The organism is Variovorax sp. OV329 (assembly GCF_900114785.1).
Taxonomy (GTDB): Bacteria; Pseudomonadota; Gammaproteobacteria; order Burkholderiales; family Burkholderiaceae_C; genus Variovorax.
On the sequence record NZ_FOUG01000012.1, the window covers coordinates 54,288 to 164,506 of the forward strand.

Annotated in this window: 112 protein-coding genes, 1 tRNA gene and 1 riboswitch (2 of these 114 cut by a window edge); of the genes, 71 read left to right on the top strand and 42 right to left on the bottom strand. The window is 68.5% G+C overall.

The window, feature by feature from the left end:
- The 4 genes in view from BM345_RS19485 to pdeM are tightly spaced (at most 4 nt apart) and all read left to right on the top strand, a layout consistent with a single transcriptional unit that may run on beyond the window.
- On the top strand, positions 1-890 hold the 3' portion of the coding sequence (locus BM345_RS19485; RefSeq protein ID WP_093382331.1) for a ligase-associated DNA damage response exonuclease. Its footprint begins 202 nt before the window's first position; 890 of the gene's 1,092 nt are visible here — the last part of the coding sequence; its start codon lies beyond the left edge, outside the window; its stop codon occupies positions 888-890.
- Positions 887-2,542 (top strand): ATP-dependent DNA ligase, encoded by a 1,656-nt coding sequence (locus BM345_RS19490; protein WP_093382333.1) that lies wholly within the window; start codon positions 887-889, stop codon positions 2,540-2,542. The genes BM345_RS19485 and BM345_RS19490 overlap by 4 nt, the downstream gene beginning before the upstream one ends.
- On the top strand, positions 2,539-5,088 hold the full coding sequence (locus tag BM345_RS19495) for a ligase-associated DNA damage response DEXH box helicase (protein WP_093382335.1): 2,550 nt from the start codon (positions 2,539-2,541) through the stop codon (positions 5,086-5,088). The genes BM345_RS19490 and BM345_RS19495 overlap by 4 nt, the downstream gene beginning before the upstream one ends.
- 4 nt (positions 5,089-5,092) lie before the next feature.
- Positions 5,093-5,764: a ligase-associated DNA damage response endonuclease PdeM gene (gene pdeM / locus BM345_RS19500; protein WP_093382337.1), complete on the top strand. Its 672-nt coding sequence runs from the start codon at positions 5,093-5,095 to the stop codon at positions 5,762-5,764.
- Positions 5,765-5,956: 192 nt separating this feature from the next.
- Here pdeM and BM345_RS19505 read toward each other — a convergent pair whose 3' ends face one another.
- Positions 5,957-6,895 carry a hypothetical protein gene (locus BM345_RS19505; protein ID WP_093382339.1) on the bottom strand — a complete coding sequence of 313 codons (939 nt, stop codon included), beginning with the start codon at positions 6,893-6,895 and terminating at the stop codon, positions 5,957-5,959.
- Positions 6,895-7,890: an isopenicillin N synthase family dioxygenase gene (locus BM345_RS19510; protein WP_254789824.1), complete on the bottom strand. Its 996-nt coding sequence runs from the start codon at positions 7,888-7,890 to the stop codon at positions 6,895-6,897. Before BM345_RS19510 ends, BM345_RS19505 begins: the two co-directional genes overlap by 1 nt.
- Positions 7,891-8,291: 401 nt before the next feature.
- Positions 8,292-8,393: riboswitch (guanidine-I (ykkC/yxkD leader) on the top strand.
- Between the two features lie 64 nt (positions 8,394-8,457).
- Between BM345_RS19510 and BM345_RS19515 the strand changes: the two genes are divergently transcribed.
- The 7 genes from BM345_RS19515 (at position 8,458) to BM345_RS19545 (ending at position 17,389) form a co-directional block, all read left to right on the top strand.
- Positions 8,458-9,531 (top strand): putative urea ABC transporter substrate-binding protein, encoded by a 1,074-nt coding sequence (locus tag BM345_RS19515; RefSeq protein ID WP_093382344.1) that lies wholly within the window; start codon positions 8,458-8,460, stop codon positions 9,529-9,531.
- Positions 9,532-9,570: 39 nt separating this feature from the next.
- Complete coding sequence (locus tag BM345_RS19520; RefSeq protein ID WP_093382347.1) at positions 9,571-10,389, top strand: ABC transporter permease; 819 nt, start codon at positions 9,571-9,573, stop codon at positions 10,387-10,389.
- Positions 10,382-11,215, top strand: coding sequence for an ABC transporter ATP-binding protein (locus BM345_RS19525; protein WP_093382350.1), 834 nt, complete (start codon positions 10,382-10,384; stop codon positions 11,213-11,215). Before BM345_RS19520 ends, BM345_RS19525 begins: the two co-directional genes overlap by 8 nt.
- Positions 11,199-11,903: an urea amidolyase associated protein UAAP1 gene (locus BM345_RS19530; protein ID WP_093382352.1), complete on the top strand. Its 705-nt coding sequence runs from the start codon at positions 11,199-11,201 to the stop codon at positions 11,901-11,903. The genes BM345_RS19525 and BM345_RS19530 overlap by 17 nt, the downstream gene beginning before the upstream one ends.
- 7 nt (positions 11,904-11,910) lie before the next feature.
- Positions 11,911-12,552, top strand: coding sequence for an urea amidolyase associated protein UAAP2 (locus BM345_RS19535; protein ID WP_093382355.1), 642 nt, complete (start codon positions 11,911-11,913; stop codon positions 12,550-12,552).
- A gap of 101 nt (positions 12,553-12,653) precedes the next feature.
- Positions 12,654-16,304, top strand: a complete 3,651-nt coding sequence (gene uca, locus BM345_RS19540; protein ID WP_093382660.1) for an urea carboxylase — start codon at positions 12,654-12,656, stop codon at positions 16,302-16,304.
- Positions 16,305-16,468: 164 nt separating this feature from the next.
- Positions 16,469-17,389, top strand: a complete 921-nt coding sequence (locus tag BM345_RS19545) for a TorF family putative porin (RefSeq protein ID WP_093382357.1) — start codon at positions 16,469-16,471, stop codon at positions 17,387-17,389.
- Positions 17,390-17,401: 12 nt separating this feature from the next.
- Here the strand turns inward: BM345_RS19545 and BM345_RS19550 are convergent, their stop codons facing one another.
- Positions 17,402-18,049, bottom strand: coding sequence for a LysE/ArgO family amino acid transporter (locus BM345_RS19550; RefSeq protein ID WP_093382360.1), 648 nt, complete (start codon positions 18,047-18,049; stop codon positions 17,402-17,404).
- A gap of 306 nt (positions 18,050-18,355) precedes the next feature.
- Here BM345_RS19550 and BM345_RS19555 point away from each other — a divergent pair, with 306 nt between their 5' ends.
- Positions 18,356-18,691, top strand: coding sequence for a hypothetical protein (locus tag BM345_RS19555; protein ID WP_093382362.1), 336 nt, complete (start codon positions 18,356-18,358; stop codon positions 18,689-18,691).
- A gap of 13 nt (positions 18,692-18,704) precedes the next feature.
- On the opposite strand, the gene BM345_RS19560 is transcribed toward BM345_RS19555, so the two are convergent.
- From BM345_RS19560 to BM345_RS19570, 3 genes are read right to left on the bottom strand one after another with little or no spacing between them, the layout of a single operon-like run.
- Positions 18,705-19,229 carry a TPM domain-containing protein gene (locus tag BM345_RS19560; protein ID WP_093382365.1) on the bottom strand — a complete coding sequence of 175 codons (525 nt, stop codon included), beginning with the start codon at positions 19,227-19,229 and terminating at the stop codon, positions 18,705-18,707.
- A complete protein-coding gene (locus BM345_RS19565) occupies positions 19,230-20,192 on the bottom strand; it encodes a TPM domain-containing protein (protein ID WP_093382663.1) in 963 nt (320 codons plus the stop codon).
- 34 nt (positions 20,193-20,226) lie between these two features.
- The gene (locus BM345_RS19570; RefSeq protein WP_093382666.1) at positions 20,227-20,820 is read right to left on the bottom strand and encodes a LemA family protein; all 594 of its coding nucleotides are present in this window, start codon (positions 20,818-20,820) and stop codon (positions 20,227-20,229) included.
- Positions 20,821-20,876: 56 nt separating this feature from the next.
- Between BM345_RS19570 and BM345_RS19575 the strand changes: the two genes are divergently transcribed.
- From BM345_RS19575 to BM345_RS19600, 6 genes are all read left to right on the top strand, one after another.
- On the top strand, positions 20,877-21,638 hold the full coding sequence (locus BM345_RS19575; RefSeq protein WP_093382367.1) for a Rossmann-fold NAD(P)-binding domain-containing protein: 762 nt from the start codon (positions 20,877-20,879) through the stop codon (positions 21,636-21,638).
- Between the two features lie 30 nt (positions 21,639-21,668).
- Positions 21,669-22,118 carry a YybH family protein gene (locus tag BM345_RS19580; protein WP_093382370.1) on the top strand — a complete coding sequence of 150 codons (450 nt, stop codon included), beginning with the start codon at positions 21,669-21,671 and terminating at the stop codon, positions 22,116-22,118.
- 3 nt (positions 22,119-22,121) lie between these two features.
- Positions 22,122-23,105 (top strand): YheT family hydrolase, encoded by a 984-nt coding sequence (locus BM345_RS19585; protein ID WP_093382372.1) that lies wholly within the window; start codon positions 22,122-22,124, stop codon positions 23,103-23,105.
- 62 nt (positions 23,106-23,167) lie between these two features.
- On the top strand, positions 23,168-23,725 hold the full coding sequence (locus tag BM345_RS19590; protein WP_093382669.1) for a DUF2946 family protein: 558 nt from the start codon (positions 23,168-23,170) through the stop codon (positions 23,723-23,725).
- A complete protein-coding gene (locus BM345_RS19595) occupies positions 23,722-24,543 on the top strand; it encodes an AraC family transcriptional regulator (RefSeq protein ID WP_093382375.1) in 822 nt (273 codons plus the stop codon). The genes BM345_RS19590 and BM345_RS19595 overlap by 4 nt, the downstream gene beginning before the upstream one ends.
- Before the next feature lie 64 nt (positions 24,544-24,607).
- Positions 24,608-25,321: a B3/B4 domain-containing protein gene (locus tag BM345_RS19600; RefSeq protein ID WP_093382377.1), complete on the top strand. Its 714-nt coding sequence runs from the start codon at positions 24,608-24,610 to the stop codon at positions 25,319-25,321.
- Positions 25,322-25,366: 45 nt separating this feature from the next.
- Here the strand turns inward: BM345_RS19600 and BM345_RS19605 are convergent, their stop codons facing one another.
- From BM345_RS19605 to BM345_RS19620, 4 genes are all read right to left on the bottom strand, one after another.
- The gene (locus BM345_RS19605) at positions 25,367-26,044 is read right to left on the bottom strand and encodes a c-type cytochrome (RefSeq protein ID WP_093382381.1); all 678 of its coding nucleotides are present in this window, start codon (positions 26,042-26,044) and stop codon (positions 25,367-25,369) included.
- A 143-nt stretch (positions 26,045-26,187) separates the two neighbouring features.
- Positions 26,188-27,621, bottom strand: a complete 1,434-nt coding sequence (locus BM345_RS19610) for an efflux transporter outer membrane subunit (protein ID WP_254789826.1) — start codon at positions 27,619-27,621, stop codon at positions 26,188-26,190.
- Positions 27,622-27,637: 16 nt separating this feature from the next.
- Positions 27,638-30,802, bottom strand: coding sequence for an efflux RND transporter permease subunit (locus BM345_RS19615; RefSeq protein ID WP_093382386.1), 3,165 nt, complete (start codon positions 30,800-30,802; stop codon positions 27,638-27,640).
- Positions 30,803-30,815: 13 nt separating this feature from the next.
- Positions 30,816-32,144 (bottom strand): efflux RND transporter periplasmic adaptor subunit, encoded by a 1,329-nt coding sequence (locus BM345_RS19620; protein WP_093382389.1) that lies wholly within the window; start codon positions 32,142-32,144, stop codon positions 30,816-30,818.
- Between the two features lie 183 nt (positions 32,145-32,327).
- On the opposite strand from BM345_RS19620, the gene BM345_RS19625 reads away from it, so the two are divergent.
- The 3 genes from BM345_RS19625 to BM345_RS30195 all read left to right on the top strand — a co-directional run bounded on the left by BM345_RS19625 (position 32,328) and on the right by BM345_RS30195 (position 33,492).
- Positions 32,328-32,999 (top strand): TetR family transcriptional regulator, encoded by a 672-nt coding sequence (locus tag BM345_RS19625; protein WP_175545077.1) that lies wholly within the window; start codon positions 32,328-32,330, stop codon positions 32,997-32,999.
- 44 nt (positions 33,000-33,043) lie between these two features.
- Positions 33,044-33,118, top strand: a tRNA-Arg gene (locus tag BM345_RS19630).
- 203 nt (positions 33,119-33,321) lie between these two features.
- Positions 33,322-33,492, top strand: coding sequence for a hypothetical protein (locus BM345_RS30195; protein WP_175545078.1), 171 nt, complete (start codon positions 33,322-33,324; stop codon positions 33,490-33,492).
- 24 nt (positions 33,493-33,516) lie between these two features.
- On the opposite strand, the gene rsmI is transcribed toward BM345_RS30195, so the two are convergent.
- Positions 33,517-34,455, bottom strand: coding sequence for a 16S rRNA (cytidine(1402)-2'-O)-methyltransferase (rsmI, locus tag BM345_RS19635; RefSeq protein WP_254789838.1), 939 nt, complete (start codon positions 34,453-34,455; stop codon positions 33,517-33,519).
- A gap of 7 nt (positions 34,456-34,462) precedes the next feature.
- On the opposite strand from rsmI, the gene BM345_RS19640 reads away from it, so the two are divergent.
- Positions 34,463-34,879 (top strand): YraN family protein, encoded by a 417-nt coding sequence (locus BM345_RS19640; RefSeq protein ID WP_093382392.1) that lies wholly within the window; start codon positions 34,463-34,465, stop codon positions 34,877-34,879.
- 29 nt (positions 34,880-34,908) lie between these two features.
- Positions 34,909-35,502 (top strand): SIS domain-containing protein, encoded by a 594-nt coding sequence (locus tag BM345_RS19645; protein ID WP_093382395.1) that lies wholly within the window; start codon positions 34,909-34,911, stop codon positions 35,500-35,502.
- Between the two features lie 19 nt (positions 35,503-35,521).
- Here BM345_RS19645 and BM345_RS19650 read toward each other — a convergent pair whose 3' ends face one another.
- Positions 35,522-36,448, bottom strand: coding sequence for a hypothetical protein (locus BM345_RS19650; RefSeq protein ID WP_093382397.1), 927 nt, complete (start codon positions 36,446-36,448; stop codon positions 35,522-35,524).
- A 214-nt stretch (positions 36,449-36,662) separates the two neighbouring features.
- On the opposite strand from BM345_RS19650, the gene BM345_RS19655 reads away from it, so the two are divergent.
- A complete protein-coding gene (locus BM345_RS19655; RefSeq protein ID WP_093382399.1) occupies positions 36,663-37,460 on the top strand; it encodes a BON domain-containing protein in 798 nt (265 codons plus the stop codon).
- A gap of 30 nt (positions 37,461-37,490) precedes the next feature.
- On the opposite strand, the gene BM345_RS19660 is transcribed toward BM345_RS19655, so the two are convergent.
- Genes BM345_RS19660 through BM345_RS19670 form a run of 3 tightly spaced genes read right to left on the bottom strand, consistent with a single transcriptional unit; the run spans position 37,491 to position 40,670 of the window.
- On the bottom strand, positions 37,491-38,408 hold the full coding sequence (locus tag BM345_RS19660) for an NAD(P)-dependent oxidoreductase (RefSeq protein WP_093382402.1): 918 nt from the start codon (positions 38,406-38,408) through the stop codon (positions 37,491-37,493).
- A 40-nt stretch (positions 38,409-38,448) separates the two neighbouring features.
- Positions 38,449-39,585 (bottom strand): PilT/PilU family type 4a pilus ATPase, encoded by a 1,137-nt coding sequence (locus BM345_RS19665; protein WP_093382404.1) that lies wholly within the window; start codon positions 39,583-39,585, stop codon positions 38,449-38,451.
- A gap of 41 nt (positions 39,586-39,626) precedes the next feature.
- Complete coding sequence (locus BM345_RS19670) at positions 39,627-40,670, bottom strand: type IV pilus twitching motility protein PilT (protein WP_093382407.1); 1,044 nt, start codon at positions 40,668-40,670, stop codon at positions 39,627-39,629.
- Positions 40,671-40,746: 76 nt separating this feature from the next.
- Between BM345_RS19670 and BM345_RS19675 the strand changes: the two genes are divergently transcribed.
- Together BM345_RS19675 and BM345_RS29770 are read left to right on the top strand one after the other, a co-directional pair.
- Positions 40,747-41,442, top strand: a complete 696-nt coding sequence (locus BM345_RS19675; RefSeq protein WP_093382410.1) for a YggS family pyridoxal phosphate-dependent enzyme — start codon at positions 40,747-40,749, stop codon at positions 41,440-41,442.
- Between the two features lie 102 nt (positions 41,443-41,544).
- Complete coding sequence (locus tag BM345_RS29770) at positions 41,545-41,766, top strand: hypothetical protein (RefSeq protein ID WP_139237565.1); 222 nt, start codon at positions 41,545-41,547, stop codon at positions 41,764-41,766.
- Between the two features lie 45 nt (positions 41,767-41,811).
- Here BM345_RS29770 and BM345_RS19680 read toward each other — a convergent pair whose 3' ends face one another.
- Entirely contained in the window at positions 41,812-42,021 is a 210-nt protein-coding gene (locus BM345_RS19680; RefSeq protein ID WP_139237566.1) for a hypothetical protein, read from the bottom strand.
- A gap of 226 nt (positions 42,022-42,247) precedes the next feature.
- Positions 42,248-43,162 carry a LysR family transcriptional regulator gene (locus tag BM345_RS19685; RefSeq protein ID WP_093382415.1) on the bottom strand — a complete coding sequence of 305 codons (915 nt, stop codon included), beginning with the start codon at positions 43,160-43,162 and terminating at the stop codon, positions 42,248-42,250.
- Positions 43,163-43,285: 123 nt separating this feature from the next.
- Between BM345_RS19685 and BM345_RS19690 the strand changes: the two genes are divergently transcribed.
- From BM345_RS19690 to BM345_RS19710, 5 genes are all read left to right on the top strand, one after another.
- Positions 43,286-44,653 carry an MFS transporter gene (locus BM345_RS19690; protein ID WP_093382418.1) on the top strand — a complete coding sequence of 456 codons (1,368 nt, stop codon included), beginning with the start codon at positions 43,286-43,288 and terminating at the stop codon, positions 44,651-44,653.
- 15 nt (positions 44,654-44,668) lie between these two features.
- A complete protein-coding gene (locus BM345_RS19695; RefSeq protein ID WP_093382422.1) occupies positions 44,669-45,169 on the top strand; it encodes a GAF domain-containing protein in 501 nt (166 codons plus the stop codon).
- 22 nt (positions 45,170-45,191) lie between these two features.
- On the top strand, positions 45,192-46,439 hold the full coding sequence (locus BM345_RS19700; RefSeq protein WP_093382425.1) for a metal-dependent hydrolase family protein: 1,248 nt from the start codon (positions 45,192-45,194) through the stop codon (positions 46,437-46,439).
- Positions 46,440-46,625: 186 nt separating this feature from the next.
- Positions 46,626-47,327, top strand: coding sequence for a DUF2242 domain-containing protein (locus BM345_RS19705; RefSeq protein WP_093382428.1), 702 nt, complete (start codon positions 46,626-46,628; stop codon positions 47,325-47,327).
- Positions 47,328-47,455: 128 nt separating this feature from the next.
- A complete protein-coding gene (locus BM345_RS19710) occupies positions 47,456-48,355 on the top strand; it encodes a DUF2242 domain-containing protein (protein WP_254789828.1) in 900 nt (299 codons plus the stop codon).
- 4 nt (positions 48,356-48,359) lie between these two features.
- On the opposite strand, the gene BM345_RS19715 is transcribed toward BM345_RS19710, so the two are convergent.
- From BM345_RS19715 to BM345_RS19735, 5 genes are all read right to left on the bottom strand, one after another.
- Positions 48,360-50,057 (bottom strand): bifunctional aspartate transaminase/aspartate 4-decarboxylase, encoded by a 1,698-nt coding sequence (locus tag BM345_RS19715; RefSeq protein ID WP_093382433.1) that lies wholly within the window; start codon positions 50,055-50,057, stop codon positions 48,360-48,362.
- Between the two features lie 88 nt (positions 50,058-50,145).
- Positions 50,146-51,834 (bottom strand): aspartate-alanine antiporter, encoded by a 1,689-nt coding sequence (gene aspT / locus BM345_RS19720; RefSeq protein WP_093382435.1) that lies wholly within the window; start codon positions 51,832-51,834, stop codon positions 50,146-50,148.
- 34 nt (positions 51,835-51,868) lie between these two features.
- Positions 51,869-53,572 (bottom strand): aspartate-alanine antiporter, encoded by a 1,704-nt coding sequence (gene aspT, locus BM345_RS19725; protein WP_093382678.1) that lies wholly within the window; start codon positions 53,570-53,572, stop codon positions 51,869-51,871.
- A gap of 113 nt (positions 53,573-53,685) precedes the next feature.
- The gene (rocF, locus tag BM345_RS19730; RefSeq protein ID WP_093382681.1) at positions 53,686-54,606 is read right to left on the bottom strand and encodes an arginase; all 921 of its coding nucleotides are present in this window, start codon (positions 54,604-54,606) and stop codon (positions 53,686-53,688) included.
- 73 nt (positions 54,607-54,679) lie between these two features.
- On the bottom strand, positions 54,680-55,627 hold the full coding sequence (locus BM345_RS19735) for a LysR family transcriptional regulator (RefSeq protein WP_093382438.1): 948 nt from the start codon (positions 55,625-55,627) through the stop codon (positions 54,680-54,682).
- Positions 55,628-55,745: 118 nt separating this feature from the next.
- Between BM345_RS19735 and BM345_RS19740 the strand changes: the two genes are divergently transcribed.
- Positions 55,746-57,098 (top strand): amidohydrolase, encoded by a 1,353-nt coding sequence (locus BM345_RS19740; RefSeq protein ID WP_093382441.1) that lies wholly within the window; start codon positions 55,746-55,748, stop codon positions 57,096-57,098.
- Positions 57,099-57,164: 66 nt separating this feature from the next.
- Here BM345_RS19740 and BM345_RS19745 read toward each other — a convergent pair whose 3' ends face one another.
- The 3 genes from BM345_RS19745 to BM345_RS19755 all read right to left on the bottom strand — a co-directional run bounded on the left by BM345_RS19745 (position 57,165) and on the right by BM345_RS19755 (position 60,579).
- Positions 57,165-58,259, bottom strand: coding sequence for an OmpA family protein (locus BM345_RS19745; protein ID WP_093382443.1), 1,095 nt, complete (start codon positions 58,257-58,259; stop codon positions 57,165-57,167).
- Positions 58,260-58,492: 233 nt separating this feature from the next.
- Complete coding sequence (locus tag BM345_RS19750; RefSeq protein ID WP_093382684.1) at positions 58,493-59,701, bottom strand: branched-chain amino acid ABC transporter substrate-binding protein; 1,209 nt, start codon at positions 59,699-59,701, stop codon at positions 58,493-58,495.
- 122 nt (positions 59,702-59,823) lie between these two features.
- On the bottom strand, positions 59,824-60,579 hold the full coding sequence (locus tag BM345_RS19755) for a TetR/AcrR family transcriptional regulator (RefSeq protein ID WP_093382446.1): 756 nt from the start codon (positions 60,577-60,579) through the stop codon (positions 59,824-59,826).
- Between the two features lie 95 nt (positions 60,580-60,674).
- On the opposite strand from BM345_RS19755, the gene BM345_RS19760 reads away from it, so the two are divergent.
- The 4 genes from BM345_RS19760 (at position 60,675) to BM345_RS19775 (ending at position 66,735) form a co-directional block, all read left to right on the top strand.
- A complete protein-coding gene (locus BM345_RS19760) occupies positions 60,675-62,297 on the top strand; it encodes an AMP-binding protein (protein WP_093382687.1) in 1,623 nt (540 codons plus the stop codon).
- Positions 62,294-65,608 carry a carboxyl transferase domain-containing protein gene (locus tag BM345_RS19765; protein ID WP_093382448.1) on the top strand — a complete coding sequence of 1,105 codons (3,315 nt, stop codon included), beginning with the start codon at positions 62,294-62,296 and terminating at the stop codon, positions 65,606-65,608. The genes BM345_RS19760 and BM345_RS19765 overlap by 4 nt, the downstream gene beginning before the upstream one ends.
- Before the next feature lie 161 nt (positions 65,609-65,769).
- Positions 65,770-66,234 carry a YXWGXW repeat-containing protein gene (locus BM345_RS19770; protein WP_093382451.1) on the top strand — a complete coding sequence of 155 codons (465 nt, stop codon included), beginning with the start codon at positions 65,770-65,772 and terminating at the stop codon, positions 66,232-66,234.
- A 141-nt stretch (positions 66,235-66,375) separates the two neighbouring features.
- A complete protein-coding gene (locus tag BM345_RS19775; RefSeq protein ID WP_093382453.1) occupies positions 66,376-66,735 on the top strand; it encodes a hypothetical protein in 360 nt (119 codons plus the stop codon).
- Positions 66,736-66,751: 16 nt separating this feature from the next.
- On the opposite strand, the gene BM345_RS19780 is transcribed toward BM345_RS19775, so the two are convergent.
- The 7 genes from BM345_RS19780 to BM345_RS19810 all read right to left on the bottom strand — a co-directional run bounded on the left by BM345_RS19780 (position 66,752) and on the right by BM345_RS19810 (position 71,778).
- Positions 66,752-67,483 carry an LrgB family protein gene (locus BM345_RS19780; protein WP_093382456.1) on the bottom strand — a complete coding sequence of 244 codons (732 nt, stop codon included), beginning with the start codon at positions 67,481-67,483 and terminating at the stop codon, positions 66,752-66,754.
- A gap of 13 nt (positions 67,484-67,496) precedes the next feature.
- A complete protein-coding gene (locus BM345_RS19785) occupies positions 67,497-67,853 on the bottom strand; it encodes a CidA/LrgA family protein (RefSeq protein WP_093382458.1) in 357 nt (118 codons plus the stop codon).
- A 172-nt stretch (positions 67,854-68,025) separates the two neighbouring features.
- Positions 68,026-68,580, bottom strand: coding sequence for a hypothetical protein (locus BM345_RS19790; RefSeq protein ID WP_093382461.1), 555 nt, complete (start codon positions 68,578-68,580; stop codon positions 68,026-68,028).
- Entirely contained in the window at positions 68,577-69,284 is a 708-nt protein-coding gene (locus tag BM345_RS19795) for a S1 family peptidase (protein ID WP_139237567.1), read from the bottom strand. The genes BM345_RS19790 and BM345_RS19795 overlap by 4 nt, the downstream gene beginning before the upstream one ends.
- On the bottom strand, positions 69,284-69,943 hold the full coding sequence (locus BM345_RS19800; protein ID WP_093382466.1) for a DUF2846 domain-containing protein: 660 nt from the start codon (positions 69,941-69,943) through the stop codon (positions 69,284-69,286). Before BM345_RS19800 ends, BM345_RS19795 begins: the two co-directional genes overlap by 1 nt.
- An 83-nt stretch (positions 69,944-70,026) precedes the next feature.
- On the bottom strand, positions 70,027-70,875 hold the full coding sequence (gene purU / locus BM345_RS19805) for a formyltetrahydrofolate deformylase (RefSeq protein ID WP_093382469.1): 849 nt from the start codon (positions 70,873-70,875) through the stop codon (positions 70,027-70,029).
- A 27-nt stretch (positions 70,876-70,902) separates the two neighbouring features.
- Complete coding sequence (locus tag BM345_RS19810) at positions 70,903-71,778, bottom strand: amidohydrolase family protein (protein ID WP_093382472.1); 876 nt, start codon at positions 71,776-71,778, stop codon at positions 70,903-70,905.
- Positions 71,779-71,866: 88 nt separating this feature from the next.
- Here BM345_RS19810 and BM345_RS19815 point away from each other — a divergent pair, with 88 nt between their 5' ends.
- Positions 71,867-73,201, top strand: coding sequence for an omega-aminotransferase AptA (locus BM345_RS19815; RefSeq protein ID WP_093382475.1), 1,335 nt, complete (start codon positions 71,867-71,869; stop codon positions 73,199-73,201).
- A 30-nt stretch (positions 73,202-73,231) separates the two neighbouring features.
- Here BM345_RS19815 and BM345_RS19820 read toward each other — a convergent pair whose 3' ends face one another.
- The 3 genes from BM345_RS19820 to BM345_RS19830 all read right to left on the bottom strand — a co-directional run bounded on the left by BM345_RS19820 (position 73,232) and on the right by BM345_RS19830 (position 75,881).
- Complete coding sequence (locus BM345_RS19820; protein ID WP_093382478.1) at positions 73,232-74,107, bottom strand: ChaN family lipoprotein; 876 nt, start codon at positions 74,105-74,107, stop codon at positions 73,232-73,234.
- 103 nt (positions 74,108-74,210) lie between these two features.
- Positions 74,211-74,489, bottom strand: coding sequence for a BTH_I0359 family protein (locus BM345_RS19825; protein WP_175545083.1), 279 nt, complete (start codon positions 74,487-74,489; stop codon positions 74,211-74,213).
- A 201-nt stretch (positions 74,490-74,690) separates the two neighbouring features.
- Positions 74,691-75,881 carry a DUF3108 domain-containing protein gene (locus tag BM345_RS19830; protein ID WP_093382484.1) on the bottom strand — a complete coding sequence of 397 codons (1,191 nt, stop codon included), beginning with the start codon at positions 75,879-75,881 and terminating at the stop codon, positions 74,691-74,693.
- A gap of 127 nt (positions 75,882-76,008) precedes the next feature.
- Between BM345_RS19830 and BM345_RS19835 the strand changes: the two genes are divergently transcribed.
- Positions 76,009-77,085, top strand: coding sequence for a fumarylacetoacetate hydrolase family protein (locus BM345_RS19835; protein ID WP_175545079.1), 1,077 nt, complete (start codon positions 76,009-76,011; stop codon positions 77,083-77,085).
- A gap of 15 nt (positions 77,086-77,100) precedes the next feature.
- On the opposite strand, the gene BM345_RS19840 is transcribed toward BM345_RS19835, so the two are convergent.
- On the bottom strand, positions 77,101-77,874 hold the full coding sequence (locus BM345_RS19840; protein ID WP_093382487.1) for a helix-turn-helix transcriptional regulator: 774 nt from the start codon (positions 77,872-77,874) through the stop codon (positions 77,101-77,103).
- Positions 77,875-77,963: 89 nt separating this feature from the next.
- Here BM345_RS19840 and BM345_RS19845 point away from each other — a divergent pair, with 89 nt between their 5' ends.
- The 3 genes from BM345_RS19845 to BM345_RS19855 are packed head-to-tail and all read left to right on the top strand — an operon-like array spanning position 77,964 to position 80,970.
- Entirely contained in the window at positions 77,964-79,742 is a 1,779-nt protein-coding gene (locus tag BM345_RS19845; protein ID WP_093382490.1) for an FAD-dependent monooxygenase, read from the top strand.
- Positions 79,739-79,948, top strand: coding sequence for a hypothetical protein (locus BM345_RS19850; RefSeq protein ID WP_093382493.1), 210 nt, complete (start codon positions 79,739-79,741; stop codon positions 79,946-79,948). Before BM345_RS19845 ends, BM345_RS19850 begins: the two co-directional genes overlap by 4 nt.
- 44 nt (positions 79,949-79,992) lie before the next feature.
- Positions 79,993-80,970, top strand: coding sequence for a Bug family tripartite tricarboxylate transporter substrate binding protein (locus tag BM345_RS19855; protein WP_093382496.1), 978 nt, complete (start codon positions 79,993-79,995; stop codon positions 80,968-80,970).
- 15 nt (positions 80,971-80,985) lie between these two features.
- Here BM345_RS19855 and BM345_RS19860 read toward each other — a convergent pair whose 3' ends face one another.
- Positions 80,986-82,023, bottom strand: a complete 1,038-nt coding sequence (locus tag BM345_RS19860; RefSeq protein WP_093382499.1) for a toxin-antitoxin system YwqK family antitoxin — start codon at positions 82,021-82,023, stop codon at positions 80,986-80,988.
- Between the two features lie 19 nt (positions 82,024-82,042).
- The gene (locus BM345_RS19865; RefSeq protein ID WP_093382502.1) at positions 82,043-82,453 is read right to left on the bottom strand and encodes a VOC family protein; all 411 of its coding nucleotides are present in this window, start codon (positions 82,451-82,453) and stop codon (positions 82,043-82,045) included.
- A 68-nt stretch (positions 82,454-82,521) separates the two neighbouring features.
- Here BM345_RS19865 and BM345_RS19870 point away from each other — a divergent pair, with 68 nt between their 5' ends.
- The 5 genes from BM345_RS19870 to BM345_RS19890 all read left to right on the top strand — a co-directional run bounded on the left by BM345_RS19870 (position 82,522) and on the right by BM345_RS19890 (position 88,345).
- Positions 82,522-82,881, top strand: coding sequence for a DUF2946 family protein (locus BM345_RS19870; RefSeq protein WP_093382505.1), 360 nt, complete (start codon positions 82,522-82,524; stop codon positions 82,879-82,881).
- Positions 82,882-83,030: 149 nt separating this feature from the next.
- Positions 83,031-85,295 carry a TonB-dependent receptor gene (locus tag BM345_RS19875; RefSeq protein ID WP_254789839.1) on the top strand — a complete coding sequence of 755 codons (2,265 nt, stop codon included), beginning with the start codon at positions 83,031-83,033 and terminating at the stop codon, positions 85,293-85,295.
- 34 nt (positions 85,296-85,329) lie between these two features.
- Positions 85,330-86,241 (top strand): copper chaperone PCu(A)C domain-containing protein, encoded by a 912-nt coding sequence (locus tag BM345_RS19880; RefSeq protein WP_093382508.1) that lies wholly within the window; start codon positions 85,330-85,332, stop codon positions 86,239-86,241.
- 65 nt (positions 86,242-86,306) lie between these two features.
- The gene (locus tag BM345_RS19885; protein ID WP_093382510.1) at positions 86,307-87,008 is read left to right on the top strand and encodes a PhaM family polyhydroxyalkanoate granule multifunctional regulatory protein; all 702 of its coding nucleotides are present in this window, start codon (positions 86,307-86,309) and stop codon (positions 87,006-87,008) included.
- A gap of 50 nt (positions 87,009-87,058) precedes the next feature.
- Complete coding sequence (locus BM345_RS19890; protein WP_093382513.1) at positions 87,059-88,345, top strand: FIST signal transduction protein; 1,287 nt, start codon at positions 87,059-87,061, stop codon at positions 88,343-88,345.
- A 10-nt stretch (positions 88,346-88,355) separates the two neighbouring features.
- Here the strand turns inward: BM345_RS19890 and BM345_RS19895 are convergent, their stop codons facing one another.
- Complete coding sequence (locus BM345_RS19895; RefSeq protein WP_093382516.1) at positions 88,356-89,126, bottom strand: helix-turn-helix domain-containing protein; 771 nt, start codon at positions 89,124-89,126, stop codon at positions 88,356-88,358.
- A gap of 136 nt (positions 89,127-89,262) precedes the next feature.
- On the opposite strand from BM345_RS19895, the gene BM345_RS19900 reads away from it, so the two are divergent.
- The 5 genes from BM345_RS19900 (at position 89,263) to BM345_RS19915 (ending at position 94,306) form a co-directional block, all read left to right on the top strand.
- Positions 89,263-90,129 carry a hypothetical protein gene (locus BM345_RS19900; RefSeq protein WP_093382519.1) on the top strand — a complete coding sequence of 289 codons (867 nt, stop codon included), beginning with the start codon at positions 89,263-89,265 and terminating at the stop codon, positions 90,127-90,129.
- 52 nt (positions 90,130-90,181) lie between these two features.
- The gene (locus tag BM345_RS19905) at positions 90,182-92,146 is read left to right on the top strand and encodes an MFS transporter (RefSeq protein WP_254789830.1); all 1,965 of its coding nucleotides are present in this window, start codon (positions 90,182-90,184) and stop codon (positions 92,144-92,146) included.
- 10 nt (positions 92,147-92,156) lie between these two features.
- A complete protein-coding gene (locus BM345_RS19910; RefSeq protein ID WP_093382525.1) occupies positions 92,157-92,828 on the top strand; it encodes a phosphatase PAP2 family protein in 672 nt (223 codons plus the stop codon).
- A gap of 177 nt (positions 92,829-93,005) precedes the next feature.
- Positions 93,006-93,161: a hypothetical protein gene (locus BM345_RS30200; RefSeq protein WP_175545080.1), complete on the top strand. Its 156-nt coding sequence runs from the start codon at positions 93,006-93,008 to the stop codon at positions 93,159-93,161.
- Between the two features lie 41 nt (positions 93,162-93,202).
- Entirely contained in the window at positions 93,203-94,306 is a 1,104-nt protein-coding gene (locus BM345_RS19915) for a serine endopeptidase (RefSeq protein ID WP_093382528.1), read from the top strand.
- Here the strand turns inward: BM345_RS19915 and tgt are convergent.
- On the bottom strand, positions 94,303-95,475 hold the full coding sequence (gene tgt, locus BM345_RS19920; RefSeq protein ID WP_093382531.1) for a tRNA guanosine(34) transglycosylase Tgt: 1,173 nt from the start codon (positions 95,473-95,475) through the stop codon (positions 94,303-94,305). The genes BM345_RS19915 and tgt overlap by 4 nt on opposite strands.
- 6 nt (positions 95,476-95,481) lie before the next feature.
- A complete protein-coding gene (gene queA / locus BM345_RS19925; RefSeq protein WP_093382534.1) occupies positions 95,482-96,525 on the bottom strand; it encodes a tRNA preQ1(34) S-adenosylmethionine ribosyltransferase-isomerase QueA in 1,044 nt (347 codons plus the stop codon).
- Positions 96,526-96,612: 87 nt separating this feature from the next.
- On the opposite strand from queA, the gene recG reads away from it, so the two are divergent.
- The 4 genes from recG to ubiA all read left to right on the top strand — a co-directional run bounded on the left by recG (position 96,613) and on the right by ubiA (position 101,387).
- Positions 96,613-98,733, top strand: coding sequence for an ATP-dependent DNA helicase RecG (gene recG / locus BM345_RS19930; protein ID WP_093382537.1), 2,121 nt, complete (start codon positions 96,613-96,615; stop codon positions 98,731-98,733).
- A gap of 43 nt (positions 98,734-98,776) precedes the next feature.
- Entirely contained in the window at positions 98,777-99,742 is a 966-nt protein-coding gene (locus BM345_RS19935) for a LysR substrate-binding domain-containing protein (RefSeq protein ID WP_093382541.1), read from the top strand.
- Positions 99,743-99,863: 121 nt separating this feature from the next.
- Positions 99,864-100,460: a Dps family protein gene (locus BM345_RS19940; RefSeq protein ID WP_093382544.1), complete on the top strand. Its 597-nt coding sequence runs from the start codon at positions 99,864-99,866 to the stop codon at positions 100,458-100,460.
- Between the two features lie 15 nt (positions 100,461-100,475).
- Complete coding sequence (gene ubiA / locus BM345_RS19945; RefSeq protein ID WP_093382547.1) at positions 100,476-101,387, top strand: 4-hydroxybenzoate octaprenyltransferase; 912 nt, start codon at positions 100,476-100,478, stop codon at positions 101,385-101,387.
- A gap of 11 nt (positions 101,388-101,398) precedes the next feature.
- Here ubiA and proC read toward each other — a convergent pair whose 3' ends face one another.
- Complete coding sequence (gene proC / locus BM345_RS19950) at positions 101,399-102,247, bottom strand: pyrroline-5-carboxylate reductase (protein ID WP_093382549.1); 849 nt, start codon at positions 102,245-102,247, stop codon at positions 101,399-101,401.
- A 262-nt stretch (positions 102,248-102,509) separates the two neighbouring features.
- On the opposite strand from proC, the gene rplN reads away from it, so the two are divergent.
- From rplN to rpoA, 16 genes are all read left to right on the top strand, one after another.
- Positions 102,510-102,878 (top strand): 50S ribosomal protein L14, encoded by a 369-nt coding sequence (rplN, locus tag BM345_RS19955; RefSeq protein WP_093382552.1) that lies wholly within the window; start codon positions 102,510-102,512, stop codon positions 102,876-102,878.
- A 12-nt stretch (positions 102,879-102,890) separates the two neighbouring features.
- A complete protein-coding gene (rplX, locus tag BM345_RS19960; protein WP_093382555.1) occupies positions 102,891-103,208 on the top strand; it encodes a 50S ribosomal protein L24 in 318 nt (105 codons plus the stop codon).
- 11 nt (positions 103,209-103,219) lie between these two features.
- Complete coding sequence (gene rplE / locus BM345_RS19965; protein ID WP_093382557.1) at positions 103,220-103,759, top strand: 50S ribosomal protein L5; 540 nt, start codon at positions 103,220-103,222, stop codon at positions 103,757-103,759.
- Between the two features lie 8 nt (positions 103,760-103,767).
- Positions 103,768-104,073, top strand: coding sequence for a 30S ribosomal protein S14 (gene rpsN, locus BM345_RS19970; RefSeq protein WP_093382560.1), 306 nt, complete (start codon positions 103,768-103,770; stop codon positions 104,071-104,073).
- 20 nt (positions 104,074-104,093) lie between these two features.
- A complete protein-coding gene (gene rpsH, locus BM345_RS19975; protein WP_093382562.1) occupies positions 104,094-104,489 on the top strand; it encodes a 30S ribosomal protein S8 in 396 nt (131 codons plus the stop codon).
- 15 nt (positions 104,490-104,504) lie between these two features.
- On the top strand, positions 104,505-105,038 hold the full coding sequence (gene rplF, locus BM345_RS19980) for a 50S ribosomal protein L6 (RefSeq protein ID WP_093382566.1): 534 nt from the start codon (positions 104,505-104,507) through the stop codon (positions 105,036-105,038).
- A gap of 14 nt (positions 105,039-105,052) precedes the next feature.
- Positions 105,053-105,418 (top strand): 50S ribosomal protein L18, encoded by a 366-nt coding sequence (rplR, locus tag BM345_RS19985; RefSeq protein ID WP_093382692.1) that lies wholly within the window; start codon positions 105,053-105,055, stop codon positions 105,416-105,418.
- A gap of 18 nt (positions 105,419-105,436) precedes the next feature.
- Complete coding sequence (gene rpsE, locus BM345_RS19990) at positions 105,437-105,958, top strand: 30S ribosomal protein S5 (RefSeq protein ID WP_093382568.1); 522 nt, start codon at positions 105,437-105,439, stop codon at positions 105,956-105,958.
- Positions 105,959-105,973: 15 nt separating this feature from the next.
- Positions 105,974-106,156: a 50S ribosomal protein L30 gene (gene rpmD / locus BM345_RS19995; RefSeq protein WP_093382571.1), complete on the top strand. Its 183-nt coding sequence runs from the start codon at positions 105,974-105,976 to the stop codon at positions 106,154-106,156.
- Between the two features lie 24 nt (positions 106,157-106,180).
- Positions 106,181-106,612, top strand: a complete 432-nt coding sequence (rplO, locus tag BM345_RS20000; RefSeq protein ID WP_093382573.1) for a 50S ribosomal protein L15 — start codon at positions 106,181-106,183, stop codon at positions 106,610-106,612.
- A gap of 27 nt (positions 106,613-106,639) precedes the next feature.
- Positions 106,640-107,953, top strand: a complete 1,314-nt coding sequence (gene secY / locus BM345_RS20005; RefSeq protein ID WP_093382576.1) for a preprotein translocase subunit SecY — start codon at positions 106,640-106,642, stop codon at positions 107,951-107,953.
- 48 nt (positions 107,954-108,001) lie between these two features.
- Positions 108,002-108,115 (top strand): 50S ribosomal protein L36, encoded by a 114-nt coding sequence (rpmJ, locus tag BM345_RS20010; RefSeq protein WP_068641696.1) that lies wholly within the window; start codon positions 108,002-108,004, stop codon positions 108,113-108,115.
- Positions 108,116-108,144: 29 nt separating this feature from the next.
- Positions 108,145-108,510: a 30S ribosomal protein S13 gene (gene rpsM, locus BM345_RS20015; protein ID WP_093382577.1), complete on the top strand. Its 366-nt coding sequence runs from the start codon at positions 108,145-108,147 to the stop codon at positions 108,508-108,510.
- A gap of 12 nt (positions 108,511-108,522) precedes the next feature.
- Positions 108,523-108,927, top strand: coding sequence for a 30S ribosomal protein S11 (gene rpsK / locus BM345_RS20020; protein ID WP_093382580.1), 405 nt, complete (start codon positions 108,523-108,525; stop codon positions 108,925-108,927).
- A 153-nt stretch (positions 108,928-109,080) separates the two neighbouring features.
- Positions 109,081-109,704, top strand: coding sequence for a 30S ribosomal protein S4 (gene rpsD / locus BM345_RS20025; RefSeq protein WP_093382582.1), 624 nt, complete (start codon positions 109,081-109,083; stop codon positions 109,702-109,704).
- A gap of 132 nt (positions 109,705-109,836) precedes the next feature.
- Positions 109,837-110,219: the start of a DNA-directed RNA polymerase subunit alpha gene (rpoA, locus tag BM345_RS20030; protein WP_093382585.1), read on the top strand. The gene runs 607 nt beyond the window's last position; the window shows 383 of its 990 coding nt (coding positions 1-383); the start codon lies at positions 109,837-109,839; the stop codon falls past the right edge of the window.

Sequence of the window (110,219 nt, forward strand, 5' to 3'; positions counted from 1 at the left end):
CCGACAGTGCCGGCGTGCTGCGCGCCCGGCTGGGTGCGGACATCGCATTGCAGACGCTGGCCTATGGCGAGAAGATCGAACTCAACGGCGTGAAGGTGTCGCTGCACCCGGCCGGCCACGTGCTGGGCTCCTCGCAGGTGCGGCTGGAGCACCAGGGCCGGGTGTGGGTGGTGTCGGGCGACTACAAGACCGAGTACGACGGCACCTGCACCCCTTTCGAGCCCGTGCCCTGCCAGGTCTTCATCACCGAATCCACCTTCGGCCTGCCGATCTACCGCTGGGCGCCGCAGGCGCAGACTTTCGCCGAGGTCAATGCCTGGTGGCACGCCAACGCGCAGGAAGGCCGCGCCTCGGTGCTCTTCTGCTATGCCTTCGGCAAGGCGCAGCGCATCCTGCACGGCGTGGATGCGAGCGTGGGCACGATCGTCGTGCACGGCGCGCTGGAGCCGCTGGACGCGGCCTACCGCGCCGCCGGCGTCGCGCTGCCCGACACGGTGCGCGTGACCGACGAGGGCGTGGATGCCGCGCTGCTCAAGCGCTCGCTGGTGCTGGCGCCGCCATCGGCGCAGGGCACGCCCTGGCTTCGGCGCTTCGGCAGCAACTACTCCGACGCCTTCGCCAGCGGCTGGATGCAGCTGCGCGGTGCGCGCCGGCGGCGTGCGGTGGACCGGGGCTTCGTGCTCTCCGACCATGCCGACTGGCCTGGCCTGCAGGCGGCCATCGCCGGCACCGGCGCGGAGCGCGTCATCGTCACCCACGGCAGCGTGCCGGTGCTGGTGCGCTGGCTGAGCGAGCTGGGCCTGGAGGCGCACGGCTTTCACACCGAATACGGCGAGCAGGACGACGAGCCGCCGCCCACGGCCGAGGCCGCGGAGGCGCCGGCCCCATGAAGGACTTCGCGGCCCTCTACGCCACCCTGGACGCGACCACTTCCAGCCTGGCCAAGCAGGCCGCGCTCCAGGCCTACCTGCGCCGCGTCGCGCCGGAAGATGCGGCCTGGGCGGTGTACTTCCTGGCCGGCGGCAAGCCGCGCCAGATCGTCCCGGTGAAGCTGCTACGCCTGCTGGCGCAGGAAGCGGCCGGCCTGCCCGAGTGGCTCTTCGAGGAAAGCTACCAGGCCGTGGGCGACCTGGCCGAGACCATCGCGCTGCTGCTGCCCCCGCCGCAGGATTCGCACGAGCTGGGCCTGGCCGCCTGGGTGGAAGAGCAACTGCTGCCGCTGCGCGGCCTGCCGCCCGAAGAGCTCACCGAGCGGCTGCGCACGCAATGGCGGCGGCTCGCGCCCGAGGAACGGCTGGTCTACTTCAAACTCATCACCGGGGCCTTCCGCGTTGGCGTGTCCAAGCTGCAGGTGACGCAGGCGCTGGCGGCGGTGGGGCAGGTGGACGCCAAGCGCGTCGCGCAGCGGCTCATGGGCTACACGCACATCGGCGCGCGGCCCTCGGCCCCGGCCTACCAGGCCCTGATCGCGCCGGTGATGGAAGGGCAGCACGAGATCGGCACCGGCGGGCAGCCCTATCCTTTCTTCCTCGCGCATCCCTTCGCCCAGCCGCTGGCGGAATTCGATGCCATGCTGGGCCCGCCGCGCGACTGGATCATCGAGTGGAAGTGGGACGGCATCCGCGCGCAGCTCGTCCGGCGCGGCGGGCAGGCCTGGCTGTGGTCGCGCGGCGAGGAGCTGGTGAGCGAGCGATTTCCCGAACTGATGCAGCTGGGCGAGGCACTGCCCGACGGCACCGCGCTCGATGGCGAGATCGTGGTCTGGCGCGGCGACCGCGCGCAGCCCTTCGCCGAACTGCAGAAGCGCATCGGCCGCAAGACGGTGGGTGCGAAGCTGATGCGCGACGTGCCGGTGGTGCTGCTGGCCTACGACGTCCTCGAATGGGAAGGCCGGGACATGCGCGGCCAGCCGCAGTGGGAACGGCGCGCGCTGCTCGACGAGGTGGTGGCGCAGGTGCAGCACCCGGGTCTCATCGCCAGCCCCATGCTCACGGGCGAGACATGGGCCGACCTAGCCCGCCAGCGTGAGCAGGCACGCGAACTGGGCGTCGAGGGCCTGATGCTCAAGCAGCGCGAGTCCCGCTACGGCGTGGGCCGCACCAAGGAATCGGGCGTGTGGTGGAAGTGGAAGATCGACCCCATGAGCGTGGACGCCGTGCTGATCTATGCCCAGCGCGGCCACGGCCGCCGCGCCAGCCTCTACAGCGACTACACCTTCGCCGTGTGGGACGCGCCGCCCGAGTCGCCCGAGCGCAAGCTGGTGCCCTTCGCCAAGGCCTACTCGGGCCTGAGCGATGCCGAGATGGCGCGGGTGGATGCGCTGATCCGCCGCACCACCCTCGAGACCTTCGGCCCGGTGCGCAGCGTCAAGCCCACCATGGTCTTCGAGCTGGGCTTCGAGGGCATCGCGCGCAGCGGCCGGCACAAGAGCGGCATCGCGGTGCGCTTTCCGCGCATGCTGCGCTGGCGCGAAGACAAGCCGGCGCAGGAAGCCGACACCCTGCAGACGCTGGCGGCCCTGCTGCCGTCCACCGAAGAATGAAGCCCAGCGAGGTCAACGCCTGGTTCAAGGAGCGCGGCTGGAAGCCCTTCGGCTTCCAGCGCGAGGTGTGGGAGGCCGTGCGCGCCGGCCGCTCGGGCCTGCTGCATGCCACCACCGGCGCGGGCAAGACCTATGCGCTATGGTTCGCCGCGCTGCTCGCTTATGGCGAGGCCGTGCGGGGCCGCCAGCGCCGCGCCGGTGCGCAGCCCCTGTCGGCGCCGCTGCAGGTGCTGTGGATCACGCCCATGCGTGCACTCGCCGCCGACACCCTGCGCGCCCTGCAGGCGCCGCTGGAAGCGCTGGCGCCGCACTGGCAGGCGGGCGCGCGCAGCGGCGACACCACCTCGGCCGAGCGCAGCGCGCAGGACCGGCGCCTGCCTTCCGCCCTGGTCACCACGCCCGAGAGCCTCTCGCTGATGCTGTCGCGCGCCGATGCGCGCGAGCAGCTGCGCGGCGTGCGCATCGTCGTGGTGGACGAGTGGCACGAGCTCATGGGCAACAAGCGCGGCGTGCAGGTTCAGCTGGCACTTGCGCGGCTGCGGCACTGGAACCCCGCTCTGGTGATCTGGGGCATGTCGGCCACGCTGGGCAACCTGCCCGAAGCCATGCACACGCTGCTGGGCCCGGGCGGCGAAGGCGTGCTGGTGCGCGGCGAGACGCCCAAGGAGCTCATCGTCGATTCGCTGCTGCCGCTGCGTTCCGAGCGCTTCCCCTGGGGCGGCCACCTGGGCGTGACCATGCTGCCGCAGGTGGTGCAGGAGATCGCGGCCAGCAGCACCACGCTGGTCTTCACCAACACCCGCTCGCAGGCGGAGATCTGGTATTCGGCCCTGCTGGACGCGCGGCCCGACTGGGCCGGCGAGATCGCGCTGCACCATGGCTCGCTGGACCGCGCGGTGCGCGAATGGGTGGAGCTGGCGCTGAAGAAGGGCAGCCTGCGCGCGGTGGTGTGCACCTCGAGCCTGGACCTGGGCGTGGACTTCCTGCCGGTGGAGCGCGTGCTGCAGATCGGCTCGGCCAAGGGCATCGCGCGGCTGCTGCAGCGCGCGGGCCGATCGGGGCATGCGCCCGGCCGGCCCTCGCGCATCACCCTGGTGCCCACGCACAGCATCGAGATCATCGAGGGCGCGGCAGCGCGCGCGGCCATCGCCGCGGGCCACATCGAGGCGCGGCATTCGCCGCACCAGCCGCTGGACGTGCTGGTGCAGCACCTGGTCACCGTGGCGCTGGGTGGCGGCTTCGTGCCGGGCGAGCTCTACGAAGAAGTGCGCGGCACGGCCGCCTACCAACACCTGGGCGCCGAGCCCTGGCAGTGGTGCCTGGACTTCGTGCTGCGCGGCGGGCCCTCGCTGGTGGCCTACCCGGACTTCAAGCGCGTGGCGCCCGACGAAGAGGGCGTGTGGCGCGTGCCCGATGCGCGGCTGGCGCGGCGGCATCGCATGAACATCGGCACCATCGTCAGCGACGCCAGCGTGTCGGTGCAGTACGTCAGCGGCGGGCGCCTGGGCAGCGTGGAGGAGAGCTTCGTCGCGCGCATGAAGCCGGGCGACTGCTTCCTGTTCGGCGGGCGAATGCTGGAGCTGGTGCGCTTCCACGACATGACCGCCTTCGTGCGTCGGGCCACCGGCAAGCGGGCCGCGGTGCCGCGCTGGGGCGGCGGGCGCATGGCCTTCACCAGTACCCTGGGTGATGCGGTGGTGCAGCAGCTGGCCAAGGCGGGGGAGGGCGTCTACGACTCGCCGGAGCTGCAGAGCCTCAAGCCTTTGCTGGAACTGCAGCGGCAATGGTCGGCGCTGCCCGCGCCCGATCACCTGCTGGCCGAGAGCCTGCGCACGCGCGAGGGCTGGCACCTCTTCGTCTATCCCTTCGCCGGGCGGCCGGTGCACCTGGGGCTGGCCAACCTGCTGGCCTGGCGCATCGCGCAGCACGAGCCGCGCACCTTCTCGATCGGTTTCAACGACTACGGCTTCGAGCTGCTCAGTGCGGTGGAGGTCGACTGGGCCCAACTGCTGCCGATGGCGCTGCAGCCCGCGGCCGGCCGCGCTGCGACGCGCGACGAACTGCTGCACGAGGTGCTGGCCAGCCTCAACGCCAGCGAGCTGGCGCGGCGGCGCTTCCGTGAGATCGCGCGCGTGTCGGGCCTCATCTTCCAGGGCTATCCGGGCGAGAAGCGCAGCAACCGGCAGCTGCAGGCATCCAGCTCGCTGTTCTACGAGGTGTTCCGCAAGTACGACCCGGCCAACCAGTTGCTCGCGCAGGCCGAGGCGGAGCTGCTGGCGCAGGAGTTGGAGATCGGTCGGCTGCAATCCTCGCTGGAGCGCATGAACGCGCAGGAGCTGGTGATGTGCCACATCGCGCGGCCCACGCCTTTTTCCTTCCCGCTCATGGTGGAACTGTTCCGCGAGCAGCTGTCCAACGAGAAGCTGGCCGACCGCATCGCGCGCATGGTCGCGCAGCTGGAGAAGGCGGCGGGCGGCAGCGTCGAGGCCGGCCATGTGGAGCAGGTGCACCAGACTCTGGTGTTCGGCGCGCAGGGAGCAAACTAGGCGCATGTCCCCGCACGGTGAAGTCGAAGTGCAGTGGGCCGGCGAGCGGCTCCTGTTGTTGCCCGAGCGCGCCATCTGCTGGCCCGCGGCCGGCGTGCTCTTCGTCGCCGACCTGCACCTGGGCAAGGCGGCCACCTTTCGCGCGCTGGGCCAGCCGGTGCCCGGCGGCACCACGGCGCAGAACCTTGCGCGGCTCGATGCGCTCATCGAGCGCCACGCGGTGCGGCAGCTGGTGCTGCTGGGCGACTTCCTGCATGCGGCGCAGGCGCGAACGCCCTCGCTGCTGACCGCGCTGCAGGATTGGCGCGAACACCATGCGCGACTCGAGTGCACGCTGGTGCGCGGCAACCACGACAGCCGCGCGGGTGATCCGCCGTCGCACCTGCGCATCGAGGTGGTGACCGAGCCCTGGCTCCTCGGCCCCTTCGCCTGCTGCCACCATCCGCAGCGGCATGCGACGCACTTCGTGCTGGCGGGCCATCTGCATCCGGTGAGCAGCCTGCATGGCAGCGGGCGCGACCGTGTGCGCCGGCTGCCCTGCTTCGTCCAGGAAGGCGCGCAGGCCATCCTGCCGGCCTTCGGGGAGTTCACCGGCGGCTGGTACGTGGAGCGGGCGCCGGGGCGGCGTTTCTATGCGGTGGGCGGCGATGCGGTCTGGGCGCTGCCTGGCGCCTAGGCCTTGAGACGCGGAGCGCCGGCTGGTGGTGGCTGCTGCAAGCTGCCATTGCGTCGGATGGATGCGGACGGCGCTCGCGCACGCGTGCGTGAGCGAACCAGATCCAGTAGCAGCAGGCTCAGGCCAGCGCGGCTGCAGTAGGGGAAGACTTCGTGTGACTCGGGGCGGACCATTGGGCTTCCTTTCTGATGCTCAGGACAGTGTGAAGGTGTAGCGGCCGAGGGTGGCCGACTCTTTCCCACGCCATTCGAAGCCGGCTGGGGTCTGCGGCGTCGACTGCGGCCACGCGTGGAGCGGTTCAAGGGTGTCCACGGTGAATCGCCGTCGGGTGACGAGGCCGTCGCCGTGGACGACCTGGCTCACGCTCCCATCCGACTCCAGCGTGAAACCATCCAGCGGAAAGGCCTGCTGCCCGACCCGGCCGGGACAGGTCGAGTGCGTGACCTCGAAGCCTTCGCGCATCGACCCGCGGGCGATCGATGTCTCGAAATCCATCAGTCGCCCCAGCGCCTCGTCATTGCCTTGCGCTGACAGCACGTGGTCGCGAAGTGGTGCCGACACCCCAGGTGCCTCGGCGCGGCCCATGACCAGTCCAGCGTAGTCGCCGCTCACGATGAGGCCGCCACCGCGGTGCAGCACGCGGCCGCTTTCGAGTTCGCGCTCATCGATCAGGCGCAAGCCCACCAGCGGGCCGGGCGCGGATGGCTGCAGGCGCCAGTCCTCGACGTAGGCGCCACTGGGCGCGAACTCGATCATGCAGTTGCCCACGCGCCGCAGCGGCGCAGGTTCCGGCCAACGGTCGTGCAACTGGAAGGCCGTCGGCTCGCGCCATGCGAGCTGCTCGCCGTCCCAGACGCACTGAGCGACCCAGCCTTCGTATTCGCAGAGCACGGCGAGTTCATCGCGGCTGTAGTCGGCCAGGGGCCTGGCCTGGGCGACCAGGCCCGCTTCGCGCGGGAGGCGCAGGTCGATGGAGAAGTTCCGGCTCTGCAGCCAGTACACCTGTGTCTCGGTGTCGCTCGTGCCATCGGCAAAGGCAATGATGTGGCGGCGATACAGGCCCATCATCCATTCGGGCACCCGGTGCGCTGCGGCTCGGGCGTGCTTCTCGACGAGTTCATCCAGATGCATCACGCCGCCACCTGCGCCTTCCGGCCGAAGCTGTCGGCCAGGCGCGCGCCCTCGGGCAGTTTCATCTCGCCCCGCGCGATTCGCTGCTTGAGGTAGGTGAAGGTCTGCTGGGTCTGGGCGTAGATGTGGTCGCCGCAAGCGAGTGCGCCATACGGGCTCGCCTTGTCGTCGGGTGCAGGCACGATCGGCTCGATGAGCGTGTCGTAGTCGCAGGCGCAGAAGAGCGGAAAGGAATAGCGCTCCTCCTGCACCTTGCGCACTCGGTGCCGCGTCGCGACGAAGGTGCCGTTCGATAGCACCTCCAGCATGTCGCCGATGTTGATGACGAAGGCGCCCGGCAGCACCGGCACCGCAATCCATTCGCCCGCACCGTTGAGCACTTCCAGGCCGGGCGCCGTCGGCATCAGGATGGTGAAGCACTCGTAGTCGGTGTGCGAGCCGATGCCCTGGCCACCTTCCTTTGCGGGCACGTCGTCGAAGGGATAGTGGATGAGGCGCAGCTGGCTGGGCGGCTGCGTGACCTGGCGCACGAGACGGTCTTCCTCCAGGCCGAGCGCGAGCGCGAAGCCGCGGAACATCAGCTTGCTGAGTTCCAGCACCTCGTCGTAGTAGGCGCTGACGTCTTCTTTGAAGCCCGGCATGTCCGGCCAGCGGTTGGGGCCGAGCAGGGGTCGTCGCCCTTCGCTGGCAAGGTAGTCGAAGCCGACGTCATAGGCCTCCTTGCGGTCCACCACGTTGTCGCTGAAGCGCTCTTCACCCTCGGGCACATAGCCGCTGTGGTTGGTCGAATCGCCGATGTAGTGGCGCATCTTCTCTTCCATCGGCAGCGCGAAGTAGGCCTTGGCGCGCGCCACGAGTGCGTCGATGCGTGCCTGCGAGACCCGATGGCCGGTGAGATAGAAGAAGCCCGCGTCCCGCGCCGCTTTCGAGAGTTGCCCGGCAGCTTGCCGGCGCTCGTGCGCATGGGGTGAGTACAAGGGGGCGATGTCGACCACGGGCAATGCCTGGAATGCGGTATGTCTACCGTGCGGGGCGCTGGACACTTGGAAAACTCCTTGGGTGGATGAAGTGTCTGGCCGTCCAGTTCGGCTACCTGCGTGCGGTGCATGCAGGCCCAAGTCGTCTTGGCTCGCGGTGGCGAGAGTGAAGATGTGCCAGCACATTCCGGGCCTGCGCGAACGCCGCCCAAACACCCGGTGGCTGCACCAAGGCGTCGCCAGCAGGCACCAGCAGCGGGCGCGCCGGCCGGTGCGTGGTGCAAGTCTTTCTCAACCCGTTCCGCTTTCCGCAACGAGATGCCCCGGCGGCGTGCGGGCGCGGCGTGCATTGCGCTGGCACGACTCGTGCTCATCCCCTGGCGGGAGCCGGCGACAAACCGGTTTGCTAAGCACAATTTGCAATGGACGGCTAGGGTTCCGATTCGCTGACAAGGCGAATGCTGGTCCGAGAGCTGTCGACCTCGGTAGGGGTTACACGGCGGGACAAAAGCCCGGGAGATGGACGCGATCGCAAGACCGCGCCGCTCCCAGGCTTTCTTGTTTCACCCTACTCGAGGATCTACCGTGTCAAAGCTCTCCAGACTCCTTCGCACCGCAAGCCTGTGCATTGCGGCACTTGCAGGGGTGCACTCCGCACAAGCCGCCCCGCGCACCAGCTTCAAGGTGTGCTCTTCCATCTACGCCGGCTTCATGCCGTGGGCCGAGGCCCAGTCGCAAGGCATCCTGGCCAAGTGGGGCAAGAAGTACGGCGTCGACATCCAGGTCGTGCAGCTCAACGACTACGTCGAGTCCATCAACCAGTACACCGCCGGCAAGTTCGACGGCTGCGCCATGGCCAACATGGATGCGCTGACCATTCCCGCTGCGGGTGGCGTCGACTCCACGGCCATCATCGTGGCCGACTATTCCGACGGCAACGACGGCATCGTCATCAAGGGCAAGAACAAGAAGCTGGCCGACCTCAAGGGCCAGACGGTGAACCTGGTGGAGTTCTCGGTGTCGCACTACTTCCTGGCGCGCGCGCTGGAGTCGGCCGGCATGAGCGAGCGGGACGTGAAGGTGGTGAACACCAGCGACGCCGACATCGTCGCGGCCTTCGCCACGCCTTCCGTGAAGAACGTCGTGACCTGGAACCCGATGCTCTCGCAGCTGGGGGATGCCAACTCGGTGACGCAGGTCTATTCGTCGCACCAGTTGCCGGGCGAGCTCATGGACATGATGGTCGTCAACACCAGGACGCTGGGCGAGAACCCCAACTTCGGCAAGGCGCTGACCGGTGCATGGTTCGAGATGATGGCAGTGATGTCCGCCAAGGACGAGCGCGCGACCAAAGCCCTCACCGCGATGGCCAAGGCCTCGGGCACCGACCTGGCAGGCTTTCGGGCCCAGCTCGCCACCACGGCGCTGTTCTACAGCCCCAAGGCCGCGCTGGACTTCGCGACCAGCCCCGAGATGCCCAAGTTCATGACCCGCGTGGCCAAGTTCTCCTTCGACCACGGCATCCTCGGCCAGGGCGTGAAGAGCGCAGACGCGATCGGCATGGCCTTCGATGGCGGCCTGGTCGTCGGCAACAAGAACAACGTCAAGCTGCGCTTCGACCAGACCTACGTGCGCATGGCCGCCGAAGGCAAGCTCTAGGCCCATCGGCATCTTCCACGCAACCGCGAGGCTCTTGCCATGCGACTGATCAATCGACGACCGGGGCGGGGGAATGCCGTGTTCCTCCTGCTCATGCCCTTCCTGCTGCTGATCGCCGTGTACTTCATGGGCTCGACGGCGCGGCTGTCGGACAACCCGGACGACAAGCTGCTGCCCAGTGCGACGCAGATGGTGGAGGCGGTGCACCAGTACGCCTTCACCGAGGACAGGCGCACCGGGGAATACCTGCTGTGGGTGGATACGGCGGCCAGCCTGAAGCGCCTGGGCATCGGCCTTGTCATCAGCGCGGCGACCGCGTTGGTGCTGGGCATCCTGCTGGGGAGCATCCCGCTGTTCGCGGCGAGCTTCTCGCCCTTCATCGCGGTGCTGTCGATGATCCCGCCGCTGGCGGTGCTGCCGATCCTGTTCATCGTCTTCGGGCTCGACGAGTTGTCGAAGGTGGTGCTCATCGTCATCGGCATCACGCCGGTGATGGTGCGTGACCTGCAGCAGCGCGCCGGCGAGATTCCGCGCGAGGTGTGGGTGAAGGCGCAGACGCTGGGCGCCAACAGCTGGACGCTGATCCTGCGCATGGTGCTGCCGCAACTGATGCCGCGGCTGCTGGTCGCGATGCGCCTTTCGCTGGGCGCGGCATGGCTCTTCCTGATCGCGGCCGAGGCCATTGCGTCGACCGACGGGCTGGGCTACCGCATCTTTCTCGTGCGCCGCTACCTGGCGATGGACGTCATCCTGCCCTACGTCGTGTGGATCACGCTGCTCGCGTGGGCGATGGACCTTGCGCTGGACCAGCTCACGAAGCGCGCCTTCCCCTGGTTCGGAGGAGTCCGCCATGCTTGAAGTGCGCAACGTGTGGAAATCGTACGGCGACCAGGTGGTTCTCGAACGCCTGAACCTCACGGTGAAAGAGGGCGAGTTCTGCTCCATGGTCGGCGCGTCCGGCTGCGGCAAGTCGACCTTCCTGCGCCTGCTGCTCGGGCAGGAGAAGGCGAGCAAGGGCAGCGTGCTGCTCGATGGCAAGCCCTTGCCCGGCGAGCCCGACCGCCACCGCGGTGTGGTGTTCCAGCGGTATTCGGTATTCGAGCACCTGGACGTGCTGCGCAACGTCATGGTCGGCCTGGAGCTGCCGGCTTCGCCCTTCTTCGGCAGGCTGTTCGGTGCGAAGCGCCGCGCGGTGAAGGAGCAGGCGGTGGCAATGCTCGAGCGTGTCGGCCTCCAGGGCGCGCTCTGCAAGTACCCGAGCCAGTTGTCGGGCGGCATGCAGCAGCGCCTGGCGATTGCGCAGGCCCTGATCGCCAAGCCGCGCATCCTGCTGCTCGACGAGCCCTTCGGCGCGCTCGACCCCGGCGTGCGGCGCGACATGCACGAGCTGCTGCTGGGCCTGTGGCGCGAGACGGGGCTCACCATCTTCATGGTCACGCACGACCTCAAGGAAGGCTTTGCGCTGGGCAGCCGCGTGCTGGTCTTCGACAAGGTGCGTGTCGATCCGCAGGCGCCCGGCGCCTACGGCGCGCGCATCACCTACGACATCCCGCTGGCGCGCGGCGCCGATGCCTCGGCACCGCTGCAGCTCGCGCGCGCCGTGGTCGAGCGGGGCCTGTGCGCGCCGGCGCCGGCACATCGAATCAACGACATCGAGGAGACTTCCAATGCCTTTGCTGCTTGAAGAAACCATTCCGGGCGGCGGCCACACCTCGCTCGTCCTCAAGCGCGGCCAGGTGCTGCGCCTCACCGACCTGCAGGGCGGCGCCAATGTGAGCGTGTTGATGCTCAACGCCAACGAGAAGAGCGAGCGGCTCAACCTGCCGGATTCGCTCAAGTGCCAGCACACGGCCCGGCTCACGGCCGGCCACTGCCTGTACTCGGACATGGGTCGGGTGCTCGCGGCCATCGTGCGCGACAGCTGTGGCTGGCACGACCCGCTGGGCGGCGTCTCCGATGCGCGGGAAGTCTCCGCGCAATACGGCGGCGGGCGCTACCAGGAATTGCGCAACGGCTTTCATCGCAACGGCCAGGACAACCTGCTGGTCGAGATGGGCAAGTGGGGCCTGAACATCCAGGACCTGCTCATGACGCTGAACCTCTTCAGCCGCGTCGACGTGAGCGAGACGGGCGCGCTGCACTTCGTGCCCGGCAATTCGAAGGCCGGCGATCTGGTGGAGCTCTACGCGCCCATGGACACGCTGGTGCTGCTCACCGCTATCCAGCACCCGCTGGACCCGGGCACCCGCTACGACCCCAGGCCCGTTCGCCTCGAACTGGAGCGCGCCGACGCGGCCGTCGCCGAAGTCTGCCGCCTGTCCTGTGAAGAGAACCAGCGCGGCTTCATCAACACCGACCGCATCCACCTGTGAGGCCGACATGCAAGACCAACTGACAGAAAGCCGCAGGTCGCTGGCCGAAGCGTCCTACCGCGAGACCGTGCCCGCAGGCGCGCCCGCCATCCTGGAACTGAAGGCGGGCCAGACACTGCGCATCCTCGACCTCGAAGGCAACCAGGCGGTGGACACGCTCTTCTTCAACCTCGACGATCCGACGGAGCGCTTCGACCCGCAGCGAACACTGCGCAAGCAAGGGAGCCTGTACATCACGACCGGCACGGTGCTGTGGTCCAGCCGCGGCAACGCGATGCTGACCGTGGTGGCCGACACCTGCGGGCGTCACGACACGCTGGGGGGTGCCTGCGCGCAGGAGAGCAACACCGTGCGCTATTCGCTCGGCAAGCGCTACATGCACAGCTGCCGCGACAACTTCCTGCTGGCCTGCGCGCACGACCGCCGCATCGGCAAGCGCGACATCGGCGCCAACATCAACTTCTTCATGAACGTACCGGTCACGCCCGAGGGCGGCCTGACTTTCGAGGACGGAATTTCAGCGCCGCAGAAGTACGTGGAGCTGCGGGCGGAGATGGACGTGCTGGTGTTGATCTCCAACTGTCCGCAGTTGAACAACCCCTGCAACGCCTACAACCCGACGCCTGCCGAGCTGATCGTCTGGGACTAGCGCCGCACGTACGCACGCACGCACGCAGCGCCTTGCCGGAGACGACTCCGGCATGCATGAACAACCCGGCGGGACGGCCCGCCGATGTGGAGCCCTTTTCCATGTTCGACAAAGTACTGATCGCCAACCGCGGCGCGATCGCGTGCCGCATCATCCGCACGCTTCGCAGTCTCGGCCTGAAATCCGTCGCGGTGTACTCCGAGGCCGACGCCGATTCGGCGCATGTGAGCCAGGCTGACGAGGCGGTGTGCATCGGCCCGGCGCCCGCCGCGCAGAGCTACCTGGATGCGGACCGCATCCTTGCCGTGGCGCTGGAGACCGGCGCGGGCGCGATCCATCCCGGCTACGGCTTTCTTTCCGAGAACCCAGGTTTCGCGCAGGCCTGCGAAGCGGCAGGCGTTGCGTTCATCGGGCCGACTGCCCAGCAGATGCTGGCCTTTGGGTTGAAGCACACGGCGCGTGCCCTGGCCCAGAAGCATGGCGTGCCGCTGTTGCCGGGCAGCGGCCTGCTCGCCGACCTCGACGCCGCCAGGTCGGAAGCTCGCCGCATCGGCTACCCGGTGATGCTCAAGAGCACCGCGGGCGGCGGCGGCATCGGCATGCGCCTGATCCGCGGCGAAGACGACATGGCTGCGGCTTTCGAGGCCGTGCAAAGGCTGGCGCAAGCCAACTTCAAGGACGCGGGACTGTTCCTGGAGAAGTTCGTCGAGCGTGCACGCCACATCGAAGTGCAGATCTTCGGCGACGGCAAGGGCCATGTGGTGGCGCTGGGCGAGCGCGACTGCTCGGCGCAGCGGCGCAACCAGAAGGTGGTGGAGGAGACGCCCGCGCCGCACCTCGACGCCGACACGCGCGCCACCTTGCTGGAGGCAGCGGTGCGCCTGGGCGAAGCGGTGTCGTACCGGTCGGCCGGCACGGTCGAGTTCGTCCTGGACGCGGACACGCAGGCCTTCTACTTCCTCGAAGTCAACACGCGCCTTCAAGTGGAGCACGGCGTGACCGAGCAGGTGACCGGCGTCGACCTCGTGGCGTGGATGGTGCGCCTGGCGCGCCGCGAGAATTTCGAACTGGTGGCGCCCGTGCCGCAAGGCGCATCGATCCAGGTGCGCCTCTATGCCGAGGACCCCGCGCGCAACTTCCAGCCCTGCGCCGGCGGCTTGACCGAAGTGGTCTTCCCCGAAGACGTACGCGTCGAGACCTGGGTTTCGCGCGGCAGCGAAGTGCCGCCGCACTACGACCCGATGATCGCCAAGCTGATCGTCACCGGCCGGGACCGCGCCGACGCAGTCCGGCGGCTGCAGGCTGCGCTGGCCGACACCCGGCTCTCGGGCATCGAGACCAACCTGCGCTATTTGCGCGCGGTCGTGGCGTCGGAGGTGTTCGAGCAGGGCCGCATCGTCACGCGCTCGCTCACCGACCTGGCCTACCAGCCCAAGGCCTTCGAAGTGCTCGAAGCCGGCGTGCAGACCACCGTGCAGGACTGGCCCGGACGCCAGGGCTACTGGGACGTCGGCGTGCCGCCTTCCGGGCCGATGGACGACCTGGCCTTCCGCCTTGCCAACCGGCTCGTGGGCAACGCGGAACAGGCTGCCGGCCTCGAATGCACGATGAGCGGCCCGGCGCTGCGCTTCCACCATGACGCGCTCGTCGCGGTCTGCGGCGCCGAGATGAAGCTCACGCTGGATGGCGCCCCGGTCTCCTTGTGGCGCGCGATACCGGTGCGGGCCGGCAGCGTGCTGAAGATCGCCGCGGTGGGCGAAGGCGGCGGGAGCCGCGCGTACCTGGCCGTGCGTGGCGGCATCGACGTGCCGGCCTACCTGGGCAGCCGCTCCACCTTCACGCTCGGCCAGTTCGGCGGGCACGCCGGCCGCACGCTGCGGGCGGGCGACATGCTGCATCTGGGCGGCGAGGTGGCCGAAACCGACGCGCAGGCCTTGCCTGCCGCCGCCATACCCGCCTACGGCAACGCGACCACCGCGTGGGACGTGGGCGTGCTCTACGGCCCGCATGGCGCGCCGGACTTCTTCACCGACGGCGACATCGCGGTCTTCTTCGACACCGAATGGCAGGTGCACTACAACTCCAGCCGAACCGGCGTGCGCCTGATCGGCCCCAAGCCCACCTGGGCGCGTCGCGACGGCGGCGAGGCGGGGCTGCATCCGTCGAACATCCACGACAACGCCTACGCCATCGGCGCGATCGACTTCACGGGCGACATGCCCGTGATCCTCGGCCCGGACGGCCCGAGCCTGGGCGGCTTCGTCTGCCCGGCTGTCGTCGTTGCGGCCGAGCGCTGGAAGCTGGGCCAGCTGCGCCCGGGTGACCGCGTGCGCTTCAGGCCGGTGTCCCAGGAGGAGGCTTTGGCGCTGCAGGATGCGCAGGACCGATGGGTCGGCCGGCTAGAGGCGCCCACCGCGGCGTCCTGCGTGCCGAAGGCAGGCACGGGCAACGCGCGCCTGGCGTCGCCCATCGTCTTCGACCGCAAGGCCAGCGCCGGCCGCCCGGGCCTCGTCATCCGGCAGGCGGGTGACCGCTACCTGCTGGTCGAACTCGGCGAACTGCAGCTGGACATCGCCCTGCGCATGCGCATCCACGCCATGCACGCAGCCCTGCAACAGCGCGGCCTCGATGGCATCGTGGACCTCACGCCCGGCATCCGCTCGCTGCAACTGCACTACGACCCGCGCCGCATCAGCCGCAGCTCGCTCGTGAGCACGATCGCGTCGGTGGACGATGCCCTCGGCGACACCGACGCGCTGACGGTGCCCTCGCGCACCGTGTACTTGCCGCTCTCGTGGGACGACAGCGCCGCCCGGCTCGCCATCGAGAAGTACATGCAGTCCGTGCGCCCCGACGCGCCCTGGTGCCCGAGCAACATCGAGTTCATCCGCCGCATGAACGGGCTGCAGAGCATCGAGGACGTGCAGCGCATCGTCTTCGACGCGAGCTACCTCGTGCTCGGCCTGGGCGACGTGTACCTGGGTGCGCCGGTCGCGACGCCGCTCGATCCGCGCCATCGCCTGGTCACCACCAAGTACAACCCTGCGCGCACCTGGACGCCGGAGAACGCGGTGGGCATCGGTGGCGCCTACATGTGCGTCTACGGCATGGAAGGCCCGGGCGGCTACCAGTTCGTCGGCCGCACGCTGCAGATGTGGAACCGCTGGCGCGACGCGGCCAGCGGCGCCGCGGCCTTCGAGGCGGGCAAGCCCTGGTTGCTGCGCTTCTTCGACCAGATCCGCTTCTACCCGGTGAGCGAGGAGGAGCTGCTGAAGATCCGCAGCGACTTCCCCGCGGGCCGCTACCCGATCCGCATCGAAGCGGGCGAGTTCGGCATGCGCCAGTACCGCGAGTTCCTGGAGGCGAACGCCCAGGACATCGGCGACTTCAAGACGACCCAGCAAGCCGCCTTCGACGCCGAGCGTGAGCGCTGGCGCGTGCAGGGCCAGGCCGAGTATGTCGATGAAAGGGAAGTCGAGGCCGGCACCGCCGACGCACTCGACCTGCCCAAGGGCGCCAGCGCCATCTGCAGCCAGGTGCCGGGCAGCGTCTGGAAAGTCGCCGTCAAGGAAGGCGACGAAGTGCAGGAGGGCGACACCCTGGTCGTGGTCGAGTCCATGAAGATGGAGTTCGCCGTGACAGCGCCCTTTGCGGGCCGCGTCGAGCGATTGCGCTGCACCGAAGGCGGCGCAATCGCGGCCGGCCAGGAAGTGGCCGTGCTGATGCCTGTGACCGAGCAGGTTCCTGCATGAACGCGCGCACCGGATCCACCGCCTGCGACCGCTCCCTCGACATCGCGAGCGTTGCTTGCGCAGCGTTGGCAGCAATCGCTGACCGGCTGCGTGGCGTCGCCGGGCCTCACCCCCTTTCCCTTTTCCTCAAACCAAGCTCCTGGAGTCACCCCGTGCCCCTCTCGATGAATCAAGCGCCCCGCACCGCTGCCGCGAGCAGCCTCACTGCCGCCGCCCTGCTGCTGTGCGCAACAGGCGCCATGGCGCAGGCGGGCGACAAGCCTGCCGAACCCGACGCCGGACCGTGGACCGTCACCAAGCACATCGATCTCGCCTACCCCTACGTGCTGCGCGGCGCAACCACCACCTACGGCAACGGGGCGCCGCTGGGCAATGCCGGCGCCGACGCTCCCGAATCGGACCGACTGGCGCTGCAATGGGGCATCGACTTCGTGAACACGAACGGATGGAGCTTCGGCTACTGGGCGTCGAGCATCAACTACTCGTACAAGCAGCTCGGCCGTTCGTACGACGACCGCAGCATCACCGACTTCCAGCGTGCCAAGTCGGTGGAGAACGACTTCTACGGCGCCTACACCGGGAACATCGCCGGCGACCTCGGCTACACGCTGGGCATGACCGGCTACTACTACATCAACGGCGTGCACTCGAACGCGCTGGAGACCAAGGCCGGCTTGAGCTACGGCCCCTTCGCGCTCAACGCGCAGACGCTGCTCAACGACGTCGTCTGGGGCAACCGGGGCGATACCTACTGGAGCCTGGTGTTCACGCAGCCGCTGCCCTACGACCTGACATTCACCGGAACGCTGGGCGCCTACACCTACCGCAAGGAGGGCACCTACCTCGGCACCACCGACACCAAGATGGGCGTGGCCTGCGCGGCCGACGAGTCCTTCGTGGTCAACGGCTGCTTCGTCGGCAACCGCCCGGTCGGCAGCGCCTTCCGCCACCTGACGCTGGCGCTTTCGGGGCCCATTCCGAGCACACCGGTGACCTGGAACCTGGCGGTGATCATCGGTGGGGACAACCGCTTCGGCATCAAGCAGGACACCAAGATGGCGGGGTCCGTCAGCGTCGCCTTCTGAGCAGCAAGCCGCTCAGGCGCCGGCGGCCGCGTGGCGCAGCAAAAGCGCCGCCAGCACCAGCATCGTCAGCCCGATGAGCCCGTCCAGCACCTGCCAGGCCCGCGGACGCGCGAACCAGGGCGCCAGCCAGCGCGCACCAAAGCCCAGCAGGCCGAACCACAGCAGGCTGCCTGCGCTCGCGCCGGCGATGAACCAGCTGCGCAGGCCGGACGGCTGCTGGGCGCCGATGCTGCCCACCAGCAGGACCGTGTCCAGGTACACATGCGGATTGAGCAGCGTGAAGGCGGCCGCCTGCGCCACCGCCGCGGCCTGGCCCATGGCGCCCGAGCCGCCAGCGGCTTCCAGCCGGTGCGCATGCCGCGCCCGGCGCAGCGCCCGGATGCCGTAGGCGGCCAGGAAGGCGGCGCCCGCCAGCGCCAGCACACGCGCCAGGCCGGGCCGCTCGCCCAGCGCCTGCGCCATGCCCAGCACGCCCGCCGCGATCAGCAAGGCATCGGCCAGCGCGCAGAACAGCACGACGCTGCCCACGTGCTCGCGGCGCAGACCCTGGCGCAGCACGAAGGCGTTCTGCGCGCCGATGGCAACGATGAGGCCCAGACTGAGAAGCAGCGCCTGCACGAAGACGCCCAGGGCCAGTGGTGAAAAGAAAGCGTTCGACATGGCGCTAGCTTGCCTGAACCGCGGAAGCAGGCGCCCGGCCGTCCGCTCCGCGCCGATGCCGTTCGATCGCAACGCTGGAAGACCGGAAGCCGAGCCCGGTGAATGAGAAAGTTCGAATGCGCCTGACGGCTCTTCGAATGCCTGGCAGGCTGCCTCAGGCAAGAGCGTGAATTCCTGCGCGTTCCCCGGCGCTACTTACCGTTGACGTCGGCTATCTCCTACTCCTTCCGACAGCACCCGGGTTTAGTCTGCCTGCGGGGCCGATTGCGCGCCCGCCCGAAACATCAGCAGTCAATCCAATCGACGATGAAAAACGGAATCTACGAAGCCACCTTCACCACCAGCGTGGGCACGCTGGGCCGAGCGGCCGTGCAGATCAACAAGAAGGTCTTCGTGGGCGCGGACGGCCTGCAGTTCTATCGCGGCGAGATCGAGCAGACCAGCGACGAAGAGGTCAGCGTCATCATGGAGGTGACGCGCCACAACTTCGTGACCGAGTCGCCCCTGGGGCGCGAGCCGATCTTCACCCTGCACTGGAAAGGCAGCGTCATGGGCGATGAGTCCTTCCGCGTGAGCTGCCAGCCTGCAGGGTCGGACCTGCGCATCTACGTTTCCGGCCGGCTCTTGCAGGCCTTCGACTGAAGCCCGGCTTTTCCTAGATCACCACCGGCGCGTCGGGCAGTTCGTTGCCGTCGGTCTCGCCGGGGGCCAGCGGGAAGTGCGCCACCAGCAGCGCCGACACCTCTGCCAGGGCCTGCGTCAGCCCATCCTCGAATCGGCCTTCCTTGAAGGCCGCGCCCATGCGCCGCGTCATGGCGCTCCATTCCGCTTCGCTGACTTTTTTCGCGATGCCGCGGTCGGCCACGACCTCGATCGCGTGCTCCACCAGCAGCAGGTAGATGAGCACGCCGTTGTTGTGCTCGGTGTCCCACACGCGCAGCTTGCCGAACATGGCCACCGCGCGTTCGCGCGCCGTCGCATCGCGCCACAGGTAGGAGTTGGGCAGGCCGGCTTCGACGCAGATTCGCACCTCGCCGCTGTGCCGGCGCTCGCTCGCGGCCACGCGGCCGGTGAGGCGCTCCAGCAGCTCGGGCGGCAGTGCGCGCCGCACCTCGGCGCGGTCCATCCAGCGGTGTCGCCAGATGCGCGCGAGCTTGCCGAAGAAGGATCGCTTGCCCATCTACCAATCTCCCGAGGCGCCGCCGCCACCGAAGTCACCGCCGCCGCCCGAACCGAAGCCACCGCCGCCGCCACCACCACCGAAGCCGCCATGTCCGCCGCCCCAGCCACCGCCGCCGTAGCCGCCGCCCAGCCCGCCGCCGAAGCCACCGCGTCCGCCATGCCCCCGGCCCAGCGTGGGGATGCCGACGAAGGCGCTGGAGACCAGTGTGAAGATCAGGCCCACGATGCCCGCCGCCAGCGCCATCCACAGCGTGGCCGTGACGAAGAAGGCGATGCCGCCGGTGGCCGCGCCGGTGGCCAGTGCGCCCAGCTTGTTGCCCAGCACGCCGCGCAGCACGCGCCCCAGCACCACGACGCCGAAGAACAGGAAGATGCCCAGCGTGCCCCAGTCGAAGCCTTCGCCGTTGTTGCCGCTGTTGTTGTCGAAGCTGCCGCTGGGTTGCTGCTGCACCGGCGGCAGCGCCTCGCCGCGCACCAGCTTGCCGATCTGGTCCACGGCGTCGTTCAGGCCGCCGGCGAAGTCGTTCTGCCGGAAGCGGGGCTTCATCGCGTTGTCGATGATGCGCGCGGCCATGATGTCGGGGATGGCGCCCTCCAGCGTCTTGGCCACCTCGATGCGCATGCGGCGGTCGTCCTTGGCCACGATCACCAGCACGCCGTCGCCCACCGCCTTGCGCCCGATCTTCCAGGCGTTGGCCACGCGGTTGGCGTAGCTGGCGATGTCCTCGGGCTGCGTGCTGGGCACCATCAGCACCACCACCTGCGAGCCCTTCTCGGCCTCCAGTGCGGCGAGCTTGGCTTCCAGCGCCTGGCGCTGCTGGATGTCCAGCGTGCCCGTCTGGTCGATGACGCGCGCCGTGAGCGTGGGCACCGGCTGCAGGCCCTGCGCCGGCGCGAGGCCGGCCCAGAAGGCGAGCAGCAGCACGCCCGCCTGCAGGACGGCGGCCAGGGTGCGGGTCATGCCCACGCGCGGCATATCGGGCAGCTGCGGCGCCTTACTTCTTCGGCGCGCCGAAATCGACCGTGGGCGGCGTGGAGATCTGCGACTCGTTCTGCACGCTGAAGTTGGGCTTGGGTTGGTAGCTGAAGACCTTGGCCGTGAGGTTGGTCGGGAAGCTGCGCGCCAGCACGTTGTACTCCTGCACCGTCTGGATGTAGCGGTTCCGGGCCACGGTGATGCGGTTCTCGGTCCCCTCCAGCGTCACGCGCAGGTCGCGGAAGGCCTGGTTGGCCTGCAGCTCGGGGTAGCGCTCGGCCACCACCATCAGGCGCGACAGCGCCCCCGACAGTTCGCCCTGCGCCTGCTGGAACTTGTTGAAGGCCTCGGGGTTGTTGAGCGTCTCGGGCGTCACCTGGATCGAGGTGGCCTTGGCCCGCGCCTCGATCACCTTGGTGAGCGTCTCCTGCTCGAAGTTGGCCTGGCCCTTGACCGTGGCCACGATGTTGGGCACCAAATCGGCACGCCGCTGGTACTGGTTGAGCACCTCGCTCCAGGCCGACTTGGTGGCCTCGTCGAGGCGCTGGAAGTCGTTGTAGCCACACCCCGTCAGTGACAGGACCACCGCGATCATTGCAATCCAGCGCTTCATCATTCGAACTCCCGAGTTTGGACGGGCGCAAACTTAGCACAGGTAGCATCGCCCGCATGTCCATTGACCCCATGCAGGTGCTGCAGGCGGCGCAGCGCCCGCCCTTGCGCGCCCCTGCGCGCGCCGAAGCCACCCTGCTGATCGCCGGCGCCACCGGCGTGCTGGGCAACGAGCTGCTGCGCCGCCTGGCTGGCAGCCACCGCTATGCGCATGTGCTGGTGCTGGCGCGCGAGCCGATGCAGGACGGGCTGCGCGGCGTGCAGAGCGTGCTGATGCCGCCCGGCTCCGACGGACAGGACGATGACTGGCCCAAGGTGCAGGCCGATGTTGCCCTGGTGAGCTTCGACCCGCCGCGCCTCTACCACGACCGCGAGCGCGCCCTGTGGACACCCGAGCCCTCGCAGCTGCCGGACATCGCCCGCTGGCTGCGCAGCTGCGGCGTGCGCACCCTGGCCGTGGTGCAGCCGCATGCGCAGGGCCGCCTGCCCGAGGCGCTCAAGCGCGGCCTGGCCAGCATGGACGAGCAGGCCGTCGCCGCGCTGGGCTTCGAGCGGCTGCTGCTGGTGCGCTCGGCACAGAAGCCCGCCAATGCGCCCCGTGGCAGCCTGCCGCAGCGCCTGGCCGAGTGGATGCTCTCCATCGTCCGCTTCATGGTGCCCGCCAGCGAGCAGCCGGTGCGCGCCGCGGTGGTGGCGCAATTTGTCGACGCGGCGCTGCGCCTGGCGCCGCCGGGCACGCACGTGGCCGCGCCCGAGGTGGTGTGGCAGGCGGCCCAGGGCGACGTCGAGGCGGTGGTGCGCGCCTGGCTGCGCGTCTGAAGCCGGGGACGACAAGGCAAAATCGCCCCCATGGCCACCAAGACCCGACAACGCAGCGACTTCGGCGGAACCGCCGACGACGTCGAAGCCGCCTTCTACGAGGCCTTGCAGCACGGCGACCTCGAGTCGCTCATGGCCTGCTGGGCCGACGACGAGGAAGTGTTCTGCGTGCACCCCGGCGGCCCGCGCCTGGTGGGCACCGACGCCATCCGCGGCGCCTTCGAGCAGATGTTCGGCAACGGCGCCATCCATGCCACGCCCGCGCGCGTGCGCAAGGTGGAGGCGCTGGGCAGCTCGGTGCACAACGTGCTCGAGCGCATCGAGGTGCTCACCGCAGAAGGCCCCAAGCTGGCCTTCGTGCTGGCCACCAATGTCTATCACCGCACGGCGCAGGGCTGGCGCATGGTGGCCCACCACGCGAGCCCCGGCACCGTGCAGGAGCCGTCCGACATGCACGACGCGCCGCAGCTCCTACACTGATTCATGGAATACGCAGCGCCTTTCTGGCTGCCCGGTGGCAACCTGCAGACGATCTGGTCGGCCATCGCCGCGCGCAGCGTGGCAGGCCCGCCGCCCGACTTCCGGCGCGAGCGCTGGAACACGCCCGATGGCGATTTCATCGACGTCGATTTCCTCAAGACGCCGCCGGCCACGCTCGCGCGGCCGCTGCTGGTGCTCTTCCACGGCCTGGAGGGTTCGTCGCGCAGCCACTATGCGCAGGCCTTCGCGGCCTTTGCCTCGCAGCACGGCATGGACTACGCGGTGCCGCACTTCCGCGGCTGCAGCGGCGAGCTCAACCTGGCGCCGCGCGCCTACCACTCGGGCGACTTCGAGGAGATCGGCTGGATCCTCTCGAAGCTGCGTACCCGCCACGATGCAATGGGTGGCGGCCCGATGCTGGTGGTGGGCGTCTCGCTGGGCGGCAACGCGCTGCTGCGCTGGACCGAGGAAGCCGGCAGCCAGGCGGGCCGCATCGCCAGTGCGGTCGCCTCGGTGAGCGCGCCGGTGGACCTGGCGGCAGGCGGCATGGCGATCGGGCGGGGCTTCAACCGGCTGGTCTACACGCGCATGTTCCTCAACACCATGAAGCCCAAGGCGCTGGCCAAGCTGGCGCAGCACCCCGGCCTGTTCGACCGCGACGAGCTGATGCGCGCGGGCGATCTCTATGCCTTCGACAACGTCTTCACCGCCCCGCTGCATGGCTTCAGGGACACCGACGACTACTGGAAGCGCGGCTCGGCCAAGCCGCACCTGCACGAGATCCGCGTGCCGACGCTGGTGGTCAATGCCCGCAACGACCCCTTCGTTCCCGCGGCCAGCCTGCCGCGCCAGCAGGACGTGGGCGAGTACGTCACGCTGTGGCAGCCGGCGCATGGCGGCCATGTGGGCTTTGCCGCGGGCGTGCCGCCAGGCAACGTCTCCGGCCTGCCGCGTGAAGTCGGCGGCTGGCTCATGAAGCACGCCTGAGCCGCGCTGCGGCGGGCGTGGTCTTTCGCGCCGAGCGCGCATCGCAGGAGCAGAATCAGATCATGGATGACATCGTCAAGCAGGCACTCGCCAAGTGGCCCAACGTCCCGGACTGCTACGGCTGGCTCGGCCTGGATGCGCGCGGCAACTGGTACATGCGCGACGACCGCACGCAGGCGGCGGGCCCTTTCCCGCAAGCCAAGGGCTCGCTGCTGCGGCACGAGAAGCTCATCGACTTCATCCAGCGCAACTATGAGCACGACGACGCCGGCCAGTGGTTCTTCCAGAACGGCCCGCAGCGCGTGTACGTGGAGCTGGAGGCCACGCCCTGGGTCTGGCGCGTGGAGGACGCGGGCGCCAAAGTCAGCACGCACAGCGGCGTGCCGGTGCAGGTCTCGGCCTGCCTGGTGGACGAGAACGGCCGCGTCTACCTCGCCTCGCCCATCGGGCTGGGCGTGGTTCACACGCAAGACATGGAAGCCGCCGCCGATGCCATCGAGCAGGGCCGCTGGAAGCCCGAGACGGTGAATGCGCAGGACCTGCCTGCACACTACGGCTACGTGGCCAGCCCGCAGGCGAAGCAGCCACCGCAGGCGCAGCACAAGGCGGGCCCCGCTTGACGGCACCCTGGCACCAATGCCGCGTGGCACGCTCGCCCTGGCCGGGCGTGCACAGCGTCCGCACCGAGAGCGAGCGCCATTTCGGCAGGCATTGGCACGACACCTTCGGCATCGGCGTGCTGGAGTGGGGCGCACAGCGCTCGGCCAGCGGTCGTGGCGAGGTCGACGCCCGGGCTGGCGACCTGCTCGCGTGCAACCCCGGCGAGGTGCACGACGGCCGGCCGCTGGACGGGCACGCGCGGCGCTGGCGCATGGTTCACTTCGAACGCGAGTTGCTGGCCGCCGCCGCGGGCCGCGACGACATCGAACTCACGCGGCCCGTCATTTGCGACCCGCTGCTCCAGTCCGCGCTGCACCAACTGCTGGGTCGGCTCGAAGCGTGGCGGGCGAAGGACGCCGACACGGCCCTGGAGCGTCTCGCCTGCGAAGAGTCGCTGGCCGCAGTGCTGGGCCGGTTGCTGCAGGCGCACGCCAGCGTTCCGCCGATCGGACCCGATGCCCATGGTCCCGTCGCGAGGGTGCGAGAACGCCTGGCCGACGAGCTGCTGAGCGTGCCCTCCCTCGACGAACTCGCGGCCCTCGCCCAACTGGGCAAGTACCAGCTGCTGCGGCGCTTCACACGCGTCCACGGACTGCCGCCGCATGCCTGGCTGCTGCAGCAACGGGTCGCGCGTGCGCGAGGCGCCATCCGTGCCGGTGCCTCGCTGTCCCAGGCAGCGGCGGACGCCGGCTTTGCGGACCAGAGCCACATGACGCGCGCCTTCGCGCGGCAGCTCGGCTTCACCCCCGGCGCCTGGCAGCGCGCGCAAGCGCAATAGCGTTCAAGACCGCGCGCCACGGTGCGCGCAGACTGATCGGCTCCTTCGCAAGCTCGAGCCGACGATGTCCTTGAATCAGTTCTCCCACGCCGACGAAATCTGGGCCGCTCATCCGGGGCTGGCCGTGCTGGCGCTGCATGTCCGCAGCCTCGCACCGGATGCGAGTGCGCCGGCCGCGCAGATCGCCGCGCTCCACGAGCAGGCGCGCGTCCGCCTCGCTGCCGGCCCGGAGGGCGAGTTTCCCGAGATCCAGGCCTGGCGCCGCGCCTTCTCGCGCATGGGCCTCAAGCCCACGCAGTACCGCTGCGCCGCCGAGTCGCTGCTGCGGCGATTTCGCAAGGACGATGCGCTGCCCGCCCTGCATCCGCTGGTGGATGCCTGCAACGCGGCCTCGCTGGCCCACGCGATTCCGATCGCGGTGTTCGACCTGGCGCAGGTGGACGGCTCGCTGCAGGTGCGGCCGGCGACCGGCGAAGAACGCCACCTCGCTTTCGGCGGGGAGGCCGAACAGCCGGAGCCGGGCGAGGTGGTCTTTGCCGACGAGCAGGGCCATGCCCATGCGCGCCGATGGTGCCACCGGCAGAGCGTCCTCTCGACCGTGCGGCCCGCCACCACCGAGGTCCTGATCGTCGCGGAGGCGATGCACGACGGTGCCTCGCAGGACCTGGACCGCCTGCAGCAGGTGCTGGCCGCGTTGCTGGATGCGCTGGGTGGCCGTGTGCTGGACGCGCGGCGCCTCCAGCGTGCCAGCCCGGCGCTGCCGTTCGCGCGGGCATGAAAAAAGCCGGCCAAGGGCCGGCTTTTCTTGTGCAGCGACGGGCGCTTACTTGGCGGGTGCGGCAGCGGCAGCCGCGGGAGCAGCTGCATCAGGGGCAGCAGCAGCAGCGGGGGCAGCAGCAGCGGGAGCCGCCGCAGCGGCCGGTGCCGCTGCCGGAGCTGCCGCGTCTGCCGACGCTGCGGGCGCCGCACGCTCGGGCACCGGGAACTTGCCGCCGCTGGCGTTGGCCATGAAGACCACCGCACGGCCGATTTCCGTGTCTTCGAAATCGCCGCCACCCTGGGCAGGCATCGCGCCCTTGCCCTTGAGCGCGTGCTCCAGCAGCGTCGCGTAACCCTGGCCGAGGCGAGGGCCCCAGGCGGCGGCGTCGCCCATGTGCGGGGCGCCGGGAATGCCGGGGCTGCCGTGGCAGGTCACGCACTGGGCCTTGAACACGGCCTCGCCGGTGGCGAGTTCGCGGTTGGCGTCGCGGATCTCGATGGACCCGACCTTGGCCAGGCGGGCCGAGACGTCGCGCTCGCGGTCTTTCTGCGAGACGCCGTACAGGCTCATGTCGCCGCCGCTGGCCGCGCCCGAGGGCATGTAGGCCGACACCACGTAGTAGACGAGGGCCACGATGATGAGGATGGGAGCAACGAAGGAAAAGAAGACCGCTATCAGAAGCTGCTTCGGATTCTTGATGGGGCCGGTGTGGGCTTCTTCGGTATGCGCGGCGTCGCTCATGGAGTCCTCAAGTTTTCGATCGGGGGGCTGTCTCGTAAGGGGACCTGAAATCAACCGGGGATTATAGAAGGGCCCCCGGGGCTGCCGCCCTGGGGAAGGCCCTCCTTGTGGCGCCGCGTCAACGGCCAGCTCCGTGACCCCGCTCAGCGCCCCGCCTGCGCCTGGCTCGCCACCGCCTCGCGGCTGACCCAGCCGCCGCCCAGCGCCTTGAAGAGCAGCACCTGGTTCTGCAGCTGCGTCAGGCGCGTCTGCGTGGCCGCCAGCTGGGCCGTGAACAGCGAGCGCTGCGCGTCCTGCAGGTCCAGCGCATTGGCCACGCCGTTGCGGTAGCGCAGGTCCGACAGCTTGAAGCGCGCCTCTTCCGCGGCTGCCGTCTTGCGCAGCGCGTCGAGCTGGTCGCCCAGCGTGGCGCGGCCGGCGAGGGCGTCGGCCACTTCGCGGAAGGCCGTCTGGATCGACTTCTCGTACTGCGCCACCGCGATGTCGCGGTTGGCCCACGCCGAGTCCAGCCGTGCGCTGTTGGCGCCATAGTCGAAGATCGGCAGCACCAGCGAGGGCGCGAAGGACCAGGCCTCGGAGCCGCTCTTGAACAGCCCCGACAGCTCGTTGCTGGCCGTGCCGTAGGTCGCGGTGAGCGAGATGCGCGGGAAGAAGTTGGCCCGTGCCGCGCCGATGTTGGCATTGGTCGCCAGCAACTGCTGCTCGGCCGCGCGGATGTCGGGGCGCTGCTCGAGCATGTCCGAAGGCAGGCCGGCCGGCACGTCGGCCATGGGGCTGACTGCGTCCAGCGCGCCCAGGCCGCCCTTGATGGTGTCGGGCGGCACCGGCGTGCCCAAGAGCAGCGCGAGCGCGTTCTCGTCCTGCATGCGCAGTCGCTGCTGCTGCGCGTAGGTGGCGCGGGCGTTCTCGGCCAGCGACTCGGACAGGCGCAAGTCGATCGCCGAGATCACGCCGTTGTCGAAGCGCAGCTGGGACAGCTTCAGGCCTTCCTGGCGGGTGGCCAGCGTCTCGCGCGTGATCTCCAGCGACTCCTCGTCGGCAATCACCGCCAGCCAGCCGGTGGCGACAGCCGCCACCAGGCTGATCTGCGTCGCCTTGCGCGATTCCTCGGTGGCCAGGTACTGGGCCAGCGACGCGTCCTTCAGGCTCTGGATGCGGCCGAAGAAGTCGATTTCCCACGAGGGGATGCCGACGTTGACGTAGTCGCTTTCGCTCACCGTGTTGCCCAGCAGCGAGGGCCGCTGGCGCGTACCGCCGGCATTGAGGTTGAGGTTGGGCACCTGCGCCGAGCGCGTGATGCGGAACTGCGCCTGTGCCGTCTGGATGTTGAGCACCGCCACGCGCAGGTCGCGGTTGTTCTCCAGCGCGGTGCCGATGAGGCGCGCCAGCCGCGGGTCGGTGAAGTAGTCCTGCCAGGCGATGTTCGCCGTGGCGGGCTGGCCCGCGATCTGCGCCGGGTTGTTCGGGAAGAACTGCGGCACCGGCGCGGCGGGCCGATCGTAGGTCGGGGCCATCGAGCAGCCGGCCAGCAGGACGGCCGCCGCAACGGCGCTGATGTGGGCGAGGGGATTCCTCATTGGCTTCTCGATGTGTTTATTCATAGCGCGGCTCCTCGCCTTCGATGCCGGCGGCGCGCGCGTGGCGCCGGTCGGCGTCATGCTGGCGCGTGCTGCCCTTGAAGAGCGAGCGCACGACCACGAAGAAGACCGGAACGAAGAACACGGCCAGCGCCGTGCCGGTCACCATGCCGCCCAGCACGCCGGTGCCGATGGCACGCTGGCTCGCCGAGCCCGCGCCGGTGGCCAGCACCAGCGGCAGAACGCCCAGACCGAAGGCCAGCGAGGTCATCACGATCGGGCGGAACCGCAGGTGCGCCGCGGCCAGGGCCGACTCGACCACGCCCTTGCCCGAGGCCTGCAGGTCCTTGGCGAACTCGATGATCAGGATGGCGTTCTTCGCTGACAGGCCGATGATGGTGATCAGACCCACCTGGAAGTACACGTCGTTCGAATAGCTGCGCAGCCAGGTGGCCAGCAGCACGCCCAGTACGCCCAGCGGCACCACCAGGATCACCGACAGCGGGATGGTCCAGCTCTCGTACAGCGCGGCCAGGCAGAGGAACACCGCCAGGATCGAGAAGCCGTACAGGATGATGGCCTGCGAGCCGGCGAGCTTTTCCTCGCGCGACTGGCCGGTCCATTCGTAGCCGAAGCCTGCCGGCAGTTGGGCCGCCATCTTTTCCAACTCGGCCATGGCCGCGCCCGAGCTGTAGCCCGGTGCCGCCGCGCCGGCGATGCGCATCGCCGGGTAGCCGTTGTAGCGCACTGTCTGCTGCGCGCCGTTCACCCACTTGGTGATGGCGAAGGCCGACAGCGGCACCGGCTGCCCCTGGCTGTTGGCCGCGTTGAGCTTGAGCAGGTCGTCTGGCTGCATGCGCGCCGGCGCGTCGGCCTGCACCACCACCCGCTGCAGACGGGCCTGGTTCGGGAAGTCGTTGATGTAGGCCGAACCCAGCGAGGTCGACAGCGTCGTGTTGATGGACTCGAAGCTCACGCCCAGCGCGTTCGCCTTGTCGCGGTCGATCACGATCTGCAGCTGCGGCGCGTCTTCCAGGCCGTCGGGTCGCACCTGCGCCAGCAGCGGGCTCTTGCTCGCCATGCCCAGCAGCTGGTTGCGTGCGTTGGTCAGTGCCTCGTGGCCGGCGCCGCTGCGGTCCTGCAGGCGGAAGGTGAAGCCGCTGGCATTGCCCAGCTCGGGGATGGGCGGCGGCGACAGCGGGTAGATGAAGGCATCGCGGATGCCCGAGAGCGCGCCGAAGGCCTTGCCCGCGATGGCGTCCGCCGTCTCGTGCGCGCCCTTGCGCTCGTGCCAGTCCTTGAGCGTCACGAAGGCGAGGCCGGCGTTCTGGCCCTGGCCCGAGAAGCTGAAGCCCATCACCGCCACCATGCTCTGCACTTCGGGCTGCTTGAGGATGTAGCCCTCCACCTGCTGCATCACCGACAGGGTGCGCTCCTTGGTGGCGCCCGGCGGCAGCTGCACGTTCACGATGATGTAGCCCTGGTCTTCCTGCGGCAGGAACGAGGTGGGCAGGCTGCGGAACACGATCACCACGGCGCCCGCGATGGCCGCGTAGATGATCAGGTAGCGCGCCGCGCGGCGCAGGATGCGCGAGACCACGCTTTCATAGCCCTTGGCCGTGCGCGAGAAGCCGCGGTTGAACCAGCCGAAGAAGCCTTTCTTCTCGTGATGGTCGTCGTCCACCGGCTTGAGCAGCGTGGCGCACAGCGCCGGCGTGAGCGACAGCGCCATGAAGGCCGAGAAGGCGATCGAGGCGACCATCACCGCCGAGAACTGGCGGTAGATGTTGCCGGTGGAGCCGGCGAAGAAGGCCAGCGGCACGAACACCGAGATCAGCACCACGGTCACGCCGATGATGGCGCCCGAGATCTGCTTCATGGCCTTGCGTGTGGCTTCCAGCGGCGAGAGCCTTTCCTCCGCCATGATCCGCTCGACGTTCTCCACCACCACGATGGCGTCGTCCACCACGATGCCGATCACCAGCACCATGCCGAACATGGTCAGCACGTTGATCGAGAAGCCCAGCGCCAGCAGCGTGGCGAAGGTGCCCAGCAGGGCAATGGGCACCACGATGGTCGGGATGATGGTGTAGCGCCAGTTCTGCAAAAACAGGAACATCACCACGAACACCAGCGCCACCGCCTCGAACAGCGTCTTCACCACTTCCGTGATGGAGATGTTCACGAAGCGCGAGCTGTCGTAGGGAATGGTCCACTTCACGCCCGGCGGGAAGAACTTCGACAGCTCATCCATCTTGGTGCGGATGGCCTTGGCGGCCGCCAGCGCATTGCCGCTGGGTGCCAGCTGCACGCCCATGCCCACCGCGCTCTTGCCGTTCAGGCGGGCCGAAGTGGAGTAGGTCTGTGCACCCAGCTCGATGCGGGCCACGTCGCGCAGCCGCACGGCCGAGCCGTCGGTGTTGGCGCGCAGCACGATGTTGCCGAACTGCTCCACGTTCGTGAGCTGGCCGTTGACCACCACCGTGGCGGCAATGGCCTGGCCGGGCACGTTGGGCAGGTCGCCGAGCACGCCCGAGGCCACCTGCGCGTTCTGGCCGCGGATGGCCGTGTTCACGTCGGCGGGCGAGAGGTTGTAGCCGCGCAGCTTGGCCGGATCGATCCAGATGCGCATGGCACGCTCGGAGCCGAACAGCTGCACCTGGCCGATGCCGGGCACGCGCTGCAGCTCGGGCACGATGTTGCGCGACGCGTAGTCGCCCAGCGCGGTGTCGTCGATGGCGGCGCTGTCGGAGGACAGCATGGTGAACAGCAGGAAGTTGTTGCGCGACTTGTCCACGCGCACGCCCTGCTGCGTCACCGAAGCCGGCAGGCGCGGGGTGGCGCGCGAGAGGCGGTTCTGCACGTCCACCTGCGCCAGGTCGGAGTTGGTGCCGGTCTCGAAGGTGATGGTGATCGTGCCGGTGCCGTCGGCCTGCGCCACCGACTCCATGTAGATCAGGCCCTGCGCGCCGTTCATCTCTCGTTCGATGACGGCCAGCACGCTGTCTTCCAGCGTCTGGGCGGAAGCGCCGGGATAGGCGACGGTCACCACGATGGCGGGCGGCGCCACGGGCGGGTATTGCGAGATCGGCAGCTGGGTGATGGACACAGCGCCCATCACGATGACGAACAGCGCGATCACCCACGCAAAGATGGGGCGGTCGATGAAGAACTTGGCCATGCGGCGGCGCTCCTTATTGCTTGGCCGCCGGCTCGCCGGCCGCAGGCTTGGCAGGGGAGGCAGCCGCTGCACCGGCCGCGGGCGCTGCGCCGGCGGCGGCAGGCGCAGTTGCGGCAGCCGGTGCGGCCCCGGCGGCCGGTGCGGCGGTGCCAGGCGCCTGCCACGGCACTGCCTTCACGGGCGTGCCCGGCGGCATCATCTGCAGCTTCTGGAAGCCGTCGACCATCACCTGCTCGCCGGCCTTCAGGCCGTCGAGCACCACCCAGCGGTTGTTCTGGCCGGCGCTGATCTTCACGTTGCGGGTGCTGACCTTGCCGTCGGCGCCCACCACCATCAGGCTGTCGCCCTGCTGGGTGCGCGTCACGGCCTGCTGCGGCACGGTGATGGCGTTGGTGACCTGCGCCTGCTCCAGCCGCACGCGCACGTACAGGCCGGGCAGCAGGTTGCCGTTGGCGTTGGGCACTTCGGCGCGCAGCGTGATCTGGCCCGTGGTGGGGTCCACCGTGAGGTCGGAGAACAGCAGCTTGCCTTCCTGCGGGTACTCGGTGCCGTCTTCCAGCACGATCTTCACGCTGGCCGCCTCGCCGCCGCCGGCGCGCTTGAACAGGCCCGCCTCCAGGGCGCGGCGCAGGCGCAGCACGTCGCTGGCCGACTGCGTGAAGTTCACGTACATGGGGTTGATCTGCTGGATCACGGCCAGCTCGGTGGCCTCGCCCTGGCCGACCAAGGCGCCTTCAGTGACCAGCGCGCGGCCGATGCGGCCGGAGATGGGCGCCGTCACGGTCGCGTAGCCCAGGTTGATGCGCGCGGTGGTGAGCGACGCGCGGGCCACGCCAACGTCGGCCTCGGCCTGCTTCCACGCAGCCACGGCGTTGGCGTATTCCTGCTTGCTCACCGCGTTGGCCTCGACCAGCGGCTTGTAGCGCTCGGCCAGCGCCTTGGTCTGCACCACATTGGCCTCGGCGCGCGCCAGGCTGGCCTCGGCGCTGCGCAGGGTGGCCTCGTAAGGCGAAGGGTCGATCTTGAACAGCGGCTGGCCCGCCTTCACATCGCTGCCTTCCTTGAACAGGCGCTGCAGCATGATGCCCGCGGCGCGCGCGCGCACCTGGGCGATGCGCGAGGCCTCGGTGCGGCCGGGCAGCTCGACCAGCAGGCCGACGTCGCCCGGGGTGGCCAGGATCACGCCGACTTCGGGTGCCGGCATCTGACCGCCCCCGCCGCCGTGGGCGCCGGGCGCCTCGCTCTTGCCGCAGGCCGCGATTGCCAAAGCGGCGAGTGCGACGGCGGCCAGGCGCGCCGGGAAGGGAAAGCTGCTGCGAGAAACATCATGCAGTTGAGGCATGCGAATCCTTTGAAGGAGACAGAGAGGAGAAGAACTGAAACGGGCGAATCGCCCGCCGCGGCCGCTCGGGCGCGGGAGGGGAGAAGGGGTCGCCGGAAAAGTCGGCTAGTTTACATACATTCATGGATGTATAGTCACAGCTTCACCCCAGAACAAATCTTTTTTTTCGAGACAACCCACATCATGGTCCGGCGCACCAAGGAAGAGGCACAGGCGACACGCGAGCGCCTGCTGGACGCGGCCGAGCTGCTGTTCCAGGCGCAGGGCGTGTCGCAGACCAGCCTGCAGCAGATCGCCCAGGCCGCCAACGCCACGCGGGGCGCGGTCTACTGGCACTTCAAGGACAAGGCCGACCTGTTCAACGCGATGATGGACCGCGTCACCCTGCCGCTGGAGGACGCCAACCGCGCCTGCATCGTCGCCAGCGGCGACCGGCCGCTGGCGGCGGTGCAAAGCTCGCTCATCGACGCGCTGCGCGTCATCACCACCAACCCGCAGGTGCGCCGCGTGTTCGACATCGCCACCCGCAAGATCGAATACACCGACGAGATGGATTCGGTACGACGTCGCCACCTGGAGTCACGCCAGTTGTTCCTGGTGGAGTTGCAGCGGGCCATGCGCACGGCGGCGCGCCTGGAGGGGCGCAAGCTGCCGATTCCGGCGGCGACGGCGGCGCAGGGCCTACATGCGCTGATTGCCGGGCTGATCGAGGACTGGCTGCTCGACCCCGCGGCATTCGACCTGGTCACGACGGGCAAGCGGGTCTTTCATGTGTATCTGGCGGGGCTGGGGTTCGAGGGCAAGAGCCTGTCGGGCGGCGAGGCGGAAGACGAGGCTGAGCCGGCCATCGTCTGATCGGCGATAATCGCGGTCTGACGTGGCAGCGTTGCGTCAGACCTCTCGCTGTATTTCAACGGATAGAATTCGGCCCTCCGAAGGCTGAGATCCAGGTTCGATTCCTGGCGGCGGGACCAAACTCAAGGCCGGAAGCACGCAAGCTCCCGGCCTTTCCCTTTTAATTTCCGCCGCCATTTGCCCCGATGGCCGCTGGTCATGAGAAGCTTTCTTCCCCATCGGGTAGGCAAGGTCCGACAGGATCTTGCGCGCGAGGCCGCCGGAGTGGCCCACGAAGGCGACAGACACTTCCCCGATCGACAACAACGACGAGAGCTAAGCCATGTCCTTCGCGCTCTACATGATCGGCTTCGTAATCTTCCTGGGCGGCCTCGCCTGGGGCGCCTCGGTGGCCGGGGTTCCTTCGCTGTACATCGGCATCGGTGCGCTGGTCCTTCTGGGAATCGGCATCTTCAGCGCCGTGGGGCGCACCCGCAGCAAAGATCCTTCGTGACGGGTGCGGCGGGCGCGAGGCAACTCAGCCCGCGTCCGCTTCCTTGAGCTGCAGCGCGCGCTCGTAAAGTGCATTGCGCGGCGCGCCGCTGATTTCCGCGGCGAGCCGAACGGCCGTCTTCACCGGCAGTTCCGGCAGCAGCAGCCTCAGCACGCGTTCGCCTTCATCAGCCGTGCCATCCCGCGATGCGCTGGGATGCAGCACCAGCGCGAATTCGCCGCGGGTGCGCTGCTCCTTGGCAGCGAGCCATTCAGACAATTGCGCCGCCGGCACAGTTTCGATTTCCTCGAACTGCTTGGTCAACTCGCGTCCCAGGGTCACGCGGCGTTCACCCAACACGGCCAGCGCGCGCGCAACGGCTTCGATGCGGTGCGGCGCTTCCAGCAGCACCACGGCGCGCGGCTCCTGGGCCAGGCGCTGGATGGCACCATCGCGCTCGGTCGCCTTGGTCGGCAAAAAGCCGGCGAAGACAAAAGCGCTGTAATCGTCCGAGTCAGCCGCCACCAGGCCGGCCGCACTGAGCAGCGTGGTGACGCTGCTCGCCCCGGGTAGCGGCAGCACCCGGTGCCCGGCCGCGCGCACGGCCGCAGCCAGCCGCGCGCCCGGGTCGCTCACGCCGGGCGTGCCGGCATCGCTGACATAGGCGATGCGCTCGCCCTGCGCCAGGCGCGCAACGACCATCTGCGCTGCCTCCGCCTCGTTGTGCTGATGCACCGCCAGCAGCTGCGACCCCTTGCGGTCGATGCCGTAGGCGCGCAGCAGCGACTGGGTGTGGCGCGTGTCCTCGCAGGCCACGGCATCGGCCAGTTCCAGCACATGCAGGGCGCGCAGCGTGACATCCGCCAGGTTGCCGATGGGCGTGGCCACCACGTAGAGCGTGCCCTGCGGATAATCCTGCGAGCCAGCAGCATCGCGCGCGGCCTGCAGCGCGGTGCGAAAAAGAGAAGTGGAGGCGGCTGGCAGATTCAAGATGAACGTTCCCTACAAGAAACACGACAGGGCGGCGGGACGCGGCACGGGCATCTCCGGCCGCATCAGCACCAAGCAGCGCGGCGATGCCGCGGAGGACGCGGCCCTGGAGCACCTGAGCGCCGCGGGCCTTCAGCTCGTGGCGCGCAATTATCGGACGCCGGGGCGCGGTGGCGGCGAGATCGACCTGATCATGCGCGAGCGCGACGGCACCCTGGTCTTCGTCGAGGTGCGCCAGCGGGCCAGCGGCTCGCATGGCGGCGCGGGCGGCAGCATCACCGGGCTCAAGCAGCACCGCATCATCTTCGCCGCGCGCCACTACCTGCAGCGCCTGCGCGTGCTCCCGCCGTGCCGCTTCGACGTCGTGCTGGTCGAAGAGCGGCTGCAATGGCTGAAGGCTGCGTTCGACACAAACTGAAAGACAGGTCGCCGCTATCATGCCGCTCCATGTTCGAGCAACGGATACAGCAGCACTTCATCGACAGCGCCGACCTCAAGTACCAGGCCGGCCCGCTCTTGAGCAAGCCGGTGTCGCTGGCCATGCAGGCGCTGCTGGCCTGTGTCACCAGCGGCGGCAAGATCCTCGCGTGCGGCGCGGGCGTGTCAGGCCTCGTGGCCGCGCATTTCGCCGCCCATTTCGTTGGCCGCTTCGAGCGCGAGCGGCCCGAGCTGGCCGCCGTGTCCCTCGAGCCGGACAGCGCCGATCCGCTGGCCGACACGCCTGAAGCAGCGGATTCCGACCGCTTCGCGCGCCAGGTGCGCGCCCTCGGCCAGGCCGGCGACGTGCTGCTGGCCCTGAGCGCCAGCGGCAATTCGGCCGCCGTGCTCGCCGCCACCGAGGCGGCGCACGAGCGGGAGATGACGGTGGTGGCACTCCTCGGTGGCAATGGTGGCGCGGTGGGCCGCGCGCTGCGCGACACCGACGTCCAGGTTTGCGTGCCGCACGAGCGTGCGGCACGGGTGCACGAGGTGCATCTGCTCACACTGCATTGCCTGTGCGATGGCATCGACGCCCAGTTGCTCGGGGAAGACGCCGGCTGAGCCTGCGCGCGCAGGGCCCTCAGGTGCCGGTGCCCAGCGATGCCTCCGGCGCGGGCCGCAGCGTCGGCGTCCAGGCCATGTGGCAGCTGTTGTGCTCCGAAAGCGGCAGCTCCGAGACGTCCAGCCGCAGGCCGCGCTGGTAGGCCTCCAGTAGCTGCTCCGCGTCCCAGCCCTGGTGCGGGAAGTCGTAGTCCTCGGTCTTCACCGTGTTGAGCGGCAGGTTCATGATGCGCGCCTGCTCCCAGCAGTAGCCCCAGCGCCACTTGAACAAAAACTTGTACTGGCCGATCGCGCCTTCCAGCGAATTGGGCGCCTTGAAGCTGGCCTGCTCGATCACCGGCACCAGGTCCGGCAGCGGCAGCAGGTGGCCATCGAGCGAGGTGGGCAGCGACCAGTCGAGCACGCCCGTGGACCAGCGCCAGCGCGCCAGCGGCTGCTCGCCCAGCGTGGCGCTCTCGAGCTGCGGCGGCTGCGGCTGTTCGATGTTGCCGCGGTTGAAGGAATGGGTGATGTTGCGGCCCAGGCGCAGGCTCAGCACGCCGTCGCGCGCGTCCCATTGCTCCAGAAGGCGCGTGTCCACCGGGTGGATGAAGACGATGTCGTCCACGAAGAAGATCACGTGCCGTGCATTGGACGCCCGCAGCACCGCCAGCAGGTCGGGCTTGAAGGCGCTCTCCGCAATGACGGTCAGCTCCGAGGCGCTGTAGCCGGCAAACACCTCTTCATAGGCCTGACGGTGCGCCTCGGAAGTGGCCCGGTACATGACGGTCAGGGGCAGCGGCGTGGACAGCTGCTGGGCGTAGCTGCGCAGGAACAGTTCCAGCTGGATCGCCCGGTCCTTGGAGAAGACCAGCACCAGCGGCGGTTCGTGGCTGGTGGGCGAAGTCACCAGGCGTGAACCCACCCGGGCCGCAATGGCTCGCGCGGCGGTGAAGGCGCGGCTCACGCAGCAGCTCCCCGTTTCACGGTCGTCGGAACGTCGAGGCGTGGGAGAAGGGCGCGGCGCATGATGCAAACATTAACACTCATTTTCGGGATTTACGAGTCAGCGCCGATCCCGAGTCGGCCGGCGGCCGGATCTGATCCGTTGAACTAAATGCCGTGGGCTAAACTCTTTGGAGCATTCTCTTCATGCAGCACTTCAAGGAAGGAACCACCATATGACGCGCATTCCCGCCCTGCAACGCCTGGCTTTCGCCCTGACCGCGAGCGCAGCCCTGGTGACCGCACTGGGCGGCTGCGTTCCCCTGGCGGTGGGCGCGGGCGCGGTCGGCGCCGGCATGGTGGCCACCGATCGGCGCAGCTCGGGCGCCCAACTGGACGACACCTCCATCGAGGTGCGCGGCGCCTCCCGAATCCGGGACATCGCCAACGACAACATGAACGTGACGGTGATCAGCTACAACCGCCAGGTGCTGCTGATTGGCACGGTGGCCTCCGAGGCCGACAAGAAGCGCGCGGAAGAGGTGGTGTCCAAGGTGGACAACGTGCGAACGGTCTTCAACGAGATCACGGTGGGCGCCGGCAGCAACATCGCCGACCGCTCCAATGACGCCTTCATCACAAGCAAGGTCAAGGCTTCGCTGCTGGACCAGAACGACATCTTCGCCAACACCTTCAAGGTGACCACCGAGCGCGGCGTGGTCTACCTGATGGGCATTGCCAACCGGCGCGAGACCGACCGCGCCACCGAGATCACGCGCGGCGTGGACGGCGTGCGCAAGGTCGTGCGGCTGGTGGAGGTGGTTTCGGACGCCGAGATCAAGGCCGCGACCAGCGGCGGTACCGGCACCACCGGCTCGTCTGCTGCGCCGGCCTCGTCGTCGTCCTCTTCTTCCTCCTCGCGCGTGCCGCTGCCGCCGATGGAGCCGCTGCCTGCAGCCGGCAGCGCCCCGGTGGTCACGCCCGGCGCCACGCCGCCGGCAAGCGGCGGCGCCGTCACCTCACCGGTGCGCTGACGCCAGCCGCCGCCGCTGCGGCGGCGCTTGTCAGCGCAGGCGGGTGATCAGGCTGGAAGTGTCCCAGCGTCGGCCGCCGCCCTGCTGCACCTCGGCATAGAACTGGTCCACCAGCGCAGTCACCGGCAGGCGCGAGCCGTTGCGGCGCGCCTCGTCCAGCACCAGCCCCAGGTCCTTGCGCATCCAGTCCACGGCGAAGCCGAAGTCGAACTTGCCGTCGATCATGGTCTTGCCGCGGTTGTCCATCTGCCAGCTCTGGGCCGCGCCCTTGCCGATCACGGCCAGCACCGACTCCATGTCCAGCCCGGCGCGCTCGCCGAAGGCGATGGCCTCCGACAGGCCCTGCACCAGCCCGGCAATGGCGATCTGGTTGACCATCTTGGCCAGCTGGCCCGAGCCGCTGGCGCCCAGCAGCGTGACGGCGCGCGAATAGGCCTCGGCCACGGGCTTCATGGTCTCGAAGGCGGCCGCGTCGCCGCCGCACATCACCGTCAGCACGCCGTTCTGCGCACCGGCCTCGCCGCCGGACACCGGCGCATCGACGAAGTGCAGGCCGCGCTCCTGGGCCGCCGTAGACAGCTCGCGCGCCACGTCGGCCGAGGCGGTGGTGTGGTCCACGAAGATGGCGCCGGGCTTCATGCCCGCGAAGGCGCCGTTCTCGCCCAGCACCACCGAGCGCAGGTCGTCGTCGTTGCCCACGCAGGCAAAGACGATGTCGGCGCCGGCCACGGCTTCGCGCGGCGTGGCGCCGGCGCGCGGCTTCACCGCCGCATCCGACAGTTCGGCGCACCAGGCAGCGGACTTGCTCGCGGTGCGGTTGTAGACGGCCACGCCGTGCCCGGCGCGCGCCAGGTGCCCGGCCATGGGGTAGCCCATCACGCCCAGGCCCAGGAAGGCGACCGGGCGGGAGGGGACGGGGGAATAGGACTTCGCTTGAATCGTGCTCATCCGCCGAGCTTATCGCGCGGCGGATGAGCCACGAGGGCGCTCAGATGATCGCGAAGTTCTCGGTACCGGCCGCGAGGTCGGTCGACCGGGCGCGCTGGCTGTTGAGCTTGATCTGCAGCCGCAGGTCGTTGGCCGAGTCGGCGTTGCGGATCGCGTCCTCGAAGGTGATCGCGTGGTTCTCGAACAGGTCGAACAGCGCCTGGTCGAAGGTCTGCATGCCCAGGTTGCGGCTCTTCTTCATGATCTCCTTGATCTCGCCCACCTCGCCCTTGAAGATCATGTCGGCGATGAGCGGCGTGTTCAGGAGAATCTCCACCGCCGCCACGCGTCCGCGCCCGTCCTGCGTCGGAATCAGGCGCTGCGACACCAGCGAGCGCAGGTTCAGCGACAGGTCCATCAGCAGCTGCGCGCGCCGCTCTTCCGGGAAGAAGTTGATGATCCGGTCCAGCGCCTGGTTGGCGCTGTTGGCGTGCAGCGTGGCCATGCACAGGTGGCCGGTCTCGGCGAAGGCCACCGCGTGCTCCATGGTCTCGCGGTCGCGGATTTCGCCCATCAGGATCACGTCGGGTGCCTGGCGCAGCGTGTTCTTCAGCGCCGCTTCCCAGCTGTCGGTGTCGATGCCCACCTCGCGCTGCGTCACCACGCAGTTCTTGTGCGGATGAACGAATTCCACCGGGTCTTCCACCGTGACGATGTGGCCCTGCGAGTTCTCGTTGCGCCAGTCGATCATGGCGGCCAGCGTGGTCGACTTGCCCGAGCCGGTGGCACCCACCAGGATGGTCAGGCCGCGCTTGGTCATCGACACGTCCTTGAGCACCTGGGGCATGCCCAGGCCGTCGATGGTCGGCAGCTTGGCCGGGATGGTCCGCAGCACCATGCCCACCTTGCCCTGCTGCACGAAGGAATTGACGCGGAAGCGCCCGATGCCCGTGGGCGAGATGGCGAAGTTGCACTCCTTGGTGCGCTCGAACTCGGCCATCTGGCGGTCGTTCATCACCGAGCGGGTGAGGGCCAGCGTGTGCTGCGCGCCCAGCGGCTGCTGCGACACCTTGGTCACCTTGCCGTCCACCTTGATGGCCGGCGGGAAGTCGGCGGTGATGAACAGGTCGCTGCCGTTGCGGCTGACCATCAGCTTGAGCAGGTCGTTGATGAACTGGCTGGCCTGATCGCGTTCCATGGTGGCTGTCTCCGAAATCTAAAAAGCCGGCGGGGCTCTGATCAGCCCGGGAAGTTTTCCGGGATCTTGGCCTTGCCGCGTGCTTCGGCAGGCGAGATCACGTTGCGGCGCACCAGGTCGGTCAGGTTCTGGTCCAGGGTCTGCATGCCCTGGCCGCTGCCGGTCTGGATGGAAGAGTACATCTGCGCCACCTTGGCCTCGCGGATGAGGTTGCGGATGGCCGGGGTGCCCAGCATGATCTCGTGCGCCGCCACGCGGCCCTGGCCGTCCTTGGTCTTGCACAGCGTCTGCGAGATGACGGCCTGCAGCGACTCCGACAGCATGGCGCGGATCATTTCCTTTTCCTCGCCCGGGAACACGTCGATGATCCGGTCGATGGTCTTGGCGGCCGACGAGGTGTGCAGCGTGCCGAACACCAGGTGGCCCGTTTCCGCGGCGGTCATGGCCAGGCGGATGGTTTCCAGGTCGCGCAGCTCGCCCACCAGGATCGCGTCCGGGTCTTCCCGCAGCGCCGAGCGCAGCGCGTTGGAGAACGAGAGGGTCATCGGACCCACCTCGCGCTGGTTGATCAGGCACTTCTTCGATTCGTGCACGAACTCGATCGGGTCTTCCACCGTGAGGATGTGGCCGTACTCGGTCTCGTTGAGGTAGTTGATCATCGCCGCCAGCGTGGTCGACTTGCCCGAGCCCGTGGGGCCGGTCACCAGCACCAGGCCGCGCGGCTTGAGCGCCAGGTCGCCGAAGATCTTGGGCGCGTTGAGCTGCTCCAGCGAGAGGATCTTGGACGGAATGGTCCGGAACACCGCCGCGGCGCCGCGCGCCTGGTTGAAGGCGTTCACGCGGAAGCGCGCCAGGCCGTCGATCTCGAAGGAGAAGTCGACTTCCAGGAACTCTTCGTAGTGCTTGCGGTGCGTGTCGCTCATGATGTCGTACACCATGGCATGCACCGCCTTGTGGTCCAGCGGGTCCACGTTGATGCGGCGCACGTCGCCGTGAACCCGGATCATGGGCGGCAGGCCGGCCGACAGGTGAAGGTCCGATGCCTTGTTCTTGACGCTGAAAGCGAGCAGTTGGGTAATGTCCACGAAGACCCTCGACCGGTAGGCGTTGTTGACGTCAGGCTAAAGTCTTAGTGACGTTTTGATACGAATTCGAAAGATTATGACGACGATTGGCGACAAGCTCCAGCAAGTCCGCACGCGAATCGAAACTGCGTGCGCGGCATGTGGACGAGATGCATCGAGTGTGCGCTTGTTGGCAGTTTCCAAGACCTTCCCGGAAGCAGCGTTGCGAGAAGCCCACGCCGCCGGGCTGCGCAGCTTCGGCGAGAACTACGTCCAGGAGGGCGTGGCCAAGATCCAGGCCCTGGCCGACCTGCGCGCCAGCATCGAATGGCACTGCATCGGCCCGCTGCAGAGCAACAAGACCCGGCCGGTGGCCGAGCACTTCGACTGGGTACACAGCGTCGACCGCCTGAAGATTGCCCAGCGCCTGAGCGAGCAGCGCCCCGCCGGCATGGCGCCGCTGCAGGTCTGCCTGCAAGTCAACGTGGACGGCGGCGCCAACAAGTCGGGCGTGCCGCCGGCCGAGGCGCTGGCGCTGGCGCGGCAGGTGGCGCAGCTGCCCCGAGTGCAGTTGCGCGGCATCATGGCCATTCCCGAGCCGGCCGAGGGCTTCGAGGCGCAGCGCGAGTTGTTCCTGCGCGCCACAGCCCTTTTCGACGAGATGCGTGCCGCCGGACTGCCGGTGGACGTGCTGTCGATGGGCATGAGCGGTGACCTGGAAGCCGCGATTGCGGCGGGCAGCACCATGGTGCGGGTGGGCACGGCCATCTTTGGCGGACGCAGCTACGCATAGCGCGTTCAAGATCGCCTTCTTCTTGATTCGAGGCGTTGTCCGACGCGCTGTCGCGCCGCCGCGCGCTCGCACGCCGAGCCGTTGACGCCCACACTGTCGGCCATGCAGCCTGGCCGTCGTCCGCCTTCGTACCTTCGAGGCCACGCCCCGCTAGCGAGGGCGCTGGTGGCGCTGGGCTGCGCCATCCTGGCAGCGGGCTGTGACATGGGCAAGCCGGAGCCGCCTTACAAGGATCCGCCACCGAACCAGCGCATCAAGAGCCAGCAGGTGCTGATGGTGCAACTTGCGTGCAGCAGCGGGGCCGGGCAGTTCGCGGCGACTTGAGCGCAACCGCTCCCAGGAATGGCGGAAATCGCCGGTGTAGGTTTCTCAGTCACTCTTGAAACGCGTCCACGCGATGTGTGCGACGCGATAGGCGTAGTAGCTTGCGACGAGCGCCAAGGCGCCACACTGGGCGATCTTGGAGACCGAGTGGTCGAAACGGTAGGCGACATATCGCTCGTAGGCCGACATGGCAAGTAGCCCCGCTGCGACCGCGCTCAAGATCATTGATAAGACCGGCCTTTTTCTGCTTTGCATGGATCGACTCCCTTTGGAACACTCTCCTTTTAGGTGAGGCGAGGAAGAAGCGTTACCGGGCGCATCGCTCATCGTTCCGGATTTTTCCCTGCTGCAGATACTGGCTCAACATTCCGGCGCCTATGCCGGAGGAGCGCTGCTATTGGGGGGTCAGAAAGGCGCTCGTGGTCCTCAAGCAGTCGCTCGAGGCGAAGATTTCTTCGCATTGAGCCAAACGCTCGGGTGTCTATTCGAAGATCTCGAGCAGCACGCCTCGCGCCCATTGGTGGAAGGCGGAGGTCTCGTGGCGCTGGTGCCAGAACAGCTCGATAACCCGCGCCGTTGCCTCCAGCGGCACCGGGACCTGCTTCAGCCCGCTCATGCGCGGCGGGTCCAGGTTTCTGGACCACGGCAGCACCGCGATCAGGTCGGACTGCCGCACGGCGTCATAGGCAGCCGAATAGTGGTTGACCGTGGCCACCAGGTTGCGCTTGAGGCCATGGCTGCGCAGGAAGATGTCGTAGCTGGGCAGCGTCTTGCCCGCCAGGCTCACGTCGACATGGCGCGCGGCCAGGAAGCGCTTCAGCGGCAGTTTCTTGAACTGCGCCAGCGGATGGCCCGAGCGCATCACGCAGACGAAGCGGGGTGACCACAGGGCGCGCGATTTCAGGAACGACGGCCGGTGGACCTCGTCGGCAAAGACGCTGATGGCGAAGTCGGCCTGGCTGTTGGCCAGCACGGGGCCGAAGTCCACCAGCGTGTTCGGAATCGTGTGGACCTGCACCGACGGCGCCAGCACCGCCAGCCGCTTTTCCAGCCGCGGGACGACGATGCTGGCCACGTAGTCCGACATCGAGATGCCGAGCGTCGCGCTGCTTTGCGTGGCATCGAAGCGGTCCGGCTCCAGCGTACCGCGCACGATCTGCAGCGACTGCGCCAGCGGCCCCCACAGGTCGATGGCCCGGCGCGTCGGCTTGATGCCCGCGCCGCTGCGCACGAAGAGGCGGTCGTCGTAGGTCTCGCGCAAACGCCGCAGGGCGTTGCTCACAGTGGGCTGCGTGAGCGAGAGCTTCTGGGCTGCGCGCGTGACGTTGCCTTCGGTCATGAGGGCCTCGAACACCTTCAGCAGGTTGAGGTCGGCGCTGCGGTAGCTGGTGCCCATGCTTCATTCAGGGGAAGAATGAACACCATAGTAACTATAAATTTTTCTCTATGGATCGCTGAACGTACATTGCCCCGGCGCGCAAATCATTTCAATAAACGACGCTCAGGGACAAGACTTCAAATGACCATGCTCTCGGCTCGAATCGAGCGCCTGCCTTTTTCCGGCTTTCATCGCCGGATGCTTCTGGTGGGTGGCTTGGGCTACTCCTTCGACGCCATGGATGCGGCCGTGATCGCATTCGTGCTTCCGGTGCTCCGCACCGCCTGGCACCTCGACAGCGTGCAGATCGGCGTTCTGGCCAGCGCCAACTTCATCGGCTTCTTCTTCGGCGCTCTTGCGGCCGGCTCGCTGGGCGACCTCATCGGCCGGCGCAAGGTGATGATGTGGGCGCTCGCGGTCTACTGCGTCGCCTCCTTCATCAGTGCATTCGTCAATGACTGGACCAGCTTCCTGGGCCTGCGCATCGTCGCGGGGCTGGGCACCGGCGCCGAGAGCGTGATCATCGCGCCCTACCTGTCGGAATTCGTGGCGCGGCGCTACAGGGGGGCCTTCACGGGCGCATTGGCCGGCTTCTTCTCCTTCGGCTTCGTGGCGGCGGCCCTGCTGGGCTACCTGATCGTGCCGCTGCATCCCGAGGGCTGGCGCATCGTCATCCTGATCACCGCCACGCCGGTGCTGATGCTGCTGTGGTGGCGCCGCGTGCTGCCGGAGTCTCCCCGCTGGCTCGAGAGCCAGGGCCGCATCGCGCAAGCCGATGCCGTCATGGACGCGGTGGAGGCCGAAGTCGTCCAGCGCGGCCACGCGCTGCCGCCGGTGGACGAGCGCGACGTCGCGGCGCCCCCGCCCAGCCACAGCCGCGGCAGCGTCTGGAAGAACTACGCCACGCTGCTCTCGCCCGGCCACTTGCGCATCACCGGCATGACCTGGCTCATGTGGCTGTCCATCACCTTCAGCTACTACGCCTTCTTCACCTGGATTCCGAGCCTGCTGGTGCAAAGCGGCATGACCATCACCAAGAGCTTCGGCTACTCGCTGGTGATGTACCTGGCGCAGGTGCCGGGCTACTTCTCGGCTGCATGGTTCAACGAGCGCATCGGGCGGCAAGCCACCATCGCCGTCTACATGCTGATGGGCGGGCTGTCGGCCTTGGGCATGGCCAACGCGCACGGCGACGCGCAGATCATGGCGGCGGGGGTGCTGCTGTCCTTCTTCATGAACGGCACCTACGCGGGCGTCTACGCCTACACGCCGGAGGTGTTCCCGACCCAGGTGCGCACCACCGGCGCCGGCATGGCCTCGGCGGTGGGCCGCATCGGCGGCATCACGGCGCCGATCCTGGTGGGCTTCATCTATCCCAAGCTGGGCTTCGGCGGCGTCTTCGGCGCCACGACGACCGTGCTGCTGATGGGCGCGGCGGCAGTGATGCTGCTGGGCATTCCGACGCGCGGCCGTTCGCTGGAAGACATCGCCGCCGGCAAGGGCGCCTGACCACCCCCCCATCGCATGAGCAACTCCAATCCCATCGACCTGCTGTCGGCCGTGGCCCACGCGCACGACGACGAATCCCAGCCCCTGGCCACCTTCGGGGCCATCGACAGCGCGTTGGCCAACGCGATCGGCCATCGCCTCTTCACGATCCTGGTGCACCACCGGGCGCAGCGCGAATCCGAACGCATCTACAGCAACATGCCGCAGGCCTATCCCGTGCAGGGGCGCAAGGCCATCACCGACTCGCCCTGGATGCAGCGCGTGATGGTGCAGGGCCTGCCCTACATCGGCCGCAACGCGGCTGACCTGCGCGAGGTCTTCTTCGACCACGAACTGATCCTGTCGCTCGGCTGCCGCAGCGTGTTGAACGTGCCGCTGCGCTGGCGGGGGCAGACGCAGGGGACGCTCAACCTCCTGCACGAGGAGGGCTGGTACCACAACCACCATGTCGCCCTGGCCACGGTCTACGCACAGCTCGCGCTGCCGGCCGTGATGGCGCATTCGCTGGAAGCGTGAACCCCACAACCGGAATCGACCCATGACATCCACCGCCACTCTCTTCAAGAACGCTGCGCTGCTGGACCCCCTGCTGGGCAAGCTCCAGGAGCACCGCGACATCCTCGTCGAGGATGGCAAGGTCAAGGAGATCGCCGACCGGCCGATCCACAGCAGCAGCGCCCGGGTCATCGACGTCGCCGGGCGGACCGTGATGCCCGGCCTCATCGACCTGCACGTGCACGTCATCGCCGTCGAACTCGACCTGTCGCGGCAGATCCGCATGCCCAACGTGCTGGTCACCCTGCGCAGCGTGCCTATCCTGCGCGGCATGCTGAGGCGGGGCTTCACGACCGTTCGCGACGCCGGCGGCGCCGGCCACGCGTTCAAGCAGGCGGTGGAATCGGGCCTGGCGCAGGGCCCGCGGCTCTTCGTGTCCGGGCGGGCGCTCAGCCAGACGGGCGGCCATGGCGACATGCGGGCGAGGACCGACTACATCCCCAGCGATCCGGCCTGCTCCTGCGTGCGGGTAGGGGCGCTGGCACGCGTGGCCGACGGCGTGGATGCGGTGCGCAGGGCGGCGCGCGAAGAACTGCAGATGGGTGCCGACCAGATCAAGATCATGGCCTCCGGCGGCGTGGCATCACCCACGGATCCGGTGGGTGCCTTCGGCTACAGCGAGGAGGAGATCCGCGCCGTCGTGGAAGAAGCCAGTGGCCGTGGCACTTACGTTCTCGCGCATGCGTACACCGCGGCTGCCATCGCCCGGGCGGTGCGCTGCGGCGTGCGCACCATCGAGCACGGCAACCTGGTGGATACCGCCACCGCCACGCAGATGGCCGAGGCGGGCGCCTATGTGGTGCCCACCCTGATCACCTACGACGCCCTGGCCGGCGAGGGCGGGCGCTTCGGCCTGCCTGCCGAGAGCATCGCCAAGGTGGCGAGCGTGCGCGAGGCGGGCCTGCGCTCGCTGGAGATCTACCGGGCGGCCGGGGTGAAGATGGGTTTCGGCTCCGACCTGCTGGGCCAGTCGCAGCGGCTGCAGAGCGACGAGTTCCGGCTGCGCGCCAGCGTGCTGCCGGCGGCCGAAGTGCTGGCCAGCGCGACCATCGTGGGCGCCGAGGTGCTGGGCATGAGCGATCGCCTGGGCCGCCTGGTGCCCGGCGCGCTGGCCGATCTGCTGGTGGTCGATGGCAACCCGCTGGAAGACATCGACTGCCTGCTGGGGCAGGGCGAGCACATACCGCTGGTCATGAAGGAAGGGATGATCGAGTTCAACGACCTTCCCTGATGGCGCCCGCTCCGGCGATGGGACGCCCGGACATCGCCTGGAAAAGCGCTCATTGGCTGGAATTCGAGGCCGCGTAGGGCGCTCTCCGACAGGGAGGATGGCGCCAGACCGACAGCCTGCGCCACGCGGCTGCCGGTCCAATCGGAGGCGAGGCCTCCTGCGAGCGGCCGACAATGGTTTCTCGATATGCCCAGCCACCGATTCCCCCACCTCCTGTCCGACCGCGCGATGCTCGCCATCGTGTGCGCCATCGGCCTGGCCCTCGCCGGCTGCGGCAGCAGCAAGGAGAAGCGCCTCGCCAGCTACGAGCCCGAATCCTTCGCCTCCACAGGCACCCACTCGCACAACTACGCGGCCAGCGAAGCCCAGACCTGCGAGGCCGCGCGCCGCGCGCTGCTGAGCCAGGGCTACCAGGTCAAGGACGCGACCGCCCAGCAGGTGAGCGGCGTCAAGAGCTTCCAGCCGGAGAACGAAGTGCACATGGAAGTGAGTCTGCGCGTGGTGTGCGCCAAGGACGCGCGCGCCGCCGCGCCCTCCGCGTCGACCGACGCCGGCAAGGCCACCACCGCCTTCGTCAGCGCGCTGCAGGACCGCTACGCCCTCAAGAAGACCTCCAACTCGGCCGGTGTGGGCGTGGGCCTGCTGGGCTCGATCTCGCTGCCTTACTCGTCCAGCGACGACACCATGGTCAAGGTGGCCAGCCAGACGGTGACCGACGAGCGCTTCTACGAGCGCTTCTATGCCCTGGTCGACCGCTACCTGGTGTCTCAGGGGCCGGACCCGGAGCCGCCGCCGAAAGAGTCCGCAGCCGACAAGCCTGACGCTGCCAAGCCGGACGCTGCCAAGCCGGACGCCGCCAAGGCAGCCGACGCCGCGAAGAAGGACTGAGTTCCAGGGAACGCTCGGGCCCCTGGCGGCTCCAATGGGCCTGCCGGCCGCGGGGCCGGGTAGCATCTGCGCCTGTGATGAGCCATTCCCGCTCCTTTTTGCTCCGATTTCCCCTCGCGACGCCCTTGATGGCGGTCGCGCTCGCGCTCGTCCTGGCGGGCTGCAAGAGCACGCCCCAGCGCGTCTCCTACGACCCCGAGGCCTTCGGTTCCACCGACACCCACACCCGGGTCTTCGAGGCGTCCGAAGCCCAGACCTGCGAAGCCGCGCGCCGCGCCTTGTTGAGCCAAGGCTACCTGGTGTTGGCCGCCAACACCGAACTGGTGAACGGCAAGAAGTCCTTCCAGCCGGCGCCCGAGGTGCATGTGGAACTGGACTTCCGCGTGGTCTGCGCGACCGAGACCGGCGGCAGCAGCAGCCGCAAGCGCGCCAGCGCCACGCCGCCGCGCACGCTGGTCTTCGTCAGCGCGCTGCAGGACCGCTACAGCCTCAAGAAGGTGAACAACTCGGCCAGCCTGGGCGTGGGCGTGATCGGCTCGGTCTCGCTGCCTTACTCCTCCAGCGACGACTCGCTGGTGAAGGTGGCCAGCCAGACGGTGACGGACGAGCGCTTCTACGACCGCTTCTTCGCCATCGTGCAGCGCTACATCGTGGTGAACGTGGCCGAGCCGGAGCCGGCGGTGGCCGCTCCGGTACTGTCGTCGAGCGTGGTGGCGCAGCCGCTGGCGGTCCAGACGCTTGCGCCCTTGCCGCCCGTGGGCCAGGACGTGCCGAGCCCCGCGCCGTCCGCCTCATCGCAGGCGCAGGGGACGGCCGGGCCGCAGCCGGCTGCACAACAGGCACCGCAGGTCCAGACGGCCGCCCCGCAAGCCCAGGCGCAGGCGCAGGCGCCGCAGCCGGTCCAGATGCGCGCCCCACCGTTGCCGGTGGAGCCGCTGGGCGAGCCGTCCAGCATGCCGGCCAAAGCCACCAGCCCCTCAGCAGAGGCCTCGGCGGCGGAGCCGGCCGCGCAGGCGGCCCGCAACTAGCCCCTTACTTCCGGCCCTTCTTCGGGGCCGGGGCCGCCTTCACCGTCTTGGCAACCTGGGCCTTCTTGCCCGCGCCTGCCGCCGCGGCGGTCTCGACGCCGATGCCGGCGCCCTTGCGGCCAGTCTCCTTCTGGTACATCTCGTAGTAGTCCGAGGCCATCTCGCGCAGCGCCACGCCGATGTTGGCGTAGTCGTACTCGTTGAGGTTGGCCAGCGACACGCGGCCCGAGGGGTGCGGCGTGCCGAAGCCCTTGCCCGGCAGCAGCACCACCCCGCTGCGCTGGGCGATGCGGAACAGCGCCTCGTTGGGCCGCAGCTTCTTCACCGCCCACTTGGCCACGTCGGTGCCGTACATCTGCGCGATGATGGCCTCGCCGTCCAGCAGGTGGTAGTAGTCCACCGAGTTCGGGTCGTGCGGCAGCGGCAGGCCCAGTGCGCGGTACAGCGCGGCCTTGCGGCGCCGAACGATCTGCTTCATGGCGTTCTTGTAGTTGTCGCGCTCGTCCATCAGGCAGAACAGCGAGAACAGCACCATCTGCACCTGCACCGGCGTCGACAGGCCCGCCGTGTGGTTCAGCGCCACCGTGCGGCTGTCGGCCACCAGGCGGTCGATGAACTTGAGCTGGCGCGGCGTGGTCGTGATCGAGCTGTAGCGCTCGTCCAGCTCCTTCTTCTGGCGTTCGGGCAGGGCGGCGATGGTGTCGTCCAGCACGTTGCGCTCGTGGGTGGCCACCACGCCCATGCGCCAGCCGGTGGCGCCGAAGTACTTGGAGTACGAATACACCAGGATGGTGTTGTACGGGCACATGGCGAACAGCGACACGAAGTTGTCGGCGAAGGTGCCGTACACGTCGTCGGTGAGGATGATCAGGTCGGGGCGCTTCTTCACGATGCCCGCGATGTGCTGCAGCACCTCGTCGGACATCCGAACCGAGGGCGGGTTGCTCGGGTTGCACAGGAAGAAGGCCTTGATCTTCGGATCGAGCAGCTTGTCCAGTTCCTTCTTGGTGAACTGCCAGTTGTTCTCCGCCGGCGCGTCGATCTCCACCTCCACCAGGCGGTAGTCGTTCAGGTGCGGGATCTCGATGTAGGGCGTGAAGATCGGCATGCCCAGCGCGATGGCGTCACCCTCCTTGATCAGGTGGTTTTCCTTCATGCTGTTGAACAGGTAGGTCATGGCCGCGGTGCCGCCTTCCACCGCGTACATGTCGAACTTGCCCGTGAAGGGGTGCGTGCCGATCATTTCCTGGTGGATGTACTGGCCCACCACCTTCTCCGACAGGCGCAGGAAGCGGTCGGGCACCGGGTAGTTGCAGGCCAGGATGCCCTCGCACATCTCATAGAGGAAGTCGCCCTCCGACAGCCCCAGCTGGTCGCGCACATAGGACACGGCGGCGCCCAGGAAGCGCACGCCCTCCACGCCCTTGTTGCGGTGCAGGAAGATGGCGAAGCGCTCCTCGATGCCCTGGCGCTGCGGGAAGCCGCCGACGTTCTTCATGTACTGGTAGGAACGCTCGGATTCGCTCATCGCGAACAGGCCCAGCTGGAAGAAGCCGTGCCGCGGAAGCGTCGCCAGGAAGTTCGGGTTGCCGCGCCCGGCGTTGAGCATGGAGCGGCTGCTCTCCTTGGCCACCTGGATGAGGGCATCCTTGAGTTCGAAGGGGCTCAGTGAGCCAAGCTTTTCGAGATCGCTGAATTCCATGGACATCTCCTGTTTGAGTCGACTGACAAAAAGGTGAAGTTCGCGGCCGGCCGGAAAAGGGCAGCGGCCGCGTTCGAGCGTCGGGTGCTCAGGCGAAGGCGATCACCAGCGGCCCCAGCAGCGTGAGCAGCACGTTGGCCAGGGCGTAGGTGATGGCGAAGGGCACCGTGGGCACGGCGTTGCCGGCCTTGTCCAGCACCTCGCCGAAGGCGGGGTTCGCACTGCGCGAGCCCGACAGGGCGCCGGCGAAGATGGCCGCGTTGTTGTAGCGCAGGATGTAGATGCCGATCAGCATCGTCAGCAGCAGCGGCACGATGGTGACGATCACGCCAACCACGAAGATCGTCAGGCCCTGTTCCTTGATCGTGGTCACCGCCTGCAGGCCAGACTGCAGGCCCACCACCGCCACGAAGCCGGCCAGGCCCAGGTCCTTGAGGATCTGCACCGCGCCGGGCGGCAGGTTGCCGAAGGTCTGGCGCTTGCCGCGGTACCAGCCGAAGACCAGGCCGGCCAGCAGCGCACCGCCGCCGCTGCCCAGCGTGAGCGGAATGCCGCCGATCTTGGCCGTGAGCAGGCCCACCAGCAGGCCCACCACCAGGCCCGCGCCCAGGTAGACGAAGTCGGTCTTGATGCTGGGAATGAGCACCGGGCCCACGTGCTGGGCCACGCGCTGCACGTCGGGGTCGGCACCGAAGATGGTCACCGTGTCGCCGGCGCGCACCACCAGGTCTGGCGCCATTTCCAGCGACTTGCCTTCGCGCCGCAGGTCCACCACGTAGATGCCGTGGCGCACCTCGCTGGAGGTGCTGCGGCGGATTTCGTCCACCGTCTTGCCGTCCAGCTGCTTGCTGGTCACCACGACGTCGCGGCGCTGCATGGTCAATTCCATCCCGTCGACACCATAGACCTCGCGGCCCAGCTGGCCGGCCACGCGCAGCACGTCGGCGCGGCGGCCCACCACCAGCACGATGTCGTCTGTCGACAGCACCAGCTGCGGCGCCAACTCCACGAAGCTGGTGCCGCGCTTCACGCGCTCGACCGTCACCGGCACGGCCGGGTTGATCTGCTCGATGTCGGCCACCGTGCGCCCCTGCGCCGGGCCCACCTGGAACAGGCGCCCCACCAGTTCGGGCGCGGCGGCCTGCTGGTCGGCGCCCAGCACCCGCACGCCGGACTGCATCTTGGCCTGCGCGGCCAGCGCGTCGTCGCGGATGCTGCGCCGCATGATCCAGGGCAGCACGTTGACGCACATGATGATGGCGCCGAAGGAGCCGAACACGTACGTCACCGCGTAGCCCACCGCCACGTTGCCCTGCAGCCGCTTCACCTCGTCGGCGGCCAGCCCCAGTCGTGTGAGCGCATCACCCGCTGTGCCGATGATGGCCGACTGTGTGAGTCCACCCGCCGCGACGCCGGCCGCCAGGCCCTTGTCCAAGCCAAAGGCCTTGGCGCACACCACCACCGTGAGCAGGCCGGTCGTGGCCAGCACCACTGCCAGGATGATCTCCTTGACGGACTCCTTGCCCAGCGAGCGGAAGAAGTCCGGTCCGCTTTCGAAGCCCACCGCGTAGATGAACAGGGCGAAGAGCACCGCCTTGATGCCCGAGTCGATGTTCACACCCACCTGGCTCACGATCACGGCCACCAGCAGCGAGCCGGCCACGCCACCGAGCTGGAAGCTGCCGAACTTGAGCTTGCCGACCAGGTAGCCCAGCGAGAGCGAAAGAAACAAGGCTATCTCGGGAGACCGTTTGAAGATCGCTTCTAACCATTCCATGCTGACCTCTCTTTCTTCTGAAGAAATCGATAGCTCAATGGCCGGCCACCAGACCGGCCAGGGCAACGATGATCGGCCCCATCAGGGGCAGGATCACGTTCGAGATGGCGTAAGTGATGGTGTAGCCCAGCAGCGGCGTCGTGTTGCCCGCCGCGCTCTGGATGGCGCTGAGCGCCGGCGTGCTGCACTGCTGGCCGGCGATGGCGCCCAGCAGCACCGGTGCCTCGAACTTGAGCAGGCGGTGCCCCACCAGCAGCGAGCAGAAGGCCGGGATGACGGCGATGGCCACGCCCATCAGCGGCAGCGACACGCCGTACTTGCGCACCAGGTCCAGCGCCTGCGGCCCGGAGGCCAGGCCCACGCAGGCGATGAAGGTGGCCAGGCCGATGTCCTTGAGCAGGCCCGCCGCGTCTTCCGGAATGCTCAGCCGGCTCGGGTGCCGCGCCTGGTACCAGCCGAACACCAGGCCCGTGAGCAGCGCGCCGCCGCCCGTGCCCAACGACATGGCGATGCTGCCGAACTTGGCGCTGAACATGCCGATCCACACGCCCAGCACGATGCCGATGGAGGCCAGCGCGATGTTGGTCTTGCTGGACTTGAGCACCGGCTCGCCCAGCGCGGCGACGGCAGGCGCCAGCTCCTGCGCCGTGCCCACGAGCTGCAGCTTGTCGCCCAGTTGCAGCGTCAATTCGGGCAGCAGCGGCATGAGCTGCGTGCCGCGCTCCACGCGTGCCACCAGAACGCTGCGGCCCACCAGTGGCCTGCTGCCCTCGGAGAGCTGGCGCAGGCTCTGGCCCTGCGCGGCCTTGTTGCGAAGCACCAGGTCGGCGCTCTGCAGCACCAGGCCGAAGTCCCCGGTGTCGGCCGACTCGCGGCCCAGGCCCGCGGCGGCCGTTGCCATGTCGACCACGGCGCGCCGATGGCCCACGACCAGCACCCGGTCGCCCACCTCGAAGCGCGTGTCGGGCGTGAAGTCGATGCGCTGGCCGCCGCGAATCAAGCCCTGCATGCTGCCGCCGGCCAGCAGCCTTTCGTCCAGGCGCGCGACCGTGCCGCCCGCGTCCGAGGTGATCTCGTAGACGCGGCCCACCAGCTCGGGCGCTGCCGCGCTGGTGCCTGAATCCTCTTCACGTCCGCCCATCGCCTTCCACAGCTTCTCCGCCTCCTCGCGCAAGTTGACGCGGAGGATGAGCGGGAACACCTGGCTGGTGACAACCACAATCGTGATGAGGCCGAAGATGTAGGTGATCGAGTAGGCCGTGACCACGTTGGCCTGAAGCTGGTGGATCTGCTCGGCCGGCAGCGCGAGCTTGGAGATGGCGTCGGTGGCCGTGCCGACCACGGCCGACTCGGTGGCGGCCCCGGCCATGAGGCCCGCGGCGGTGCCCACGTCCAGCTTCATGAAGTGGGTGGCCGCCAGCACCAGGGCGAGGACCACCACCACCTCGATGAGGCACAGCAGGCCGATGCGCAGGCCCTTGGCATTGAGGTTGGCGAAGAACTGCGGACCGCCCGCGTAGCCCAGCGCGAAGATGAACAGCATGAAGAACACGTTCTTCACGTTGGCTTCGAGCGTGACGCCCAACTGGCCCACGAGAAGGGCCGCGATCAGCGTGCCGCAGATCCCGCCGAGCTGGATGGGCCCGAACCTGATCTGGCCCACCGCATAGCCGATGCTGAGGCAAAGGAAAAGTGCAATCTCCGGATGCGCCCGCAACACATCCCCGACCCAACCCATCAGCGTCATCTTATGTAGGCGGCCCGAGGGCCACTTGTTGTTGACTACCGCGGCGCAGTGTAGCCACTACGGGTTAAATCATCGAGACCTCATTTTTGATAGGCCGCGGGCCTTCAGCGCGCCAGGGTCGATTTGCCGAAGAGGCTCTCGATGAGTTCCACCGCCACCTCCGCCGTGCGGTTGCGCACGTCGAGCGCGGGGTTGAGTTCCACCACGTCCAGCGAGGCCAGGCGGCCCGTGTCCGCGATCATCTCCATGCACAACTGCATCTCGCGGTAGGTGGGGCCGCCGCGCACGCCGGTGCCCACGCCGGGCGCATCGGCCGGGTCCAGGCAGTCCAGGTCGAAACTCACATGCAGGTGCGTGTCCGCATCGATGTCCGACAGCGCCTCGGTCATGGTCACGCGCATGCCGTTCTCGTCGATGTGGCGCATGTCGTAGACGCGCAGGCCCTGGTTGCGGATGGCGAGCTTCTCCTGCGCGTCCACGCTGCGGATGCCGATGAAGCGGAAGGCCTCGGCCTCCAGCGCCGCGCGCTCGCCGCTCCAGCCGACCAGGGCTTCGGGGCCGTAGCCCAGCAGGCAGGACACCGGCATGCCGTGCAGGTTGCCGCTGGGGCTGGTGGCCTCGGTGTTGACGTCGGAATGCGCATCGAGCCAGATCACCCGCAGCCCCTGGCCGCGCGAGCGCGCATGCCGCGCCACCGCGCTGATGGAGCCCACTGCCAGGCAATGGTCGCCGCCCATCAGCAGGGGCACGTGGCCGGCTTTCAGGGCGCCGTCGACGGCGCCGTACACCGAGCGGTTCCAGCTCACCACTTCGTCGAGGTGGCGCAGGCCGTTGGCGGGTGCATCCCAGGGCGTGGCCGGGCCGGCCAGGTTGCCCGCGTCGACCACGCCGAAGCCATGGCGCGCGAGGATGCCGGGCAGGTCCGCCACGCGCAGCGCATCGGGGCCCATGCCCGCGCCGCGCACGCTGGCGCCTACGTCGGTGGGCGCGCCGATCAGGTGGATGGTGGGGCTGGTGCTGCTCATGAGGCCCATTGTGGGGCGCCTGGCCACGCTGCGCCAAGAGGACGCATGCAGCCGTCACCGGCAACAAGCTTGCTCAGGTGCCCTGGGCCTGCTCGATCAGGAAGTCGATCAGCAATTGCACTGCGGCACCGGCGTCGTCCGGCCGGTAAAGCAGGCCCAGGGGCTCGATGGGTGCATCGAGCTGCAGGGGCAACTGCACCACCTCGCGCCGGTCCAGGCGGTCCAGCGAGGTGTGGGGCACGGGCATCACCACGTCGGGCTGCGCGAGCAGGGTGCGCAGCAGGTGGGGCGAAAGTGTCTGCACCGGATGTTCGCGCGGCACCATCTTCTCTTGCGCCCAGGCGGCATCCAGGGCCTGCCGAACCGCGAAATGCGGCGGCGGCAGGATCCAGCGCGAGTCGGCCAGGTCGCGCAGCCGGAGCCGGCGGCGCTTCGCCGCCGGGTGCGAGATGCCGGCGATCACCACCATGCGGTCGCTGCGCAGCGGGATGAAGCGGTGGCCCGGCTCCAGCCGCGCCGGCTGGCGCAACAGCACCAGGTCGAAGGCGCCGCCGCGCAGGCCGGCGCCAAGGCGCTCGCCGGTGCCGTCCTCGATCACCAGGCGCAGCTGCGGGTGCTGTGCCAGCAGCCGGGGCATGGCCGGCTGCAGCACGCTGACCAGTGCGGCGTCCAGCGCGCCGATGCGCACCGGGCGCGCCGCCTGCGCTGCCAGCGCGCACAGGTCCTCGGTGGCGATGCGAAGGGAGTCGATCGCCATGCGCGCATGGGCGGCCAGCAGGCGGCCCGCATCGGTGATGCGCATGCCTCGCGCATGGCGCTCGAACAGCGGCATCTCGAGCAGGGCCTCCAGCTCGCGCAGCATCTGCGTGGCCGCGGGCTGGCTCATGTGCGTGGCCTCGGCCGCGCGCCGCAGGTTGGAGTGGGTGGCCAACGCGTCCACCAGCCGCAGGTGGCGCAGCCGCAGCCGGGCCAGCAGCCGCTCGTGCAGCGCAGGGGAGGGGGCGGAAGCGGTGCTGGGCATGGCGATAAGCCGATGTTATCGGTGAATCGAAATTCGATTGGATCGCGATCGCTCGGCTGCCTATGCTTTCAGGCTGCTTTCGATCCGTCTTCTCCCCCCAACCCTTTCACAGACCGCCATGTCCCTGCGCCCCAACGCCCTCCTGCCCGTCGTCCTTGCCATGTGCGCCATGAGCGCCGGGGCCCAGTCGCCCGCACCCGCGCCCGCTGCTCCGGCCGCAGCCCAGGCGCTCTATCCGCTGATGGCCGAGCGCAGCAAGGCGGTGGAGAAGAAGGTCATCGCCTGGCGCCGCGACATCCACGAGCACCCCGAGCTGGGCAACCAGGAGAAGCGCACCGCCGCCCTGGTGGCCGCGCACCTGAAGTCGCTGGGCTACGAGGTGCGCGAAGGCGTGGCCGTGACCGGCGTGGTGGCCACGCTCAAGGGCGGCAAGCCCGGCCCGGTGGTGGCGCTGCGCGCCGACATGGACGCGCTGCCGGTGAAGGAGCAGGTGGATGTGCCTTTCGCTTCCAAGGCCCGCGCCACCTGGGCCGGCAAGGAAGTGGACGTGATGCACGCCTGCGGCCACGACGGTCACGTCGCCATCCTGATGGGCGTGGCCGAGGTGCTGGCCTCGATGAAGGACCAGCTGCCCGGCACGGTCAAGCTGATGTTCCAGCCTGCCGAGGAGAAGCTGCCCAATTCCGAGATCGGCGGCGCGCGCCGCATGCTGGCCGAAGGCGCCTTCGACTCGCCCAAGCCCGACGTGGTCTTCGGCCTGCACCTGGCCTCGGGCCTGAACACCGGCGAGATCGGCTACAAGGCCGGCCCCATCACCGCCAGCTCCGACGCCTTCAAGGTCAGCGTGAAGGGCCGCCAGACGCACGGCTCGATGCCCTGGAGCGGGGTGGACCCGATCGTGATCGGCTCGCAGATCGTGATGGGCTTCCAGACCATCGCCAGCCGCCAGGTCAACGTGACCAAGGAGCCCTCGGTACTGAGCGTGGGCACCTTCCAGGCCGGCACCCGCTACAACATCATTCCCGACAACGCGGAGATGACCGGCACGCTGCGCACCTACGACGAGGGCATGCGCGAATTCATCATGAAGCGCATGGGCGAGACGGCCGAGCACATCGCCCAGAGCGGCGGCGGCAGCGCGCACGTGCACTTCGAGGCCGACGGCTACGCGCCCACCATCAACGACGCGAAGCTGACCGACCAGATGTCGCCCAGCCTGCAGCGCATCCCCGGCGCCAAGTCCATGATCATTCCCAAGGGCACCGGCGGCGAGGACTTCTCCTTCTTCGCGCAGAAGGCGCCAGGCCTGTTCGTGATGGTCGGCTCCACCCCGCCCGGCCAGGACGCAAGCAAGGCCGAACCCAACCACTCGCCGCGCTTCTTCATGGACGAGGCCAGCCTGGCGGTGGGCGTGCGCACCCTCACGCAACTGAGCGTGGACTACATGGCGATGGCGTCGGCGGCGAAGTAGGCCGAGCTTTCGAATCCAGGAAGAAGGGGCGCCGCGGCGCCCCTTTGCCTTGTTGCCACGCAGGCCCTACCGGGTCTGCTCGCCCGCCGCGCGGATCTCCACCCGGCGGTTCGGCTCGAAGCAGGCGATCAGCGCGTTGCGGGTCCTGGCGCCCTGGGCCCGGCAGTCCGCCTCGGTGACCTTCAGGTCGTTCTTGCCGCGGCCCTCGGTCTGGATCACGTTGGCCGGCACGCCCCGGCTGACCATGTAGTCGCGCACGGAGTTGGCCCGCGCCACGGACAGTCGCTGGTTGTATTCGGCGCTGCCGATCGGGTCGGTGAAGCCCACGATGGAGACCGAGCGCGCCTGCATCGTCTCGGGCTTGAGTTCCTGCATCAGCGTGTCGATGCGGCTGCGGCCGGTGGGCGTGAGCACCGCCTTGCCGAACTCGAAGGTGCCGTCGGACTTGATCTCGAAATTGCGCGCCGCAGGAGGCGGCGGCGGTGGCGGAGCCATCGCGGGCGCAGGTGGCGGGGGCGGTGGCGGCGGCGCGGCAGCCATGCGCGGGGCCGGGCCGAGGGGAATCTGCAGGCCCACCGAGAACATCCAGTCGTCCAGGTGGCTCTGGTTGTTCACGAACCGGTTCGAGTTGTCGTCGTAGCGGTAGCGGGCGTCGGCCACCAGCCGGCCCCAGGAGGCGAAGGGCCACACGACGCCCGCGCCCAGGTTGGCCATGAAGCTGGTCTTGCTGTCGCTGCCGCCGGCCGGGAACTTGATCTTGTCGTTGATCGCGCCGATGCCGCCCACCAGGTAGGGCTGCACGCTGCCCATCTGCCAGGCGCGCAGGCCCTGCCGGCCCAGGAAGAACCACTGCGCGTCCAGTGAGCCGCTCCAGATCTCGTACTTGCCCGGGCCGCCGATCTTGGCGTCGAGCTCCTCGTACTGGCTGCGCAGTTCGATGTTCCAGTAGGGGCTGATCGGTTTGCCCACGGCCAGCCCGCCACCCCAGCCGTTGTCGGCATTGCGGCCGCTGTCCGGATGGACATAGGTGCCGAAGGGGGTGATGTACCAGCGGTCGTCGAAGTACTGGCTGTCCAGCGAATAGATCGACTGCGCAAAGCCGGTGGCGCAGGGCAGGGCCAGCAGGCAGCAGGCCGCCAGGGAGCGTCGGACGAGCATCATGGAAGCAACCTCCCTTGCGTGGGTGGATGAGCTCTCAGCCGAAGCCGAATCAACCCGGACCTTAGTCGCGCCGCGCTGCCCTGGCCACCGGGACGAAACCGAGTGTGTCTGGCGTCTGTAAGCGCAACCGAGGCGGTTTCACATATTGCACGGGCCGAACCCGTGCAGTGGCGCCCGGGCAACGGCGCGGGCATCGCCCTTGCGCAATGACCCGAGCAAGGGCGCGCGGGCCCTCATTGGGGCTGCGGCCTCGCCATCTTGCATTCCGTCCCCTGCGCCAACTCGTTGCCGGTGTAGACCGCATCGGTGCGAAAGCCGTAGTCCGTCCCGTCCCAGCCCACCTTCACCGCCTTGCCGTCCACCGGCGCGATGGTGTTGACCACCTGCGGCAGCAGCAACTGATGGTCCTCGCCACGCATGCGCACCGGGCCCACCACCGAGTCGTACTGCAGGTTCTCCAGCGCGTAGGCGACCTTCACCGTGTCGGTGCTGTTGGCCTTGGCGATGGCGGCGGCCAGCAGGCGCGGCGTCATGTCGATGCGGGGCGCCAGGAAGTCCTTGCCGGTGCGCGCCTTGTAGGCCTTGGCCAGCGCCTCGGCCTTGGGCACGTCGGCCTGGCCCGGGTGCCATTCGGCGACCCAGGTGAGCTGGCCCACCTTGGACTGCGAGACCGCCAGCACCGTGCCCGGCACCGAGCCGGCGCTGTGGTTGAAGTAGCGCAGCTTGTAGCCCGCATCGCCCGCAGCCTTGAGCAGCAGCGTCATGTCCTGCCCCCAGTTGCCGGTGATGACCGAGTCGGCGCCCGAGGCCTTGATGTTGGCCACGTAGGGCGCGAAGTCCTTCACCCGCCCGATGGGATGCAGCGCCTCGCCCACGAACTGGATGTCGGGTCGCGCCAGGCCCACCAGCTGGCGGCCGTAGCTCGCCCACTGCTTGCCGTGCGCGTAGTCCTGGTTGAGCAGGTAGACCTTCTGGATGTCCGGTGTCTCCTTGATGTAGTTGGCGATCGCCTTCATCTTCATCGCCGTGTTCGCCTCGGTCTGGAAGTGCCAGAAGCTGCAGCTCTTGCCCGTCATGTCCGGATCGATGGACGAGTGGTTGAGCACCAGCAGTTCCTTGCCCGGGTTGCGCTGGTTCCAGCGCGACACCGACTGCAGGATCGCCGCCACCACCGAGGAACCCGAGCCGCCGGTGACGATGGCGCGGGCGCCCTGGTCGATGGCCGCCTGCAGCGCGCTCTGGCTTTCCTGCGCGGAGAGCTTGCTGTCGAACTGCAGCAGCTGCATCTTCTGGCCACCCGGCAGGCCGCCGTGCGCGTTGATGTCGTCCACCGCGTACTGCGTGTGCAGCAGCATGAGCTCGCCCACGTTGGCGAAGGGCCCGGACAGCGGGTCGATATAGGCGATCTTGTAGGTGTCCTGTGCGTGCGCCGTGCTGGCCATGAACAGGCCGGTGGCCGCAGCCGCGATGGACACGGCGCGCAGGGCTGCGCCGGCGAACTTCTTCGTCGTCATTCGGGAATCTCCTGGAGGTGAGGGGAAGGGGGCGGGGCGAGCGAGGGCGGTCAGCCGTCTTCTTCTTGTCGCTCGGGGCGCTTGCCCGTGCCGCCGTGCTGCTGCACGCCGATCACGCGCCACGCGAGCACGCTGAGCTTGGACACGACTTCCTCCGTGGAGTAGCGCCCGTCGGGCCGGTACCAGCTGTAGAGAAAGCCCGGCAGGCTGCAGGCGGCCAATGCGGTGATCTTGGCGTCGTCGAAGTCCAGGTCGCCATCGCGGCGCGCTTCTTCCAGCAGGGGCACCAGCTGGTTGTAGAAGTGATGCGCCAGGCGCTTTTGCTCCACCAGGTACTCGGCGCGGTACACCTGCGGCTCGCGGTAGGGAAAGAAGGCGCAGGGGAAGTTGGCGATGGTGGCGCGGATCAGCCGCTCCAACCCGTCCATGACCTTGTCGCGCGCGCAGCGCGTGTCCTCGGGCGTGAAGTCCATGGTGGTGAGGCATTCCACCGCCGGCTTCCACGACAGGGTCTCGAAGATCTCCTGCTTGTCGCGGAAGTAGTAGTAGACGAAGGGTTTGGTCACGCCCAGCGCGCGCACGATCTGCGCCATGGTGGTGTTGGCGTAGCCCTGCACCGCGAAGAGCTGCGCGGCGGCCTGCAGGATGCGCTCGCGCTGCACGTCGGTGCCCTGCGTGGCGGCGCGCTGCCGGCCGGTGCCGGCCGGCAGGTGCGGGTCGAGCCCGGCAGCGCCCGGTGCTTCCCAGGCGCTCGGCGCGTCCCCGGCCGCAACGGGTTTGTGCGGTGTCGCGGAAGTTATACCCATGGGTAGGATTGTTGGTGCAACATGAACCCATTGGCAAGCGAGGCCCCTGGCCGGCCCGCTATCGATAACCCTTAACGAGTGACGCCATGGAGACACTGAAGAGCCTTCCCGCCCGAGCGCTGCAGCCCCTGCACGAGTACCTGCGGACCCACGCGCGCGAGCGCGGCTCGCATGCGGCGTGCATCTGGTACGGCTCGCGCATGAGCTTCGCCGAACTCGACGCCGCGAGCGACGCCTTTGCCGCGCGCCTGCAGGCGCTGGGCGTGAAGAAGGGCGAGCCGGTGGTGCTCTTCCTCAACAACTGCCCGCAGTACCTGGTGGCGCACTACGGCATCCAGAAGATCGGTGCCATCGTCTGTCCCAGCGGCCCGCTCAACAAGGAGCACGAGCTGGCCTACCAGGTGGGCGACCTGCAGGCGCGCGTGATCGTGGCCGCGGCGCCGCTGCTGCCGGTGGTCGACAAGGTGCGCGAGCAGGTGGCCTCGCTGCGGCATGTGTTCGTGGTGCACTATGCCGACCTGCTGCCCGAGGCCGGCGCGACGGCCATCGACCTGCCGGCCGAGCTGAAGGCCGCGCAGCAGGAGGCGCGCACGGTGCCCGCCGGTTGCGAAGATTTCCTGGCCGTGATGCATGCCGGCGCCAGGCCTTCGCCGGTCGCCATCGACATGGACGACATCGCCCTCATGACCTACACATCGGGCACCACCGGCCTGCCCAAGGGCGCGATGCTCAGCTACGGCAACGCGCTGTTCAAGACGCGCGTGGCGGCCGATTGCAACGGCGTCACGTCGGGCGACGTGCTGCTGTCCGTTGCGCCGCTCTATCACATCGCCGGCATGCTGATGGGCGTGAACGTGCCGGTGCTCAGCGGCGCCACCAGCGTGCTGCTGCACCGCTTCGACGCGCATGCGGTGCCGCAGGCGATCCAGGCATACGGCGTGAGCTGGTGGTACAGCATTGCGCCGATGAACGTGGCGGTAATGCAGCTTGCGGACATCGCAAGCTTCGACCTCGGCAGCCTGCGGCGCAATCCGGTCACCAGCTTCGGCATCGCCTTCACCGAGCCGCTGGCCCGGCAGTGGCAGGGCGTGGCCAGGAACTGCGCGTCCTTCGAGGCGGCCTACGGGCTTTCGGAAACGCACACCTGCGACACCTACACGCCGCAGCATGCGCCGCGCTGGGGCACGCAGGGCGTGGCGGTGCCCGGCGTGCGCATCCGCATCATCGACCCCGACACCGGTGAAGACGTGCCGGTGGGTGATGTGGGCGAGATCATCCTGACCAGCGAGGGCTCCTTCAAGGGCTACTGGAACAAGCCCGAGGCCACCGCCGCCACGCTGCGCCAGGGCTGGGTGCATACCGGCGACATGGGCAGGATGGACGCGGACGGCTACCTCACCTTCATCGGCCGCTTCAAGGAGATGATCAAGGTCTCGGGCTACAGCGTGTTTCCCGAGGAGGTCGAGACCATCCTCATCAAGCACCCGGCGGTGGCGCAGGCCGCGGTGGTCGCGCAGCCCGATGCGGACAAGGGCGAGGTGGTCAAGGCCTTCATCGTTTCCAAGCCTGGCGCACAGGTGGACGAGCCCCAGCTCATCGCCTGGGCGCGCGACAACATGGCGCCCTACAAGGTGCCGCGCGCGGTGCGGCTCATCGACGCGCTTCCCACCACCGGCGCCGGCAAGGTGCTGCGCCGGCTGCTGAAGGACAAGGAATGAGCTTGCAGTTCAAGAAGATGCTCGTCGCCAACCGCGGCGAAGTGGCGGTGCGGCTGGTGCGCGCGCTGCGCGACCTGGGCATCGGCAGCGTGGCGGTGCATGCGCGGGACGACGCGGCGGCGCTGCACGTGCAGCTGGCGGACCAGGTCGTGGCGCTGGATGCCACGGGCCCCTCGGCCTACCTGGACGCGGCACGCCTGGTCGCGATCGCGCGCGAGACGGGATGCGATGCGGTTCACCCGGGCTATGGCTTCCTCAGCGAGCGGGCCGACTTCGCGCAGGCCTGCGCCGACGCGGGGATGGTCTTCATCGGCCCGACGCCCGGGCAGCTGGCGCTCTTCGGCGACAAGGCGCGTGCCCGCGAGCTGGCGCAGCAGTGCGACGTGCCGGTGATGCCCGGCAGCCCCGGCGCTGTGACGCTGGCACAGGCCCAGGCCTTCTTCGAGGCGCAGGCGGCCGATGGCGAGCAGGCCGGTGTCATGGTCAAGGCCATCGGCGGCGGCGGCGGCCGCGGCATGCGCGCGGTGCTGCGCATCGAGGAGCTGGCCGAGGCGCACGCGCGCTGCACTTCCGAGGCCAGGGCCGCCTTCGGCGTGGATGGCGTCTATGTGGAGCGGCTGATGCGCCACGCGCGCCACATCGAGATCCAGGTGCTGGGCGATGGCCGGTCCGTGGCCAGTTTGGGCGAGCGCGAATGCACGCTGCAGCGGCGCTTCCAGAAGCTGGTGGAGATCGCGCCCAGTCCGGCCTTGGGCGCGGAGCTGAAGGAGCGCATCACGCAGGCCGCGCTGCGCATGGCGCAGGCGGTCGGCTACCGCGGCCTGGGCACTTTCGAGTTCCTGGTGGACGAGGCCTCGCGCAGCCTGCCCTTCGTCTTCATCGAGGCCAACCCCCGTTTGCAGGTGGAGCACACGGTGACGGAAGCGGTCACGGGACTGGACCTGGTGCAGTTGCAGGTCGACGTGCTGGCCGGCCAGTCGCTGGCGCAACTGGGCATCGAGCCGGACCGCACCGCGGCGCAGCGCGGCTTCGCCATCCAGTGGCGTATCAATGCAGAGACGCTGGACGCACAGGGCAACGCGCGCCCCGCCAGCGGCGCGCTGTCGCGCTTCGACCTGCCCAGCGGCCCCGGCGTGCGGGTGGACACGCACGGCTACGCCGGCCTCTCGCCCTCGCCGCACTACGACACGCTGCTGGCCAAGCTGATCGTGCACAGCGCCTCACCGAGTTTCGCGGACGCGCTGCGCCGCTCGCAGCGTGCGCTGCAGGAGTGCCGCATCGAGGGCATGGCGAGCAACCTGCCGCTGTTGCGCGCCATCGGCGAGCGCCCGGAGTTCGCAGGGCAGGCGGTGCACACGCGCTTCGTCGAGGCGCACCTGGCCGACCTGCTGGCGGCCGCGCAGAAGTTCGAAGCAGGGCCCGGCCAACCGGCCGTCCACCACGCTGCCACTGCCGCGCCGGCGCAGGACGAAGACGACCCGAAAGCACCCCTTGTGCGCTCGCCGATGGCCGCCAGACTGGTGCAGTTCGAAGTCGCAGTCGGCGACATGCTGCCGGCCGGCGCGCAGATCGGCGTGCTGGAGGCCATGAAGATGGAGCACCTGCTGCATGCGCCCGTTGCGGGCCGCGTGCTGGCGCTGCTGGCCGAGCCCGGGGATTACCTGGTGGAAGGCCAGTCGCTGGTCCGGCTGGAGGCGGTCGATTCGCAGGCGGTGCAGGCCCGTGCGCAAGCCGCGCTGGACCCCGAACTCATTCGCGCCGACCTGCAGCGGGTGATCGACCGCCATGCGCCCACGCTGGACGCCAACCGCCAGGCGGCGGTGGCCAAACGCGAGGCCCAGGGCGGGCGCACCGCGCGCGCCAACATCGCCGACCTGTGCGAACTGCACGAGGACCCGGCCAACTTCAGCGAGTACGGCGCGCTGGCCATCGCCGCGCAGACGCGCCGGCGCTCGCTGGAGGACCTGATCGCCAACACGCCCGCCGACGGCATGGTCACCGGCGTGGGCAGCATCAACGCCAGGCGCTTCGGCGCCGAGCGCTCGCGCTGCGTGGTCATGGCCTACGACTACACCGTGCTGGCCGGCACGCAGGGCCTGCGCAACCACCAGAAGACCGACCGCATGCTGCGCGTCGCGCACCAGCTGCGCCTGCCGGTGGTGCTCTTCGCCGAAGGTGGCGGCGGGCGGCCCGGCGACACCGACATGCCCATCGTGGCGGGCCTGAACAACCACACTTTCAGCCAGTTCGCTGCGCTGTCGGGCAAGGTGCCGGTGGTGGGCATCGCGCACGGCCGCTGCTTCGCCGGCAACGCTGCGCTGCTGGGCTGCGCCGACGTGATCATCGCCACCGAAGGCAGCAACATCGGCATGAGCGGCCCCGCCATGATCGAAGGCGGCGGCCTGGGCACTTTCGCGCCCGAGCAGATCGGGCCGAGCAGCGTGCAGTCGAGGAACGGCGTCATCGACATCCTCGTCAAGGACGAGCGGGAGGCGGTCGCCGCGGCGAAGCAGTACCTCTCGTACTTCCAGGGGACCGTGGACGACTGGCAGTGCGAAGACCAGCGCCTGCTGCGGCACGCGGTGCCGGAAAACCGGCTGCGCGTGTACGACGTGCGCGCCGCCCTGCGCGGGCTGGCCGACAGCGGCTCGGTGCTCGAACTGCGCGCGGGCTTCGGCGCCGGCATCATCACGGCGCTGGCGCGCATCGAGGGACGGCCCGTGGGCATCCTCGCCAACAACCCCCATCACCTAGGCGGCGCCATCGATGCGGAGGCGGCCGACAAGGCGGCGCGCTTCATGCAGCTGTGCAATGCACATGGCCTGCCGCTGGTGTCGCTGTGCGACACGCCCGGCTTCATGGTCGGCCCCGAGGTGGAGGCGCAGGCGCAGGTGCGCCACGTGTGCCGCATGTTCATGGTGGCCTCGCACCTGCGCGTGCCCTTCTTCGCGGTGGTGCTGCGCAAGGGCTACGGCCTGGGCGCGCAGGCCATGACGGCGGGCGGCTTCGACGCGCCGGTGTTCACCGTGGCCTGGCCCACTGGCGAGTTCGGTGCCATGGGACTGGAAGGCGCGGTTCGCCTGGGCTATCGCAAGGAACTGGAAGCTGCGGCCGAGGGTGCGGAGCGCGACGCGCTGTTCCGCGAACTGGTGGCGCAGCAGTACGCGAACGGCGAGGCGATCCACATGGCCCAGACCCTGGAGATCGATGCCGTGATCGATCCGGCGCAGACGCGCGAGTGGCTGGTGCGGGGGCTGCAGTCCTCTGCCGGCATGCATGAGGCGCCCACGCCCTTCGTCGACACCTGGTAGGGCCGCTGCGCCAGCGGCGATGCGCGCCGAGTGGGCACTGACTTGGCCCTGCAGCGCGCACATCGCAGCGCTACATGTCTACACAAGACTTCGCTTGGCGCTTACAGGGCTTTGACATGGGGCGAGCAGCATGAAGGCTCCTACTTTCGAAGGAGCAAAACATGAAGAAGCTTGTGATCACCGCTGGTGCTGCCGCCCTGCTGTCGCTGGGTGCCATGGTCGTGCCCTCGACCGCACTGGCCGACGTGGCGGTGTCGGTTCAATTCGGCCCGCCGGCTCCTGTGTACGAACGCGTGCCCGCGCCGCGCCCCGGCTACGCCTGGGCACCCGGCCACTACGAGTACAAGCACGGCCGCTACGCGTGGAAGGGCGGACGCTGGATGACCGCGCGCCCCGGCTACGCCTATCACTCCCCGGACTGGGTCCAGCGCAACGGCCGCTGGTACTACAGCCAGGGACGCTGGGACCGCGACCACGCGGCCAACCGCCACGACCGTGACGGCGACGGCGTGCCCAACCGCTACGACCGCAATCCGAACCAGCCGGACCGCGTGGGCTACGACAACGACCGCGACGGTGTGTCGAACGCGCACGACCGCCGCCCGAACGACCCGCGCCGCCAATAAGCCGGGGCGCAGGCCACGTGCTTCAGGCGCGGGCGAAGAATCTCTACAAGACTTCGCCCGCGCTTGACACCCCCTTTACAAAAGCACCGCAGCATGGAGTCACGCAACGATTTCGACGTTGCTCAGACAAAGGAGCCCACCATGAACCGCATCGTCCGCAACAGCATCGCCACCGGCCTGGTATCCCTTGCCGTGCTCGGCGCCAGCGCTGCCAGCGCCCAGGTCTGGGGCTCGGTCAGCATCAACCTGCCCGGCCCGCCCATCGCCGTGGTGCCGGCACCTCCGGTGTACGGGCGCCCCGCGCCCGTCTACGTGCAGCCCGCGCCGCGCGCCTACGGTCCGGCCTATGGCCACGGCCATGGCCACTACGACCGGGGCGGCTACTACGGCAATCGCGGCTACTACAGCCAGGAGCGCTACCGCGGCGCCCGCTGGGACCGTGACGGCGACGGCGTGCCCAACCGCCACGACCGCCGCCCGGACAATCCGTACCGCTACTGAACGGGCGTGAAAGAGCTCAAGGCTGCAGCAGCCTGAAGGCCAGCGGCATGAGCAGCGCGGCCAGCAGCACCTGCAGTCCCAGCGCCAGGCCGGCATAGGCGCCGGCCTGCGCATCCACCTGCAGGGCGCGCGCGGCGCCGATGCCGTGCGATGCGGTACCCAGCGCGAAGCCGCGGGCCGCATAGCCCTCCGGGTCGGTGGTGACGCGGAGCGCATCGAACAGGTACTTGCCCGAGAGCGCGCCGATCATCCCGGTGAGCACCGTGAACACCGCCGACAGCGCCGGGATGCCGCCGATCTTTTCGGAGATGCCCATGGCCACCGGCGCCGTCACCGACTTGGGCGCCAGCGACAGCACCACATCGTGCGGCAGGCCCACCGCCCAGCCCAGCACAAGCGCACTCACGCAGGCCGTTGCACCGCCCAGGAAGGCCGCCAGCAGGATCCGGCCGAAGCGTTCGCGCAGTTCCTGCCGTCGCTGCCACAGCGGCCAGGCCAGCGCCACCACGGCAGGGCCGAGCAGGAAGTGGATGAACTGCGCCCCGGCGAAGTAAGTGGGGTAGTCCACCCCGGTGGCCAGCAGGCCGCCCGCCAGCGCCAGCACGGACCACAGCACTGGATTGGCCCAGGGCGCGCCGCCCAGCCGTGCCGACACCGCCTGCGCGATCAGGTAGACCACCAGCGTGGCCGTCAGGCCGAAGAGCGGGGAGGCGGAAAGGTAGATCCAGAGTTCGACGAAGCGTGGCATCGGCGCTTTCCCTTCAGGTCTTGTTGTCGCCCGCTTCGGGACGAGGCCACCACATCACGGCCACCGTCACCGCCAGCCCGATCCAGGTCGACAGCACGATCACCAGCAGCATGCGCCCGCCGTACTGCGCCAGCAGGGCCAGGTGCGTCATCACGCCGACCCCGACCGGGATGAAGAGCAGTGAGAGATGCGCAAGCAGAAAGCTGGCGCATTCGCTCACCGGCTCGCGGATGAAGCCGATGCGCAGGCCCGGCAGCAACAGCACCAGGCCCACCACCGGCCCGGGAAGGGGCAGCGAGAAGGCGCGCGAAAGGACTTCGCCGATGGACTGGAAGACGAGAAGCCAGGCGAGGCCGCGCAAGCCGTTCATGGCCGGCTCGGCCCTGGCGTTGCGTCGGGTTGCCTGCGCAAGCAGCGCCCGGACCGGGCGATGCTTCGGGCCGTCGCGTCGCCAGCGATCGCAACTGGAGCAGCAACGAAGGACGAGGGCAGCCTGATCATTGCCGCGATTGTGCGGCAGTGGATTGCCTCGTGCCGAAGGGTCAGCGGATGTCCGTCAACTCGATCTCTTCGCGGATCACGTAGGAAGCGCTGCCGCTGCCGCCGCGCGATCGGGCGCCAAAGCGGACCACGCGCCCGAGCTCCGGCGAATACCAGGCTTCCGCGTGATAGAAGCCGGTCACGGCCGGCGCCCGCGCCAGGCCGCCGCGGTAGTCCACGCGGATCGTCTCGAGCTTGCGACCGGCAATGACCAGCGTTTCCGTCTCGGAGGCCGTCGCGGTCAGCTTCATCCGGCCTTGCGGCGGCACGCCATAGGAGATCGACCAGCTCATGCCCAGCGGCGGCGTGCTGCTCACCCAGCCGCCGGGCGGCATCGAAGCGTCGAATTCTCCGGCGATCGACTGTCCGACGCTGACCACCTCGCCGCTTGTCTTCTCGACCCAGCCGCCGTTGTTGAAGCTGCGGCGATCCGCTTGCGCCTGCGTGGCGTCGAGTTGATAGACCACCTTGCGCTCACTGCCGGTGAGGCGGTCGCGCAGCGTGTATTCGAGTGCGGTGAAGCCGCCCGCCGCAGCCTGGCCCGAACCGCCCGTCACAGGCAGGCGCGGTTGCAGCGCGAATGCCTCGACGGCTGCACGGCCGCGCGTCGGAAGCTCCTGGATCCACGAAGCCGGCATCGCCAGGTTCGAGATGGCGCCGCCGGCGGGCGTTGCGCCGATGAGGCCGGCGAGCCGGCCTTGCGCATCGAACAGGCCCGCGCCGCCAAGCCCTCGGGCGCGCTTGCGAGTTGCAGCGCATCGACGCTGCCCTGGCTTGAACGGCGCACTGCGGCCAGCATCGCGATGCCCAGTGCCATCTCCTGTCCGCGCGGCGCGCCGATGGAGTACAGCGGCATGCCCACGGCCAGGTCGGCTGCGGGCACGAGGGCCAGCGAGGCAGCCGGGAGGTTGGGCACGCGCAATTGGCAGAGGTCGCGCTCGACGTCAGGAAACTCCAGCGTTGCGCCATAGCTCACGTTGTCGCGCCGCAGGCTCAGCTGGCTGGCCTTCGCCAGCAGCCGGCAACTGGTCAGGGCGGCGCCGGGGCCCAGGGCTACCGCGCTTCCAGTGCCAACGGACTTGCCCTGAGCGTCGTTGGCCTGCAGCACCCAGACATGGGGCGACGTGCGTTCGAACAGGGCTTGCGGCGTCAGGCCGTTGCGCGCAGATGGGACCTGGGCGAAGGCGGCTGAGGAGCACAGCGATGCAGCCGCAATGGAAAGTGCCGCGTATCGGCGGGGCAGGGCGGGAATAGCGAACATCATCGTGCGGCTGGCATCAGTTGCTGCAGATCCTGCATGGAGGTCTTGCCGAAAGGCGTATTGGCAGGGGCTGCCGGCGCAGTGGCGCGCGCGGCTGGCGCGGTGGCTGCGGGTGCTGCCGATGCGGGCAGCACCGCCGGCGTCGGGGCTGCCGGCGCAACACCCTGTGCGATGGCCGGGCCTTGACCCGCAGGCGACGCGGCGGCCGTCTGGGTGGACACCGCGAGGCTGCCGCCGTAGGCCAGCGAGGGAAGCTCGGCCCGTGCCTGTGCCTCGCTCACCATGGAGAAGGTCGGTCGGCCGACCAGGAGCCCGAAGCCGATGCCCATTGCCACGTACGAGACCGCCATCGGCTGCACCTTCACGTTGAGGGTGGCCTCGGTCTCGGTCTTCGCGCTGGCGCGGTATTCGCCGGCAGGGCGGTCAACGAAAAAGAAGCTGTTGGGCTGGGAGGTGCCGACGAGTTGGCCGTTCAGCCTGACCTCGGGTTGCACGGCCGCGCCCAGGGCGGATGCGCGATAGAAGAAGACGCGCCCCTGTTCCTTCTCGAGCGGAGGAAGCTTTCCCTCGATCTCCATGTAGCGCGGGCCTGTGGCCCCACAGCCCACGAGGCACAGCGCCGCGGCGGCCATGCCCATCCAACTCAGCCAACGCATCATCGCGCCATCTCCAATGGTGGTTCTGCGCGGGATGCTACACGTTGTTACATGCCTCCTTGGCGAGCAGTTGCGGGCATGTAGCGCTAGCGAAACACCACAGTCCGATGCCCGTTCAACAGCACCCGGTGCTCCGAATGCCACTTCACCGCGCGGGCGAGCACCTGGCTCTCGGTGTCGCGGCCACGTGCCGTGAGGTCTTCAACGGTGTCGGTGTGGTCGGCGCGGGCCACGTCCTGCTCGATGATCGGGCCTTCGTCCAGGTCGGCCGTCACGTAGTGGGCGGTGGCGCCGATCAGCTTCACGCCGCGGTCATGGGCCTGGTAGTAGGGTTTGGCGCCCTTGAAGCTGGGCAGGAAGGAGTGGTGGATGTTGATGGCGCGGCCCTGCAGCTTGGTGCACAGGTCGTTGCTCAGCACCTGCATGTAGCGGGCCAGCACCACCAGCTCGGCGCCTTCCTCCTGGATGATCTCGAATTGCTTCGCCTCGGCATGCGCCTTGGTGGCCGCCGTCACCGGGATGTGGTGGAAGGGCACGTTGTAGCTGGCGGCCAGCTGGTAGAACTCGCGGTGGTTCGAGACGATGGCGCGGATGTCGATGGCCAGCAGGCCGCTCTTCCAGCGGAACAGCAGGTCGTTCAGGCAGTGGCCTTCCTTGCTGACCATGATCACCGTCTTCATCGGCAACTGGGCGGCGTGCAGCTGCCAGTTCATGCCGAAGCCCTGGGCGAAGCCTTCCAGGTCGGCCTTCAGCTCGGTTTCGCTGCGATCTCCGCAGGCGAAGCGCACGCGCATGAAGAACAGGCCGGTGCCGTGGTCGTTGTACTGGGCCGCTTCTTCGATGTTGCCCCCGCGCTCCAGCAAGAAGCCGGAGACGGCATGGACGATGCCGGTGCGGTCGGGACAGGAGAGATTGAGGATGTACGCGGGATTCATAGAGCCCGCGATTGTCGCAAAGCCCGCTCAGGCCGGCTCGAAGCGGTACAAATCCGCCGGATTGCGCACCAGGATCTGCTCGCGCAGGGTGGCCGACGGCGCGATCCGGGCGAGGGCGTCGACCAGGGCGCCGTCGTCAGGGACGTGCCAGTGGTTGGGGTGCGGCCAGTCGGTGCCCCAGACGCACTGATCCGGAAACTCGGCGGCCAGCAGGCCGGCCAGCTCGATCCCATCCGAGTAGTCCGCCCGTTTCGAAATCCGGTCGATGCCGCTGAGCTTGACCCAGGTGCGGTCCCGGCCCGCGCGCAGCTGCGATCGCAGCGCCCTGAAGTCGGCGTGCCCTGGTCCCAGCGCGGCGTCGACCCGGCCCATGTGGTCGATGACCACCTGCACGGCGCTCTCCCCGATCAGCCGGGCGAGCGAATGGATCAGCGGCCCCTCGATCTGCAGCTGAAGGTGCATGTCCAGCGCGGCGAGCCGCCGGGTCAGTGCCAGCACGGGACCAGCGTCGCGGGCCACGGCCTCGGCGCTCATGAAGTTGAAGCGCACGCCCCGCAAGCCCGCTGCGGCCAGCCGCGCCAATTCCGCATCGGGCACGTCGGACGGCACCAGCGCCACGCCGAGGTAGCGCCCGCCACCGGCGGCGATGGCGTCCTCCACCACCCGGTTGTCGAAGCCGTGCACCAGCGACTGCACGATCACGCAGCGGCCGATGCCCAGCCGGCGGTGCAGGGCGAACAGGGCCTCCCTGGGCGCGTCGCCCGGCCGGATGGCCGAGGCCGCATCGAAGGGAAAGCGCGCCAGCGGCCCGAAGACATGCACGTGCGCATCGCAGGCCAGCGGCGGCAGCGCCAGGGCGGGAATGCCCGGATTCGGGTGCCAGGTCGGCTCGCGGGTGTCCATGCCGGCGCATTGTGCGCGAGGGTGCCAAAATGCCCCTCCCTGCCCGTACCCGGGCACCGTCAAAGCAGCCAGCACCAGGAGTGATTCGATGGCCTACAACGACTTCCGCATGGACAACCAGTGGTTGCCCTTCACCCCCAACCGCCACTTCAAGAAGGACCCGCGCGTCTTCGTGGCGGCCGACGGCATGGAGTTCACCACGCACGACGGCAAGAAGGTGATCGACGGCATCTCGTCCCTGTGGTGCGTGGGCGCGGGCCACAACCGCAAGCCCATCAACGAGGCCATCAAGAAGCAGCTGGACACGCTGGACTACGCCACCGCCTTCCAGGTGAGCAACGACAAGGCCTTCCGTGCGGCCGAGATGATCGCCGAGCTGGCGCCGGGCGACCTCAACAAGGTGCTGTTCTGCAACTCCGGCAGCGAGGCCGCCGACACCTCGCTGAAGGTGGCGCTGGCCTACCACCGCGCGCGCGGCGAGGGCCACCGCACCATCTTCATCGGCCGCGAGAAGGGCTACCACGGCGTGAACTTCGGCGGCATGTCGGTGGGCGGCATTCCGGGCAACCGCAAGGTCTTCGGTAGCGCCATGCTGCCCAAGGTGGACCACATGCGTTTCATCCACGACCCGGTGAACCATGCCTACATCCACAACGAGGAACCGGTGTGGAAGGAAGACGCGCTGGCCGACCTGGAGCAGCGCATCCTGCCGCTGCACGACCCGAGCAACGTCGCGGCCATCATCGTCGAGCCGGTCGCTGGCTCGGCCGGCTGGTACCTGCCGCCCAAGGGCTACCTCGCCAAGCTGCGCGAGATCTGCGACAAGCACGGCATCCTGCTGATCTTCGACGAGGTCATCACCGGCTTCGGCCGCATGGGCACCAACTTCGCGTCCGACTACTACGACGTGGTGCCCGACATGCTCAACTTCGCCAAGTGCGTGACCAACGGCGTGATCCCGCTGGGCGGCGTGCTCGTGCGCGACAAGCTCTACGACGCGATGATGAACACCAGCGCGCCCGAGCATGCGGTGGAGTTCTTCCACGGCTACACCTACTCGGGCCACCCGGTGGCCTGCGCCGCGGCCATCGCGACGCTCGACCTGTTCAAGGCCGAGGGCCTGTTCGCGCGTGCCGGCGAAATGGGCAAGGTGCTGGGCGATGCCTTCCACGGCACCTTCAAGGGCCTGCCCAACGTGGTGGGCATCCGCAGCCTGGGCCTGGCCGCCGCGGTGGAACTGGCGCCCATCGCCGGACTGCCAGGCAAGCGTGCCTACGACATCTTCCTGGACTGCTACCACGCCGGCGCGCTGGTGCGCCCGGCCGGCGACGTGCTGGTGATCGCGCCGCCCTACATCGTGGAGAAGTCGCACATCGACACGCTGGTCAACACGCTGGCGGACGCGATCAAGCGCCACGCCTGATCCGCAAGGGCCGCCCGCTGGGCGGCCCGTTCACTTCGTCGGTGCGGGCGGCGGCCGGTTCGCCTTGAACTCGGCGCAGTAATCCTTTGGGGGCAGCGCCGGCGTGAGCCACACGGCGTCGTAGACCGCCGGGCTGGCCTTGTCTTCCTGCGGCGCATCGCCTGCCACCAGGCGCACCACGCGCACTTCCATGTCGGTGGGCAGGTGCTGCGGCACGCCCACCACGCGCGGGCTGTGGCCGGCGCCACTGACCAGCACCACCGTCTTGCCGGCTGACTTCACCTGGATCAGCGCCTGCGCCATGGCGCGGTCGCGGGCGATCTGGATGCGGGTCATGGGGCCGATCTGCGATTCGGGCAGGGCGTTGCAATGGCCGTCGCGCACCGCCTCCCGCTGGGCCTTGAGCGCCGCGGGGCTCAGCTGGGCGTCCAGCGAGACGTCCTCCATGGCGTCCTTCATGCGGGCGCGGGGCAGGTTGGCGCCCAGCACCAGCACGCCGGATTTCACGGCGGCCATCACCACCGGGCCGTAGGTTTTCCATGGCCAGCCGGCATCGTTCCAGCGCAGGGCCGTGCGCACCTGGGCCTCGGTGGCGTCGGGCGGCAGGCCGCGCGTGTCGTTGCCCAACTCCGCCATCTCCAGCGCCAGGGCGGCCAGCTGGCCCTTGGCGGCCAGGGCCTCCACCACCTCGCGCTCGATGCGCTGGTGTTCCGCGGCATCGTGCTGCTCGCCGATCAGGAGGAAGTTGGTGGGCATCAAGGCCTGGACCCGTTGCGCGATGGGGGCCGAAGGATCGGACGCAGGCGCCGGCGGCGGCGCAAGCGACGCGCAACCGGCCAGCGCAATGCCGCTCAGGGCCAGGCCGAAGAAGCGAAGCAGGGACGAGGAGGGGACGATGCCGAGCATGGGTGCGTACTATGCGCCCGCTTGGGGCATGCATGCTTTGCACCCGTGCAAAAAAGAATGGCCGCTCCCATGGAGCGGCCACTCACTTTGGAAGACGGGGCGGTCAGTGCATCAGCACCGGGTTCTGCGCCAGCTCGGCGTAGCCTTCGAGGGTGGTTTCCACCTCTTCCTCGGTCGGCGTGTTGAGCTGCCAGGCGGCGATCTTCTTCTGGAACAGCTCGGCCCAGGAACCGTCGAGGTACACCTCCTTGCCGGAGCGCTTGTCGACGATTTCGAAGCCATGGCGCGCCAGCACCGGCAGGTCGGGTGTCAGTGCGGTTTCTTCCTCGTTGGCCTGCAGGTGCACGACAACGAAAGATTCCGAGTCATAGAGCATTTGCATGGTGTTGAAAGTCCGGTAGTCCTTGCTACTCATGATCGTTAGATAGCAATCAGTGCGCCAGTTTCAAGAGTGACGCACTTTTTGTAGGAAATGTGAGTCCGCCCGCGTGGTCCGCGGCGCCTGACGTGCGTTTTCTCATGAGTTGCGCAAGAAGTCTGCGCGCATCGGGTCGCCGATTCATCGCCTTCTTGCCGCCATGCCTCAAGGTGGTGACAGATCCCGCAGTTGCAAGTCGATCACGTCGCCATCCTGCTGGGTCTGGCGCATGCGCGCCGGCAGCCAGCCCAGTTCGGGCGCCAGCCACAGCTCCAGCTTGTAGTCGTACTCGCCACGCGGGCTGCGAGAGAGGCGCCGCACCTCGTATTCGCCTGCCGGAACGCTGATGCGCTCGGTGCCTTCCACGACGAAGGTCCAGATGCCCGCGTCCTTGGGCCCCACGGTCTGGATGGCGATGCGGCTGCCTTCGGGATAGCGCGCCGGATCGCCCGCCAGCAGGGCGCCCAGCTGCATCACGACGCTGAGGCGGTCCTGCGCGCCGGGCAGCAGCGGCACGCTGGGCGCGTTGTTGCTGAAGACGATCTTGTTCTCGCCGCGCACCAGGTGCGAGGCCACCTCGGTCTTGCGCGTCTCGGAAAAGCGATCGGGCACGATGCCGCCCGCGTCCACGTGGCCGACGCTGGTCTGGCTGCGAATGGTCTTCCACATCACCTTCAAGGCGAGGCGGGCGTTGTATTCGCTGCCGTCCTGCAGCCACAGCAGTTCGCCGAACACGCCCTTCCAGGGCTGCACGCCGCGCTGTCCCAGCATCTCGAAATTCAGGCGCACGGAGGCATGCACCTTCTTGTCCTGGCCGGCGCCGGGGGGCGCGTAGCCGGCGCCCTCCGCGTCGCCGGCGCCCGCCTGGCCCTCGGTGCCCGCCGTGCTGCCGGCGGCCGTGCCCTTTCCCTCGCTGGCGCCGGCTGCGTTGACGGGGGCGGGTTCGGCGGCGGCCGGCGCTTCGGGCAGCGGTGGCGGCGTGAGTTCGATGCGCGACATCGCGGCGGCCGCGTCCTCGGTGGCCATGACCGAGGCCGGTGGCGATGCCTCCTGCGGCGCGGGGTCCGGGTGCGGAGCGGCGCTGCGCCGTGGTGCCGGGGCGGCGTGGTGCTCGGCCGCCTTCTTCGGAGTTGCCTTGGGGGCGGCTTCTGCCGCCGGCGGCGCCGGGGCCACCGGTGGAGCCAGCACGATGGTGCGGGTGACGAAGCGCTGTTCCAGCGGCAGCGGCGCCTCCTGACCTCCCCACTGCGGCAGCGTGGCCAGCAGCGCCGCATGCACGAGCACGACCAGCACCGTCACCAGCGCGATCTGGCGCCAGCTGGAGTCGTGGAGGGCGGTTTCGTTGGGCAGGCTCATGGGGCGTGTTCGTTGGAAGCGCCGGCGGGCCGAAGGTTCAGCCTCGCTACACTGCCCGTTCGCCCCAGTTTAGTCGTCGTGCCGCCCTCCCTTTTGCGCCGGGCGGCACGCGCGCAGAAGCAGCATCATGAAACTCGCCACCTACAAGGACGGCTCGCGCGACGGCCAACTGGTCGTCGTCTCGCGCGACCTCTCGCTCGCCCACTACGCCACCGGCATCGCCGCGCGCCTGCAGCAGGTGCTGGACGACTGGAGCTTCCTGAGCCCGCAGCTGCAGGACCTGTACACCGCGCTCAACCAGGGGCGCGCGCGCCACCCCTTCCCCTTCGATCCGCAGCAGTGCATGTCGCCGCTGCCGCGCGCCTACCAGTGGGCCGACGGCTCGGCCTACATCAACCACGTGGAGCTGGTGCGCAAGGCGCGCAATGCCGAGGTGCCGCAGAGCTTCTACACCGACCCGCTCATGTACCAGGGCGGCAGCGACGACTTCATCGGTCCCTGCGACCCGATCACGGTGCCCAGCGAGGCCATGGGCATCGACTTCGAGGCCGAGATCGCGGTCGTCACCGGCGACGTGAAGATGGGCGCCTCGCCCGAGCAGGCGCTGGACGGCATCCGCCTGGTGATGCTGGCCAACGACGTGTCGCTGCGCAACCTGATCCCGGCGGAGCTCGCCAAGGGCTTCGGCTTCTTCCAGAGCAAGCCGGCCACCGCCTTCAGCCCGGTGGCCGTCACCCTCGACGAACTGGGCGAGGCCTGGGACAAGGGACGCGTCAACCTCGCTCTGCAGAGCACCTGGAACGGCCGCAAGGTCGGCATGTGCGATGCCGGCCCGGAGATGACCTTCCACTTCGGCGAGCTCATCGCGCACATCGCCAAGACCCGCAACGTGCGCGCCGGCAGCATCGTGGGCAGCGGCACCGTGAGCAACAAGGGCGTGGAGCGCAAGGACGGCCGCATGGACTGGCCCAAGGGCTACAGCTGCATCGCCGAGAAGCGCTGCATCGAGACCATCCTGGACGGCCAGCCCAGCACCGAGTTCATGAGGTACGGCGACACCATCCGCATCGAGATGAAGGGGCTGGATGGCCGTTCGCTGTTCGGCGCCATCGACCAGGAAGTGGTTGCGCCGGGTGCCAGGACCCGGGCCGCTGCCAAGGCCGAGGCCGCAGGCAACGACAGCGAAGAGCGCTCCGAGGACTGAAGGAGCGTCGTCGGATCAGGCCGCGCGCAGCAGATCCTTCTGCGTACGGATGCCCAGCCGCCGGAAGGCGCGGTACTGGTGGGTGCGCACCGTGCTCAGCTCGATGCCCAGTTCGCGCGCCGCCTCCTTGGCGGTGCGGCCAGCGCGCAGCTGGTCGATGACCTCGCGCTCGCGCAGGCTCAGGCCCAGCAGGCGCGATCCGAACTCGGCCTGCACGACACCCTGCGTGGCGGCGGCGCTGCGGCCATGCGCTGCGGTGGCGGCGGCCAGCAGTTCGGCATGCGCCTCGATCACCTCGAAATCCGACGCGCCGAACTCGGGCTGCGCCAGGCTGCGGTAGAAGCTCACCGCGGCGCGCTGGCCACCGGGCAGCAGCAGCAGCACCGAGGCCCGCTCGCGGATGCCCACGTCGCCATAGCAGGCGGCGCGGTAGGCCGGGTCGGCGACTTCCTCGGCCCGCTGGTGGCCCAGCCACAGCTGCGGGCGCTTGGGCAGGGCGCGGGCGGCCAGCCACACCATGTTCGGGTCCTGCAGGTCGAAGCGCTGCGCCACGTAACGCTCGGCGGTGCGCTCGGCCGTGCTGCCGTAGCTGCTGGCGGCCGACACGGTCTCGATGCGGCCGCTGCCGCCTACCGCGAACACGGTGCAGAAGGTGACGGGCATGAGGCGATGCATCGCATCGAGGTAGCTGCGCGCTAGATGCTGCGTGCCCACGCCCGAGAGCAGCGTCAGCACGACCGGCGAGGCGAAGGCGGCCGGCGGGGCAGGGGAGAGGCGCCAGCGTCTCATGCGGCCCGCTCGAAGGAGAAGATCAGGGTTTTCACTTCGTACGAAGTTAGGACAACGTGGCCTGTGGCACATCCGGACAATCCCTTCGCATGAACACCAGCGTCCTCACCCCCACGCCATCGGCCCGCGCCGGTGATGCCGCCATCGGCCCGCTGGCGCCGCTGCTGTCCGGCGATGCGCTGCCGCCCGCGGTGGGCGACTTCCGCTACACGCGCTTCGCGCCCTGGCTGCCGCCGCTGGAGAACGGCATGGAGCCGGGCCGCCACCCGGTGGTCATCGTGGGCGGCGGTCCGGTGGGCATGGCGGTGGCGCTGGGCCTGGCCAACCACGGCGTGCGCAGCGTCATCCTGGAAGCCGACGACACGGTCTGCGTGGGCAGCCGCGCGGCCTGCGTGTCGCGTCGCAGCCTGGAGATCGTGGAGCGCCTGGGCGCGCTGCAGGCCTTCCTCGAGAAGGGCTTCGCCTGGACCGGCGGCACCAGCTTCTACAAGACCGAGGAGGTGTTCCGCTTCGAGATGCCCAACGACGCGCAGCAGAAGCTGCCGCCCATGATCAACCTGGAGCAGTACTACATCGAGCAGTACCTGCTGGACGAGATCGTCCGGCGCAACGCCGCCACCCCCGGGCTGATCGACATCCGCTGGGCCACCGAGCTCACCGGCTTCGAGGACCGGGGCGAGGCCGGCCTGACGCTGCAGGCGCGCAACCCGCTGGGCAGCTACGCCCTGCACGCCGGCTGGATGGTGGCCTGCGACGGCGGCCAGAGCTTCGTTCGCAAGTCGCTGGGCCTGAGCTTGGAAGGCACGGCCTACGAAGGCCGCTACGTGATCATCGACATCGAGCTGCACAGCAGGCATCCGACCGAGCGCCGCGCCTGGTTCGACCCCCCGTGGAACCCCGGCTCCACCGTGCTGATGCACCGCCAGCCCGACGACATCTGGCGCATCGACTACCAGCTGCGCGCCGGCCAGGACAGCGAGACCGCCCTGCAACCCGAGAACGTGCGCGAGTTCGTCACCCGCCACCTGGAAGCCATCGGCGAAGGCCACCTGCCGTGGAAGACGGTGTGGACCTCGATCTACCGCGCCGGCGCGATGACGCTGCAGAGCTACCGCCACGGCAGCGACGGCCGCATCCTCTTTGCAGGCAACGCGGCGCATGCCATGCCCATCTTCGGCGTGCGCGGACTCAACTCGGGCTTCGACGACGCCGACAACCTGGCCTGGAAGCTGGCGCTGGTGGCGCGCGGCGTGGCCGACGCCTCGCTGCTGGACAGCTATTCGAGCGAGCGCATCGCCGCCTTCCACATCAACGCCGAGAGCGCGATGCGCAGCACCGAGTTCATGTCCCCGCCCTCGCGCGGCTTCGACCTGCTGCGCGAGGCTGCGCTGTCGCTGTCGGGTGAGCATCGCGGCATCGCCAATCTCATCAACCCGCGGCAGACGCAGGCGGTGCACTACGCGCAGTCGCCGCTGTCGAGTGACAGCGACGAACTGCCCGCCGGTCCGCGGCCGGGCGAAGCGATGCCCGAGCAGGCACTGGCGGGCGAAGCGCACCTCACCGACCTGATCGGCCCGCACTTCACCGTGCTGGCCTTCAAGGCCGAGGCCGGCCCGGAACTGGGCGCCTGCGCCGCCGAAGTCGCGCAGGCCGTCGCACGCGGGCTACCGGTGCGGCTGCACGAACTCTCGCTAACGCCCGAGACTCAGCCGGCCTTTGCCGCCCTCGGCGCGCTCGAGGGCGCCGTCTACCTGCTGCGGCCCGACGGCCACGTGGCGGCGCGCTGGCGCCAGCCGCCCGCCGGCGCGCTGCTGCGCGCCATCGAACGCGCTGCCGCCCTCGGTGCCACCGTCAAGGAGAACGCATGAACCCCCACGCCCTGGCGCCCGAGTCGCGCGACCGTGTCTACGCCGCCTGCGCCCGCGCCATCAGCGAGGCGGGCAGCGAGCGCGAGTCGCTTTTCCTGGCGCGGCTGGCGCTGCTGCTGTTCGAGCAGGTCGGCGAGGAATCGCGCTGCATGAAGGCACTGGACGATGCGCTCAAGGCGCTGCCGATACCATCGCTGTCCGCATGAGGACACATCCTCGCAACCAACATCACCAACAAGGAGACTTTTCGATGGATCGCAGAACGCTTCTGGCCAGCCTGGCCGCCACCGGCGCCACCCTGGCCGCCCCCTGGGCCCGTGCACAGGGCGCCTACCCCGACCAGATGATCAAGTGGGTGGTGCCCTATCCGGCCGGCGGCGGCACGGATGTGATCGCGCGCCAGCTGGCCGAGGCGATGCGCGTCTCGCTGGGCCAGCAGATCGTGATCGACAACCGCCCGGGCGCCTCCACCAACATCGGCGCCGAGATCGTGGCCCGCGCCAAGCCGGACGGCTACACCATCATGTCGGCCGACAACGCGGTGCTGGCCTTCAACGAGCACCTGTTCAACAAGCTGCCCTTCAACCCGAGCAAGGACTTCAGCTACATCGGCGCGATCGGCAAGTTCCCGCTGGCGCTGGTGGTGAACCCGGACTTTCCGGCCCAGGACTTCAAGTCCTTCCTGGCCTATGCCAAGGCCAACCCGGGCAAGCTCAACTACGCCTCGCCGGGCAACGGCTCGCCGCACCACCTGGCGATGGAGATGTTCAAGAACCGCACGGGCACCTTCATCACCCACATTCCCTACCGCGGCGCCGCGCCGGCCATGGCCGACGTCATGGGCGGGCAGGTGCCCTGCATGTTCCTGGACCTGGCCTCGGGCCTGTCGATCATGCAGTCGGGCAAGGTGCGGGTGCTGGCCATCGGCTCGGCCCAGCGCTCCAAGCTGCTGCCCAACGTGCCCACGCTGGCCGAGGTGGGCGTGCCCAACAGCGAGGTCTTCGCCTTCCAGGGCATCCTGGGCCCGGCCGGCCTGCCGGGGCCGGTGGTGCAGCGCCTGAACTCGGAGCTGAACAAGTCCTTCACCACGCCGGCGGTTCAGAAGCGCTTCGCCGATTTCGGCATGGAAGCGATGCCCGGCTCGCCCGAGCAGTTCTTCGCGCTGGCGCGTGCGGAATCGCAGCGCTGGGGCCCCATCATCAAGGCCACCGGCGTCAAGCTGGACTGATCCGGCCGATCCGGCCTATTGCGAAGGCGGCCTGGAGACCGCCTCGACCGCGCCGCTGGCCGCCGGCGCGGGGGCGTCGCGCTTGACCAGTTCGCCGGCGTCGTTCCAGCTGCGCTCCTGCTGCACGCGGCCCTTGTCGTCGTAGACGCTCTCCGAGACCAGCAGTCCGCGGTCGTTGAAGCGCTTGTGCGTGCCCACCGCCAGCAGCGGCGCGCCGGCAGGCGCCAGGAAACGGCCCTCCGCCGAGCGCTGGCCGTTCTCGAAGTATTCGACCACGTCCACCACGCGGGCCGGGCCGGCGCCGCTGTAGCTGAACTTGGTCTTGGGCTGGCCGTTGTTGGTGTAGTAGCTGTCCTCGCGCACCAGCTCGCCGTTGGTGTCCCAGCGTTGCTCGCGCACCAGCCAGCCGCGCTCCGAATACTCCAGCGTGCGCTGGCGCACCGAGCGGTTGCGGTCCAGCAGCAGTGCCACCGACTCGCGCCGCTTGATGCCGGCCGAGGAGAACTGGCGCTCCACACGCTGGTTTCCGCTCAGTTCCTCCACCGAGGCCACCTGGCCGTTGTCGTAGAGGCTCTCGGCCTTCAGTCGCCGGCCATTGAGGAAGACCAGGCGCGAGCGCAGCACGCCCTTGTCGTCGTACAGGGCCACCGTCGAAGGCAGCTTCTCGAAGCCGCACAGCCGCTGGTCGTCCACCGCCGGATCGAGCAGCGGCTTGTCGGCGCAGCGCAGGAAGGTGAGCTGGCCGCGGGTGTTGAACTCCGCGACCGCGCGCTCGCCGCCGGGTTCGGCGCGCCAGGCGACCCGCCGGGGCTTGCCGTCGGGGTGGAAGCTGCGGGTCAGGCCCAGTTCCTGGCCGCTGTCGTAGGTCGATTCGCGCAGCAGCCGGCCGGTGTGCGGGTCCTTGCAGCGCAGCACGCCGCTCTTGCCGGCGGTGCTGGCGGGGTCGGAGAGTTGCACCGCCCGGCCGTCGATTTCGCACACCGCCGCGGCCGGCGAAGCGGCAATCGCCGGCCCCCAGAGGAGCGCCAACAGGATGCCGCCGGCCAGCTTCATGGTTGCGGTGCCCCTCGCCTCAGGTGGCGTAGACGCTGGCCAGCGACTTGAAGCCCTTCACCTCGATCGGGTTGCCGAAGGGGTCGCAGAAGAACATCGTCCATTGCTCGCCCGGCTCGCCTTCGAAGCGCACCTGGGGCGCGAGCACGAAGTCGGTGCCGGCGGCCTGCAGCCGCGCAGCCATCGCCTGCCAGGGCGCCAGCTCCAGGATCAGGCCGAAATGGGGCATGGGGACCATGGCATCGCCGACCTTGCCGGTGCGGGTGGTGGCGAAGGGCTCGCCCAGGTGCAGGGAGATCTGGTGGCCGAAGAAATCGAAATCCACCCAGGTGTCGGTGCTGCGGCCTTCGGCGCAGCCCAGCACGTCGCCATAGAAGCGCCGGGCCTCGTCGAGGTCGCGCACATGGAAGGCGAGGTGGAAGATGGACATGTGAGATTTCGTGTCGTTTGTCGCAGCATTGTCTACCCATGTGAGCGTTGGCGGATAATTCCGACACCATGAAAGCCCTTCGACGACTCCCGCAACTCGGCCGCCTCGTGCTGCTGTGGTTCGTGCTGTCGCTGGGCGTGGCAGTGGCCTCGCCGCTGGTGAACCCGCAATCGATGGAGCTGGTGTGCTCCAGTGCCGGCGCCATCAAGATGGTGGTGAAGACCGACGACGGCGCCCGCGAACTGGGCGCCAACCACCTGGACTGCCCACTGTGTACGCTGACCGGGGCACCGCCGCCGGCGGTCGATGCAGCCCGGTTCGTCCATCCCCTCCCGCTGGGCCACGCCGTCCAGTCCATTCCCGCGGCCCGCCTGGCCGCCGCGACCGCTGCGCCGCTGCCGGCGCGCGGGCCGCCCGCGCTCGTCTGATCGCCTGAAAGCGTTCCGCCGCGCCTGGCCGATCCGTCGGCCCGGCGCTTGCGGCCCTTGCGACAGGAACGGCGCCAGTGCACGGCGCCAGCGAGTCCATCGTGAATCCCACTTTTTCCTGGCTGGCGCTGGTCGCCGCCTTTCCCGCCTTGTCGGCGCCCCTGGCCTGGGGCCAGGCCGCCGACGCACCGCCCGAGCGCAGCAAGTCGCTGGGCGTTGTCACCGTCACCGGCGGGCAGCCCAGTTCGCTGCCCACGCAGATTCCCACCACCATCGAGGGCATCACCCGCGAGGAAATCGACACCCGCATCAACGCCACCGACAGCGAGGATGCGCTGAAGTACCTGCCCAGCCTGCTGGTGCGCAAGCGCTACATCGGCGACTACAACCACGCCATCCTGTCCACCCGCGCCTCGGGCACGGGCAACAGCGCGCGCTCCGCCGTGTATGCGGACGGCATCCTGCTGTCCAACTACCTGGGCAACGGCATCGCCAACGGCACCAACTACGCGCCGCGCTGGGGCATGGTCACGCCCGAGGAGATCGAGCGGGTGGACGTCATGTACGGCCCCTTCTCGGCCGCCTACCCGGGCAATTCGGCCGGCGCGGTGGTGGACTACGTGACCCGCATGCCCACCGAGCTGGAGGCGCACGTCTCGGCCGGCTTTTCCTCTCAGCCCTTCAGCCTCTACAACTCCAAGGACACCTTCAACAGCTGGCAGACCAGCGCCTCGCTGGGGAGCAGGAGCGGCGACTGGTCCTGGTGGATCGACCTGAACCGCACCGACAGCCAGGGCCAGCCGCTGACCTTTACCACGGCCACGGTCGCCTCGGGCGTGCCGGGCTCCGCGGGCGTGCCGGTGAGCGGCTACGTGCGGGGCCTGAACACCACCAACCAGCCCTGGTACATCCTGGGCACCGGCACGCAGTACCACTCGGTGCAGGACCACGCCAAGCTCAAGCTCGCCTACGACTTCTCCGGCACCGTGCGGGCCACCTACGTGCTGGGCTGGTGGCAGAACACCTCGGAAGGCCGGCCGCAGAGCTACCTGAGCAATGGCGCCGGCCAGCCGGTGTACAGCGGCCCCATCAACATCGAGGGCCGCAGCTTCAACCTGGCGCCCACGGCCTTCCCGCTCACCAACGACGAGCAGACCCACTACATGCACGGCCTGTCGGTGAAAAGCCGCACCGGCGGCACCTGGGACTGGGAGCTGAGCGCCAGCCTCTACGACTACGCCAAGGACCAGCAGCGCTCGCCCACCATCGCGCTGCCGCAGGCCGCGAACGGCGGCGCCGGCACCTTGCAGGACCAGGACGGCACCGGCTGGAACACGCTGGCGGCCAAGGGCACCTGGCGGCCACAGGGTGCAGGCGGGGCGCACATCGTCGACTTCGGCATCGGCCGCGACGCGTACAAGCTGGACATCGTCAAGAGCAACGTGCTGGGCAGCTGGCTGGTCGGGCCGGCCGGCGGCCTGGTGAGCGAAGTGGGCGGGCGCACCGAGACCTGGAGCGCCTGGGTGCAGGACAGCTGGTCCTTCGCGCCGCGCTGGAAGGCGGTGCTGGGCCTGCGCTACGAGGACTGGACCGCCAGCGACGGCCTCAGCGCCACCGCCACCAGCCGGCTCGGCTACCCGCAGCGCAGCGAGTCCGACTTCTCGCCCAAGGCGGCGCTGGCCTACCAGCTCTACGAAAGCACCGTGCTCAAGGGCTCGGTGGGCCGGGCGGTACGCTTTCCGACGGTGGGCGAGCTGTACGGCGCCACGTCTGGCGGCGCGCTGGCCTTCGTCAACGACCCGAACCTCCACCCCGAGAAGTCGTGGACCGGCGAGCTAAGCGCCGAGCAGGACCTGGGCAACGGCCTGGCGCGCGCCACGCTCTTCCACGAAGAGACCCAGGACGCGCTCTACAGCCAGCAGGTGCCCGGCACCAACCCGGTCATCTCGCGGGTGCAGAACGTGGACAAGGTGCGCACCACCGGCTTCGAGCTGGCCTACAGCGGCCAGGACGTGTGGATCAAGGGCCTGGAGATGGGCGCGAGCCTGACCTTCGCCGACTCGAAGACGGTGGAGAACGCCGCCTTTCCCGCCAGCGTGGGCAAGTGGCAGCCGCGCGTGCCGCGCTGGCGCTCCACCGTCTACGCCACCTGGCGGCCGGACGCGCGCTGGGCCGTCACCGGCGCCGCGCGCTACAGCGGCCAGCAGTACTCCACGCTGGACAACAGCGACGTGAACGGCGACGCCTACTTCGGCGCCAGCAAGTACTTCGTGGTGGACGTGCGGGTTCGATACCAGATCACCCGCCAGTGGTCGGCCGCCTTCGGCATCGACAACCTCAACAACGAGCAGTACTGGAATTTCCACCCCTACCCGCAGCGCACCTACACGGCACAGCTGCGCTTCGACCTGTGAGCACTATCCTTCTTTCCGACCCGGAGGCCATGACATGAACCCCTCGAACATCTCCCGCCGCGCACCGCGCGCCATCCTGGCCGCCGCCAGCCTGCTCGCCTGCAACGGCGCCTTCGCCCACGTCACGCTGGCCGAAGGCAGCGCCGCCACCGGCAGCGACTACGTGGCCGCCTTCCGCGTCGGCCATGCCTGCAAGGAGGCCAAGGCCACCACCGGCCTCACGGTGCGCGTGCCGGCCGGCTTCAGCGTGCAGAAGGCCGAGCCGCGCGAGGGCTGGACCCTGGCCAGCAGCAGCGGCGAGATCAGCTGGAAGGCCAACGCGCCGCAGAACGCCTTGCCCGGCGACGAGAAGGCGCAGTTCATCGTGCGCGGCAAGCTCGAGGCCAAGCCGGGCCCGCTGTGGTTCAAGGTGCTGCAGACCTGCGACGTGGGCAGCGCCGATTGGGCGCAGGTCCCGGCCGGCGACACGGCCAGGCCCGAGTTCCCGGCCGCGCGCCTGATGGTGCTCGCACCCGGCAGCGCCGCGCCGGTCGAGGTGAGCGACGCCTGGGTGCGCCGCGCCGTGCCGGGCCAGAGCGGCACCGGTGCCTTCATGAAGCTCAAGTCGCCGGCCGCCACGCGCCTGGTGGGCGCTTCCACGCCGGTGGCCGGCGTGGCCGAGGTGCACGAGATGAAGATGGAAGGCGACACCATGAAGATGCGCGCCCTCGGCCAGGGGCTGGACCTGCCCGCGGGCCAGACCGTGGCGCTCACGCCCGGCGGCTTCCACCTGATGCTGATGGACCTGAAGCAGCCCGTCGCCGCCGGCGCCACGGTGCCGATCACGCTGCGCTTCATGGACGCCAAGGGCGTGGCCAGCGAGCAGACGCTGCAGGTGCCGGTGGCCGTGAGCGCGCCCGGCGGTGCGGCCGGTGACAGCGCTGGCGAGCATCAGCACAAGCACTGAACTTGGCCGGCCTGCCCGGGTATAAGCTCGGCGGCCAACAACCACCACCTGCCGGGAGACCTCCGATGAGCGACAAGCCGTCCTTCTTCTTCGAACAGTTCGTTCCCGGCTTCGACTTCCTCAAGAACCTGGCGACCAGCAGCGGTGCGGCGGGCGCCGCAGCCAAGGCGGGCCTGCCCGGCATGCCGGGCATCCCGGGGCTGCCCGGCGTCTCCAGCTGGGTCGCGCCCACGCTGAGCGTGGAGGAGGTGGACAAGCGCATCCAGGAACTCAAGGCGGTGCAGTTCTGGCTCGACCAGAACCTGCATGCGCTCAAGGCCACCATCCAGGCGCTGGAAGTGCAGCGCATGACGCTGTCCACGCTGCAGGGCATGAACCTGCAGATGGAGGACCTGGCCAAGGCCTTCACCGGCGGCGCGGCGGCGTCCACGGCCGGGGCCGCAGCGAAGGCTCCGCCGCCCAGGTCCGAGCCCGAGCCGGCGAAGGAGAAGGAGAAGCCCGAGGCCGAGGCCGAGGAGCCCACGGGCAAGCCCGCCGCAGCCTCGGTCATCGACCCGATGCAGCTGTGGGGCGCGCTCACGCAGCAGTTCCAGCAGATCGCCACCACCGCGCTGCAGGAAGCTGCGCAGCTCAAGATGCCGTCCATCGCTGCGCCAGCAAAGAAGCAGGCAGCCAAGGCTCCTGCCAAGGCGGCCAGCGAGGCGAAGGCGCCCGCGGCCAAAAAGCCCCCCGCCCGCAAGCGCAGCAGCACTTCGCGCCAGCGTTAAGTGCTGTAATGGGGGCCGCGCGCGGGGCCGTTCCCCGCTCGCGTCTCGCCATGAAGCTTTTCCCCTCCGGTCACGCCACCCATCCCCAATGGCGAACGGCCGCGGACCTGGTCCTCGCGCAACTGCGCGCCCAGATGACCCAGCCCGACTACGCCGCATCGCCCAGCCTGGGCCTGCTCTACATCACCGACCTCTTCGCCCCCCATGCGCAGGAGATCCTCGAACACCTGGGCGCCGAGCTGCCCGAAGTCACCGACTGGTCCGGCACCACGGGCATCGGCATCGCCGCGAACAATGCCGAGTACTTCGACGAGCCGGCCCTGGCGGTGATGCTGTGCGAGCTGCCCAGCGACCAGTTCCGCGTGTTCTCCGGCGTGGCGCCGGTGGGCAACGCCGACGTGGCGCGCTCGGGCGGTCCCAACCAGAACTTCCAGGCCTTCACCGCGCTGGTGCATGCCGACCCGTCCACCCACGAGCTGCCCGAGCTGATCGGCGACCTGTCCGCGCGCACCGAGACCGGCTACCTGTTCGGCGGCCTGTCCTCCGGGCGCGGGGCGACGCCGCAGTTCGCCATCGGCGGCAACGGCAACATCCGGGGGCAGGGCGCCGCCAGCGGGGTGTTCTCCGGCGGGCTCTCGGGCGTGCTCTTCGGCGAGGGCGTGCGGCTGGTGTCGCGCGTGACCCAGGGCTGCCAGCCGGTGTCGCGCGAGCGCGAGATCACCGCGGCCGACGGCAACCTGCTGCTCACCATCGACGGCGAGGCGGCGCTGGACGTGCTGCTGGCCGACCTGAAGGTCTCGCTGGACGAGCCCATGCACGCCATCGAGGCGGTGCGCGCGACGCTGGTCGGCCTGGCCAGCCCCGGCAGCGAGGGCCTGCGCCGCACCGGCGACCTGGGCGCGGACGTGCTGGTGCGCCACATCATCGGGCTGGACCCCACGCGCCGGGCAGTGGCCATCGCCGACCAGGTCGAGGTGGGCATGCGCATGACCTTCGTGCGCCGCAATGCCCAATCCGCGCGGGCCGACCTGATGCGCATCTGCGCCGAGATCCGCGAGGAGCTGGAGCCCGAGGAGCAGACCCTCGAGGTGGCCAGCGCCCTGGCCGCCGGCGAGGCCGAGGCCAGCCCGCATCCGGCGCGGCGCATATCCGGCGCCATCTACGTGAGCTGCTCGGGCCGCGGCGGGCCGCACTTCGGCGCGCCGGGGGCCGAGATGCAGATCGTGCGCCACGCGCTGGGCGACGTGCCGCTGGTGGGCTTCTTCGCCGCTGGCGAGATCGCGCGGCACCACCTGTACGGCTACACCGGGGTGATGACCGTCTTCGTGGCGGACTGAGCCTTCGCGTTCAGGGCCGGGCCAGCTTGTGCAGGCCCGGCTGCGAGTCGGGCCGACGCAGCTGCGCGAAGGCCTCGAACTCCCAGCTGCGCATGCCCAGCAGCAGCGTGTAGCCCTCGCGGTCGCGCGCCGACATCTTCTGGTCGGCCTGGTGCTGCTGGGCAAAGTCCTGCGCCACGCGCTGGAGGCGCTCCAGGAAGGCCGGCGCCAGCGAGCGGCTGATGGCGCCATGGACCAGCAGCAGCCCTTCGGCGGGGCCGTCGAAGCCTCCCTTGTAGTAGTCGAGCACCACCTCCTCGCGGAAGAACTCCATCACCGGACCGTGCGGGCGCCAGCGGAAGGTCTTGGCCAGCTTGAGACGGTAGCGGTTCTGCGGCCGCAGCTCGATGATGCCGATGCGATCCAGCTGCACCAGGCAGCCGATGCACTCGGCCTCGCTGATCCGGTAGTTGGAGACGATCTGCTCCAGCGTCCACTGGCTGAGCACGCAGATGGCGCACAGGAGCAGCTTCTTGTCCTTGACCACGGCCCGCTCCTGCTCCTGCGTCAATTCCTTGAGCAGCGGCTGCGCGTCGGCCACGCGGCGGGCCAGTTCGGCGAAGTCGAGCTTCAGCGCCCGGCAGATGGCGTCCACCCGCGTCAGCGGCATGTCGCCCTTGGCCAGCATGCGTTTCACGCTGGATTCGGCCATGCCCAACGAGCGGGCCAGGTCGGCATAGGTCATCCGGGCGCCCTTGAGCTCGTTCTTCAGGGCCTGGACCAGGTCGGCGGTGGTGCTCATCTCAGTTTCTCTGCTCCGTCGGTATAGCCAGACAGTACCGAAAGAGGCGAATAGTTGCCTCGTATTGATTGTTGATGCCCATGAAGAAGTTCACTCTCTACATTGCGGCGCAACACGTTACAAGGAGCCTGAAGCCATGAGTGCATCTATTCCCTTGCAATCTCCCCGCCGCCTCTCACGCCGGGAAGCCTGGCTGGCTGGCGCGGCCCTCCTGCTGCTGGCGCTGGGCCTGCTGGCCCCCGCCCTGGCGGAGCCCGGCGCGGGCAACTCGCCGCTGAGCGACTTCCGAACCCTGTTGGGCCTGCCCAACGCCCTGGACGTGCTCAGCAACCTTCCCTTCCTGATCGTCGGCCTGCTGGGCCTGCACCGGCTGCACCGCCTGGAGCGCGGCCATGACCACGGCCCCGTGCCGGGCCACGCCCACGACGAACTGCCCGGCAGCGCACTGGACAGCGCCTGGCTCTTCTTTGCCGGCCTCGTGCTGGTGTCCGGTGCCTCGGCCTTCTACCACCTGCAGCCCGACGACGTGTTGCGCCTGGCCGGCGACCGCGCCGCCATGGCCGTGGCCTTCGCCGGCGTGATGGGCCTGGCGGTGTCGGACCGGGTGAGTCCGCGCTTCGGCTTCCCGGCCGCCTGCATCACCCTGGCCGCGGGCCTGCTGGCGGTGGCCGTGTTCCACGAGCGGGGCAACATCATGCCCTGGGCGGTGGTGCAGTTCGGCGGCATAGCGCTGGTGCTGTGGATGTCGACCCTGCGGCCGGTGCGCAGCGGCACCCGCCCGCTCGACCTGAAGCTCGGCTGGATCATCGCCGCCTATGCCGTGGCCAAGGTGCTGGAAGTGGGCGACGGTCCGGTGTTCGAATGGACGCAGCACATCGTCTCGGGCCACTCGCTCAAGCACGTGGTGGCGGCGCTCGCGGCCCTGCCGGTGCTCTACTCCATCCGGCAATTGGCGGACCGACCGCTGATGCACAATTCGCCGGCAGCACCTGTCACAGTTTGATACGTGGGCGCGAGGCGCCTGATCCTCCGCCTCGATGAGAAAGGGCTTTGCCTTGAACACGCTTGCGAGCAGCAACAACACCAACGCCGCTGCATCCCCCGCGCCGGCCGCGCACACCGGCCAGTTCGCCCTTCTCGGCCAGCGCCGCTTCGCTCCCTTCTTCTGGACCCAGTTCGCCGGCGCGGCCAACGACAACCTGTTCAAGTTCGCCTTCACCGTCATGGTGACCTACCAGCTGCAGCTGGCCTGGATGAAGCCGGCCATGGCGGGCCTGGTGATCGGGGCGCTTTTCATCCTGCCCTTCCTGCTGTTCTCTGCAACGGCCGGCCAGATCGCGGACAAGTTCGACAAGACGCGCGTGATGCGCTTCGTGAAGACCTTCGAGATCGTGATCATGCTGATCGCCTTCTGGGGCTTCCTGCGCGCCGACGCGGTGGTGCTGCTGGGCTGCGTGTTCCTGATGGGGCTGCATTCCACGCTCTTCGGGCCGGTGAAGTTCGCCTACCTGCCGCAGGTGCTGGACTCGCACGAGCTCACCGGCGGCAACGGCATGGTGGAGATGGGCACCTTCGTGGCCATCCTGCTGGGCCAGGTGGCCGGCGGCCTGCTGGTGGCCCTGCCGCAGATCGGCCACGAGGCCGTCGCCGTGTCCTGCGTGCTGCTGGCGCTGGTAGGGCGCGGCGTGGCGCAGGTGATTCCCCGCACGCAGGCCACCGACCCTGGCCTGAAGATCAACTGGAACCCGGTCAGCGAGACCTGGCGCAACCTCAAGCTGGCGCACGGCAACGTGGTGGTGTTCCGCGCGCTGCTGGGCATCTCGTGGATGTGGTTCTTCGGCGCCGTGTTCCTGGCCCAGTTCCCCAGCTTCGCCAAGGAAGTTCTGCACGGCAACGAGCAGGTGGCCTCGCTGCTGCTGGTGGTGTTCTCGCTGGGCATCGGCGTCGGCTCGCTGCTGTGCGAGACGCTCAGCCGCCGGCAGGTGGAGATCGGCCTGGTGCCCCTGGGCGCCTTCGGCATGACCGTGTTCTCGGTCGACCTGTACTTCGCCTCGCGCGGCCTGCCGGCGGTGCCGACCATGGGGCTGTCCGCCTTCCTGGCGCAGCCGGCCCACTGGCGCGTGATGGCCGACCTGGGCCTGCTCTCGCTCTTCGCGGGCCTGTACAGCGTGCCGATGTACGCGCTCATCCAGCTGCGCAGCCAGCCCACGCACCGCGCCCGCATCATCGCGGCCAACAATATCCTCAACGCGCTGTTCATGATCGGCAGCTCGGTCATCGCCGGCGCGCTGCTCGGTGCGGGCTTCACCATTCCGCAGGTGTTCCTCTTCACCGGCATCGCCAACGCGGTGGTGGCCTTCTACATCTTCCTGCTGGTGCCCGAGTACCTGCTGCGCTTCTGCGCCTGGATACTGTCGCGGCTGGTGTACCGCTTCAAGGTGCGCGGCGACGAGCACATCCCCGACAACGGACCGGCCCTGCTGGTGTGCAACCACGTGAGCTTCGTGGACGCGGTGCTGCTGATGGCAGCGAGCCCGCGCCCGATCCGCTTCCTCATGGACCACCGCATCTTCCGCGTGCCGGTGCTGGGCTGGCTCTTCAAGCTGGCCAAGGCCATTCCCATCGCGTCGCAGAAGGACGACCCCGAGGCCTACGAGCGCGCCTTCGCGCAGGCCGCGCAGGTGCTGCGCGAGGGCGACCTGCTGGGCATCTTCCCCGAGGGCGCCATCACGCGCGACGGCCAGCTGCAGCCCTTCAAGGGCGGCATGAAGAAGATCCTGGATGCGGCCCACGCCGAGGGCCTGGCGGTGCCGGTGGTGCCGATGGCGCTGACCGACCTGTGGGGTTCCTACTTCAGCCGGGTCGAGGTGCGCGATGGCGAGAACGTCGCCATGGTCCGGCCCTTTCGCCGCGGCATGTGGAGCCGCGTCGGCCTGAACGTGGGCGCGCCCCTGCCGCAGGCCGAGGCCCAGCCGGAACTGCTGCATCGCCGCGTGGGCGAACTGCTGAGCGCTGGCTGAGGTCGACCGGATGGGTTTCCTGCGCGATGCGGCGTGGCGCGCCATTCACGGCGTTCCCGAAGGTTTCTGGCATGCCTTCACCTGGCTGGGTGACAGCGGTCTGCTGCTGCCGGCCGCCGCGCTGATCGCGCTGTGGCTTCTTTCCTCGCGCCGCACCTGGCCGGCCGCCGCGCTCTGGATCCTGATCTTCGGTTTCGCCAGCCTGCTGGTGCTGCTGAGCAAGCTGGCCTTCATGGGCTGGGGCATCGGCAGCGCGCGCCTGAACTTCACCGGTATCAGCGGCCACACCATGCTGACCGCCGCGGTCTGGCCGGTGGCGCTCTGGCTCCTGGCCTCGCGCGGCTCGCACCGACTGCGGGTGGGGCTGGCCCTGGCGGGCTGGCTGCTCGCGCTGGGCATCGGCGTTTCGCGCCTGGCGATCTATGCGCACTCCTGGTCCGAAGTGACCACCGGCTTCCTGCTGGGCTTCGTCACCAGTGCAGCCTTCCTGGCGCTGCAGCGGCGCGTGGCGCATCCCCAACTGCGCGCCTCGCTGGTGCTGGTGACGCTGCTGCTGCCGCTGGTGCACCAGCAGCCGGGCAATGCCGCCCCCACGCATGGCCTCCTGGAGCGCGTGGCGATGCGGCTGGCGGGCACCGACCGGCCATTCACCCGCGCCGACCTGCATGTGCAGCGCGGGTGATGCTCGGTATTGATTTGCGATACTTTCAGGTCGCGGAGCCGCCACTCCTCATCTCTGGCGATGCCGCGTGGGCAGGGCAGAAGAGATGATTCGTCCCGTTGATTTCCATCTCCGAGACGAAGAGGAGTTTTCGATGCCAAAGCCCTGCAACCCCGACGCGCATGCGAGCACGCGACCATGAGCCGCCCCAGCCAGTTCGACCTGGGCATCGATCATTCCGGCCAGGTGCCCTCCACCACGCTCTGGCGCCGGACGATCTCCTCGTCCTTCCATTTCGCGCTGATCGCCCTGGCGGCCATGCTGGCCGGGCTCTTCGTCTTCCCCTTCCATTGATCGACCCTCACCGCGCGGCCTTCCCGCGCGCCTCCTGACCCATGAGCAAGTCCCTGCGCCTTTCCGAAAAGTGGTTCCGCCGCGGCCTGTGGCTGGTGGCCTTCATCTTTGCCGGCTTCCTCACCGGCCTGGGCAGCACCATCGTCGGCGACCTGCCGCGCGTGGAGCGTCCGCTGGACATCGAGGACTTCATGGACCAGGGCGCGGCCGTGCCCCTGCGCGGCACGCTGACGCGGGCCGAGGAAAGCCAGAAGTCCGCGCAGGCCGAACTGGAGCAGGCCCAGCTGCGGCTGGAAGCGGCCCGGCAGGCCAACCGCAATGCCCGCGAGACCTTCTCGAACTGGCTGTCCACGCGGCATGCCACGCAGCTGCCCGACCAGGACGCCGAGCTGATCTCGCGCACCAAGGCGCTCGATGCCTTGAAGGCGGCCGAGGAAGAGGCGCAGAAGAAGGTGCTGGCGCAGCGCCAGGTGGCGCTGGATGCCCGGCAGGCCCAGTCCCGTGCGTACGAACAGCTGAACGAACTCACGCGGGTCGCCGGCGAGAAGCTCGAGAAGGAAGCGCGGCGCGTGGAGCTGCGCGTCTTCCTGTACCGGCTGGCGCTGACGCTGCCGTTGCTGGTGGTGGCCGGCTGGCTCTTCGCGAAGAAGCGCAAGAGCCCCTACTGGCCTTTCGTCTGGGGCTTCATCCTCTTCGCGCTCTTCGCCTTCTTCGTGGAGCTGGTGCCCTACCTGCCCAGCTACGGCGGCTACGTGCGCTACGTGGTGGGCATCGTGCTCACGGTGCTGGTGGGGCGCTATGCCATCGTGGGGCTCAACCGCTACCTCGCGAAGCAGAAGCTGGCCGAGCAGCAGCCCGACCAGGTGCGGCGCGACGAGCTCAGCTACGACACTGCGCTGGCGCGGCTGGCCAAGGGCGTGTGCCCCGGCTGCGAGCGCCCGGTGGACCTGAAGAACACCGAGATCGATTTCTGCCCGCACTGCGGCATCGGCCTGTTCGACCATTGCCGCAAGTGCGATGCGCGCAAGAGCGCCTTCTCGAAGTTCTGTCACGCCTGCGGAACGCCTGCGCAGCTGTTCCCCCGGCCGCAGGCGGATGCGCCGACGGCCCCGCAGCCGCTGGGGCCCGTCACGCGGCCAGGCTAGACGCCGCGCGCGCGGTCGGCCTTGAACTGCGCGCGGAATTCCGTGAAGCGCGCGGCGTCGAGCGACTCGCGGATCTCGCGCATCAGGTTCAGGTAGTAGTGCAGGTTGTGCACCGTGGTGAGCATGGGGCCCAGCATCTCGCCGCAGCGGTCCAGGTGGTGCAGGTAGGCGCGCGAGAAACCCTCGCGCCCGCCGTCGTCCCATGACACGCCCGAGCTGCCGGCGCAGGCGTGGCAGGTGCAGCTGGTGTCGATGGGCTGCGGGTCGCTCTTGTGGCGCGCGTTGCGCATCTTGAGGTCGCCGTAGCGGGAGAAGAGGGTGCCGTTGCGCGCATTGCGCGTGGGCATCACGCAGTCGAACATGTCCACGCCGTCGGCCACGCCCTGCACCAGGTCCTCGGGCGTGCCCACGCCCATCAGGTAGCGCGGCTTGTTCGCCGGCAGGCGGTGCGAGGTGTGGGCCATGATGCGCAGCATCTCGTCCTTGGGCTCGCCCACGCTCACGCCGCCGATGGCGTAGCCGGGGAAATCCAGCTCCACCAGCTGCGCCAGCGATTCCTCGCGCAGGTTCTCGAACATGCCGCCCTGCACGATGCCGAACAAGGCGTTGGGGTTGGAGAGGCGCGCGAATTCCGCCTGGCAGCGCTTCGCCCAGCGCAGGCTCAGCTCCATCGAGACGCGCGCCTCGGCCTCGGTCGTGATGTGGCCCTTGGTGTCGTAGGGCGTGCACTCGTCGAACTGCATGACGATGTCGCTGTTGAGGATGGTCTGGATCTGCATCGAGACCTCCGGCGTGAGGAAGAGCTTGTCGCCGTTGACCGGCGACGCGAACTTCACGCCTTCCTCGCTGATCTTGCGCATCGCGCCCAGGCTCCAGACCTGGAAGCCGCCCGAGTCGGTGAGGATGGGCTTGTTCCACTTCTCGAACTGGTGCAGGCCGCCGAAGCTCGCCATCACGTCCAGGCCGGGGCGCATCCACAGGTGGAAGGTGTTGCCCAGGATGATCTGCGCGCCCATCTCCTCCAGGCTGCGCGGCATCACGCCCTTGACGGTGCCGTAGGTGCCCACGGGCATGAAGATGGGCGTCTGCACCACGCCGTGGTTGAGTGTGAGCGTGGCGCGGCGCGCGTGGCTGGCGGAATCGGTGGTGAGGATCTGGAAGTTCAACATGGGGTGTCAGTCCTTCTGGCGCGCGAGCAGCATCGAGTCGCCGTAGCTGAAGAAGCGGTAGCCCTCGCGGATGGCGTGCGCGTACAGCGCCATCACGTGCTCGTGGCCCGCGAAAGCGCTCACCAGCATCATCAGCGTGCTCTTGGGGAGGTGGAAGTTGGTGACCAGCAGGTCGACGTGCCGGAACGCGAAGCCCGGCGTGATGAAGATGCGCGTGTCGCCCTCGGCCTCGCCGCTGGCGGCCCAGGATTCGAGGGTGCGCACGGTCGTCGTGCCCACGGCCACCACGCGGCCGCCTCGGGCCTTGCAGTCGGCGATGGCCTGTTGCGTGGCCTGCGGCACGTGGTAGCGCTCGGCGTGCATTGTGTGCTCGGCGATGTTCTCGATCTTCACCGGCTGGAAGGTGCCGGCGCCCACGTGCAGCGTGACGTTGGCGCGCTCGATGCCGCGCTCGCCCATCTCCGCCAGCAGGGCCTCGTCGAAATGCAGCGCGGCGGTGGGCGCGGCCACGGCGCCGGGCACGCGGGCGAACACCGTCTGGTAGCGGCGCTCGTCGTCGGCCGAGTCGGTGTGCGTGATGTAGGGCGGCAGCGGCACGTGGCCGCAGCGGGCCATCAGCGCATACGGGTCCTCGCCCGCGTCGCTCTCGAAGGCGAAGCGGAAGAGGGCGCCGTTCTCGTCCGGCCACCGGCCCAGCAAGGTGGCGCGAAAGCCGCCCACCATGTCCAGCACCGTGCCCACCGGCGGCTTCTTGCTGACCTTCATGTGCGCCACCACCTCCTGGCCCTGCAGCACGCGCTCGACCAGCAGCTCGAGCTTGCCGCCGGTGGGCTTCTCGCCGAAGAGGCGCGCCTTGACCACCTGGGTGTCGTTGAACACCAGCAGGTCGCCTTTGCGCAGCAGCGAGGGCAGGGTGTTGAAGATGCGGTCCACCGGCGCGGGGGCGGTGCCGTCGAGCAGGCGCGATGCGCTGCGCTCGGGCGCGGGATGCTGCGCCACCAGCTCGGGCGGCAGCGAAAAATCGAAATCGGAAAGCGTGAAAGTGCGCATGTCTTGAGGGCCGGACGGGCCCGTGCCAAGGTTGGCGTTGGGAAGAAGAGAGAACGCGCCCTGGGCGGGCGCGTGCAGAATTGTCCCATGCCCGCCGCCTCCCAGTCCGCCTCGCGCGAAAAGCCCCCGCCAGCCGCCCCCGCCAAGGCCGCGCCCGGCGCCGGGCCGAGCGCGGTGCAGCGGGCGCTGCGCAAGCTGGGGCTGGTGCGCGACATCGACTTCGCCCTCTACCTGCCGATGCGCTACGAGGACGAGACGCAGATCGTGCGCCTGGCCGACGTGCGCGACGGCGACACGGCGCAGATCGAGGCCGTGGTCACTTCCAGCGAAGTGGTCTACCGCCCGCGCCGCCAGCTCATCGTCACGGTGGACGACGGCAGCGACACCTGCCAGCTGCGCTTCTTCAACTTCTACCCGTCGCAGCAGAAGCAGCTGGCCGTGGGTGCGCGGGTTCGGCTTCGCGGCGAGGTGCGCGGCGGCTTCATGGGCCGCACGATCATGCATCCCACGGTGAAGGCCGCCGGCACCGACCTGCCGGAGGCGCTCACGCCGGTGTACTCCACCATCGCCGGGCTGGCGCAGCCGGTGCTGCGGCGCGAGGTGCGCTCGGGACTGGCGCGTGCGCTGCTGGACGAGACCCTGCCGCAGGGCGACGCCTGGCAGCCGGCCTGGGACCTGCGGCGCTCGCTCAGCTTCCTGCACTACCCGGCGCCCGACGTGGCCATGGCCACGCTGGAAGACCACAGCCACCCGGCGTGGCAGCGCATCAAGGCCGAGGAGTTGCTGGCGCAGCAGCTCTCGCAGCACCAGGCGCGCAGCGAGCGTGCAGCGCAGCGCGCGCCCGTGCTCTCGCGCCTGGCCGGCAAGGAGTCGCTGGTCGAGCAACTGCTCGCCGTGCTGCCCTTTGACCTCACCGGCGCGCAGCGGCGCGTGGTGGAGGAGATCGGCAAGGACCTCGGCCATTCGGTGCCCATGCACCGCCTGCTGCAGGGCGACGTGGGCTCGGGCAAGACCGTGGTGGCCGCGCTGGCGGCGGCGCTGTGCATCGACGCGGGCTACCAGTGCGCACTGATGGCGCCCACCGAGATCCTGGCCTCGCAGCATTTCGGCAAGCTGGTCGGCTGGCTCGATCCGCTGCTGGCCAGCCGCGGCCTGCGCGTGGCCTGGCTCACGGGCAGCCAGAAGAAGAAGGAGCGCGACACCATGGAGGCCGCGCTGGAAAGCGGCGAGGCGGCCCTGGTGATCGGCACGCACGCCGTCATCTCCGACAAGGTGCGCTTCAGGAACCTGGCGCTGGCCATCGTCGACGAGCAGCACCGCTTCGGCGTCGCGCAGCGCCTGGCCCTGCGCGGCAAGGCGGTGGGCGGCCAGGAGCCGCACCTCCTGATGATGAGCGCCACGCCCATCCCGCGCACGCTTGCCATGAGCTACTACGCCGACCTGGACGTCTCCACGCTCGACGAGCTGCCGCCCGGCCGCACCCCCATCGTGACCAAGCTGGTGGCCGAGCACCGGCGCGACGAGGTCATCGACCGCATCCAGGCGCAGCTGGAGCAGGGCCGGCAGGTCTACTGGGTCTGCCCGCTGATCGAGGAGAGCGAGGCCGTCGACCTGCGCAACGCCACCGCCACCCGCGACGAGCTGGCCGACGCGCTGGGCGACCAGGTGCAGGTGGGCTTGTTGCACTCGCGCATGCCCACGGCCGAGAAGGCCTCGGTGATGGATGAATTCAGCGCCGGGCGCCTGCACGTGCTGGTGAGCACCACGGTGATCGAGGTCGGGGTGGACGTGCCCAACGCCTCGCTGATGGTCATCGAGCATGCCGAGCGCTTCGGCCTGTCGCAGCTGCACCAGCTGCGCGGCCGGGTGGGCCGCGGCGCCGCGGCCTCGGCCTGCGTGCTGCTGTATTCGCCCAACGAGGGCGGCCGCGTGGGCGAGGCGGCGCGTGCGCGGCTGCGCGCCATGGCCGAGACCAGCGACGGCTTCGAGATCGCGCGGCGCGACCTGGAGATCCGCGGCCCCGGCGAGTTCCTGGGCGCGCGGCAGTCGGGCGCGCCGCTGCTGCGCTTCGCCGACCTGGCCACCGACACGCGCCTGCTCGAGTGGGCGCGCGAGCTGGCGCCGCGCATGCTGGGCACGCATCCCGAACTGGCGCAGCGCCACATCGACCGCTGGCTGGGCAGCCGCTCGGAGTACCTCAAGGCCTGAACTTCCCGCAGGGCTTCGGGGCTGCGCATAATTGACGCAAGCTATGACCCTGACCGAACTCAAATACATCGTTGCAGTGGCTCGCGAGCGGCATTTCGGCAAGGCCGCAGAAGCCTGTTTCGTCTCGCAACCCACCCTGTCGGTGGCCATCAAGAAGCTGGAAGACGAGCTGGAAGTCAAGCTCTTCGAGCGCAGCGCCGGCGAAGTCACCGTCACCCCGCTGGGCGAGCAGATCGTGCAGCAGGCGCAGAGCGTGCTCGACCAGGCGGCCAGCATCAAGGAGATCGCCAAGCGCGGAAAGGACCCGCTGGCCGGCCCGCTCAAGCTGGGCGTGATCTACACCATCGGCCCCTACCTGCTGCCCGACCTGGTGCGCCAGAACATCTCGCGCACGCCGCAGATGCCGCTGATGCTGCAGGAGAACTTCACCGCCAAGCTGCTGGACATGCTGCGCGCCGGCGAGATCGACGCCGCCATCATGGCCGAGCCTTTTCCCGACGCGGGCCTGGCGATCGCGCCGCTGTACGACGAGCCCTTCGTGGCGGCGGTTCCCTCGCACCATGAACTTGCGCAGAAGGAGTCCGTCACTTCCGACGAACTCAAGAGCGAGACCATGCTGCTGCTGGGCACCGGCCACTGCTTCCGCGACCACGTGCTGGAGGTGTGCCCGGAGTTCGCGCGCTTCTCCAGCAATGCCGAAGGCATCCGCAAGAGCTTCGAGGGCTCCTCGCTGGAGACCATCAAGCACATGGTGGCCGCGGGCATGGGCGTGACCCTGGTGCCGCGCCTGTCGGTGCCGCCGGAGTCGCTCAAGCCCCGGCCCAAGAGCCGCCGCGAGCCCGAGGCGCTGGTGCGCTACCTGCCGGTGCGCGACGCCGAGGGCCGCGAGCCGCCCACGCGCCGCGTGGTGCTGGCCTGGCGCCGCAGCTTCACCCGCTACGAAGCCATCGCCGCGCTGCGCAACGCGATCTACGCGTGCGAACTGCCCGGCGTGCAGCGGCTGTCATGAGCGCGCTGCACAGTTGATTGCATCGCGACCATAGTCGCGGGCTGGTTGCAGCAGCACGCCGGGGCTTCTACAGTTGCCTCTTTCTTCCACAACCAAGCACCAGAGAAGGGAACGCCACGCCATGGCCAAAGCACCGAAGAAGACGAAATCCTCCCCCATCGCGAAGTCGCCCGCATCGTCGGCGGGCAAGGTGCCCGTGAAGGGCGGCACCCGCGTGGCCGAGGAATCGGGCAGCCGCAGCGCGCCGATCATCAACATCGGCATCGAGCGCCAGGACCGCGCTGCCATCGCCGAGGGGCTTTCCCGCGTGCTGGCCGACACGTACACCCTGTACCTGACCACGCACAACTTCCACTGGAACGTGACCGGCCCGCACTTCAACTCGCTGCATGCGATGTTCATGGCGCAGTACACCGAGCTGTGGACGTCCACCGACGTGATCGCCGAGCGCATCCGCGCCCTGGGCCACTACGCGCCGGGCTCGTACGCAGAGTTCAGCAAGATCGCCACCGTGCCCGACGTGCCGGAGCATCCGCCCAAGGCCATGGAGATGGTGCGCATCCTGGTGAAGGGCCACGAGACCGTGTCGCGCATTGCGCGCGAGTTCATCCCGGTGGCCGAGGAAGCCGGCGACGACCCGACGGCCGACATGCTGACGGCCCGCTGCACGGTGCACGACCAGACCGCCTGGATGCTGCGTTCGCTGCTGGAGGAGTAAGCCTTGTCCCAGTCGATGCCGGCGGCAGCCGAGCGCGAGTCCGCGCCGTCATCGCCCGCCACGCCGCCCGCCCGCGGGCGGCTCGCGGCCTATCTCGACCTGATCCGCTGGAACCGTCCCGCCGGCTGGCTGCTGCTGCTGTGGCCCACGCTGAGCGCGCTGTGGTTCGCGGCGGACGGCTGGCCGGGCTGGCACCTGCTGGCGGTGTTCGTGCTGGGCACCATCCTCATGCGCAGCGCAGGCTGCTGCGTCAACGACGTGGCCGACCGCGACTTCGACCGCCACGTCAAGCGCACCGCCGCGCGGCCGGTGACCAGTGGCGAGGTCTCGGTGCGCGAGGCGCTGGGGCTGGGCGCGGTGCTGGCGCTGGTGGCCTTCGGCCTGGTGCTCACCACCAACCTGGCCACAGTGCTGTGGTCCTTCGCCGCGCTGGCGGTGACGCTGTTCTATCCCTTTGCCAAGCGCATCCTCGCCATTCCACAGGCGGTGCTGGGCATCGCCTTCAGCTTCGGCATCCCGATGGCCTTCGCGGCGGTGACCGGCCAGGTGCCCGGCTTCGCCTGGCTGTTGCTGGCGGGCAACCTGTTCTGGGTGCTGGCCTACGACACCGAGTACGCCATGGTCGACCGCGACGACGACCTGAAGATCGGCATGAAGACCTCGGCCATCACCTTCGGCAGTTTCGACGTGGCGGCGGTGATGGCGAGCTACGCGCTGTTCCTGGCCGTGTGGGCCTGGGCCGGTGCCAGCCGCGGGCTGGGCGTTGTGTTCTACCTGGGCATCGCGGCGGCGCTGGGCCAGGCCGCCTGGCACTGGCAGCTCATCCGCGCACGCACGCGCGAAGGCTGCTTCAAGGCCTTTCGGCTGAACCACTGGCTGGGCTTCACAGTGTTCGCCGGCGTGGTGGCCGGCTACCTGCTGCGCTGAAAGAAAAGGCTTCAGCCGCGGCCGAACTCGTCGCCGAGCTCGGCCGCACGGCGCTGCGCCGCCCACAGGGCGCGCACGAAGGCGTCCTGCATGCCGTCCGCCTCCATCGAGCTGATCGCCGCATGGGTGGTGCCGCCCTTGGAAGTGACGCGCTGGCGCATCAGCTCGAGCGGGTCCTGGCTGCCGTGCGCCAGGGCGGCCGAGCCGCCGAAGGTGCCCACGGCCAGCTGCCGCGCCTGCGCTTCGCTCAGCCCCATCTGGACGCCGGCCTTCACCATGGCCTCCAGGTAGAAGAAGACGTAGGCCGGGCCGGAGCCGGAGAGGGCGGTGACCGCGTCCAGCTGTTCCTCGCGTTCCAGCCAGAGCAGTTCGCCGGTGGGGCGCAGGACTGACTCCACCTGTTGCCGGTCGGCGTCCGTCACCTCGGCGGTGGCATACAGCGCCGTCATGCCCTTGCCGATCAGCGCCGGCGTGTTGGGCATGGCACGGGTCACGCGCTGCGTGCCCAGCCAGCGGGTGATGCTGTCCGTGCGGATGCCGGCGGCCACGCTGATATGAAGGGCCTCGCGCGCGAGGTCGGCGACGGGCTGCGCGGCCTCCTTGAAGGTCTGCGGCTTGACCGCCCAGACCACTGTCCGGCAGCCCCGGAGATCCGGCCCGGGAGCCGGGCTGGACGCCACGCCCAACTGCCGCTGAAGCTGGTCCCGCGCCGCTTCGAAGGGCTCGATGACGTGGATGGCGGCTGGCGCCATCCCTTGCTCGATCAGGCCGCCGATGATGGCGCTGGCCATGTTGCCGCCGCCGATGAAGGCGATGCGCTGGGCCGCCGAGGGCTGGCCGGAGGGTTGCGAGGTGCTCATGCAGGCGAGTTTAGGCTTGCCCGCCCCTGGGAACTGCGCCCCCGACGCTCGGCGCAACCGACCCAGTTGACAGCCCGCTCAACCCGTGCCACAATCGCTGGCTTCGCTTTGAAAAAGGCGGAGCTTTCAGCCCAATTGACGGCGCTTCGAGTGGTTCGAGGCGTCAACAGCGGGCCCAAGACTGACTGAAGTCGGTTGCCAGCAGATGGGTGCAATGCCTCCTGCGGTGGTCGTGATCAGTACAAGTTGGGAACTAAGACAAATGATCCAAACTGAATCCAGGCTCGAAGTGGCCGACAACACGGGCGCGAAATCCGTCCTGTGTATCAAGGTGCTTGGCGGCTCCAAGCGTCGCTATGCAAGCGTTGGTGACATCATCAAGGTGAGCATCAAGGAAGCCGCGCCCCGTGGCCGCGTCAAGAAGGGCGAAATCTACAGCGCCGTGGTGGTTCGCACCGCCAAGGGCATCCGCCGTGCAGACGGCTCGCTGGTGAAGTTCGACGGCAATGCCGCCGTGCTGCTCAACGCCAAGCTCGAACCCATCGGCACCCGCATCTTCGGCCCGGTCACGCGTGAACTGCGTACCGAGAAGTTCATGAAGATCGTGTCGCTGGCTCCCGAAGTTCTCTAAGGACACAACGCCATGAACAAGATTCGCAAAGGCGACCAGGTCATCGTGTTGGCCGGGCGCGACAAGGGCAAGCGCGGCACCGTCACGCTGCGCAAGGACGATTCGCACCTCGTCATCGAGGGCATCAATCTCGTCAAGAAGCACACCAAGCCGAACCCCATGAAGGGTACGACCGGTGGCATCGTCGAGAAGTCCATGCCGATTCACCAATCCAATGTGGCGATCTTCAATGCCGCCACCGGCAAGGCTGATCGCGTGGGCATCAAGGTCACGGACGGCAAGCGCGTGCGCGTCTTCAAGTCCAGCGGCGACGAAATCAAGGTCGCCTAAGAGGTACGCACATGGCACGACTCCAACAACACTACCGCGAAAAGATCGCCAAGGACCTGACCGAGAAGTTCGGCTACAAGTCCCCGATGCAGGTCCCCCGCCTGACCAAGATCACGCTCAACATGGGCGTGGGCGAGGCCGTGGCCGACAAGAAGGTGCTCGACAACGCCGTTGGCGATCTGACCAAGATCGCCGGCCAGAAGCCCGTCGTCACCAAGTCGAAGAAGGCCATCGCAGGCTTCAAGATCCGTGAACAACAGCCCATCGGCTGCATGGTGACCCTGCGCGGCGTTCAGATGTACGAATTCCTGGACCGCTTCGTGACCGTGGCACTGCCGCGCGTTCGCGACTTCCGCGGTATCTCGGGCCGTGCCTTCGATGGCCGCGGCAACTACAACATCGGCGTCAAAGAACAGATCATCTTCCCCGAGATCGAGTACGACAAGGTCGATGCACTGCGTGGTCTGAACATCAGCATCACGACGACGGCCAAGACCGATGAAGAAGCCAAGGCGCTGCTCGCCGGCTTCCGTTTCCCGTTCAAGAACTGAGGTGATCTGTGGCTAAAGTAGCTTTGATCCAGCGCGAACTCAAGCGCGACAAACTGGCCGCCAAGTACGCTGCCAAGTACACCGAGCTGAAGGCGATCGCCAACGACGCGAAGAAGAGCGACGAAGAGCGCGCTGCCGCCCGTCTGGGCCTGCAGAAGCTCCCGCGCAACGCGAACCCCACGCGTCAGCGCAACCGTTGCGAAATCACCGGTCGCCCGCGCGGCACCTTCCGTCAATTCGGTCTGGCCCGCGCCAAGATCCGCGAACTGGCTTTCGCAGGCGACATCCCCGGTGTCACCAAGGCCAGCTGGTAAGCCAGGCAGGAGCAAACAACATGAGCATGAGTGATCCCATTGCCGACCTGCTGACGCGTATCCGCAACGCGCAGATGGTGGCGAAGCCCACCGTGTCGGTCCCGTCTTCCAAGGTGAAGATCGCGATCGCACAAGTCCTGAAGGACGAGGGCTACATCGACGGTTTCCAGGTCAAGACCGAAGCCGGCAAGAGCGAGCTTGAAATCTCGCTGAAGTACTACGCCGGCCGTCCGGTGATCGAGCGCATCGAGCGCGTGAGCCGTCCCGGCCTGCGCGTGTACAAGGCCAGCGCCGCGATCCCGCAGGTGCAGAACGGCCTGGGCGTCGCCATCGTGACCACGCCCCAGGGCGTGATGACCGATCGCAAGGCCCGCGCCAATGGCGTCGGCGGCGAAGTGCTGTGCTACGTCGCCTGATCGAGGAGCAAAAGAATGTCCCGAGTAGGTAAATCGCCGGTCGCCATCCCGCAAGGCGTGGATGTGTCGATCAAGGAAGACCAGATCAGCGTCAAGGGCGCTGGTGGTCAACTGTCGCTGGCCAGCAACCCGCTGGTCATCGTCAAGAACAACGACGGCAAGCTGAGCTTTGCGCCGGCCAACGACTCGCGTGAAGCCAACGCGATGAGCGGCACGCTGCGCCAGCTGGTCAACAACATGGTGCTTGGCGTGACCAAGGGCTTCGAGAAGAAGCTGAACCTGGTGGGCGTGGGCTTCAAGGCCTCGGCGCAGGGCGCCAAGCTCAACCTCGCGGTTGGCTTCTCGCACCCGGTCGACATCGCCATGCCGCAAGGCATCACGGTGGCCACGCCGGTGCCGACCGAAATCATCATCAAGGGTGCCGATCGCCAACGTGTTGGCCAGATCGCCGCCGAGATCCGCGCTGTTCGTCCGCCCGAGCCCTACAAGGGCAAGGGGATCCGTTATTCGGACGAGAAGATCGTGATCAAAGAGACCAAGAAGAAGTAAGGGGCAGCAAAATGATGTTGACCAAGAAGGAACAGCGTCTTCGCCGCGCGCGCCAGACCCGCATTCGCATCGCGAACCAGGGTGTCGCCCGCCTGTCGGTGAACCGCACCAACCTGCACATCTACGCAACGGTCGTGTCCGAAGACGGCACCAAGGTGCTGGCCTCGGCCTCCACCGCCGAAGCCGAAGTGCGCTCGTCGCTGGGCGGCGCTGGCAAGGGCAGCAACACCGCTGCCGCCACGCTCGTCGGCAAGCGCATCGCCGAGAAGGCCAAGGCCGCCGGCGTCGAGAAGGTTGCATTCGACCGCGCTGGCTTCGCCTACCACGGCCGCGTCAAGGCCCTGGCCGACGCTGCCCGCGAAGCCGGTCTGCAGTTCTAACCGAATACGAGTATCAAGATGGCAAAGATTCAGGCAAGAACGCAGAACGAAGGCCCCGAGGACGGTCTGCGCGAGAAGATGATCGCGATCAACCGCGTCACCAAGGTGGTGAAGGGTGGTCGTATCCTCGGTTTCGCAGCGCTGACCGTGGTCGGTGACGGCGACGGCCGCGTCGGCATGGGCAAGGGCAAGTCCAAGGAAGTGCCCGCTGCCGTGCAGAAGGCAATGGAAGAAGCCCGTCGCAACCTGTTCAAGGGCGCGATCAAGAACGGTACGCTGCACCACGCCGTGCACGGTCACCACGGTGCCTCCAAGGTCGTGATGTACCCGGCCCCCAAGGGTACCGGCATCATCGCCGGCGGCCCGATGCGCGCCGTGTTCGAAGTGATGGGCATCACCGACGTCGTGGCCAAGAGCCACGGTTCGTCGAACCCCTACAACATGGTTCGCGCCACGCTGAACGGCCTGCGCAACGCTACGACGGCTTCCGAAGTCGCCGCCAAGCGTGGCCTGACGGTCGAACAGCTGTTCACCGCCTAAGCCGGAGCATCCCAAATGACGCAACAACAAACCGTCAAGGTGCAATTGGTTCGTAGCCCGATTGGCACCAAGCAATCGCATCGCGACACCGTTCGTGGCCTGGGCCTGCGCAAGCTCAACTCCGTGTCGGAGCTGCAGGACACGCCCGCCGTGCGCGGCATGATCAACAAGATCAGCTACCTGGTCAAAGTGCTCTAAACAAGAGCTGCTGAGAGAGACGATATGGAACTCAATGGCATCAAGCCCGCTGCCGGCGCCAAGCACGCGAAGCGTCGCGTCGGTCGCGGCATCGGCTCCGGCCTGGGCAAGACCGCTGGCCGTGGTCACAAGGGTCAGAAGTCGCGTTCGGGCGGCTACCACAAGGTGGGCTTCGAAGGCGGTCAAATGCCTCTGCAGCGGCGCCTCCCCAAGCGCGGCTTCAAGTCGCAGACGCTGAAGTACAACGCCGAAGTCACCCTGGCCGCTCTCGAGCAGCTGGGCCTGGCCGAAGTCGACGTCCTGGCGCTGAAGCAAGCCGGCCTGGTGGGCCAGCTGGCCAAGGTGGTCAAGGTCGTGAAGTCGGGTGAACTCACCAAGTCCGTCAAGCTGACGGGCGTCGGCGCGACGGCAGGTGCCAAGGCTGCGATCGAAGCAGCCGGCGGCAGCGTCGCTTAACCAGAAGCATTGAGCTGAAGGCAGTTCGTGGCAACTAACGCGGCAACGCTCGCAAAGACAGGCAAGTTCGGCGACCTGCGTCGTCGGCTCGTGTTCTTGCTGCTCGCTCTCGTGGTCTATCGGATCGGGGCGCACATTCCCGTGCCTGGCATCAACCCGGACCAGCTGGCACAGCTGTTCCAGGGCCAGCAGGGTGGCATCCTGAGCCTGTTCAACATGTTCTCGGGCGGGGCGCTGTCGCGCTTCACCGTGTTCGCGTTGGGCATCATGCCGTACATCTCCGCGTCGATCATCATGCAACTGATGACCTACGTGGTGCCGACCTTCGAGCAGCTGAAGAAGGAAGGCGAGTCCGGACGCCGCAAGATCACCCAGTACACGCGCTACGGCGCACTGGGCCTGGCGCTGTTCCAGTCCTTCAGCATCGCGGTGGCGCTGGAATCGTCCGCTGGCCTGGTGATCAACCCGGGCTTCGGCTTCCGCATCACGGCCATGGTCAGCCTCACCGCTGGCTCGATGTTCCTGATGTGGCTGGGCGAGCAGATCACCGAACGCGGCCTGGGCAACGGCATCTCGATCCTGATCTTCGCGGGCATCGCCGCGGGTCTGCCCGGCGCCATCGGCGGCCTGGCATCGCTGGTGACCACCGGCGCCATGAACCCGATCGTTGCGCTTCTGATCGTCGCGATCGTGGTGCTGGTCACCTACTTCGTGGTGTTCGTGGAACGTGGCCAGCGCAAGATCCTGGTGAACTATGCGCGTCGCCAGGTGGGCAACAAGGTGTACGGCGGCCAGTCCTCGCACCTGCCGCTGAAGCTGAACATGGCCGGCGTGATTCCGCCCATCTTCGCTTCGTCGATCATCCTGCTGCCGGCCACGGTGGTGGGCTGGTTCAGCGCAGGTGACAGCGGCTGGCGCTGGATCCGCGACATCGCCAGTGCCCTGCGCCCCGGCGAGCCGATCTACGTGCTGCTGTACGCAGCGGCCATCGTGTTCTTCTGCTTCTTCTACACGGCGTTGGTCTTCAACAGCCGCGAGACGGCAGACAACCTGAAGAAGAGCGGTGCCTTCATCCCTGGCATCCGCCCGGGTGACCAGACCGCCCGGTATATCGACAAGATCCTGGTTCGCCTCACGCTGGCGGGCGCGGTGTACATCACCTTCGTCTGCCTGCTGCCGGAGTTCCTGATCCTGAAATACAACGTGCCGTTCTACTTCGGTGGGACTTCACTGCTGATCATCGTGGTGGTCACGATGGACTTCATGGCCCAGGTGCAGAACTACATGATGTCCCAGCAATACGAATCGCTGCTCAAGAAGGCCAGCTTCAAGACCTCCTGAGCACCAGGCGAGCCCACAAGACGACGTAGAGAGATTTAGGAGTACCAAATGAGAGTTTCGGCTTCGGTCAAGACCATCTGCCGCAATTGCAAGATCATCCGCCGCAAGGGTGTGGTGCGTGTGATCTGTTCCGACCCGCGCCACAAGCAGCGCCAGGGTTGATTCGACAAGAAGAGATTTAGAGGACGCACATGGCACGTATTGCTGGCATCAACATTCCGCCGCACAAGCACGCCGAGATCGGTCTGACCGCCATCTTCGGTATCGGGCGCACCCGCGCTCGTCAGATCTGCGAAGCGACCGGTATCGACTACGCGAAGAAGATCAAGGACCTGACGGACGCCGATCTGGAAAAGATCCGCGACCAGATCGCCCAGTTCACGATCGAAGGCGACCTGCGCCGCGAAACGACGATGAACATCAAGCGCTTGATGGACATCGGCTGCTATCGCGGTTTCCGCCACCGTCGCGGCCTGCCGATGCGCGGTCAGCGCACGCGCACCAACGCCCGCACCCGCAAGGGTCCGCGCAAGGCTGCGCAGTCCCTGAAGAAGTAAGGATAGAAAAGCATGGCTAAAGCTCCTGCCAACAACGCAGCACAGCGCGTTCGCAAGAAGGTCCGCAAGAACGTTGCGGACGGCATCGCCCACGTGCACGCCTCGTTCAACAACACCATCATCACGATCACCGATCGCCAGGGCAACGCCCTGTCGTGGGCTTCGTCGGGTGGCCAAGGCTTCAAGGGCTCGCGCAAGTCGACCCCCTTCGCAGCCCAGGTCGCTTCCGAAGTGGCTGGCCGTGCCGCGGTGGAACAAGGCATCAAGAACGTCGACGTCGAGATCAAGGGTCCCGGCCCGGGTCGCGAATCGTCGGTGCGCGCCCTGGCCGCACTAGGCATCCGCATCAACTCGATCTCGGACGTGACGCCGGTGCCGCACAACGGCTGCCGTCCCCAGAAGCGCCGCCGCATCTAAGCGCGCAGCTTCAAGGCGCAGCCTGCATTCGTGCAGTCTGCGCGTTTTGTTTTTTGGTTGTTTCTTAGCAAGCCCACCGCCGCCGGCCGATTGCGCTGAGCGGCTCCCGCGAAAGGATGATCTTTCGCGGCAGATGACACAAAGGAAGATCTCGTGGCACGTTACCTCGGCCCCAAGGCCAAACTCTCCCGCCGTGAAGGCACCGACCTGTTCCTCAAGAGCGCCCGCCGCTCCATCCAGGACAAGGCCAAGTTCGACTCCAAGCCCGGCCAGCACGGCCGCACCTCGGGCCAGCGCACCTCCGACTTCGGCCTGCAGCTGCGCGAGAAGCAGAAGGTCAAGCGCATGTACGGCGTGCTGGAGAAGCAGTTCCGCCGCTACTTCGAGGAAGCCGATCGCCGCCGTGGCAACACCGGCGCCAACCTGCTGTTCCTGCTCGAATCGCGCCTGGACAACGTGGTCTACCGCATGGGCTTCGGCTCCACCCGCGCCGAAGCGCGCCAGCTGGTGTCGCACAAGGCCATCACGGTGAACGGCAAGTCGGTCAACATTCCGTCGTACCTGGTCAAGGCCGGCGACGTGGTGGCCGTGCGCGAAAAGTCCAAGAAGCAGACCCGCGTGGCCGAGGCCCTGCAACTGGCCGCCCAAGTGGGCATGCCCGCCTGGGTCGACGTGAATGCCGACAAGGCCGAAGGCGTCTTCAAGAAGACCCCGGACCGCGACGAATTCGCCGCCGACATCAACGAATCGCTGATCGTCGAACTCTACTCTCGTTAAGAGTTTCGAAGGACGAGGCTGCGCAAGCAGCCTCGTCATCTTCCGTTTAGTAGTCCCCTGATGCCCCGCAAGGTATCCAGGACCCCAGCCTTACCGGTGTAACGAGCCGGGGGTATTGAGAGGAAAGTCTGCATGCAAACCACCCTGCTGAAACCCAAGACCATCCAGGTCGAGCAACTGGCGCCCAACAAGGCCAAGGTGACGCTCGAGCCTTTCGAGCGCGGCTACGGCCACACGCTCGGCAACGCGCTGCGTCGCGTTCTGCTCTCGTCGATGGTTGGTTATTCGGCGACCGAAGTGACCATTGCTGGCGTTCTGCACGAGTACTCGTCGATCGACGGCGTCCAGGAAGATGTGGTCAACATCCTCCTGAACCTCAAGGGCGTGGTGTTCAAGCTCCACAACCGCGACGAAGTCACGCTGAGCCTGCGCAAGGACGGCGAAGGCCCGGTCACCGCATCCGACATCCAGACCCCGCACGACGTCGAGATCATCAACCCTGATCACGTGATCGC

Coding starts and splice junctions, on each gene's coding strand:
- BM345_RS19490 (WP_093382333.1), top strand. CDS start 887: ATGAAGGACTTCGCGGCCCTCTACGCCACCCTGGACGCGACCACTTCC.
- BM345_RS19495 (WP_093382335.1), top strand. CDS start 2,539: ATGAAGCCCAGCGAGGTCAACGCCTGGTTCAAGGAGCGCGGCTGGAAG.
- pdeM (WP_093382337.1), top strand. CDS start 5,093: ATGTCCCCGCACGGTGAAGTCGAAGTGCAGTGGGCCGGCGAGCGGCTC.
- BM345_RS19505 (WP_093382339.1), bottom strand. CDS start 6,895: ATGCATCTGGATGAACTCGTCGAGAAGCACGCCCGAGCCGCAGCGCAC.
- BM345_RS19520 (WP_093382347.1), top strand. CDS start 9,571: ATGCGACTGATCAATCGACGACCGGGGCGGGGGAATGCCGTGTTCCTC.
- BM345_RS19525 (WP_093382350.1), top strand. CDS start 10,382: ATGCTTGAAGTGCGCAACGTGTGGAAATCGTACGGCGACCAGGTGGTT.
- BM345_RS19530 (WP_093382352.1), top strand. CDS start 11,199: ATGCCTTTGCTGCTTGAAGAAACCATTCCGGGCGGCGGCCACACCTCG.
- BM345_RS19535 (WP_093382355.1), top strand. CDS start 11,911: ATGCAAGACCAACTGACAGAAAGCCGCAGGTCGCTGGCCGAAGCGTCC.
- uca (WP_093382660.1), top strand. CDS start 12,654: ATGTTCGACAAAGTACTGATCGCCAACCGCGGCGCGATCGCGTGCCGC.
- BM345_RS19545 (WP_093382357.1), top strand. CDS start 16,469: ATGAATCAAGCGCCCCGCACCGCTGCCGCGAGCAGCCTCACTGCCGCC.
- BM345_RS19550 (WP_093382360.1), bottom strand. CDS start 18,049: ATGTCGAACGCTTTCTTTTCACCACTGGCCCTGGGCGTCTTCGTGCAG.
- BM345_RS19555 (WP_093382362.1), top strand. CDS start 18,356: ATGAAAAACGGAATCTACGAAGCCACCTTCACCACCAGCGTGGGCACG.
- BM345_RS19560 (WP_093382365.1), bottom strand. CDS start 19,229: ATGGGCAAGCGATCCTTCTTCGGCAAGCTCGCGCGCATCTGGCGACAC.
- BM345_RS19565 (WP_093382663.1), bottom strand. CDS start 20,192: ATGACCCGCACCCTGGCCGCCGTCCTGCAGGCGGGCGTGCTGCTGCTC.
- BM345_RS19570 (WP_093382666.1), bottom strand. CDS start 20,820: ATGAAGCGCTGGATTGCAATGATCGCGGTGGTCCTGTCACTGACGGGG.
- BM345_RS19575 (WP_093382367.1), top strand. CDS start 20,877: ATGTCCATTGACCCCATGCAGGTGCTGCAGGCGGCGCAGCGCCCGCCC.
- BM345_RS19580 (WP_093382370.1), top strand. CDS start 21,669: ATGGCCACCAAGACCCGACAACGCAGCGACTTCGGCGGAACCGCCGAC.
- BM345_RS19585 (WP_093382372.1), top strand. CDS start 22,122: ATGGAATACGCAGCGCCTTTCTGGCTGCCCGGTGGCAACCTGCAGACG.
- BM345_RS19590 (WP_093382669.1), top strand. CDS start 23,168: ATGGATGACATCGTCAAGCAGGCACTCGCCAAGTGGCCCAACGTCCCG.
- BM345_RS19600 (WP_093382377.1), top strand. CDS start 24,608: ATGTCCTTGAATCAGTTCTCCCACGCCGACGAAATCTGGGCCGCTCAT.
- BM345_RS19605 (WP_093382381.1), bottom strand. CDS start 26,044: ATGAGCGACGCCGCGCATACCGAAGAAGCCCACACCGGCCCCATCAAG.
- BM345_RS19610 (WP_254789826.1), bottom strand. CDS start 27,621: ATGAGGAATCCCCTCGCCCACATCAGCGCCGTTGCGGCGGCCGTCCTG.
- BM345_RS19615 (WP_093382386.1), bottom strand. CDS start 30,802: ATGGCCAAGTTCTTCATCGACCGCCCCATCTTTGCGTGGGTGATCGCG.
- BM345_RS19620 (WP_093382389.1), bottom strand. CDS start 32,144: ATGCCTCAACTGCATGATGTTTCTCGCAGCAGCTTTCCCTTCCCGGCG.
- BM345_RS19625 (WP_175545077.1), top strand. CDS start 32,328: ATGGTCCGGCGCACCAAGGAAGAGGCACAGGCGACACGCGAGCGCCTG.
- BM345_RS30195 (WP_175545078.1), top strand. CDS start 33,322: ATGTCCTTCGCGCTCTACATGATCGGCTTCGTAATCTTCCTGGGCGGC.
- BM345_RS19640 (WP_093382392.1), top strand. CDS start 34,463: ATGAACGTTCCCTACAAGAAACACGACAGGGCGGCGGGACGCGGCACG.
- BM345_RS19645 (WP_093382395.1), top strand. CDS start 34,909: ATGTTCGAGCAACGGATACAGCAGCACTTCATCGACAGCGCCGACCTC.
- BM345_RS19655 (WP_093382399.1), top strand. CDS start 36,663: ATGACGCGCATTCCCGCCCTGCAACGCCTGGCTTTCGCCCTGACCGCG.
- BM345_RS19660 (WP_093382402.1), bottom strand. CDS start 38,408: ATGAGCACGATTCAAGCGAAGTCCTATTCCCCCGTCCCCTCCCGCCCG.
- BM345_RS19665 (WP_093382404.1), bottom strand. CDS start 39,585: ATGGAACGCGATCAGGCCAGCCAGTTCATCAACGACCTGCTCAAGCTG.
- BM345_RS19675 (WP_093382410.1), top strand. CDS start 40,747: ATGACGACGATTGGCGACAAGCTCCAGCAAGTCCGCACGCGAATCGAA.
- BM345_RS29770 (WP_139237565.1), top strand. CDS start 41,545: ATGCAGCCTGGCCGTCGTCCGCCTTCGTACCTTCGAGGCCACGCCCCG.
- BM345_RS19680 (WP_139237566.1), bottom strand. CDS start 42,021: ATGCAAAGCAGAAAAAGGCCGGTCTTATCAATGATCTTGAGCGCGGTC.
- BM345_RS19685 (WP_093382415.1), bottom strand. CDS start 43,162: ATGGGCACCAGCTACCGCAGCGCCGACCTCAACCTGCTGAAGGTGTTC.
- BM345_RS19690 (WP_093382418.1), top strand. CDS start 43,286: ATGACCATGCTCTCGGCTCGAATCGAGCGCCTGCCTTTTTCCGGCTTT.
- BM345_RS19695 (WP_093382422.1), top strand. CDS start 44,669: ATGAGCAACTCCAATCCCATCGACCTGCTGTCGGCCGTGGCCCACGCG.
- BM345_RS19700 (WP_093382425.1), top strand. CDS start 45,192: ATGACATCCACCGCCACTCTCTTCAAGAACGCTGCGCTGCTGGACCCC.
- BM345_RS19705 (WP_093382428.1), top strand. CDS start 46,626: ATGCCCAGCCACCGATTCCCCCACCTCCTGTCCGACCGCGCGATGCTC.
- BM345_RS19710 (WP_254789828.1), top strand. CDS start 47,456: ATGGCGGTCGCGCTCGCGCTCGTCCTGGCGGGCTGCAAGAGCACGCCC.
- BM345_RS19715 (WP_093382433.1), bottom strand. CDS start 50,057: ATGGAATTCAGCGATCTCGAAAAGCTTGGCTCACTGAGCCCCTTCGAA.
- aspT (WP_093382435.1), bottom strand. CDS start 51,834: ATGGAATGGTTAGAAGCGATCTTCAAACGGTCTCCCGAGATAGCCTTG.
- aspT (WP_093382678.1), bottom strand. CDS start 53,572: ATGGGTTGGGTCGGGGATGTGTTGCGGGCGCATCCGGAGATTGCACTT.
- rocF (WP_093382681.1), bottom strand. CDS start 54,606: ATGAGCAGCACCAGCCCCACCATCCACCTGATCGGCGCGCCCACCGAC.
- BM345_RS19735 (WP_093382438.1), bottom strand. CDS start 55,627: ATGCCCAGCACCGCTTCCGCCCCCTCCCCTGCGCTGCACGAGCGGCTG.
- BM345_RS19740 (WP_093382441.1), top strand. CDS start 55,746: ATGTCCCTGCGCCCCAACGCCCTCCTGCCCGTCGTCCTTGCCATGTGC.
- BM345_RS19745 (WP_093382443.1), bottom strand. CDS start 58,259: ATGATGCTCGTCCGACGCTCCCTGGCGGCCTGCTGCCTGCTGGCCCTG.
- BM345_RS19750 (WP_093382684.1), bottom strand. CDS start 59,701: ATGGCCAGCACGGCGCACGCACAGGACACCTACAAGATCGCCTATATC.
- BM345_RS19755 (WP_093382446.1), bottom strand. CDS start 60,579: ATGGGTATAACTTCCGCGACACCGCACAAACCCGTTGCGGCCGGGGAC.
- BM345_RS19765 (WP_093382448.1), top strand. CDS start 62,294: ATGAGCTTGCAGTTCAAGAAGATGCTCGTCGCCAACCGCGGCGAAGTG.
- BM345_RS19770 (WP_093382451.1), top strand. CDS start 65,770: ATGAAGAAGCTTGTGATCACCGCTGGTGCTGCCGCCCTGCTGTCGCTG.
- BM345_RS19775 (WP_093382453.1), top strand. CDS start 66,376: ATGAACCGCATCGTCCGCAACAGCATCGCCACCGGCCTGGTATCCCTT.
- BM345_RS19780 (WP_093382456.1), bottom strand. CDS start 67,483: ATGCCACGCTTCGTCGAACTCTGGATCTACCTTTCCGCCTCCCCGCTC.
- BM345_RS19785 (WP_093382458.1), bottom strand. CDS start 67,853: ATGAACGGCTTGCGCGGCCTCGCCTGGCTTCTCGTCTTCCAGTCCATC.
- BM345_RS19795 (WP_139237567.1), bottom strand. CDS start 69,284: ATGTTCGCTATTCCCGCCCTGCCCCGCCGATACGCGGCACTTTCCATT.
- BM345_RS19800 (WP_093382466.1), bottom strand. CDS start 69,943: ATGATGCGTTGGCTGAGTTGGATGGGCATGGCCGCCGCGGCGCTGTGC.
- purU (WP_093382469.1), bottom strand. CDS start 70,875: ATGAATCCCGCGTACATCCTCAATCTCTCCTGTCCCGACCGCACCGGC.
- BM345_RS19810 (WP_093382472.1), bottom strand. CDS start 71,778: ATGGACACCCGCGAGCCGACCTGGCACCCGAATCCGGGCATTCCCGCC.
- BM345_RS19815 (WP_093382475.1), top strand. CDS start 71,867: ATGGCCTACAACGACTTCCGCATGGACAACCAGTGGTTGCCCTTCACC.
- BM345_RS19820 (WP_093382478.1), bottom strand. CDS start 74,107: ATGCTCGGCATCGTCCCCTCCTCGTCCCTGCTTCGCTTCTTCGGCCTG.
- BM345_RS19825 (WP_175545083.1), bottom strand. CDS start 74,489: ATGCAAATGCTCTATGACTCGGAATCTTTCGTTGTCGTGCACCTGCAG.
- BM345_RS19830 (WP_093382484.1), bottom strand. CDS start 75,881: ATGAGCCTGCCCAACGAAACCGCCCTCCACGACTCCAGCTGGCGCCAG.
- BM345_RS19835 (WP_175545079.1), top strand. CDS start 76,009: ATGAAACTCGCCACCTACAAGGACGGCTCGCGCGACGGCCAACTGGTC.
- BM345_RS19840 (WP_093382487.1), bottom strand. CDS start 77,874: ATGAGACGCTGGCGCCTCTCCCCTGCCCCGCCGGCCGCCTTCGCCTCG.
- BM345_RS19845 (WP_093382490.1), top strand. CDS start 77,964: ATGAACACCAGCGTCCTCACCCCCACGCCATCGGCCCGCGCCGGTGAT.
- BM345_RS19850 (WP_093382493.1), top strand. CDS start 79,739: ATGAACCCCCACGCCCTGGCGCCCGAGTCGCGCGACCGTGTCTACGCC.
- BM345_RS19855 (WP_093382496.1), top strand. CDS start 79,993: ATGGATCGCAGAACGCTTCTGGCCAGCCTGGCCGCCACCGGCGCCACC.
- BM345_RS19860 (WP_093382499.1), bottom strand. CDS start 82,023: ATGAAGCTGGCCGGCGGCATCCTGTTGGCGCTCCTCTGGGGGCCGGCG.
- BM345_RS19865 (WP_093382502.1), bottom strand. CDS start 82,453: ATGTCCATCTTCCACCTCGCCTTCCATGTGCGCGACCTCGACGAGGCC.
- BM345_RS19870 (WP_093382505.1), top strand. CDS start 82,522: ATGAAAGCCCTTCGACGACTCCCGCAACTCGGCCGCCTCGTGCTGCTG.
- BM345_RS19880 (WP_093382508.1), top strand. CDS start 85,330: ATGAACCCCTCGAACATCTCCCGCCGCGCACCGCGCGCCATCCTGGCC.
- BM345_RS19885 (WP_093382510.1), top strand. CDS start 86,307: ATGAGCGACAAGCCGTCCTTCTTCTTCGAACAGTTCGTTCCCGGCTTC.
- BM345_RS19890 (WP_093382513.1), top strand. CDS start 87,059: ATGAAGCTTTTCCCCTCCGGTCACGCCACCCATCCCCAATGGCGAACG.
- BM345_RS19895 (WP_093382516.1), bottom strand. CDS start 89,126: ATGAGCACCACCGCCGACCTGGTCCAGGCCCTGAAGAACGAGCTCAAG.
- BM345_RS19900 (WP_093382519.1), top strand. CDS start 89,263: ATGAGTGCATCTATTCCCTTGCAATCTCCCCGCCGCCTCTCACGCCGG.
- BM345_RS19910 (WP_093382525.1), top strand. CDS start 92,157: ATGGGTTTCCTGCGCGATGCGGCGTGGCGCGCCATTCACGGCGTTCCC.
- BM345_RS30200 (WP_175545080.1), top strand. CDS start 93,006: ATGAGCCGCCCCAGCCAGTTCGACCTGGGCATCGATCATTCCGGCCAG.
- BM345_RS19915 (WP_093382528.1), top strand. CDS start 93,203: ATGAGCAAGTCCCTGCGCCTTTCCGAAAAGTGGTTCCGCCGCGGCCTG.
- tgt (WP_093382531.1), bottom strand. CDS start 95,475: ATGTTGAACTTCCAGATCCTCACCACCGATTCCGCCAGCCACGCGCGC.
- queA (WP_093382534.1), bottom strand. CDS start 96,525: ATGCGCACTTTCACGCTTTCCGATTTCGATTTTTCGCTGCCGCCCGAG.
- recG (WP_093382537.1), top strand. CDS start 96,613: ATGCCCGCCGCCTCCCAGTCCGCCTCGCGCGAAAAGCCCCCGCCAGCC.
- BM345_RS19935 (WP_093382541.1), top strand. CDS start 98,777: ATGACCCTGACCGAACTCAAATACATCGTTGCAGTGGCTCGCGAGCGG.
- BM345_RS19940 (WP_093382544.1), top strand. CDS start 99,864: ATGGCCAAAGCACCGAAGAAGACGAAATCCTCCCCCATCGCGAAGTCG.
- ubiA (WP_093382547.1), top strand. CDS start 100,476: ATGCCGGCGGCAGCCGAGCGCGAGTCCGCGCCGTCATCGCCCGCCACG.
- proC (WP_093382549.1), bottom strand. CDS start 102,247: ATGAGCACCTCGCAACCCTCCGGCCAGCCCTCGGCGGCCCAGCGCATC.
- rplN (WP_093382552.1), top strand. CDS start 102,510: ATGATCCAAACTGAATCCAGGCTCGAAGTGGCCGACAACACGGGCGCG.
- rplX (WP_093382555.1), top strand. CDS start 102,891: ATGAACAAGATTCGCAAAGGCGACCAGGTCATCGTGTTGGCCGGGCGC.
- rplE (WP_093382557.1), top strand. CDS start 103,220: ATGGCACGACTCCAACAACACTACCGCGAAAAGATCGCCAAGGACCTG.
- rpsH (WP_093382562.1), top strand. CDS start 104,094: ATGAGCATGAGTGATCCCATTGCCGACCTGCTGACGCGTATCCGCAAC.
- rplF (WP_093382566.1), top strand. CDS start 104,505: ATGTCCCGAGTAGGTAAATCGCCGGTCGCCATCCCGCAAGGCGTGGAT.
- rplR (WP_093382692.1), top strand. CDS start 105,053: ATGTTGACCAAGAAGGAACAGCGTCTTCGCCGCGCGCGCCAGACCCGC.
- rpsE (WP_093382568.1), top strand. CDS start 105,437: ATGGCAAAGATTCAGGCAAGAACGCAGAACGAAGGCCCCGAGGACGGT.
- rpmD (WP_093382571.1), top strand. CDS start 105,974: ATGACGCAACAACAAACCGTCAAGGTGCAATTGGTTCGTAGCCCGATT.
- rplO (WP_093382573.1), top strand. CDS start 106,181: ATGGAACTCAATGGCATCAAGCCCGCTGCCGGCGCCAAGCACGCGAAG.
- rpmJ (WP_068641696.1), top strand. CDS start 108,002: ATGAGAGTTTCGGCTTCGGTCAAGACCATCTGCCGCAATTGCAAGATC.
- rpsM (WP_093382577.1), top strand. CDS start 108,145: ATGGCACGTATTGCTGGCATCAACATTCCGCCGCACAAGCACGCCGAG.
- rpsK (WP_093382580.1), top strand. CDS start 108,523: ATGGCTAAAGCTCCTGCCAACAACGCAGCACAGCGCGTTCGCAAGAAG.